This window comes from Nocardia sp. NPDC057440 (assembly GCF_042802915.1).
Taxonomy (GTDB): domain Bacteria; phylum Actinomycetota; class Actinomycetes; order Mycobacteriales; family Mycobacteriaceae; genus Nocardia.
Genome location: NZ_JBHVDF010000007.1, coordinates 240865 through 325590, shown reverse-complemented (window position 1 = coordinate 325590; position 84726 = coordinate 240865). Strand labels below are relative to the sequence as shown.

Annotated in this window: 77 protein-coding genes and 1 pseudogene; 37 read left to right on the top strand and 41 right to left on the bottom strand. The window is 65.8% G+C overall.

The window, feature by feature from the left end; translation table 11 throughout:
- Nucleotides 1-78: 78 nt before the first annotated feature.
- Nucleotides 79-456, bottom strand: a complete 378-nt coding sequence (locus tag ACFU4Z_RS17525) for a winged helix-turn-helix transcriptional regulator (RefSeq protein ID WP_379064045.1) — start codon at nt 454-456, stop codon at nt 79-81.
- Between the two features lie 115 nt (nt 457-571).
- Here ACFU4Z_RS17525 and ACFU4Z_RS17520 point away from each other — a divergent pair, with 115 nt between their 5' ends.
- The 4 genes from ACFU4Z_RS17520 to ACFU4Z_RS17505 all read left to right on the top strand — a co-directional run bounded on the left by ACFU4Z_RS17520 (nt 572) and on the right by ACFU4Z_RS17505 (nt 3771).
- Nucleotides 572-1084 carry a luciferase family protein gene (locus ACFU4Z_RS17520; protein WP_379064043.1) on the top strand — a complete coding sequence of 171 codons (513 nt, stop codon included), beginning with the start codon at nt 572-574 and terminating at the stop codon, nt 1082-1084.
- Between the two features lie 10 nt (nt 1085-1094).
- Nucleotides 1095-1706: a malonic semialdehyde reductase gene (locus ACFU4Z_RS17515; RefSeq protein WP_379064041.1), complete on the top strand. Its 612-nt coding sequence runs from the start codon at nt 1095-1097 to the stop codon at nt 1704-1706.
- A gap of 214 nt (nt 1707-1920) precedes the next feature.
- Nucleotides 1921-2835, top strand: a complete 915-nt coding sequence (locus tag ACFU4Z_RS17510; RefSeq protein WP_379064039.1) for an STAS domain-containing protein — start codon at nt 1921-1923, stop codon at nt 2833-2835.
- 147 nt (nt 2836-2982) lie between these two features.
- Entirely contained in the window at nt 2983-3771 is a 789-nt protein-coding gene (locus ACFU4Z_RS17505) for a M15 family metallopeptidase (RefSeq protein ID WP_379064037.1), read from the top strand.
- A gap of 19 nt (nt 3772-3790) precedes the next feature.
- Here ACFU4Z_RS17505 and ACFU4Z_RS17500 read toward each other — a convergent pair whose 3' ends face one another.
- Nucleotides 3791-4303: a hypothetical protein gene (locus tag ACFU4Z_RS17500; protein WP_379064035.1), complete on the bottom strand. Its 513-nt coding sequence runs from the start codon at nt 4301-4303 to the stop codon at nt 3791-3793.
- Between the two features lie 150 nt (nt 4304-4453).
- Entirely contained in the window at nt 4454-4969 is a 516-nt protein-coding gene (locus ACFU4Z_RS17495) for a MarR family winged helix-turn-helix transcriptional regulator (protein WP_379064033.1), read from the bottom strand.
- A gap of 754 nt (nt 4970-5723) precedes the next feature.
- On the opposite strand from ACFU4Z_RS17495, the gene ACFU4Z_RS17490 reads away from it, so the two are divergent.
- From ACFU4Z_RS17490 to ACFU4Z_RS17480, 3 genes are all read left to right on the top strand, one after another.
- Nucleotides 5724-6521 (top strand): SAM-dependent methyltransferase, encoded by a 798-nt coding sequence (locus ACFU4Z_RS17490; RefSeq protein ID WP_379064031.1) that lies wholly within the window; start codon nt 5724-5726, stop codon nt 6519-6521.
- Between the two features lie 116 nt (nt 6522-6637).
- On the top strand, nt 6638-7042 hold the full coding sequence (locus ACFU4Z_RS17485; RefSeq protein WP_379064029.1) for a BlaI/MecI/CopY family transcriptional regulator: 405 nt from the start codon (nt 6638-6640) through the stop codon (nt 7040-7042).
- A 348-nt stretch (nt 7043-7390) separates the two neighbouring features.
- Nucleotides 7391-8392, top strand: a complete 1002-nt coding sequence (locus ACFU4Z_RS17480) for a M56 family metallopeptidase (RefSeq protein ID WP_379064027.1) — start codon at nt 7391-7393, stop codon at nt 8390-8392.
- A gap of 278 nt (nt 8393-8670) precedes the next feature.
- On the opposite strand, the gene ACFU4Z_RS17475 is transcribed toward ACFU4Z_RS17480, so the two are convergent.
- The 6 genes from ACFU4Z_RS17475 to ACFU4Z_RS17450 all read right to left on the bottom strand — a co-directional run bounded on the left by ACFU4Z_RS17475 (nt 8671) and on the right by ACFU4Z_RS17450 (nt 14867).
- Nucleotides 8671-8991 carry a CopG family transcriptional regulator gene (locus tag ACFU4Z_RS17475; protein WP_379064024.1) on the bottom strand — a complete coding sequence of 107 codons (321 nt, stop codon included), beginning with the start codon at nt 8989-8991 and terminating at the stop codon, nt 8671-8673.
- The gene (locus ACFU4Z_RS17470; protein ID WP_379064022.1) at nt 8984-9262 is read right to left on the bottom strand and encodes a hypothetical protein; all 279 of its coding nucleotides are present in this window, start codon (nt 9260-9262) and stop codon (nt 8984-8986) included. The genes ACFU4Z_RS17475 and ACFU4Z_RS17470 overlap by 8 nt, the downstream gene beginning before the upstream one ends.
- Before the next feature lie 136 nt (nt 9263-9398).
- The gene (locus ACFU4Z_RS17465) at nt 9399-10688 is read right to left on the bottom strand and encodes a DUF4153 domain-containing protein (RefSeq protein WP_379064019.1); all 1290 of its coding nucleotides are present in this window, start codon (nt 10686-10688) and stop codon (nt 9399-9401) included.
- A gap of 1141 nt (nt 10689-11829) precedes the next feature.
- On the bottom strand, nt 11830-12858 hold the full coding sequence (locus ACFU4Z_RS17460) for an ATP-binding protein (RefSeq protein WP_379064017.1): 1029 nt from the start codon (nt 12856-12858) through the stop codon (nt 11830-11832).
- Nucleotides 12855-13559, bottom strand: a complete 705-nt coding sequence (locus ACFU4Z_RS17455) for a response regulator (protein ID WP_379064015.1) — start codon at nt 13557-13559, stop codon at nt 12855-12857. The genes ACFU4Z_RS17460 and ACFU4Z_RS17455 overlap by 4 nt, the downstream gene beginning before the upstream one ends.
- A gap of 507 nt (nt 13560-14066) precedes the next feature.
- The gene (locus ACFU4Z_RS17450; RefSeq protein ID WP_379064013.1) at nt 14067-14867 is read right to left on the bottom strand and encodes an SAM-dependent methyltransferase; all 801 of its coding nucleotides are present in this window, start codon (nt 14865-14867) and stop codon (nt 14067-14069) included.
- Between the two features lie 349 nt (nt 14868-15216).
- Between ACFU4Z_RS17450 and ACFU4Z_RS17445 the strand changes: the two genes are divergently transcribed.
- The 5 genes and pseudogenes from ACFU4Z_RS17445 (at nt 15217) to ACFU4Z_RS17425 (ending at nt 19623) form a co-directional block, all read left to right on the top strand.
- Entirely contained in the window at nt 15217-15933 is a 717-nt protein-coding gene (locus ACFU4Z_RS17445; RefSeq protein ID WP_379064011.1) for a S1 family peptidase, read from the top strand.
- 79 nt (nt 15934-16012) lie between these two features.
- Nucleotides 16013-16534: pseudogene (locus tag ACFU4Z_RS17440) on the top strand (SGNH/GDSL hydrolase family protein); the annotation flags it as partial.
- A 397-nt stretch (nt 16535-16931) separates the two neighbouring features.
- Nucleotides 16932-17459, top strand: a complete 528-nt coding sequence (locus ACFU4Z_RS17435) for a hypothetical protein (protein WP_379064009.1) — start codon at nt 16932-16934, stop codon at nt 17457-17459.
- Between the two features lie 387 nt (nt 17460-17846).
- Nucleotides 17847-18422, top strand: coding sequence for a copper chaperone PCu(A)C (locus tag ACFU4Z_RS17430; protein ID WP_379064007.1), 576 nt, complete (start codon nt 17847-17849; stop codon nt 18420-18422).
- The gene (locus ACFU4Z_RS17425) at nt 18415-19623 is read left to right on the top strand and encodes a Dyp-type peroxidase (RefSeq protein WP_379064307.1); all 1209 of its coding nucleotides are present in this window, start codon (nt 18415-18417) and stop codon (nt 19621-19623) included. Before ACFU4Z_RS17430 ends, ACFU4Z_RS17425 begins: the two co-directional genes overlap by 8 nt.
- A 69-nt stretch (nt 19624-19692) precedes the next feature.
- Here ACFU4Z_RS17425 and ACFU4Z_RS17420 read toward each other — a convergent pair whose 3' ends face one another.
- The 3 genes from ACFU4Z_RS17420 to ACFU4Z_RS17410 all read right to left on the bottom strand — a co-directional run bounded on the left by ACFU4Z_RS17420 (nt 19693) and on the right by ACFU4Z_RS17410 (nt 21982).
- Nucleotides 19693-19998, bottom strand: coding sequence for a hypothetical protein (locus tag ACFU4Z_RS17420; protein WP_379064306.1), 306 nt, complete (start codon nt 19996-19998; stop codon nt 19693-19695).
- A gap of 218 nt (nt 19999-20216) precedes the next feature.
- Nucleotides 20217-20969 (bottom strand): LysR family transcriptional regulator, encoded by a 753-nt coding sequence (locus ACFU4Z_RS17415; RefSeq protein WP_379064005.1) that lies wholly within the window; start codon nt 20967-20969, stop codon nt 20217-20219.
- Nucleotides 20966-21982 carry a helix-turn-helix transcriptional regulator gene (locus ACFU4Z_RS17410; protein ID WP_379064003.1) on the bottom strand — a complete coding sequence of 339 codons (1017 nt, stop codon included), beginning with the start codon at nt 21980-21982 and terminating at the stop codon, nt 20966-20968. Before ACFU4Z_RS17410 ends, ACFU4Z_RS17415 begins: the two co-directional genes overlap by 4 nt.
- Before the next feature lie 106 nt (nt 21983-22088).
- On the opposite strand from ACFU4Z_RS17410, the gene ACFU4Z_RS17405 reads away from it, so the two are divergent.
- The 3 genes from ACFU4Z_RS17405 to ACFU4Z_RS17395 all read left to right on the top strand — a co-directional run bounded on the left by ACFU4Z_RS17405 (nt 22089) and on the right by ACFU4Z_RS17395 (nt 24563).
- Nucleotides 22089-22514 carry a VOC family protein gene (locus ACFU4Z_RS17405; protein WP_379064001.1) on the top strand — a complete coding sequence of 142 codons (426 nt, stop codon included), beginning with the start codon at nt 22089-22091 and terminating at the stop codon, nt 22512-22514.
- Between the two features lie 305 nt (nt 22515-22819).
- Nucleotides 22820-23017 (top strand): hypothetical protein, encoded by a 198-nt coding sequence (locus tag ACFU4Z_RS17400; protein ID WP_379063999.1) that lies wholly within the window; start codon nt 22820-22822, stop codon nt 23015-23017.
- Nucleotides 23018-23126: 109 nt separating this feature from the next.
- The gene (locus ACFU4Z_RS17395; RefSeq protein ID WP_379063997.1) at nt 23127-24563 is read left to right on the top strand and encodes an MFS transporter; all 1437 of its coding nucleotides are present in this window, start codon (nt 23127-23129) and stop codon (nt 24561-24563) included.
- Nucleotides 24564-24833: 270 nt separating this feature from the next.
- Here the strand turns inward: ACFU4Z_RS17395 and ACFU4Z_RS17390 are convergent, their stop codons facing one another.
- Nucleotides 24834-25172 carry a hypothetical protein gene (locus tag ACFU4Z_RS17390; RefSeq protein ID WP_379063995.1) on the bottom strand — a complete coding sequence of 113 codons (339 nt, stop codon included), beginning with the start codon at nt 25170-25172 and terminating at the stop codon, nt 24834-24836.
- A gap of 452 nt (nt 25173-25624) precedes the next feature.
- Here ACFU4Z_RS17390 and ACFU4Z_RS17385 point away from each other — a divergent pair, with 452 nt between their 5' ends.
- Both ACFU4Z_RS17385 and ACFU4Z_RS17380 read left to right on the top strand, forming a co-directional pair.
- Nucleotides 25625-26461, top strand: a complete 837-nt coding sequence (locus ACFU4Z_RS17385) for a DUF1206 domain-containing protein (protein WP_379064305.1) — start codon at nt 25625-25627, stop codon at nt 26459-26461.
- Nucleotides 26462-26620: 159 nt separating this feature from the next.
- Nucleotides 26621-26794, top strand: coding sequence for a CsbD family protein (locus ACFU4Z_RS17380; protein ID WP_379063993.1), 174 nt, complete (start codon nt 26621-26623; stop codon nt 26792-26794).
- A 253-nt stretch (nt 26795-27047) separates the two neighbouring features.
- Here the strand turns inward: ACFU4Z_RS17380 and ACFU4Z_RS17375 are convergent, their stop codons facing one another.
- The 3 genes from ACFU4Z_RS17375 to ACFU4Z_RS17365 all read right to left on the bottom strand — a co-directional run bounded on the left by ACFU4Z_RS17375 (nt 27048) and on the right by ACFU4Z_RS17365 (nt 29804).
- On the bottom strand, nt 27048-27518 hold the full coding sequence (locus tag ACFU4Z_RS17375) for a hypothetical protein (RefSeq protein WP_379063990.1): 471 nt from the start codon (nt 27516-27518) through the stop codon (nt 27048-27050).
- 50 nt (nt 27519-27568) lie between these two features.
- Nucleotides 27569-28474 (bottom strand): IS5 family transposase, encoded by a 906-nt coding sequence (locus ACFU4Z_RS17370; RefSeq protein WP_379063988.1) that lies wholly within the window; start codon nt 28472-28474, stop codon nt 27569-27571.
- Between the two features lie 121 nt (nt 28475-28595).
- Nucleotides 28596-29804: an AI-2E family transporter gene (locus ACFU4Z_RS17365; RefSeq protein WP_379063986.1), complete on the bottom strand. Its 1209-nt coding sequence runs from the start codon at nt 29802-29804 to the stop codon at nt 28596-28598.
- 41 nt (nt 29805-29845) lie between these two features.
- On the opposite strand from ACFU4Z_RS17365, the gene ACFU4Z_RS17360 reads away from it, so the two are divergent.
- On the top strand, nt 29846-29980 hold the full coding sequence (locus ACFU4Z_RS17360) for a hypothetical protein (RefSeq protein WP_379063984.1): 135 nt from the start codon (nt 29846-29848) through the stop codon (nt 29978-29980).
- A gap of 289 nt (nt 29981-30269) precedes the next feature.
- Entirely contained in the window at nt 30270-30425 is a 156-nt protein-coding gene (locus ACFU4Z_RS17355; RefSeq protein ID WP_379063982.1) for a DUF6131 family protein, read from the top strand.
- Nucleotides 30426-31122: 697 nt separating this feature from the next.
- On the opposite strand, the gene ACFU4Z_RS17350 is transcribed toward ACFU4Z_RS17355, so the two are convergent.
- Nucleotides 31123-31830: a hypothetical protein gene (locus ACFU4Z_RS17350; RefSeq protein ID WP_379063980.1), complete on the bottom strand. Its 708-nt coding sequence runs from the start codon at nt 31828-31830 to the stop codon at nt 31123-31125.
- A gap of 803 nt (nt 31831-32633) precedes the next feature.
- Between ACFU4Z_RS17350 and ACFU4Z_RS17345 the strand changes: the two genes are divergently transcribed.
- Nucleotides 32634-33314 carry a hypothetical protein gene (locus tag ACFU4Z_RS17345; RefSeq protein ID WP_379063978.1) on the top strand — a complete coding sequence of 227 codons (681 nt, stop codon included), beginning with the start codon at nt 32634-32636 and terminating at the stop codon, nt 33312-33314.
- On the opposite strand, the gene ACFU4Z_RS17340 is transcribed toward ACFU4Z_RS17345, so the two are convergent.
- Entirely contained in the window at nt 33311-33466 is a 156-nt protein-coding gene (locus ACFU4Z_RS17340; protein WP_379063976.1) for a hypothetical protein, read from the bottom strand. The two genes, ACFU4Z_RS17345 and ACFU4Z_RS17340, sit on opposite strands and share 4 nt — an antisense overlap.
- 140 nt (nt 33467-33606) lie before the next feature.
- Nucleotides 33607-34491 (bottom strand): transcriptional regulator CynR, encoded by an 885-nt coding sequence (gene cynR / locus ACFU4Z_RS17335; RefSeq protein ID WP_379063974.1) that lies wholly within the window; start codon nt 34489-34491, stop codon nt 33607-33609.
- Nucleotides 34492-34596: 105 nt separating this feature from the next.
- Here cynR and ACFU4Z_RS17330 point away from each other — a divergent pair, with 105 nt between their 5' ends.
- Genes ACFU4Z_RS17330 through ACFU4Z_RS17320 form a run of 3 tightly spaced genes read left to right on the top strand, consistent with a single transcriptional unit; the run spans nt 34597 to nt 36039 of the window.
- Nucleotides 34597-35370, top strand: a complete 774-nt coding sequence (locus ACFU4Z_RS17330) for an ankyrin repeat domain-containing protein (RefSeq protein WP_379063972.1) — start codon at nt 34597-34599, stop codon at nt 35368-35370.
- Between the two features lie 14 nt (nt 35371-35384).
- Entirely contained in the window at nt 35385-35858 is a 474-nt protein-coding gene (locus ACFU4Z_RS17325) for a nucleoside deaminase (protein WP_379063970.1), read from the top strand.
- 55 nt (nt 35859-35913) lie between these two features.
- On the top strand, nt 35914-36039 hold the full coding sequence (locus ACFU4Z_RS17320) for a hypothetical protein (protein ID WP_379063968.1): 126 nt from the start codon (nt 35914-35916) through the stop codon (nt 36037-36039).
- 240 nt (nt 36040-36279) lie between these two features.
- Here the strand turns inward: ACFU4Z_RS17320 and ACFU4Z_RS17315 are convergent, their stop codons facing one another.
- Entirely contained in the window at nt 36280-36972 is a 693-nt protein-coding gene (locus ACFU4Z_RS17315) for a class I SAM-dependent methyltransferase (RefSeq protein ID WP_379063966.1), read from the bottom strand.
- Between the two features lie 166 nt (nt 36973-37138).
- Here ACFU4Z_RS17315 and ACFU4Z_RS17310 point away from each other — a divergent pair, with 166 nt between their 5' ends.
- Both ACFU4Z_RS17310 and proS read left to right on the top strand, forming a co-directional pair.
- Nucleotides 37139-37282: a hypothetical protein gene (locus ACFU4Z_RS17310; protein ID WP_379063964.1), complete on the top strand. Its 144-nt coding sequence runs from the start codon at nt 37139-37141 to the stop codon at nt 37280-37282.
- A gap of 100 nt (nt 37283-37382) precedes the next feature.
- The gene (gene proS, locus ACFU4Z_RS17305) at nt 37383-38822 is read left to right on the top strand and encodes a proline--tRNA ligase (protein ID WP_379063962.1); all 1440 of its coding nucleotides are present in this window, start codon (nt 37383-37385) and stop codon (nt 38820-38822) included.
- 252 nt (nt 38823-39074) lie between these two features.
- On the opposite strand, the gene ACFU4Z_RS17300 is transcribed toward proS, so the two are convergent.
- Nucleotides 39075-39401 carry a GYD domain-containing protein gene (locus ACFU4Z_RS17300; RefSeq protein WP_379063959.1) on the bottom strand — a complete coding sequence of 109 codons (327 nt, stop codon included), beginning with the start codon at nt 39399-39401 and terminating at the stop codon, nt 39075-39077.
- A 764-nt stretch (nt 39402-40165) separates the two neighbouring features.
- Between ACFU4Z_RS17300 and ACFU4Z_RS17295 the strand changes: the two genes are divergently transcribed.
- Nucleotides 40166-40999, top strand: a complete 834-nt coding sequence (locus ACFU4Z_RS17295) for a hypothetical protein (protein ID WP_379063957.1) — start codon at nt 40166-40168, stop codon at nt 40997-40999.
- A gap of 378 nt (nt 41000-41377) precedes the next feature.
- Nucleotides 41378-41809 (top strand): nitroreductase/quinone reductase family protein, encoded by a 432-nt coding sequence (locus tag ACFU4Z_RS17290; RefSeq protein WP_379063955.1) that lies wholly within the window; start codon nt 41378-41380, stop codon nt 41807-41809.
- A gap of 11 nt (nt 41810-41820) precedes the next feature.
- On the opposite strand, the gene ACFU4Z_RS17285 is transcribed toward ACFU4Z_RS17290, so the two are convergent.
- Nucleotides 41821-42690, bottom strand: coding sequence for a class I SAM-dependent methyltransferase (locus ACFU4Z_RS17285; protein ID WP_379063953.1), 870 nt, complete (start codon nt 42688-42690; stop codon nt 41821-41823).
- Nucleotides 42691-43018: 328 nt separating this feature from the next.
- Between ACFU4Z_RS17285 and ACFU4Z_RS17280 the strand changes: the two genes are divergently transcribed.
- The 3 genes from ACFU4Z_RS17280 to ACFU4Z_RS17270 are packed head-to-tail and all read left to right on the top strand — an operon-like array spanning nt 43019 to nt 45446.
- A complete protein-coding gene (locus tag ACFU4Z_RS17280) occupies nt 43019-43645 on the top strand; it encodes a hypothetical protein (protein WP_379063951.1) in 627 nt (208 codons plus the stop codon).
- Entirely contained in the window at nt 43645-45177 is a 1533-nt protein-coding gene (locus tag ACFU4Z_RS17275) for a hypothetical protein (protein WP_379063949.1), read from the top strand. Before ACFU4Z_RS17280 ends, ACFU4Z_RS17275 begins: the two co-directional genes overlap by 1 nt.
- Nucleotides 45178-45191: 14 nt before the next feature.
- Nucleotides 45192-45446 (top strand): hypothetical protein, encoded by a 255-nt coding sequence (locus tag ACFU4Z_RS17270; protein WP_379063947.1) that lies wholly within the window; start codon nt 45192-45194, stop codon nt 45444-45446.
- A gap of 72 nt (nt 45447-45518) precedes the next feature.
- On the opposite strand, the gene ACFU4Z_RS17265 is transcribed toward ACFU4Z_RS17270, so the two are convergent.
- Nucleotides 45519-47168, bottom strand: coding sequence for a sulfatase-like hydrolase/transferase (locus ACFU4Z_RS17265; protein ID WP_379063945.1), 1650 nt, complete (start codon nt 47166-47168; stop codon nt 45519-45521).
- A 566-nt stretch (nt 47169-47734) separates the two neighbouring features.
- Between ACFU4Z_RS17265 and ACFU4Z_RS17260 the strand changes: the two genes are divergently transcribed.
- Nucleotides 47735-48802: an ADP-ribosylglycohydrolase family protein gene (locus ACFU4Z_RS17260; protein ID WP_379063943.1), complete on the top strand. Its 1068-nt coding sequence runs from the start codon at nt 47735-47737 to the stop codon at nt 48800-48802.
- Nucleotides 48803-48901: 99 nt separating this feature from the next.
- On the opposite strand, the gene ACFU4Z_RS17255 is transcribed toward ACFU4Z_RS17260, so the two are convergent.
- The 6 genes from ACFU4Z_RS17255 to ACFU4Z_RS17230 form a co-directional block, all read right to left on the bottom strand.
- Nucleotides 48902-49468, bottom strand: a complete 567-nt coding sequence (locus ACFU4Z_RS17255; RefSeq protein ID WP_379063941.1) for a TetR/AcrR family transcriptional regulator — start codon at nt 49466-49468, stop codon at nt 48902-48904.
- 514 nt (nt 49469-49982) lie between these two features.
- Complete coding sequence (locus ACFU4Z_RS17250) at nt 49983-50873, bottom strand: short-chain dehydrogenase/reductase (RefSeq protein WP_379063939.1); 891 nt, start codon at nt 50871-50873, stop codon at nt 49983-49985.
- The gene (locus ACFU4Z_RS17245) at nt 50873-52336 is read right to left on the bottom strand and encodes a flavin-containing monooxygenase (protein WP_379063937.1); all 1464 of its coding nucleotides are present in this window, start codon (nt 52334-52336) and stop codon (nt 50873-50875) included. Before ACFU4Z_RS17245 ends, ACFU4Z_RS17250 begins: the two co-directional genes overlap by 1 nt.
- On the bottom strand, nt 52326-52736 hold the full coding sequence (locus ACFU4Z_RS17240) for an aldehyde dehydrogenase family protein (RefSeq protein WP_379064304.1): 411 nt from the start codon (nt 52734-52736) through the stop codon (nt 52326-52328). Before ACFU4Z_RS17240 ends, ACFU4Z_RS17245 begins: the two co-directional genes overlap by 11 nt.
- 47 nt (nt 52737-52783) lie before the next feature.
- The gene (locus ACFU4Z_RS17235) at nt 52784-53860 is read right to left on the bottom strand and encodes a PDR/VanB family oxidoreductase (RefSeq protein WP_379063935.1); all 1077 of its coding nucleotides are present in this window, start codon (nt 53858-53860) and stop codon (nt 52784-52786) included.
- Complete coding sequence (locus tag ACFU4Z_RS17230; RefSeq protein ID WP_379063933.1) at nt 53860-54753, bottom strand: metal-dependent hydrolase; 894 nt, start codon at nt 54751-54753, stop codon at nt 53860-53862. Before ACFU4Z_RS17230 ends, ACFU4Z_RS17235 begins: the two co-directional genes overlap by 1 nt.
- Before the next feature lie 97 nt (nt 54754-54850).
- Here ACFU4Z_RS17230 and ACFU4Z_RS17225 point away from each other — a divergent pair, with 97 nt between their 5' ends.
- A complete protein-coding gene (locus tag ACFU4Z_RS17225) occupies nt 54851-55465 on the top strand; it encodes a TetR/AcrR family transcriptional regulator (RefSeq protein WP_379063931.1) in 615 nt (204 codons plus the stop codon).
- A 111-nt stretch (nt 55466-55576) separates the two neighbouring features.
- Here the strand turns inward: ACFU4Z_RS17225 and ACFU4Z_RS17220 are convergent, their stop codons facing one another.
- The 3 genes from ACFU4Z_RS17220 to ACFU4Z_RS17210 are packed head-to-tail and all read right to left on the bottom strand — an operon-like array spanning nt 55577 to nt 58494.
- On the bottom strand, nt 55577-56590 hold the full coding sequence (locus tag ACFU4Z_RS17220; RefSeq protein WP_379063929.1) for a hypothetical protein: 1014 nt from the start codon (nt 56588-56590) through the stop codon (nt 55577-55579).
- 11 nt (nt 56591-56601) lie between these two features.
- On the bottom strand, nt 56602-57921 hold the full coding sequence (locus ACFU4Z_RS17215; RefSeq protein WP_379064303.1) for a Dyp-type peroxidase: 1320 nt from the start codon (nt 57919-57921) through the stop codon (nt 56602-56604).
- Between the two features lie 12 nt (nt 57922-57933).
- The gene (locus tag ACFU4Z_RS17210; RefSeq protein ID WP_379063927.1) at nt 57934-58494 is read right to left on the bottom strand and encodes a hypothetical protein; all 561 of its coding nucleotides are present in this window, start codon (nt 58492-58494) and stop codon (nt 57934-57936) included.
- 324 nt (nt 58495-58818) lie between these two features.
- On the opposite strand from ACFU4Z_RS17210, the gene ACFU4Z_RS17205 reads away from it, so the two are divergent.
- The gene (locus ACFU4Z_RS17205) at nt 58819-59490 is read left to right on the top strand and encodes a hypothetical protein (RefSeq protein ID WP_379063925.1); all 672 of its coding nucleotides are present in this window, start codon (nt 58819-58821) and stop codon (nt 59488-59490) included.
- A gap of 89 nt (nt 59491-59579) precedes the next feature.
- Here the strand turns inward: ACFU4Z_RS17205 and ACFU4Z_RS17200 are convergent, their stop codons facing one another.
- The 3 genes from ACFU4Z_RS17200 to ACFU4Z_RS17190 form a co-directional block, all read right to left on the bottom strand.
- Nucleotides 59580-60464 carry an alpha/beta fold hydrolase gene (locus tag ACFU4Z_RS17200; protein ID WP_379063923.1) on the bottom strand — a complete coding sequence of 295 codons (885 nt, stop codon included), beginning with the start codon at nt 60462-60464 and terminating at the stop codon, nt 59580-59582.
- A gap of 287 nt (nt 60465-60751) precedes the next feature.
- On the bottom strand, nt 60752-61333 hold the full coding sequence (locus ACFU4Z_RS17195; protein ID WP_379063921.1) for an HdeD family acid-resistance protein: 582 nt from the start codon (nt 61331-61333) through the stop codon (nt 60752-60754).
- Between the two features lie 61 nt (nt 61334-61394).
- The gene (locus tag ACFU4Z_RS17190; protein WP_379063919.1) at nt 61395-61808 is read right to left on the bottom strand and encodes a VOC family protein; all 414 of its coding nucleotides are present in this window, start codon (nt 61806-61808) and stop codon (nt 61395-61397) included.
- 218 nt (nt 61809-62026) lie between these two features.
- On the opposite strand from ACFU4Z_RS17190, the gene ACFU4Z_RS17185 reads away from it, so the two are divergent.
- Complete coding sequence (locus tag ACFU4Z_RS17185) at nt 62027-63013, top strand: glycosyltransferase family 9 protein (protein ID WP_379063917.1); 987 nt, start codon at nt 62027-62029, stop codon at nt 63011-63013.
- Between the two features lie 13 nt (nt 63014-63026).
- On the opposite strand, the gene ACFU4Z_RS17180 is transcribed toward ACFU4Z_RS17185, so the two are convergent.
- Entirely contained in the window at nt 63027-63350 is a 324-nt protein-coding gene (locus ACFU4Z_RS17180; RefSeq protein WP_379063915.1) for an ArsR/SmtB family transcription factor, read from the bottom strand.
- A gap of 183 nt (nt 63351-63533) precedes the next feature.
- Between ACFU4Z_RS17180 and ACFU4Z_RS17175 the strand changes: the two genes are divergently transcribed.
- Nucleotides 63534-64271: a M23 family metallopeptidase gene (locus ACFU4Z_RS17175; protein WP_379063913.1), complete on the top strand. Its 738-nt coding sequence runs from the start codon at nt 63534-63536 to the stop codon at nt 64269-64271.
- A gap of 145 nt (nt 64272-64416) precedes the next feature.
- On the top strand, nt 64417-65532 hold the full coding sequence (locus ACFU4Z_RS17170; RefSeq protein ID WP_379063911.1) for a hypothetical protein: 1116 nt from the start codon (nt 64417-64419) through the stop codon (nt 65530-65532).
- A gap of 137 nt (nt 65533-65669) precedes the next feature.
- On the opposite strand, the gene ACFU4Z_RS17165 is transcribed toward ACFU4Z_RS17170, so the two are convergent.
- Nucleotides 65670-65996 carry a hypothetical protein gene (locus tag ACFU4Z_RS17165; protein WP_379063909.1) on the bottom strand — a complete coding sequence of 109 codons (327 nt, stop codon included), beginning with the start codon at nt 65994-65996 and terminating at the stop codon, nt 65670-65672.
- A 237-nt stretch (nt 65997-66233) separates the two neighbouring features.
- Between ACFU4Z_RS17165 and ACFU4Z_RS17160 the strand changes: the two genes are divergently transcribed.
- Nucleotides 66234-66569, top strand: coding sequence for an RNA polymerase-binding protein RbpA (locus ACFU4Z_RS17160; protein WP_328400575.1), 336 nt, complete (start codon nt 66234-66236; stop codon nt 66567-66569).
- A 376-nt stretch (nt 66570-66945) separates the two neighbouring features.
- Here ACFU4Z_RS17160 and ACFU4Z_RS17155 read toward each other — a convergent pair whose 3' ends face one another.
- From ACFU4Z_RS17155 to lnt, 4 genes are all read right to left on the bottom strand, one after another.
- Nucleotides 66946-67728 carry an ABC transporter permease gene (locus ACFU4Z_RS17155; RefSeq protein WP_379064302.1) on the bottom strand — a complete coding sequence of 261 codons (783 nt, stop codon included), beginning with the start codon at nt 67726-67728 and terminating at the stop codon, nt 66946-66948.
- Nucleotides 67729-67870: 142 nt separating this feature from the next.
- Nucleotides 67871-68866 (bottom strand): ATP-binding cassette domain-containing protein, encoded by a 996-nt coding sequence (locus ACFU4Z_RS17150; RefSeq protein WP_379063907.1) that lies wholly within the window; start codon nt 68864-68866, stop codon nt 67871-67873.
- Nucleotides 68863-82617, bottom strand: a complete 13755-nt coding sequence (locus ACFU4Z_RS17145) for an amino acid adenylation domain-containing protein (RefSeq protein ID WP_379063905.1) — start codon at nt 82615-82617, stop codon at nt 68863-68865. The genes ACFU4Z_RS17150 and ACFU4Z_RS17145 overlap by 4 nt, the downstream gene beginning before the upstream one ends.
- A 441-nt stretch (nt 82618-83058) precedes the next feature.
- Nucleotides 83059-84702 carry an apolipoprotein N-acyltransferase gene (gene lnt / locus ACFU4Z_RS17140; protein ID WP_379063903.1) on the bottom strand — a complete coding sequence of 548 codons (1644 nt, stop codon included), beginning with the start codon at nt 84700-84702 and terminating at the stop codon, nt 83059-83061.
- Between the last annotated feature and the right edge of the window lie 24 nt (nt 84703-84726).

The window sequence follows — 84726 nt, the reverse complement described above, 5'->3', positions numbered from 1 at the left end:
GGGGGCGGGCTGGCAATCTCCTCCAACGCCCACCTGGGGGGGTGGTGCGCTCCCCCGCGCCGGAATTTTCGCAGGCGCTCACGCGCCCGCGTGGTCGGGGGGGGGGGGGGGGAGCACCTCGGCCTGGTGCTCGCCCGACCAGTCCACGATGCTGCCGAACACCGGGGCCAGCGTCGCGGCCAGCGAGGTCGCCGCGTACTCCACCCGCGGCGGCACCTCGGCGTAGTAGGTACGGGCAACCAAGCCGTCACGTTCGAGTTGACGCAAGCGCTGGGTCAGCACCTTCGGTGTCAGGCCGGGGATGCGCTGCTGCAATTGGGTGAAGCGGAGTCGGCCGTCATGGGTCAGCACCCACAGCACCTGCGTCGACCATCGCCCGAAGACGAGGTCGATCACCGGCGTGATCGGGCACGGATCCACGGTCGCGGTCAACCCCGCGCGGGGCACAGTCGTCATCGGTCCTCCGGTCGATCCGCTTTCCTCTTGGTAACTACTATACTTTGGAAAGTACTGTGAATCCCAGCAGCCGCGCACACCGCATGAGTGAGCGAAAACCCAAGGGAGCACAGCGATGACGACGACCGTGCACAACCGGCCGGGACTACCCCCGCGATCCGGGAACCCGCCTCTCACGCGAGCACACAATCCACACCAGCAACTCGACCAGACCGCGCCGACGATCCTGCAGGAGGCCCTGTGGGCACGCATGGTCACCCTCGACGGCGTTATCGTCGGCCGCAGCGGCGTATCCCTCGCCGACACCCGCGCACTGCATCTGCGACCGGCCGACGCCTACGGTCCCGCCGAGGCGTTTCTGGCGGGCACCGAATTCGCGCACCTGCACGGGCACACCGACGGCAGCCTGCACATGTGCCTGCCGACGGAGGTCGTCGCGGAGGCGATCACCCGCGGCTGGGCGGAGCTGCATCCGATGGCGCGGCAGCGATTCCTGCCCGCGACGGTGGTGATGGTCTACGGGCCGCGCGACACCGACGAATTGAAGATCACCTGGCGGTTGGTCCTCGCCAGCTACCAGTTCGCCCGCGGAGTGCGCGGGAGCGACACCGAGCCCGTCGACAACTGAGGAGACACCTGTGAACACCGCTCAGCCCACCACCTATCTCACGCTGGCCGCCGACGCCCAGAATCTGCTGTTCCGCGAGGCGCGCACCGCCAACGCCTTCGCCGACGATCCGGTCGACGACGCGCAGATCCGCGACATCTACGAACTCGTCAAGTACGGGCCGACCTCCATGAATCAACAGCCGCTTCGCGTCGTGCTCGTGCGCAGTCCGCAGGCGCGCGACCGCCTTGTCACCCACATGATCGACAACAACAAGCCCAAGACCGCCGGCGCGCCGCTGACCGCAATTCTGGCCGCCGACTTGAACTTCCACGATCAGCTGCCGAAGGTGTTCCCCCATGCACCGGATGCCAAGGACTACTTCGCCGACGACGCCTACCGCACGGAATCAGCGCGCTTCAATGCCCTGATCCAGGTCGGTTACTTCATTCTCGGCATTCGCGCCGCCGGGTTGGCGGCAGGCCCGATGAACGGCTTCGACGCCGCGGGCGTCGACAAGGAATTCTTCCCCGACGGAAACCACAGTTCGCTCGTCGTCGTCAATATCGGCAAGCCGGGACCGAACGCCTGGTTCCCGCGTTCGCCTCGGCTCGACTACGACGAGGTCGTGACGACGGCATAGTTTCCCGCCTGATCGGACAGGGTTCCCGGCCGTCGCGGGGACCCTGTCCGATAGATGGCTCCGGCACCGGGCTGTCCGAACTTCCTGCGACGACAGAAACCGGCGATTCGCCGGACCTGGGTATAGGCTTTCGCCTGCTGGTCGGCAGAGGTCCACGGACGCCGTGGATGCGCAGGCCGCAATCGGGTGCAGACCGCCCGAGTAGGGATCGGAGATGGTGTTGCCCAAGGTGTTGCTCGACGGAAGCATCGCGACGATCTCCACCGGATCCAGCGAAAGCCTGCTCTCCGAGCTGGTGGAGCACCTGCGGCAGAACCGGACGGTCCTGCGCGAGGAATGGGCGCGCCGCATCACCGAAGCACAGCTGCTCACCGCGATGACACCCGATGAGATGTTCTCCGAGGCGACATCGGTATATGACAACTACGTCGCGGTGCTGGAGACCGGTTCCGTGGAAGCGCTGCAGGACTACGCACGCGATCTGTCCGAACGCATCATTCCGCGTGGCGTGGAAACCGATGAGGTCCTCGGTATCGTGCTGCTGCTGCGCGATGTGCTCGCGCGCTCGTTGTTCGAGAAATACCAGGGCGACTTCGATCTGCTCAACCAGGTCCTCGACGCCTACGAACCGGCCGCCAACCGCATCGCCAACACCGTCGGCGTCTCCTTTGTCCAGGAACGCGAGCGCATCATCCGCCAACAGCAGGAAGCGATCCGGGAGTTGTCGACTCCCGTGCTCCAGGTGCGTGAGCAGCTGCTGATTCTGCCGATCATCGGCGTGCTCGATGGGCAGCGGGCTCGTCAGCTCACCGAACAGCTGCTGAGCGCCATTCGGCGCAATCGCGCCAAGGTCGTCGTCATCGACATCACGGGTGTGCCGACGATCGACTCCACCGTCGCCAACCACCTCGTGCAGACGGTCGAAGCATCCGGCTTGATGGGGGCCAGCGTGATCATCACCGGCCTGTCCTCAGAGATCGCGTTGACCTTGGTGACGATCGGGTTGGACCTGTCGAAGATGAACGCCGTCGGCGACCTGCAGGGTGGCATCGAGGAGGCCGAACGCCTACTCGGCTACGACGTCACCCGCAGTGGCGCCGGAGATTTTCTGCATACGGGCGAGCGGTGATGGGGCCGCGCGCTCGAGCAGGCATCGATGATGCCGTGATGTCGGCAAAGCGCCCGCATATCACGCCGGTGGTGACCTACGGTGTCCGTCGAAGGCCGAGCGCGCATGAAAGTGGTTGCGCCCGAGCCGGAATCGCGAGGAGGAAACATGAGCTTCCGGTCGTTGCTGCGACATCTCGGCACGCTGGCGCTGGCATGCGTGATGACGGTGACGGTCGCGGCATGTGAGGCCAGCCGTTCCGAAGCGCCGCAGGCAGGCGAGGAAGCGTTCGTCTCCGTCACCGACGTCGATCCGACGATCCTCGTCGATGCTCGCTATTTCGGGCAGCACAATTTCCTCGGTACCCGGGTCGCCGGATATGAGGCGCCCAAGTGCCTGCTGACCAAGCAGGCGGCAGCGGCCCTCGCGCAGGTGCAGCAGGAGCTGCGGCCGATGAATCTCACGCTGAAGACCTACGACTGCTACCGTCCGCAACGTGCCGTCGACCACTTCGTCGCCTGGGCACGCGATCTCGGCGATGTGAAGATGAAGGCCGAGTTCTACCCCGCGGTGGACAAGGCGAACCTGTTCCGGGATGGCTACATCGCCGAGAAGTCGGGCCATAGCCGGGGCAGCACGCTGGACCTCGCCATTGTGGCGCTGCCCGCGCCCGAGACCGAGCTGTATCACGAGGGTGATCCGCTGCGTGAGTGTTTCCGGCCCGCGGATCAGCGGTTCCGTGACGACATGCTCGATTTCGGCACCGGATACGACTGCTTCGATCCCGCGGCGCACACCGCGAACCCGGCCGTCGGCGGCACCCAGCGGGCAGTGCGCACGCTGCTGACGAACCTGATGGATGAGCACGGGTTCAAGAACCTCGCCGAGGAATGGTGGCATTTCACTTTGAAGGAAGAACCCTTCCCGCAGACCTACTTCGACTTCCCCGTCCGCTGAGAAGGCCCGGCCGCGGCGGCTAGGGCAGCGGAGCCGTCGTCGCGTTCAAACGCTCTACGTATTCGTCGTTGATCAGGTGGTAGGCCTCACCCAGATCGTCGAGTGCCTGCCGCCATCGGGATTCGGCGTCGCCGTCGCCGGGGTTGCGGCTCAGCGCCAACAACGTCTCGGTGGCATCGGCCGACCGCGCCGCGGCATCGAGCAGAATCGGCGCGGGATCGACCGTCGTCTCGGCGGCCAACGCCTCGATGCGGTCGCGCAGCCGCCGTGCGTCGAAACCTGCTTGCACGCAAGCATTCGCACCGGGCGCCTGCCGGGTGCTCATCGCAGCGGCACGAGCGACCTCGTCCTCGGCCGTCGCCGTGGAGAGCACCTGTCGCATTTCGCCACCTAGCGCGTGACATAGCAAACCGACCAACAACGGGCGCTCCGAATCCGGCCCGCGAACACCCGCGCTGTCCGGCTCGCCGAACTCCGCAGGATCTATGTGCAGAATCGCCAGCACGGCCCGCAACTGTGCGATCGTCACCATCGTGTAGCCCTACCCATCCGTCGCAGCGGCCCTCGGCCGCACCATGGACCTTGGCAAAACAGTGGGGTCCGGACCAAACCGGCGGACCGGTAGCCCACCAGTAGCCACCGCGCCGGTCCCACCAGTGCGTGAGGGTCAACGCGGACGCCCTCAGCCTGCGACTGCCGAGACGATCGGCCGGTCCTCGGTTCCGCTACACACGGCGCCCGCCTCGCTCAGCGCACCGGCAAGATGGTCCGACAGCATCTCACACATGGCGGCCAGCTGGTCCTTGCGGTCGGAGTCGAGGGCGTCGAAAACCAGGCTTCGCACCATGTTCAGGTATTCCGGAGTCGCTTGGTCCACCTTTCGACAGCCGTCCGCGGTGATGACGGCGTACACCCCGCGCGGTCCCGCCGCGGCACTGCGCACCGCCCAACCCCTGCGCTCCAGCTTGGACACGGCATGGGACAACCGCGATGTCGAGGCGTTCGCCGCGCCGGCCAGCTCGGTCATGCGCATCCGATGATCGGATTCTTCCGACAACAGCGCCAGCACACGGTATTCGAAATGGGTGACCCCGAATTCGCGTTGCAGCAGGCCATCCAGGGCACTCGGCAGGCGTGTCGTCACCGTCACCATCGCCCGCCAGGCCCGCTCTTCGGTGTGGTCGAGCGTCGTCGCCATGTCTTGCCCCCGCTTTCAGCCAAGTGACATCGAGTCCCGTGTTCGGATGTGCACCGCGTCGGCTACCCGACGCGACGACAACAGTTTGCCGTGCCTTCGCTGGATCCACGAAACCCTATACAAACGAGCGAACACTGTCCATGGTTGGACGAACCCTGAGATCTGGGTGTCCGCCGGGCGTGCCACGACCCGATCCCTGCGCATCGTGCGGTCGCCGACGCTTGTCTACCGCGTCTGCACATGACACGCCAGCGCGGCGGCGATCGGCCGGGCCCGTCGCGTCCTCGTCGACGATGTATGCCGGGCTGGATTTGTTGATGATGCGCCGGAATTCCGCGACGGCTTCCGGTTCGTTGGTCACGTGTTTCCGGGATATCGAAGTGGTCCCGGATGAATATGGCCTGATACGGCTTGGAGTTATCGGAATCATCGGCACTGGTCCGATTGGCCACCCGGGCAGGCCGATTCCAGCCGGTCATCCATGGCGAGATGCACCTTCATCGCACGCGCGACGAGTGCCGGATCGGCGATGACCTCGGTAAGTTCGGTCCAGGCCGAGAGTTCGTATTCCGGGCGACGGCTAGTCGAGCAAGCCTGATCCGGCCGTGATGGGTGCGCCGAGCGAGATCCCCTGTGCCACTCGGGACTTCGTCGATGCGATGGAATGCTCGATTGAGCCGCACGAACGAAGCCGCCGTGCTTAGGTTCATCTGGTTCGGAATGGCTGTGAAAAAGTTGTGCAGGAGGATGGGCGATGACGGGTTCTGAGTCGGTGGGCTTCGACACGACCAAACCGAGCATCGCGCGCGTCTACGACGCGCTACTGGGCGGGACCGACAACTATCCCGCCGATCACGCGGTTGTCGAGCATCTTGCCGAGACGCTGCCGGGGATCAGTGAAGTCGCTCAGGTGAATCGGGCCATGCTCGGTCGCGGCGTCCGCTACCTCGCGGGCGCGGCGGGCATCACACAGTTCCTCGATCTCGGCGCCGGGCTGCCCACCATGGAGAACACCCACCAGGTCGCGCAGGCGCTGCAACCGGGTGCGAAAGTCGCCTACGTCGATATCGATCCAGTCGCGTTGGCACACGGTCGCGCGCTGGTGGAGAACAACGAAGGGACCGTGGTCGTGGCCGCGGACCTGCGCACCCCCACCGAAGTTCTCGACGATCCCGCGGTTCGCCAGACGATCGACTTCACCAGCCCGGTCGCTGTCATGCTCGTCGGGATCCTCCACCACCTGCACGACGATGAGGATCCCGCGGCCATCGTCGACAGCTATCTCAGTGCCGTGCCCTCGGGCAGCTACCTGTTCATCACCCACTTCTGTGACTCGGGTCCTGAGGCACGCGCGCTGGAGAAGTCGTTCCTGGAATTCCTCGGCACCGGCCGGTTCCGGACGCGCGAGGAGGTACTCGGCCTGTTCCGGGGTCTGGAACCGGTCGAGCCCGGTCTGGTATATCTGCCAGAATGGCGGCCCGCCCACGGCGACCCCGGGGAGCTGAGCATCACCCAACGGCTGATGGTCGGCGGGATTGCGCGCAAACCCTGAGGGTCCGACGATGTGTTGGCGCGCGCATCACGGCGCCTGAAAGTACTATGTACGTACGCAGAAAGTAGTGCGCGACGGGATGCCGGTCCCACCACCGCCACTACTGGAGGTGAACTATGCGCGTACGGAGATTCGGCGAGCTCGAAGCGGTCATCATGGACCGAGTCTGGGATCGCGACGAACCGACCACTGTCCGTGGGATTCTCGACGAGATCAGCGCCGAACGCGAGATCGCGTACACCACGGTGATGTCGACCATGGACAATTTGCATCGCAAAGGCTGCCTCGAGCGGGAACGCGTCGGCAAGGCGTACTGGTATCAACCCACGCTTTCCCGTGAGCAATACAGCGCAAGTCTGATGCACGAGGCCCTCCACGGTGGTGGCCGATCAGATCTGGTGCTGGCCTATTTCGTCGAGCAGATCGACGCCGAGGAGTCGGCGGGACTGCGTGCCGCACTGCGACTTCGGCGAGATCTGCCGCAACCGAAGCCGACGGAAAGCCTGTCCCAGCAGCAGTGAACGCGTCCGGCGACCTCGAAAGTCGCCGGACAACGCGCGCAGGCTTGCCACGCGTGGCAATGCCGCTCGCACTACGCCTGCTGCCCTGCGCACCGGACAGCCGCTGCCGCACGCTGCGACATGTCGGTTCAATAGCTTTTTGCCACAACGCCTTTCACATCCGGCCCAGCCGGGATTCCTGGATGCGCCTCGCTTCCTGGACAAGCAGATATTACGTATGTAGATAGTAGGTGTCCGCTAGGTTAAGTGCATTCGCGGTGTGCCGCACGGCTCGACGCCGATCGACAGGAGGAACGCCTTGATGCGTTTTCACGCATTCAAGACTTCGAAGCAGCACAGCACCGAGCTATGCGCCAGGATCCGGCGCCCTGTCGCACCGCGGGCCGCCGGATGAGCGAGGCGGTCTGCCTGATCCTCTCGAGCTTCGCCGTCGCCGTGCTGGCTCCGCGCCCGCTCGCGCGACTCACCCGTGGCATCGCGCCACAATTCGAACTCGTCGCGTGGCTGAGCGCGATCGGGTCGGTCATCGTCTCATGGACGGTGGTCCCGGTGATCGTCGTCGCCTACGTGATCATTGATGTGGCCGAGCCGGGCCGTCCGGTGCTCGACAGCTGCTACACCCAACTGCACGACGCCGCCACCGGCCACTACGGACTCCTGGTGCAGGGCGGGTTCGTCGCACTCACCGGGTTCGCGATGTGCGCGGGAGTGGTGCTGCTCGTCCGCGTCGGACGGTGGTTTCTCCTGGCCCGCAGCACCACCCACGAGCACGCGCGAATGGTTCGGATGGCCGGGCGGCACGATGCCGGATTGGACGCCATAGTGCTGGAGGTCGCTCAACCGGCCGCCTACAGCGTGGCGGGCAAGCCACACACCGTCGTCGTCACGCGCGGCGCGATCGCCGCACTCGATCAGTACCAGTTGCGTGCCGTATTGGAGCACGAGCGTGCCCATCTCGCTGGTCGGCACCATCTGTGGCTCGCACTGACGCGGGGGCTCGCGGCCAATCTCTCCCGGATCGAGCTGTTCACCCTCGGCGCGACCGAAGTCGCCCGACTCCTGGAGATGTGCGCAGACGACGCGGCCGCGCGGGTGCACGGCCGACCGGCTGTTTTGCGCGCCCTGCTCACCCTTTCCGGCATCCCCGAAGCCGCCTCCGCGGTGCTCGGCATGAACGGGGTCGACCTTCCCGCGCGCGTCGAGCGGCTGATCCCCTCGGTCGAACCGCGGCCGGGAGTTCGCGCCCACCTCGTACTGGGAGCTGTTGTCGCACTGGTGATCATCGGGCCGCTGGCGTCGGCGACGTTGGCCGCCATTGGCATTGCCCTGTCTGCGCCGCTGCTCGGCTGATCGCCACCGTCACCACAGTCCTGTGCACGGCGCAATCCATCGCCTTCGAGTTGCCGAGGGCGTTCGAGCGATCCCGTCGATTGCCAGTCATGAATCCTTGGTTCGACCGGCGGGTGGCATCAGCAGCTCGTCGATGTCGCGGCGTCGTTGCGTGCCAGGATGGCGCCACACCCGCCCACGACAATCGGCGCGTCCAGTGCGCATCCGGCAATTCCGAACCCCGACACGCAGCCACCACAATCGGCGCGTGCGGGTGTGTTGCCGACCGGTGCTGTCTGCTAGGCCGATCGGCGCAATGGATGCAGGGCGGCGAGAGCGCGGAGTGCGTCGGCGCGGGAGATCGGCTGGTCGTTCTCCAGGGCGGCGAGCTCGAGTTCGATCCAGTCGCGGATCAGTGCCGACATGGTGACGTTGCGATCTTCGGCGGCCCGCTTCACCCGCTGATGCAGCTCGAACGGGATGCGCAGCGACGTGGTGACGGTGACCGCGTCTTCGCGCAGCACCGGCGGCGCTTCGGCCGGGTCCACCTGCTCGTCACCGAATTCGAGGCCGGCCAGGAAGTCCTGGACGTCCTCTGGGTTCGTCGGATAGTCAGTCATCGGCGTGCTCCCAACGCTCGAACTCCGCGACCTGCGTGTCTGCCATCTCGACGGCACCCAGGATGTCCCACTGCCAGTCCTCGGTCCGGCGGACGGCGATGATGAGCGGCCTGCCTGCGTTGGTGCGGCCCCACACTGTCAGGACCGCCAGCCCGCCGGGGCCGCGCGCCCGCCGAGGCCATCGGCGAACACCGGTGAGCACTTGCAACACCTCGCGGGGGTCGATCCCGATTAGTGACAGCAATGCCCACTCAGGCCAGTTATAACCCACAAGCAGGGATAATACAAGTGTATTGCCGTCGAGGGCGGGTGGGCTGCCAGGCAGTCCCCCGCTGAGCGGCAGATGCGCGCTCCCTTCCGCGCCGACCTTCGCGACGGCTGGTCGAGAGTGCGCGCACCTGCCCGACTCATCGTGCGCGTGCCCGTGACAAATTCCAGCTCTGCCAGCTGTCACCATCGAGGTCCGCGCGAATCCGATCGAGCACCTCGGCGCGCAGCGGTTCCGGCAGACGCTGCAGAGCCGGGACGATATCCGGCGAAAGGGTGCCCAGGTACTCGGTGTCGACGTTCTTCCCGTGCTGCCAACGGTCGATGTTCTTGTCGGCGACAAGACCTTCAGGGTTCAGTACGGCGAGGATGACCAGAGTTGCGGTGGCGGTGCCTATCGCGGCACGGGGCAGCCAGGCACGGTCCAGCCGAAGCACCGCGGCGATCACCAGCAGGTAGACCAGGCCGAGCCACAGTTCGCACACCTCGACCAACAGTCGCAGCACCGTGAATCCATACGCCTGCTGATAGGTCCACATCCGGCCGAGCGCGGACGCGACAATGACCAACGAGAGCACGCTCACCGCGCACAGCAGCGTTCGCAACCACAGCCGATCTGCCGCCGAATCCTTTGCCGCCCAACGCAAGACGACCAGGATGACGGCAAGGGTCAGCATCGTCACGATCGACAGCTGCCAGAAACCGCTGCGGGCGTACTCGGCGTAGGTGAGCCCGGCGGTCCGCTGCACGTAGTTGTCACCACCGAACAGCGCAACGAACTGTGCACCGACGAAGAGCGCGAACAGCGCCGTCAGCGCGCCGACGGGCAACGTCCATTCCAGTCGTCGCAGCGATCGACCGGTCCCGGCGTCTTCCTCGTCGAAGGCCGGGGCAGGCGGTCCGGCCAGCAGGTACATCGCACCGAGTGAGCCCAGCCCCACAACAGCGAACAGAACAGTCCACTGCGCGATCGCTCCGGCGTCGAGCTCTGGCGTCACGCTCGCGAGCAGGTTCGCGAACGTCGCGTCCGCCCCACCCAGGAGCGGCACGAACACCGCCAACAGCACGATCGTCACCGCTATCGACGCCACGACCCGCCACGACCTGTCCTGACCACTCCCGCGCACCCGGCCGATCGCCGCGTACACCCACGGCAACGCCGCGAACGACTCGATCGGCACCGCGATCACGTCGTACCACACGCCATTGGCCGATCGCCGCCCTACGGCCGCCAACGATCCGGCCACACACGCGGCGAGTACGCACAGTACGAACAGCCATCCGGCGGCGCGGAACGCACCCACCGCGAGCAACGCCAATGCCGAGGCCGACCACCAGATCCGGCCCCAATTCCCCAGGATGCCGCCGGTGCTGTCCGCGAGAGCCGACAACGGCGTCGTCGCCTCGTCCGCGACCGACGCAGTCCCCACGACCGCTCCCGCAGTGTGCTCCGATCCAATTTCTGTTCCGGCGACGTGCTCAGCTCCGGCCGCGCCGGACCCCACCTGCACAGCCCCGGTCGTTGCCGACCCCTCCCGCACAGCTCCAGCCTTTGCTGACTCGGGCTCGGCAAAAGTGACCTCCGCGGTCCCGTCCGCGGACACACCCCGAGACCCATCATCCGATGCGGACTCGGCACCAGCTCCCGCGGTGCGCCGCGCACGCCGATCTACCACGAACACCGCGGCCGCCGCCACCGCTCCAGCCAGCACCCAGCCGACCCCTGGACGATCCAGCGGAATCAGGACCGCGCCGCCTACCCCCGCGATGCCCACAGCAGGCAGCACACCCGATGGACAGGTGACTCGCCCCCACCTCGGCGGTAGCGGTACCCATGATCTCGGCGCGTAGAGCGGTTGAACTGCGGCCGGACCAGGCAGCATCCGGTTGCCCTGCGACGTCGATGGTGACTCCTGCCAGACAGGCGAAAGGAGCCGCGTAGGACGTGTCGGAACCGACGAGGTTGCTCGCCAACCTGCGCTCCACGGCGGCGCCGCATGATCGGAATCCGCCGCACTGCGAGGAGTCGTCGGCGTCTCATCCGACGCGATGTCACCTGCCGGCACCGACATCCTGTCGGAGTGAGGCTCGGCGGATGTCGACGCAGCGGACGAAACCCCCTCGGCTGCGGAGTCGGCGACGATCGCCGCGTCCAACGCATTACTCTGGCCGCCCACCCCGGCATCGGATGCCTTTCCCTCGCGTGACATCACACCCTCTGTGGAAAGCGCAGCGCCGGTGTGCCCGGCTGAGGTCGGCGGCGTTGTTCTGTTCCATCGGTATGGCCGTGTCACGCGTATCGGCGACTCCGCCGATGTGGCCGGTTCATCCGGCACCGCCGATCGGGAGTCGGGGGTCGGGTCGTCCGACAGTGCGGGACTCTCCGCCACGGCCTCGTCATGCCGAGGATGGTCACCGCCGGATGGTCGTTTCGATGTCGGTGGTTCGTCTGGCGTCGTGGGTTGTTCGGGCATGAGGTTCCCCTCCAGTCGGTGTGCGGGATCGCCCCGGGACCTGTCGAGTGGTTCGGGGTGTGGTGAGCAGGGTTGGGCGAGGCGTGGTTCGGGGGCGTCAGCGGTCGGGCAGGACTACGCGGATGCGGGAGCCGGGGTCGGCCACGGCGATGGTGCCGCCGTGTAGGTCGACGACCCAGCGGGAGATGGCGAGGCCGAGGCCGGTGCCACCGCCGTCGGTGCGGCCGCCGCGGGTGAAGCGGTCGAAGACGCGGGCACGTTCGGCCGACGGGATGCCGGGTCCGTCGTCTTGGACCTCGATGACCAATTGGCCGTTGTGGGCATGCGCGGTGATCCGAACACGGCCGCCCGCGGGTCCGTGGCGGGCGGCGTTGTCGAGCAGATTCAACAGCACTTGATGCAGGCGTGCACGGTCTGCCGACACGCTCGCCGTGCTCGGTTGCACGTCGGTGCTGAATCGCACACCACGCCCGAGCGCCGCCGCCATCACCTCGGCCTCGGCGACGACCTGGGCGAGCAGCGGGACGACGGCGAGGCGTTCACGATCGAGCGGGAGCGCACCCGCCTCGATGCTGGACAGATCGAGGAGCTCGGAGACGAGCAAACCCAACCGCTCGGTCTGCGCGAGGGCTGTGCGCAGCGTCTTGGGGTCGGGCTCGGACACCCCGTCCACAAGGTTCTCCAGCACGGCATTGAGCGCGGTGATCGGCGTGCGCAGCTCATGGGAGACATTGGCGATGAGATCCCGGCGTTGCTGGTCGGCGGCAGCCAGGTCGGCGGCCATGTGATTGAACGCTTCCGCCAGCTGCCCGACCTCGTCGCGCGAACTCGCGCGAACTCGCCGTGTGTAGTCGCCGTGCGCCATCCGTTTGGCCGCGGCTGTCATCTCACGCAGCGGCCTGGTGATGCCGTGTGCCAGGAACTGCGAGGTCACCAAGGCGATGACGACTGCGGTGAGCGTGGTACGCGGCGGCAACCAGCCGATCTTGAGGCGAAAGAACCCGAAGGCAACCCCACCCGAAACCAGCATCAGGATCGCCAGCTTGAGCTTGATCGACCGGACCGGATCGAGCGGGCGCGGCAACACCTCGGCCACGAAGTCGCCGACCTTCTCCACGATGCTCATCGCGCCTCCAGCGCATAGCCGATACCGTGCACGGTGCGGATGAGGTCGGCGCCGAGCTTGCGGCGCAAGGCCTTGATGTGGCTGTCGACCGCGCGGGTGCCCGCGGCGTCGGCCCAGTCCCAGACTTCCTCGAGTAGACGTTCGCGGGCCAGCACCACGCGGGGCCTGCGGGCAAGTCGAGCGAGCAGCTCGAATTCGAGTGGGGTCAGCTGAGCTTCGACATCACCGCGCCAGACACGACGCTGATCGAGATCGATGCGCAGGTCGCCGACGACGATGGCGGCATCGTCACGGTCGGACGCGCGCTCCATGCGCCGCAGCAGTGCGTGTACCCGGGCTGCGAGCACACGCATGGAGAACGGTTTGGTCAGATAGTCGTCCGCACCGACGCCGAGCCCGATCAACTGATCGGTTTCATCGGTGCGAGCGGTGAGCATCAGCACCGGCACACCGCGCCCGGCCTGAATGCGCCGGCACACCTCGAGCCCATCGAACCCCGGCAGCATCACATCGAGCACGACAAGATCGGGCTCCCCCGCCTCCACAGCGGCGACCGCTGCGGGGCCGTCGTGCGCTATCTCGACGGTGAACCCCTCCGCTCGCAACCGTGCTGCGACAGACTCGGCGATGGTCACCTCGTCGTCGACGACGAGGATCCGACGCGATACCGGCTGCCCCGTGACCAGTGCGCTCTGCTCCATGCTCCGAAACCCTAGCCACCCACTGTGGAGAGAAGCGGCGTCAAATGTGGAGATTCCGTGTGTTCGCCGTTCACGGGAATTCGAAAGGCCACTCTGTATCGACTCGAGTCGCTCGACCGGCCAGATCGCGATCGGCCGCTGCTCCGAGGACTGCGCCCGGCCGTTGCCTCGGCTCCTCGGGCGGACACTGGGCACGGCTCGTGGTCGATGCCTTCGGGTTCGGCCCCGCGACCGAAGCGCAACAGGCACAAGGCGTTTGCGACATACAGGAGGGTGGAGCCTTCGTGGATGAAGACTCCAGGCCCGATGGGAGACCGATGAGGGTGGCCTGGACCGGACAGCAGCGATGAGCAGGGAGACGGCCAGGTTTTGGCGGATGATGCCCGTGGTGCGACGACTGCGGGCGACGGCGAGGGAGCGGCCGATGTCGTCGACCATCAGTGCGACGTCCGAGGTCTCGAGCCATGCGCGCTGTCAGCGCCGATCGGAAGCCCGTGCGGACCGCCGCTATTTGCGCGCTATCCCGCCGACCATCAGTCGCTCGGGCAGGGTGAGCTTGTCACGCACGATCCGGTCCGGACGCCATTCCGGCAGATACGCCAGCCCCGGCTCGACCAGTTCGAGACCACGGAACAGCCGCAGAATCTCCTCGCGCGTCCGGAACCGCCCCGTCCCCAGATATTCCAGGAACGACTCCTCCACCGGACCTGCCTCCGGGCCCTCGTTGATGAAGTGCGTGATGAACACGTGGCTCCCCGGCGGCACCGCGTCCAGGTAACCGTCCACCACTCCCTCGGGGTCCTCGCCGTCGTGCAGGTGATGCAACATGCCGACGAGCAGGACCGCGACCGGCTCGGAGAAATCGATCAATTTCTGCACGTCGGGATGGGCCAGGACCTTGTCCGGCTCGCGCAGGTCGGCGGTCACCACCCGAGTGCTCCTGTCCTGTTCCAGCAGAGCACGCCCGTGCGCCAACACAATTGGATCATTGTCGACATACACCACCCGCGCATCCGGCTGGAACGACTGGGCGACCTGGTGGGTGTTCTCCATGGTCGGCAGCCCCGCGCCGAGGTCGAGATACTGCTTCAGCCCGGCTTCACCGGCCAGGTACCGCACGCCGCGACCCAGGATCGCGCGATTCAATTTCGCAAGCACATCGACCTGCGGCATCGTCTCGACGAGGTGGTCGACCACGTGCTGGTCGACCTCGTAATAGTCTTTGCCGCCGAGCAGGGCGTCGTAGACTCGCGAAATACTCGGCTTGGTGGGATCGATGCCCACCGGTACCGACTCGGAACCCATCATCGTCACCCTCCCATGCAGGATCCGCATGTCTGGACCGTTCAGAGCAACCTAACCATGAGGGCCGGTGTCACGCGGCCTGATACGCCATTCTGTCGGGTTGCGGCGCACAACGGAAATCCGGAGCGCCACAACGGATCCTGCACCCAGGACTCGGTCATCGAGCGCGATCCGAGCACCGCCTTCCTGGACGTGTGATCGACGTCCGCGCTGGACGGTTGCCCATCCACAGGACGGTCGATCGTCGGTCCCGCAGAGCGGGCGCGGCTACACCAAACCGTGTCCGACCTGCAATGGAAGGGATGACACATGATCCAGTCCGCCGAGCGGGCCGCAGTGCACAGTTGACAGCATGTTTGCTAAGGGACGGATCGGGATTCGCGTGCTCGTGCCCGCGGCGGTCGCGCTCCTCGCTACCCACGGGTTCCCCGGGTCGGCGACAGCGGCAGACCAGCGGGCGGCGCTGGGCGGTGGATCGGGCATCGTGCTCGGCGGGCAATCGGCTTGCACCCTCACCACGATCGGTTTCGACCGCGCCGATCGGATGGTCGGACTGACCGCGGGACATTGCGCGGAGCTCGGCATGTCGGTCACATCCGAGCATGTGCCGCAGGCCGGGATCATCGGCACCGTGGCCTCGGTCGATCACCACGACGACTATGCCGTGATCGAGTTCGACCGCGGCAAAGTCCACCCGACCCGGCAAGTGACCTCGACACTCATCGCCGGAATCGGTACGCCGCCGCGCGAAGGCGACATCGTCTGCAAGAACGGGCGCACGTCCGGATTCAACTGCGGCGTCGTGTGGGACACCCACCGCTGGTGGTTCCAGAATCAAGTGTGCTCGCGACCGGGCGACTCGGGCGGTCCTGTCACCAGCGGCGACCGACTGGTCGGAATGAACGTCGGGCACATCGGGGTCAAGGTCCTCGGCGTGACTGTCTTCGACATCATGTGCCAGGGCACGGGGGTACCGGTCCACGATCCGTCGGTGGCCAGTCAAATCGGCATGGTGCTCGACGACATCGATCAGTCCGGCGGCATCGGAACCGGCTTCCGTCCGCTCTGACCGCACCGCCGATGGCCCGTAATTCCTGTGTGACCGTACGATATTCCTGCGCCGATGGCCGAACCCGCAGGAGCCGAACGTGGAGCCGAACACGACACCCGGACCGCACTACACCCGCTACGTGGCGATCGGGGACAGCCAGACCGAAGGCATCGGCGACCCCGACGACCACGGCGGACACCGCGGCTGGGCCGACCGGTTCGCCGAACGCCTCGGCGCGACCAACGCCGACCTGCACTACGCCAATCTGGCCATCCGCGGCCGTCGCGCCGCACAGATCCGCACCGAGCAGCTCCCAGCGGCCATCGCGCTGCAACCCGATCTCGTGACCGTGCTCGCGGGAATGAACGACATCATCCGGCCGCGCTTCGACCGGGACGCCCTGTTGGACCACCTCGACGCGATGTTCGCCGCGCTGACCGCACTCGACATCCGCGTCGTCACGTTCACCTTCCCCGACATCGGTGCGGTCGCGCCGTTCGCCCGGCCGCTCTCACCGCGCGTGCGTGCACTCAATGCCGACCTGCGTCGACTGGCTCGACAGCACGGCGTCACGCTGATCGACTTCGAGCCGGTCGCGGCCACCACCCACCCGAAGGTATGGGCGGAGGACCGATTGCATCTGAGTCCACTCGGCCACGACCTCGTCGCCCGTGCCGTCGCCGCCACGCTCAGCGTTCCCGGCGCGGACGAGACCTGGCGGCAGCCCCTGCCGCCGAACCGTCGCCGGGGCCGTCGCGGGCGAGGCGCGGTGGGCTGCCGATCATCTGCTGCCCTGGATGGTGCGACGCCTGCGCGGACGCTCGTCGGGCACGGACATCAAGCCCAAGCGGCCGGCCTTGCTCCCGGTGCCGACCTGACGGTGTCGGCCCGTCGGTCTCTGCAGGAGCGTCGATGGCAGTCGCCGCACCGCGACAGTCGATGCACATCGAGCTCAGACCGGTTCAACCGCTCAATCCCGTGCGTATGCGTCCTACGACCGGCAGTAGTATGGCCCGGTGCGAACACCGATCGAGGCAGCGGCGCGACTGCGCGGCGCCTTCGTCGGATCAGCATCCGGTGCGGTGAGCATCGCCGCGCACGCTCTCGCCGGCGGCACGGTCTCCCCCAGCCGATCCGCGCTCGCCCTCCTGCTCGCCGCCTGCACGCTGACCGGCGCTGTCGTTGCCTCGATGCGCACTCGGCACGGCGTCGTCGAGGTCATGGCGATGCTCGCGATCGGCCAGACTGCCGGCCACCTCGCCGTGTCGATGTCGGCGGGCCATCACCACAGCACGCATATCGGTGGGGCCATGCTGATGGCCCACCTGATCGCCATCCCGGTGGGCGGCCTGCTCATCCACAGCGCGGAACGCGCCATCACCGGTGCGGCGTCGAGTGCGGTGCGCGTCGTCGACGTACTCGGCGCTGGACCGCTCGCACCGCGGACACCTGCCCTCGCGGTGCCGTTCGGCGCGACGCCGACTCCGAAGCGACTGCTGTTCAGTTCGGGAATCGGCACCAGGGGGCCTCCGGCGCCCCGCTAGCCCGTCTCACCGCAGTCGATGCGTCCATGCATTCAGCGCCATCGGCACATTCGCTCGACCTCGGTAGTACGTTGCCACCACAGTGAATACACGCATGTAGCCGAGTGCGGGACCGCACCCGCGTCGAGCAATGTCGGATGTGCCTGCACCGCTCCTGCGCCCAGTGCAACAGCGCATCTGACGGGCTTCAGCACGATCCCGCTCTATGCAGGCACTCATGTATCGATCGGAGTCGGTCGGCGGCGCAGACCCTCGCCCGGCCTGTCTCCCAGCGAGTCGAGCACGGCTGCCCCGAACCGTCACGCGGAGCATCGATCGAACGTTTCGGTGCCGCCAATCGTCCTGCCGCAGCGGAAAACCCAATCCCTTCCCGATCGGAGTCTCCCCATGCTGACAACAACCCGACCATCCGCACTCCGCGCCTCTCGTCTAGTGCGTGCCGCGGCCGTTCTCGCGTCGGTCCCGCTCCTACTCGTCGGCTGCTCGTCCGACGACAAGGACGCCGCACCCACCAAGGCAGCGGATTCGATCACCGTCACGGATCAGTGGATCAAGGCCGCCGATAGCGGTATGTCTGCCGCGTTCGGCGATCTGAACAACTCCGGAACCACGTCGGTGACGGTCGTCTCCGCCACCAGCCCCGCCTCCGAACGAGTCGAACTGCACGAGGTCGTCGCGGCCGCGGACGGAACCAAGAAGATGCAGCCGAAAAAGGGCGGCTTCGTGATTCCGGCACGCGGCAGCGTCGCGCTGCGCCCCGGCGGCGACCACATCATGTTCATGGGGCTGAAGGCGGCCCTGCGCACCGGCTCGGAAACCCCGGTCACGCTCACCTTCGACGACGGGACGACCACCACATTCACCGCCCGTGTGCGCGACTTCCCCGGCAACCAGGAGAACTACGCACCGGATGGCGACCACATGGGTGGCGGCACCCCGCAGACCCCCGCGCACGGTGGCTGAGTCCGCCCGCCCAGGACGCGTCACTCGCCGGCACCTGTTCGGCGGGGCCGCCGTGGCGGCCGGCGCCGCCGGACTCGGTTGGGGCGCGGTCGCGCTCGGCGATCGGCAGACCGGCGACACTGATCCGACGCCGACCGCGATAGAGCCGTTCTACGGCGAACACCAGGCAGGCATCGAGACCCCACCGCAGGCGCAGGCGACTTTCGTCGGGTTCGATCTGCGACCCGGCACCGACCGCGACGACATCATCGGGCTCCTGCGGATCTGGACCGACGATGCCGCGCGGCTCACCCAGGGCCACCCCGCACTGGCCGACACCGAACCCGAACTGGCGCACCGGCCCGCGCGGCTCACGGTCACCGTGGGACTGGGTCCGAGGGTGTTCACGGTGTCCGGTATGGAACAGCGCAGGCCGTCGTGGCTGCGTCCGCTGCCGCCGTTCGACATCGATCGTCTCGAACCGGCCTGGAACGACAGTGACCTCCTGCTGCAGGTCTGCGCAGACGAGGCGACGGCTGTGTCGCACGCGGTACGGGTGTTGTGCAAGAACGTGGCATCGCTCGTCTCGGTGCGCTGGGTGCAGCGCGGTTTCCGCAACGCCGCGCCAGGGCAGACCCCGCGCAACCTGATGGGGCAGGTCGACGGCACCGTCAATATCGCGCCGGGCACGCCGGATTTCGCCCGACTGGTGTGGGACGACGGCAGCGCACAGCCCTGGCTGGCCGGCGGCACGTCGCTGGTGCTGCGGCGCATCGCGATGAAGCTCGACACCTGGGACGAAATCGATCCGGAGGGAAGGGAACTCAGCGTCGGCCGCAAGCTGGCCGACGGCGCGCCACTGACCGGGACCAGGGAATTCGACGAGCCGGACTTCGCGGCCGTCGACGCACACGGCATTCCGGTCATCCCGCCGTCCGCACATATCGCCCGCGCCCATCACGCCAACGACGGCGAGCGGTTCCTGCGCCGCGGCTACAACTACGACGACGCGCCGCCGCCCGGTCAGACCTCCAATTCCGGGCTGCTGTTCGCGGCGTTCCAGCGTGACGTGGATGCCCAATACCTGCCGGTGCAGCAGCGTCTCGCCGAATTCGACGCTCTCAATGTCTGGACGACACCGATCGGGTCGGCGGTGTTCGTTATCCCGCCGGGGGTTCGGTCACCGGGCGGATACCTCGGGCAATCGTTGTTCGAGTCGTGACGACGAGTCCGATGCCCGCGTTGCCGAACGCGGGCATCGGACTCTGGTAACTCGGTTCCGACTCGTGCCTCAGGTCCACAACACGGCGACGAACACGTTCACGATCGCCAGCCCGCCCGCGGCGTGCGTCAGCCATGGCACGTTCTTCCCTCGTTTGGCATCGGCATGCCCCATCTCCGCGAATGCGGCGACCAGCACCGCGATGACCAGCTTGATCCCGATCTTCGCCATGTCGAGGTCCTTGCCGAGTGAGTCGATCGACTCGGCCATACCGACGAGTACGAGACCAGTGATGATCTGCAGGCGCGCGCCCCACACCATCACCGTGGACACGTTCGGCTGTCCGGCCGCGTAGCCCCCGACCACCGCGGCCATGCCGAGCAGGTGCGTGATGACCACGACGTTATAGACGACTTCCGACACGTTCACCTTGCGAACTCCCCACTGTTTCGGTGGTTGTAGACCGTTTTTGTAGCCACCGTATTCGAGCCCGCCGCATCGGGTGCTCCGGTGGGGCGGACGCTAGGCCAACTCCACGATGAGTGGGCCACCTGCTCAGCTTGCTGTGCTGGTCTGTGCGGCGGTGAGCAGGCTCAGCGCGGAGGCGCGGGGTGCGGGTCGGGTAGTGCGAGTGCGGCGGGGGCGCGGATCGGTGGGTCGGGCTGGATGGCGGCGACGGCGGTGGAGTCTTGCGAGACGACGCCGGCGGGGAGCACGGTCCAGCACCCTCCGGAGGCAACGGGTCCGGCAAGGAGGTCTTGGATTCGGGTCAGAGTCGGCCCCACGCGGGGGGTGAACCCGGCCGCTTGGCAGGCGGCCGTAATCAGGTCGTAGATGCCGGGGTTATCTGCGCGGGCGGGTCGGGCCAGGGGAAGCTCAGCGAGGTTGGCGAGGTTGCCGGCGGTGTGGGCGTATGCGGCGGGGACTGCCAGGAATAGCCGCTCGTCCCAGAGGTGATGAACTCGCACGCCCGGGGTGTCCGGTGGCGCTGCCACGAATGCGGCATCGAGGTCGTCAGCGGCGAGGGCGGCGAGCTGACCGGTCGTTGAGGCGGAACTTGTCACCTGGAGCGTGATGCCGGGGTGGGCGTCGCGGACAGCGGCAAGAGCAGCTTCGATACGAGGGCTGAATACGACGCTGCTGCCGATGCGCAGTAAACCGGTGTTACCGGCGGCGATGTCGACGGCCGCAGCGGCGGCACAGTCGATGCCGCGTAGCGCGCGGCGCGCGTGGACAAGGAATGCCTGGCCGTCCGGGGTGAGCCGGGCCCGACGGTGGGACCGGTCGAACAAGGTCAGTCCGAGTTCGCATTCCAGCCGCGCGGCGTGATGGTCGCCACCGTTCACCCAGCGCGAGGCGCTGGACCACGCGGTGATCGAGACGCGGCGCGCGCGAGACGATTGGCAATGTCGGAGAAGGCGTCTCGTAGCTTTGCGGGACCCACGACCTCGATGTCGGCGTCGAACTTCGCGAACGCGGCCACGAGTCCGGGCCAGGACCACGAGCCCAGAACCACTCGGCAGCGGGCTGGGCCGACACTTTGGACAATGCCGTCGCTGACGTATGGCGACACGTCCTGCGCGGGAAGCTCGATGATCACTTCTCCCCAGCACGGCCAATCGCCAGTGCTATCGGAACCCCGGAAAAGGCCCACCACGAACGACCGCAAATCCCCGCCCGGCAGCTCCCTCGGAGTGAAACGAGGTCCGGTCGGTGTACGCGGGGTGATGCGGTCCGCGCGGAATGTTCGCCAGGCCTCGCGGTCGAGATCCCATACGACGAGGTACCAGCGACCGCCCCGGGTGATGAGATGGTGAGGCTCGACGCGCCGGGGCCCGCTAAGAATGTCGCCTCTCTCGGCTCCGCTGTTGGCGGGGGCGTAATCGAAGCGGAGCACCTCACGGGCTTGGACGGCGGCGCTCAGTGTCACGATTTTCGCGCTGTCCACTTGCGGGTTCGCTTGTGACGCAGGGCTTTCTACGGCCGCGATCCGCACTGTGTCGATCCGTCGTCGCAGCCGCGCCGGCATCACTTGGCGAACTGTGCTCAACGCCCGCATCGCTGATTCCTCGATTCCCGCGCCCGCCGTAGTCGCAATCTGGAGAGCGAGGGCCAGCGCGACAGCCTGATCGTCGTCGAACAGCAGCGGTGGCAGATCCGTGCCCGCCTCGAGGCGATATCCACCGTCGGGGCCCTTGTAGGCGCCGATGGGATAGCCGAGTTCGCGCAGGCGATCGATGTCGCGGCGCACGGTGCGGGGACTGACGTCCAGTCGTTCGGCCAGCAGCGACCCCGGCCAGTCCCGGCGTGCCTGCAGCAAGGAAAGCAGCGATAGCAGTCGCGAGGAAGTCTTCTGCACATCGTCGATCCTGCCAGGAGAAGAGGACACAAGCTGGCCGCTACAGCTGGAAATCTCGGTCATGGCAGACAACGAGCCAACCGTCCACACACGCACAGGAGCGACTATGACCATCAATACCGTCACCCACATCAATCTCCGTGGCGACGCCCGCGCGGCGCTGGAGTTCTACCATTCCGTTTTCGGCGGCGATCTCGCCGTGGTCACCTACACCGACGCGCACAGCGTGCAGGACCCGGGTGAGGCCGACCAGGTCATGTGGGGCGAAGTCACCTCGGGGAAGGGTTTTCACGTCATGGCCTACGACGTCCCCTCGTCGCGGACGTGGGAACAGGGCACAGGTTCCTACTTCGTCTCCGTACGCGGGAAGGACGCCGACGAAATCGCCGCCTACTGGGACGCGCTCAGCGCCGAGGCCACCGTGGTGGTGCCGCTCGCACCGGTCGAATGGTCGCCCCTCTACGGCATGCTGACCGACCAGTTCGGCGTCACCTGGGTACTCGACATCGCTGCCGACTACAACGCGGCTTGACCCCCGCGACACGGCCCACACCCCGCCCCTGATGTACCGGTGTGGGCCGTGTCCCATTCTCGGTGACACACGAGAATTCACGGAACCTGTCCATGCCAGTCGGTGTGTCAGGTCAGCGTCCGCTGGACGATCTCGTCGGTGCCCCGCGTACCGGGGCGAGCGCGACCAGACATTGCGGCCCGGTCTGGCCGCGGAGTTCGACACGTCCCTGCCGCACTGGCTGGGCAGCGCCGACGGCGGAGTGGTCGAGCTACTTATTCTGTTCGGCCTGCAAGGGATGCGTGCGCACGTGCGCGCCGACCAGCATGAGAACCCCAACACCTGAACGCGACGATCAGCCGCCGCCCCAGACCGGTAACGCCATAGTCGATGCCGATAGCCGTGCACGAACCGCCGACTACCAGCAGCAGGTCGAGGACATGTTGTCGTCGCCGCTCTACGTGCAGCCCGGCAACGTCTTCGGGCGCAGCAACTTCGAGGAGAACGTGCCCCGACCGCGCTGAGATGTGCTCGCTGCCACCGGCGCGGGGAGCAAACCGTTCGGGAGGGGACACACGCGGGCGAGTTGACGCGCCCAGGTTTCCCGAGCCAGGAATCGGGAAGAACAGCGGGATGACCACGGTTCGCACGCGGATCCCGGCCCGGCTCGATCGTCTCCCGTGGGCGCGCTGGCATTGGATGATCGTGGTCGGGCTGGGGTCGGTGTGGATCGTCGACGGTTTCGAGGTCACCGTCGTGGGCAATATCGCGGCAAAACTATCCGAGCCCGACAGTGGCCTGGCCATCTCTTCGGCGCAGGTGTCCGGGCTGGCGGCCGCCATGTATGTGGCGGGGGCGTGTATCGGTGCCCTGCTGTTCGGCTGGCTGACCGACCGCTACGGCCGCAAACGGCTGTTCATCATCACGCTAGTTGTGTATCTGGTGGCCGCCGCGATGACCGCGTTCTCCTTCTCGCTGTGGTGGTTCGTGCTGTTCCGGTTTTTCACCGGGCTCGGCATCGGCGGCGAGTACGCGGCCATCAATTCCGCGATCGACGAACTGATTCCGAGCAAGTACCGCGGCCGCATCGACATCGTCATCAACGGCACCTATTGGCTGGGCGCGTCCGGCGGCGCGCTGCTCTCGGTGGCCGCGCTGAATCCGCAATTGTTCGCGCCGAACATAGGCTGGCGCTTGATGTTCGGGATCGGCGTGATCTTCGGCTTGATGGTGCTGGTGGTGCGGCGGCACGTGCCGGAGAGCCCGCGGTGGATGTTCATCCACGGACGCGACCGCCAATCCGAGGACCTGGTCGAGAGGGTGGAGGAACAAGTGCGCCGGGAGACCGGCACCGACCTGCCGGCTGTCGAGCAGACCATCGAGATCCGCCAGCGCCGCTCCACCGGGTTCGGCGAGATCACCTCCGTCATGATCCGCAAGTACCCGCGCCGCAGCGCCCTCGGACTGGCGCTGTTCGTCGGGCAAGCATTCCTCTACAACGCGGTCACCTTCAATTTCGCGGTCATTCTCGGCGAATCATTCGACGTGCCCAGCGACCGCACCGGCTACTACTACGCCGTTATGTGCCTTGGCAGCTTCTTCGGGCCGCTGTTGCTCGGCCGCTACTTCGACACCCTCGGCCGCAAACCCATGATCGCGGGCTCGTACCTGGGATCGGGAGTCCTATTGCTGCTCACCGCGATACTGCTGGTGCGCGGCGATCTCACCGCGGTCACGCTCACCGCGTGCTGGACTGTCGTGCTGTTCGTGGCCTCGTGCGGCGCCAGTTCCGCATACCTCACGGTCAGCGAGATCTTCCCGATGGAGACCAGGGCCATGGCCATTGCCTTCTTCTTTGCCGTGGGCACTGCCGTGGGCGGTATCGCGGGGCCGCTGGTCTTCGCAGAGCTCACCGGTGATGGCGACCCAGGCCGCACCGCGCTGGCCTTCACCATCGGCGCGACCATGATGACGCTCGGCGGAGTCGTCGAACTGATCCTCGGGGTGCGAGCCGAGGGCCGCTCTCTGGAAAGCATTGCCGCCCCGTTGAGTTCGCAGCGCACCGGCTGAATCAGCGGCGCCAGCCGAGATGAGCGTTTCTGGTAGGCCGTCAGGTCGCGGCGCGACAGCTTTGAGGACCTCCGTGAGGTGCTGGTACTCAGGACCTCCGCCGATGATCGGTTGTCGCGGTTGCGTGCCGATGAGGCGAAGAGCGCTGTGTTGTTGCCGCCACCAACGTCGGGTCGGCAACCTGCGCGCTGACCGAACCGCTGAAGATACCGAACTGCGGCGCAAGCTCCGACTGCACGACAGCGCATATCCGCACCCGGCGCGCCGAGCTCAGAGATCCCAGCGCCCTAGGCCGGGTCTGTCATCGCACGCGGCCAGGGTGACCGCGAGCCCGCGTAGTTCACCCGGAATCAACACCGACTCGACCTCGCCCCGAAACGACTCGAGCACCACCCCATCCAACCAGGCCAGCTCATAGCCATATCGGCGGCGCCCGCTATCGAAGGAGGCCCTGATGTCGCGTTCGACGCGCACTGCCAGCTCGGTCAGCGCTGCGACAACCTGGCGCGGACTACCGACGTTGGAGACCTGCCACCACACACCTGCACCCGGCTCGCCGATCTCGACCCGGTACACCAGGGCCATGCCCACAGCATCGGAGGCGCTCACACTTTCCACTCTGCCCGAAAACGAACTGGACGCCACGGTGAAACGCCGAACAACCCCGAGCAGGCACGCACCTCGATCAACAGACGAGAACAATCATCCGGATGAACCGACGATCACGATGATCGTGCTCATCTTTCGACTCCTCGCACTCTCCCCCTCGAACCTAACGCCACTCGACCACCCCCGAGCTGGAAAATAGGCGATCAGACGCCCAGGCCGAACCGGCCTCGTATTTACCGCCAGCAGGGAAAGCAGGGCTACGCTGACAGCACGCCAAGGCGACGCACCGGACACCGATATCGGCGAGTTTCCGAGACGACGGACCCCGGCCGGACAATCAAGCCTCAGGACTCCGCTCCCACCCTGCAGGCCGCCCCGCCGCACCCCGCGGACCCATCCACCACCACGCCCAATACGAGGCAGGCACCATGCCTGACAACGACCCGCCCCCGATGTCCTCCGGCACATCGTCGTCGGCGTCCTACGACAACTCGTCGTCCACGGCAGGTCGGCTGGCCCAGAACAGCATCTTCGAACGATTCGCCCGCACGGGCTTCGTCATGAGCGGCATCGTGCACCTGATCATCGGCTATATCGCCATCAGGATCGCCCTCGGCGGCGCCGGCACTGCCGACCAATCCGGGGCCATGTCGGAACTGGCCGGCAAGCCGGGTGGCGTCGTCGCCCTGTGGATCGGCGCCGTCGCGTTTGTACTGATGGCGCTGTGGCGACTCGCCGAAGCGGCACTCGGCAGCTCGTCCAAACCTGACACCGACAGCAAGAAGTCGAGAGCGTTCGATCGCCTCAAGGCATTTGCCCTGGCAGTAGTCTATTTCGCCTTCGCTTTCTCCGCGTTCGGATTCGCCCGCGGCAGCGGCGAGTCCAGCAGCGGCCAAAGTGCGGGGATCACGGCCCGCATGATGCACAGCACCGCCGGCACGATTGCCCTCCTCGCGGGTGGGCTGTTCATCATCGCGATCGGCGGCTACCACGTCTACAAAGGAGTAAGCCAGAACTTCCTCGAAGACCTCGAGGGCACCACCAGCGACCTCGTGCGCAGGCTGGGCACGGTCGGCTACATCGCGAAAGGGCTGGCCATCGCCGCGGTCGGATTGCTGGTGATCCTCGCCGTGAGCCGAGCCGAGCCGAGCAAAGCCGCCGGACTCGACGGCGCCTTCAAAACCGTGGGGGCTCAGCCCTATGGAGTGGTCCTCCTCGTATTGTCCGGCCTGGGCATCATCACCTATGGCCTCTACAGCTTCGCCATGGCCCGGTACACCAAGATGTAGTCGGGTTCGCGCCGAGCAGCCGCGGCTAGAACCCGGCAAGCTCCCAATCTGCCGGGCGTCGCCTCTGCATCGTTGTTTGGCAGCGCAAATGCGGGCTACCCGCAAGGGGACCGGCTGGAAATCGCAGGCCGGGCACCTTCGAGGAAAGGGGCTCGCACCATGAGCGGTGTAGACAAGGCGAAGAACAAGGCCGAGAAGATCGCCGGTAAGGCCAAGGAAAAGTTCGGCGCGGCCACCGACGACAAGGAAAAGCAGCACGAGGGCAAGGCCGATCAGGCCAAGTCCGACCTGAAGGATGCGGGCGAGAAGGTCAAGGACGCCTTCCGCCACTGACTCGACGCCCGCCAGCGTCGATCGCGAGCGGGTGGCCCTCCGTGGCCATCCGCTCGTCGCGCGCCGATTCCCGTTGTCCACCAGCGTATTTCATCCCCAGGGTTAGGTGTAGCGCAATGACCATGGTCGCGTTGGTCTGCACTCGCGCGCTCCATTGAGCCGAATCCGAACAGCTAGGGCCTGTTTCGAAGTGGTGGTGAGGGCGGGCTGGTACCTGCCCGCATTGTGCTCGAGCCGCGGTAGGGAAGGATGTTCAAACGCTTCCGTATCGCAGCATCACGAGCGCGTCGTTCGTCCATTCTGAAATGCTCTGGGGTGGTGGTAGTTCCACGCCCGCAACGCCGCTCGTCGCCCCGAACTCCTCCGCCAGCGATGCCATCAGCGTTGAAGCCTGGGGCAGTATCGCGGGATCATTGTCCGGGTCGTCCATGCTCAGGCCGAGGACCAGGTCGTTCTCCTCAGTGAGGGTGATGATGGCCTGGTAGTAATCCCTGGATCGCAGGTACAGGGAGAATGCTCTCTCGGTGCAGGAATCCGGCCGACATTCCGCCAGAGCATCCAGGTCGCCCGAAGCCGGTTCGCCTGCGATGAACGTTCGGACGAAGGCGTCGAAACGAGGGTCTCCCGGGTCCTCGGTGTCGACGTACCGGTTGATGAAACGTGAGAGCACGGCCGAGCGGTCGCTGGGCTGGGCCCGGATGTAGACGTCGAGGCAAAAGGGCACATCCCTACGCTAGCGCTCCGAAATGGAGCGGGCGTTCGATGCTGTCTGGTTCAGGGGTGTCGTAGCCACTGGTTGATGGCAGCAATATGGATGGTCGCCAGGTAGCGGACGGCGAGTTTGTCGAAGCGGGTGGCCACTGCCCGGTGTTGTTTGAGCTGGTTGATGCCGCCTTCGACGGTGTTGCGGTCGCGGTAGATGACCTTGTCGAATGCTGGTGGCCGCCCACCGGCCGAACCGCGGGCCCTGCGGTGAGCGGCTTGGTCGGCCGGCACCGGGATCGTGGCCTTGATCCCGCGCCGACGCAGCCAGGTGCGGTTACCGCGACTGGAATAGGCCTTGTCGGCCAACACTCGATCCGGTCGTCGCCGGGCCCGGCCGCCACCGAGTTCGCTCACCTCGATCCGATCGAGGACCACCGAGAATTGTGGACTGTCCCCGGCCTGGCCGGCAGTGAGCAGCATTCCCATCACCCGGCACCCGGCCTCGCAGGCCAGATGCAGTTTTGTTGTCCACCCGCCGCGTGACCGGCCGAGTGCGTGGTCGCCGGGTTCACACTCGCCGGGCCCGCCCGGTGGTTCGGCTTGGCTGCCCGGGTCACGGCGGGCCCCGGCCGCGTGCTGATGGGCCCGCATAATCGTCGAGTCCACGCTCACCTGCCACACGATCCGGCCAGCGGCCTCGGCGAAGGCCTGCATCATTTTCAAGATCACGATCCAGGCCCCGCTGCGCTGCCAGCGCCGGAACAGCCCGTAGATAGCCGACCAGGACCCGCACTGTGGTGGGATATCACGCCACGGGCAGCCGACTCGGGTTCTCCACCGGATTCCGTCGATGAGCTGCCGTTTCGTCCATACGGGCGGGCGGCCCGCCTTTCTACCGCGGGGCAGCAGCGGTTCCAGCCTCGCCCATTGAGCGTCGGTCAGATCCGCCCGCCCCGCCACCGCTACTCCGGTCACGAGGTCTCCGGTTGGTCTCCGGTTGTGCTTGGTCGTTCAACCCACTTACCGGAGACCTCGCCAATCTGCCAACGCGGACAACGTCTTTCAGAAAACAGCTGATGTTACTTCGATACACGCCCTAGCGCTTGTCCAGAGAAGGCATCACCGTTTCATCGATGATCAGCAGCACCGCGGCAGCGACCGGGATGGCGAGCAGCGCACCGACTATCCCGAGCAACGCGCCACCGAGCAGAACCGACACCACCGTCACGATCGGAGGCACCCGCACCGTTCTGCCGATGATTCTGGGCACGAGTACGTAGTCCTCGAACAACCGCAGAACGATAAAGAAGATGATGGTTGCCACCGTGACAGGCACCGACACGGTGAGCGCGACCAGGGCCACGATTATCCCAGCCAGGGTGGAGCCCACCACCGGGATCAAGTCGAGGACAGCGACCAGGACGGCCAGCAACAGCGGGTAGGGCACATCGAAGATCAACAGCCAAATAAAGGTCAACACCGCAGTGATCACCGAAATGACCAAATTCCCCAGAATGTAGCCGCCGACCTTCACGAAGATCTCGTCGCCGATCAGGATCGCCCGTGGGCGGCGTGAGCGCGGAAACAGCCGGTAGATCGACCCGCGAACCTGCGCGAAATTTGCCATGAAGTAGCCAGTCAGCACGGCGACAATGACTGTGCCGCTGACAATGCTGAAGACGAGCCGCCCCGCACCGAGGACACCCCCGGCCAGCACCGAGGGATCGGACTCCAGCCCTTCCTGGAGTCGGTCTCGGAGATGGAAGTGAGTGTCGAGTGTGTCGATGAGTGGATATCGTTGCGCAAGATGGTTGATGTAGTCCGGAGCGTTGTGAACCAGCGCACTGCTTTGGGTGACCAGCGGAGGTATCGCGGCCGCAAGGAACCCTGCCAGCAAGCCGATCGCCACCACGAATACCGCGGTCACCGCGGCCCATCGGGGAAACCACGGTCGAACCAGCCACGACACGACAGGTTCCAGACCTATCGCAAGGAACAACGCGATAGTGATCAGAACCAGCACTTGACTCGCGGCGAGTACTGCCTGGATCGCGCCGTAGGTCACCGCCACTCCCGCCGCGCCCGCCATGCCGATCATGAACGGCGATCGCGGATCGAATCGTCGCCCGGGCTTGCCCAGCGGATTCTGCATCGTGCTTGCCCGCGCCGCCGCAGTTTCCGCGGCGATGATCGGCCCGCCTTCGTCGGTGGTGTGGGGTTGCGCGACCAGGTCGCCGTGGCCCTGCTCCGCCCCGTCGGCGGTGCGGTGGTCCTCGGTTCGGCCTGGGTCGGTGTCTTCGTTCATCACGTGAGTCCACGGGGATATGCCACTGAGGCGAAGGAATCATGTCCGTCGGCGGCAAGGGACGTACGGTCGCTCGTCAGCCGAAGAGCATCGACAAGCTCACCGACATCACCGGCGATCTACTGATCCGCAAGCTCGATGGGCAGGCCGCCAAGCCGACTATTGCGCCACACTGAGCATACCGTGCACGCATAACAGGCCGATCTGTGTGCAATGCAGCCGAACCCGAACACACCGCCGCGACTGCCGGTCTGCGACTTCGATAAACAGGGGTTGTATATCCGTGGTCCTGAGGCGTCTACTGGAATAGGTAGGACATCGGGTTGATCATGGCTTTTGTTCTTCCCGTGGCCGTGGTTGGGTGGGCGTAATGACTGGTGCTCGGCGTTGCGCACACGATAGAACAGGAGCACTGAGGGTTCTCTCGGACCCTTCGGATACAGCAGCGAAACCAGGTAGCCGGCCATGATCGTTCTCGGAATCATTCTTCTTGTCGTTGGGTTCATATTCGGTATCCCGATCCTCTGGACCATCGGGATCGTGGTGCTCGTCATCGGGCTCGTGTTATTGCTGTTGGGGTCGACGGGCCGCGCTGTTGGCGGCCGACGCCATTACTACTGACCCCTGGATCGCGTTCGCTACGACCCGATGACCCGGTCGCGTTGACCGCTGTTGTCTGAGCATGCCGGAACCGCACCCCCGCAACGGATTTCCCGCCACCGGTCGTATCCGGCCGGGTAGAACCGCCGCTCTTGACCTCCCGTGCTACAAGATTTTCGCCGAACTCCGGCGGCTTTCCACGCGCCAACAGGGGCGCGGGCAGGTGCCGACGTCGAGCCGGGCGGCGGTCAAGCGCTCCTGGACGGCATAGGCGGCGGCCGAACGTCGGTGCTGCCGATCATGTCGCGTACCGGCGCACAGGGCTGCCGGTTCGGTGCTGCCTGGATGAGGCGGGCCGCGGCAGCCTCGACAACGTCGGGCCCGGATCCCGGCTGCTATTCACGAAGGACACGGGACATACCGTGACCCATCAATGTGCAGCGACGGTTGAGTTCCGGTGAGCCGAACTCGACCACCGGTCTCCCACCGCGCAGTCGACGAAGTCATTCCTGATCGGCGGCGTTGGTCGACAAGCCTGGGCAGTTGCCGGGGTTGCGGCACGCGTGGATCTCAATGTGTCCAGTGCCAGCGCTCGGGACCAAGCCGGATATCCACCTGAACGCCGAGCAGTAGTGCATGGTCAGAGCTGAGTACCGCCGAATTGCGTGAGTGACGGCAACTCACCCGCATTCGACCTCGCCCGGCTGATGGACGCCGCCTAGCGGACCGCTAAGTTGGTCTCGAAGACATCTTGGCGATTGTGCGTGTTGATGCCGACCACGATCGGGTTAACGGCCTTTTGCTCGAGCAGGTAATCCGCATCCAACCAAACTGGCCATTTCAGTATGAACCAGCCGCCGACTGCGACAGTGAGCGGAAACTGATAGCATCTTATGTCTCCCCCGGCATCCTGACCGCAGTAGTCCGGCTTCTGGTATCCGTGAGTCCTGGCCCAAGCCCCTTTCCCCCCTTCGCGGTTGGTCACGAGCCCGATATCGTGGACAATAACTGGCCTATTTCCCGTATTAGTAATATCTATACTCAACCATGTTGTGTTGGCAAATAATTCACTTTTGCTGATTGTGAAGTCTTCCTCTTCAGACCACGAAACCTCTTCTGAGACAGTCCCACTGCCACCGCGCTCCAACCACACGGTAAAGGCGACGGTATATCCCCCCTCTGCTTCACGTCTGGCGAGATCCGCTTGACTACTAGCGATACTTTCCTGACGCTGGGCTACACCGTACGCACTGGCCGCGATTTCGTTGGACGTCGCGCTTTGACGGCATGAATTTACTGATGTCAGCAGAGCGCCAACACTGACAAGCAAAGCGAGAGTAGCGACAATGATTGTCAGCTTGTCTTTGGTGTCGATATTTGAGGACCTTGCAGGATAACGCATTTGCGGGCCCGGGAAATAGCCCATTGTTCTGTCCGAATCGTGAGAGTATATTGCGGCACCGATCTATATCGTAGCTACCCTGCCGGTCTGTCAACAGCGCCCCGAGCGGGCCGACCGAACCAATGGGGAATAAAACCAATGGTTGGAATTGTTTGCTCATAGCATTCTCGAATATCGGCGCGGACCATCTCCCACCAGCTCCCCCGGCAGCACGAGCTACCCAAGGGCAACGGCCGAGATGCAAGAGATCATCAAACGCTTCGACCGAACCGCGACGCCGCAACGTCTACGGACGCCTGCACACCTTCACCGCGTGGCCGGCCCGGCACCACCCCGAGGTCACCAGCATCTCCCGCCTGTCCCGGCGAGCACATCGAACAGTTCATCACCTGGGCCGACACCGACTACCGCCACTACCGCACCAGCGCGCCGGTCACGATCGAAACCCGCCGGGCGGCGATCTCCGCACTCAACGATCCCTCCTGACCACCACCGAGTACGCACCCCGACTGAATGACCGACTCTGTGCTGGAACACGCCGTCGGCAAGGACGCCATCAGCCGAGGATGGCTCCGAGAAGCTGAGCGGCACAACGCCATTGCCGCCCGGCTACACGCCCTATCAGGTCCTCGAAGCCGTCCTGCCACCGATCACCCACTACGCTGCGCGGGGCGATCACCCACGAATTCAGTTGTATTACAAACAAATTCGACAGGATCGCGTGGTTGCTGCCCTTCACAGGCACCGGCACTCCGACACCCCCGAACCCGACCGTGATCAGGCCATCGGCCTGGTCACGATCTACGGCTGGAGTCTAGGCTCCCGGCATGAGTACGGCGCAGACCGAGAACAGCCGACCGGGGAACAGACGATTGTGGTCACGGCTTCGCAGGTATCTGCTGCTTGTCTGCACCGTCGTGGCCTGCCTTGGGACAATCGTCTCGGCGAGCAACCCGGCGAGCGCAGAGCTGATGTCGTTGTCGCCGTTCTTGATCCTCGTGTTGGCATTCATGTTGGTTGCGGTGTTGTACGTGGTCATCGTCTACCCGATCCTGGCAATCCGATCCCGGCGACTTCGGGTAACCGATCTCGGCCCCCTGGCTGCTGCCGCACTGATAGTCGCGCTCACGGCGATTGTATGGACCGCGGACCTGCCGATGGCCGTGCGCTGGCACTTCTCGGCGCGCGCGTTCGACGATGCGGCACGGCAGGTGCGCGCGGGTGTCGATCCACGGACGTTCGAAGGTGACCGCCTCGGCCTCTATCGCATTCGCGGTGTGGAACCCAACGGCGATCGCGGTGTAAAACGCTTCAGCGACGGCATCTACTTCAGGACTGGCCCTATGGCGGCCTACTGCTCGATGGGAAGTGGCTTTGCCAATCTTTCTGGCCACCGCCCCGCGACAGGCGCATTCCATCACCTCAGCGGCGACTGGTATTGGTTCTGTTCCACCAGCGGAGAACAAGGGGTTGTCGTGCCCGACCACCCCATCGGAGGAGAGCACTAGCCGGTGACGAACTCCGGGACCACGCGCGCGTCCGAGCAGCCGATGAACAGTGTCCCGGGACTGTGGGTGGTGGCGAGGCGGGCGAACAGCTCCGCCTTGACGGGGAAGACATCGCGTTGAAAGTGCGTGACGCCGGCGGCGAGATCGTGCATGGATCGCTCCCTTCAGGGCGCTTGGCCGGGTTGGACCTGACGAGATCCACCATGCACAACCTGTCGCTATAGAGTCCAATACTTGCTGTTCATAGCAATGATTGGTTGCATCTATAGCCGGCGGGAGCGGGCCGATACCGCTAGGTCGACCGTACGGCGGCCTGGGCGATCGCGGCGAAGGCTCGGGTGGCCGCCGAGTGGTAGGCGCTGCCGCGGCGCAGGAGTTCCACCGTCCGGGTGGGCAACGCGGGGGCTAGCGCGATGGGCAGCAGGTCGGAGTGAGCACGGGTGATGGCGTCGGGCAGGACGGTGGCGAGCGATCCTCGGCGAACGAATTCGACCAGCGCGCCGATGGAGTTGGCTTCGACCCCGATGCTCGGCGCGATCTCGCAGTCATCGAAGTATCCGTCGATATGAGACCGGGTCGCGAAGTCTCGACTGAGCAGCGCCAGTGGATGCTCCACGAGCTGCTGGACCGGCAGTGGCTCCGATCGCGCGGCGAGGGTGTGGGCCGATCCGACCACCAGACTGAGGTTCTCGGTGAAAAGCGCGACGTTCTCGATCCCGGCGGCGTGGGTGCCGGTGAAGGCGATCCCGAGATCGACGCGGTCGGCGAGCAGGTCCGCCTCGATCCGGTCCTGGGTGGTCTCCACGACGGCGAGGGTCACGCCCGGGTGCGCGGCGTGGAACTGGTGAACCAGCGGGCCGATGAGGTAGGCGGTGATGGTCGGTGTCATCGCCACCCGCAGGTGCCCTCGGGAGAGGTCCTGCACGTCCTGGATCGCGCGCTCACCGGCGTCGAGGTCGCGCAACGCGAGACGCGCGTGATGCGCGTACGCCGCGCCGGCCTCGGTGAGGCGTACGGTGCGGCCGGACCGGTCGAGCAGCTGCACCCCCAGCGTCCGCTCGGCCTGCCTGACCTGCTGCGAGAGGGTGGGTTGGGACACGTGCAACGCTTCGGCCGCGCGGGTGAAATTGCCGTGATCGGCGACCGCCAACAGATACCGGATATGGCGCAGCTCCATGACCGCCACTATAGATGCGCTCTATCGTGATGATGGAAAGTAGGTCTTGGACTCTATCTTGCGCGCTGGGCACTCTGGAGATCAGCAACCAGTGAGGAGTTCTCAGTGAACAAGCGTCGCCTCCGAAGCGTGTTGGCCGCGAGCGCATTCGCGGCGCTGTCTCTCGCGGCCGCGTGCACGGCCAACCCTCCAGCCGATCAGACAGCAGCGGAAACCCCGCCAGCGGCGACCATGGACACTCCGACTGCTCCCGTCACCGAGCCGGCACCGACCCGCGCTCCTCGCGATCCGGCCCTCGACCCGCAGCTGCTGCGGGCGGCGGCGACCGACGACGCCGCGAAGGTGCGTGAGCTGATCGCGCGCGGGGCCGACATCGAGACCCGAGGCGATCACGAGCGCACCCCGCTGATCGCGGCCACGAAGAACGGGGCCGCCGCCGCGGCGCAGGCGTTGATCGACGCCGGCGCCGACGTCAACGCCAAGGACGACCTCGAGGACTCGGCCTACCTGTATGCCGGCGCCGAGGGGCTCGACGACATCCTCGAGATGACACTGCGCCACGGCGCCGACCTGCGCAGCGTGAACCGCTACGGGGGAACGGCCCTGATCCCGGCGAGCGAACACGGCTACCTCACCACCGTCCGGAGGTTGATCGAGGCAGGCGTCGACGTCAACCACATCAACACACCGCGCTGGACCGCGCTGCACGAGGCGATCGTCTACGGAGACGGATCCGAGCGATACCAGCAGGTCGTGACGGCCCTGCTCGACGCCGGCGCGAACCCGTCGATCCGCGACGGAGCCGGACGCACCGTGCTCGACAACGCGCAGCGTCGTGGCCAGACTGCGATCGTCTCGATTCTGCGCGGCCACCCATGAGAGAAGGAGTCGCGATGGTCAAGGGCGAGCAAGCCCATCTGCGGCGAGCGATCTCGCTCGCCGAACACGCCGGTCGCGAGGGCAACCGCCCGTTCGGCGCCGTCATCGTGGCCGCCGACGGTGCCACGATCGCCGAGGGCCGCAACGAGGTGGCCAGTGCGGGCATCGTCACCGCCCATGCAGAGCTGGTCGCGATCACGGCCGCGATCACGGCCGGGCGCGCCGCGGAGCTGGACGGGGCCACGATCTACGCCAGTGGTGAGCCCTGCCCGATGTGCGCCGCGGCTGTCGTTTGGGCCAGGATCACCCGCGTCGTGTTCGGCGCCGCCGAGCCGGATTTCACCGCGATCATCGGCGGACACCCGCGATTCGGCCTGCGCTGCGCCGAGGTCATCGGGTCCAGCGACGCAGCGGTCACCGTCTGCGGCCCGAACCTGGGCGAGGAGGCACTCGCGCCGTTCCGGCGTCACGCCGCGGCGAATCCATAACGCCAACGCGCAGCACCGTCCGCAGCCCCTGGCCATATGCTGGCCAGGAACGACCGTGATCATGGATCTCCTCGACCTCGCTCGCCAGATCGCCGCCGCGCTCGTGCCCGGCTGGATCGCCGAACGCGGCTACATGATCCGAGCACACGTCTCAGTGCTGCACGAACTCATGTCGGAGTAGCGATTTCACCCGATGCCGAAGCACAGCGCACCATCTCCGACGGACTGACCTACGCCGCCCGAACCGCACCCGCCGACGGGCGGGCTGAGGATGGCGGGGTGCGGGGCGTTGTGGATCCGGCGCTCGCGTACGGCGTCGGCGATGCCGAGAACACATGAGCGACAGGCGGGAGAGCCCGGGCACTTCGATGCCTGACGCATCCGGCCCGGGCATCGCGCCCACACCCGGCGTGTGGTGGGATCAGTCCAGATGTGCTGACAGCAGCCAGGCCGGAACCGACTTGCGGCCACTGGGCTCGTCGCGCATACCCTCGAACCGGAAACCCGCGTCCGCCGGCAACACCGCAGGCAGATCGCCATGGATTCGTGCCGGCCTGATCTCATCGATCACCCAGTACTTCGACACCACCTCACGAAGCTCGTCGGCGGTGACCGGTGATGGCCCCGGTTCAGGCACTTCGGGCAGGGCGGCCCGGTCGAACACCAGCACGAAATACGCCGCACCCGGCGCGGCGGCGCGCACAATCGACTGCTGATAGCCCTCCCGAGACTCGACCGGGATCGAATGGAACAACGTGCTGTCGACGATGGTGCCGAAACGGCCGTCGTAGCCGGTGAAGGAGGCGATGTCGGCGACCTCGAAGGAGGCGTTGACCAGGCCGCGCCTGGCGGCCTCGGCTCGGGCCAGCTCAACCGCGGTCGGCGACAGATCCAAGCCAACGGTGGTAAAACCCCGCTCCGCCAGAGACAGCGAGATCGCCGCCTCCCCGCATCCGACATCGAGGACATCGCCATGGAATCTGCCCTGCTCGATCAGCGCGGCGAGTTCTGGCTGGGGCTCCCCGATACTCCACGGCGGCTTGACGCCCGGCCCGAACGGGCCCCCTGTACCTCGGTAGATTTCTTCGAATTCGAAATCATGAGGGGTAGTCATAGCCCACAAATATCAGGGAACCCGATACATGTTTGGGACCTCGCCCGCGACGCGCTCGGTCAACCTCTCGGCAGGATCGGAATGGCCGCAAGGTTAGGCAGCTAGTAGTAGCGACGAACCACGATGATCGCTGGCGGTCGACAATGCGCTGGCGAGCCAGGCATCCATGCCGCTCGCCGGTCTGGAGCCGGACGAAGGTACCGCGTCCCTGATCGCCCTCGCGGTGCTGCTCCTCCATGCCTTGCTCGCAGTGGCCTCGACCCGCATCGTCAGCATGATCAGCGCGGGCGCGGTGGGGCTTTCGAACTGATATTGCGTGGAGGCGGTTCATGATCTGTTCAGCACCCACGCAGTCAGCATCGCAGTGAGGCAGGTCACTCCGCCATCTGCGGGGGCACTAGCCTTGTCGCATGGCACGCGATGAGCGCGGTGTGACCGCCCAGAGTGAGGATTTCGCTTCCTGGTACAACGAGTTGGTCCTGAAGGCGGGCCTCGTCGACCGGGGTCCGGCCAAGGGCACGATGGTCATTCGACCGTATGGCTATCGCGTGTGGGAGTTGCTGCAAGCTGAACTGGATGCGCGAATCAAGGCGAGCGGGCACGAGAACGCGTACTTTCCGCTGCTGATTCCGCAGAGCTACCTCGAGCGCGAGGCCGATCACGTCGACGGGTTCGCCCCTGAATTGGCAGTGGTGACCCACGCCGGAGGCAAAGAGCTCGAGGAACCGCTCGTCGTGCGGCCGACGTCGGAAACCATCATCGGGGAGATGATGGCCAAGTGGATTTCCTCGCATCGGGATCTGCCCCTGCTGCTGAACCAGTGGGCCAATGTCGTCCGGTGGGAGATGAGGCCGCGAATGTTCTTGCGCACCACCGAGTTCCTGTGGCAGGAAGGCCACACCGCGCACGCCGATGAGCAGCAAGCGCGCGAGGAGATGCTGCTCGCGCTGGGTATCTACCAGGAGGTAGCGCGCGACTACGCGGCGATGCCGGTAGCGCCTGGCGAGAAGACACCTGGTGAGCGATTCGCGGGCGCGGTCTCGACGATGACGATCGAGTCGATGATGCGCGACGGTAAAGCCTTGCAGGCCGGTACATCCCACTACATGGGCACGAATTTCGCGACCGCCTTCGGCATTAGTTACGCCGGCATGGACGGGCGAGAAGAGTTGTGCCACACCACGTCCTGGGGCATGAGCACCCGAATGCTGGGCGGGATCGTGATGACTCACGGCGATGATCGGGGCCTGGTGCTGCCGCCACGGCTGGCGCCCTATCAGGTGGTGATCGTGCCGATCACCCGCGGCGACGGCACGGAGGTGGTGGCGGCCGCACAGACGCTGGCCGAGGGGCTGCGCAGGGCCGGCGTGCGGGTGCACGTCGATGACCGCGACCAACTCAGTCCAGGATTCAAATTCAACGACTGGGAACTCAAAGGTGTCCCGGTCCGGGTCGAGCTGGGACCGCGTGATCTCGCCGCCGGGACTGCTGTGCTGGTGCGCCGTTTGGGCGATCAGGGTAAGCAGTCGGTGCAGTTGGACACGTTGCCACAGCTCATGGCAGGCATCCTCGAGGAGTTCCAGATGTTCCTGCTGGCGCGGGCAGCCGAGTTCCGCGATACGCACACCTCCGATGTCGAGGACTGGGCCGCGTTCGAATCCGGTGTCGCATCGGGATGGGTGCGGGCGCTGCATTGCGGGCAGCCAGGTTGTGAGGACGACATCAAGACGATGACCTCGGCGACGCCGCGATGTGTGCCGTTGGACGGGCCGCCGCAGACGGGCCGTTGCGTGCGCTGTGACGCACCGGCCGCCTACGGCAAGCGGGTGATCTTCTCCCGCGCTTACTGAACCGACCGGGATCACGGTGGTTCAGGGTGACCAGAGACGAAGCAGGATCATGTCGAGCCTGCCCGAGCGGAATCGAATCCCTTGGGGCAGCAGCGAAGTCTCAACTCGACCCACCGGCCCGGACCTCGACTTCGTCGAAATCGGCTACGGTGTCGGGGCCTCGGCGCGCGACGAAACATGCCGACAGCTCAACATCGCGCTTGTTCGCACAATGGCCGACAACACTTCAGTCCTTACACCAGGCGGGAGGAACTACGGCCCGGCCTGGGGCGGCAAATATGTGACCTCGCGCGCGACTGCTTCGTCGATCTGCTCGGGGGTCAGTAGTGCCACAGTGTGTGAGACCGCCGCTCCATATGCCGCAGTCCGGATTGCGAGCGCGGCGGCGGCAACCTCATCCGGAACATTGCCGATGACGAACAGGTCGTCTTCACCGAAAGCGAAATAGCAGGCTTCTACCTGGCCTCCCACGCTTTCGACCATCTCCGTGATGGCCGCTCGGCGGGCGCTGCCACCCTGAGCGAGCAGGCCACGCGCTCCTTCCTGGGAGTAGCTGACGCGCCATAAATATTTGGGCATCTCGTGTCGCCTCCTCTTCGCGAGACCACCGCGTCCCGCATCCACTGGGTGTGCCCGAGACTACGGTCTCGACTACCGAATGGTCGGCAACGCCGAAGCAATTCTCAGCAATGATGCAGCAATGTGATGGCGCAGGCCAACGCTCGGCTTCATATCATCATTGCATTGACAATGCGAAAAAAGGGGGCCGGACGTTGGAGTGTTGTCCCGTTTGGCTCCCTCGCATCAAGGGCGTACCGTTCCTGTGAACCCTCCAGAATTACACCACGGGCCGCTTTGCTGCCACAGGTCGGCGACCTGGAAATTGCCGCGACCGCTGGTCGCCCCGAATCGGTAGCGCTACGAGCTGGTTGCGGTACTTGCGGCGTATACGATAGGACAAGTAGGCCGATACTCGTTCAAGTCGGGCGATCCGTGGCGCACCATACGACCGTTGCTCGATGAGGACCGCGCTTCCTGTCGCCCACGAACTGCTCCTCACGATGAATGGGGCAATGATGGTGTCCTACTCCTACACCATGGCTTCCACCGCAGACACCGTGTTGGATGAGCGAATCCCGGAGATCGGTCGCCGAGATTCGGAACTCGATCAACGCCATGGTCGGCAGGCGCAACTACGGCCGAGCCGCCCGAGTTCACCCATCGCTGTTCCGCCGCATAACGCGGCCAGACCCTCGACAGCCCCGGTCAGGTCAGAAGCTCGCCACCAAGCCGGTCACAACTTCGGCGATGAACAATGGTGATCTCATCGGAAGAAGGGAATCGTGATGTTTTTCTACAACCGCTCCGGAGTGGGTGCGACAGGGAAGTTCGATGGTTCCGGTGACTACATCAATCTGAAAGACTATCCGCCCGGACAATTCGGGGACTGGCATCAGATTGTTTCCACCGGTGGTGGGCGGCTCTTCTTCCACAACTGGCAGAGCACGCGAGCGGCCTCGGGTGAGATAAATGCCGCCGGTGACTATGTCAACCTGAAAGACTTTCCGCCCGGGCAATTCGGGAGCTGGTGGATCGTGCCGCTCGACGGAGGCCGGCTCTTCTTCTACAACGGGAACACGGGAGCCGGTGCGTCGGGGAGACTCGATGCCGCCGGTGACTACACCAACCTGAAGGACTTTCCCCCCGGACAGTTCGGGGACTGGACCCACGTTGTTTCCGCCGGCGGCGGGCGGCTCTTTTTCTACAACGTGCGGAGCAACAGTGCCGCATCGGGTGAGATCGACGCTGCCGGTGACTACACGAACCTAAAAGACTTTCCGCCCGGACAATTCGGGGACTGGTGGCTTATCGTACCCGTCGGCCATGGCCGACTCTTCTTCTACAACGGGTACATGAACCCTTGGGCCGCATCGGGTGAGATCGATGCCGCCGGTGACTACACGAACCTAAAAGACTTTCCGCCCGGACAATTCGGGCACTGGACTCACATTATTTCCGCCGACAGCAACCGGCTTTTCTTCTACAACGATGGTAGATCTGACAACGAGCTACTGGGCGCAGGCGCAACGGGCGAGATCGACGCCGGTGGTGACTACACGAATCTGAAGGACTTTCCTCCCGCACATTTCGGGAAATGGAACCTAATCGTGGATTGAGAAACGCCGGCCTGCTCCTGCAATTAAAGATTGCGGTGATTCGCCGATGAACCTCTCGGCGACGACAGACGCATATACGTGTTCCGTCGCCAGGCAATCGCGCGGCGTATGACCGTCCAAGTCGGGCGCGGGCAGAACCCGCGACCCGAACGTTCGACGCCGTCATCCCGGTGCGGGGGTGCCGGTAGAAGGTGTCGAACGGTTGGGGTGTGCCGCGTGGGCTGCAGGAGTGCCTGAAGTGGGGGCTGAGTGATGCGGAACTGCTCGGATTCGACAGTTCTCCTGGAGCCCGGATCGAGTCGACGGGAGGTGCTGGCGTTCGAAGGGCACTGCGGTAGTGCGCTTCACCCACTCGCGTTCCGGTGTAGATTCCGCAGCATGCCCAGTGATGCCCAACTGAAGATCCAGAACGCCATCCACCGTGCCCTGCTCAAAGTAAGCGGCGGGAAGCTGGGCAAAACCATCGTGGGGATGCCGACCCTCGAGCTCACCACGATCGGTCGCAAAACCGGGGAACCGCGAAAGGTCATGCTGACCGCGCCGGTCATCGACGGCGAGACGATCGTGATCGTGGCCTCGCGCGGCGGCGACCCCACCCACCCGGCGTGGTTTCTGAATCTGCGTGACAATCCCGCTGTCGAGGTGTCGCTGCAGAGCGGCCCCAGGCAAGCGATGGCGGCTCACGTGGCCACCACCGATGAACGCACGGCGTTGTGGCCCCGGGTCGTCGCGGCGTACGACGGCTACGCCGGCTATCAACGCAAGACCACCCGCGAGATCCCGCTGGTGCTGTTGACGCCGAAGCGGTGAGATGCCCGCACTCACGCCGTGCAGGCGTGGATCAGGTGCGGTCCTGAATTCATAGGGCGAGCGGTTGTTCGGATGCCGTAAGTGGCCAACAGCTTTGTCGCAGAACGGTCTTCGACCCGATTGAAACCCAAGGACAGCAAGTTGCCTCGGATTTCGTCCGCGGTGAAGAAACTGAGCCACGGTTCGCCGACCGCGGCGACGCGATCCACGGTTGCCTGTTGTTGTCCGGCCGAAGGATCCGGGGATGTCGAGGAGACCGGGTACAGGTAGTCGAAAACTACCTCCGAGGGTCCACTGTGGCCGGCGATGTAGCGAAGAGTGTCCTCGACCGACGTTGTGGTCAGGTACATCACAACGCCGAGCCAGATGAACACCGCGCTCCGAGCGCGGTCGAGTCCGGCCTCTGCCAACCCGTCTGCCAGCGTGGATTGTTCGAAATCAATCGGGGCGAAGGTCAGCGATGACGGGATCGCGATCCCGGTGTCGGACAGTCGGCGCCGCTTCCACTCCTGGGTATCGGGGTGATCGACCTCGAAGAATCGCACGTCCTCGTGGGTATTGCGGTACGCGGTAGTGTCCAGTCCAGCACCAAGGATCACTACCTGACCCGTCCCCCGGGCGACCGCGGCCGCCACGGTGTCATCAGCGAAGCGGCTGCGCGCCGCGATGAACAACCGCCGGCGACGAGCCAGATCCTGATCGAGACCATTGTCGAATTCATTTGCCTGCAAACCGGATTCGCCGATGATCTGTAGAGCCAACGGATCGGTGAACACCCGTGGCTCTTCGGCGACCTGATGGTGGGCCCTCGCGCGCGCTACGGCCATTGCGGTTCTACTCGGTTGCCCGACCTGCATGCCCGACACCTTACCGACTCGCATGGAAGAACCGTTCGGCTCGGAGAGGAAGAAGCTCGGCGCGAGAATGCTCGGTCAGAACACCACCCTGACGGACCCGAGAGGCATGACATGAGGCCGCAACTACGAACGGGGCCTAGAGAACTCGCGTTCGACCGTTAGGGATGCGCAGGGGCCGTGCGGATGCGGGAACCTGCCGACGAGGACGGCGGATGGGTGAGGCCACTAGCTCGTCGACCGGAGCCCCGGGCGTCTTGCCCGCACGACCGCTGAACCATCCGTTACATGTTGACGTTTTGTGTCGATGTGTAATACTCGCCTGGCCCGGCGATCATGAGAGGGAGGCGCGCCGTTGACCGACAACGCCCGAGAGGCGCTCGAGATACTTCGCGATTCGAGTCAATTCACGTGGTATGTGATCCCGCTTCTGCTGATCGTCATCTACATCTACGCCGTCGAAATCGAGCGGCGGAACTGGAATGTCCTGTTCGCTGGACTCGCGTTGTGGGGCATGGACTGGTTCAACGAGATCTGGAACGCTCTGGTCTTTCAATTCACCGATCGTGCGCCGGTCTGGGGCGCGACCGGCCCCACCGCGTATCAGATCCTCATCGGCCTCAACATCGAGATCTGCTTCATGTTCGCCGTCATGGGGATCGCGGCGGCAAAGATGTTGCCGCCCCGCGAGACCCGCATCTTCGGCCTGCCCAACCGGCCGGTTCTCATCGCGGTCAACTCGGCGGCGGCGGTCGGCGTCGAAGTGTTGCTCAACAAGGTCGGGGTGCTCACCTGGGAATGGTCGTGGTGGCAGCCGGGCTTCCCCATCCTCATCTGGCTCATCGGCTATGTGCCGTTCTTCGCGGCCTGCTTCTTTGTGCATGATCTGCCCACCGTGCGCGCCAAAGCACTCACCGTCGGCGCGATCCTCGGCGTCGACGCCGTCGCGATCCTCGGCTTCGGCGCCGCGGGGTGGCTGTGATGCGACCCGAAGCCATCCGGCGTACCGCCGTTGTCGCGGTGACCGGGCTGGTATGGGCTGGGGTGGCAACGCATTCGATGACTGTCGCCGACCCCGGCTGTGCGCAGGTGGGCACGGTCGGCACACCGGAAGTGACAGTCGACGAATCCACCGCCGGGCTGGAGGTTCTGGCTCCCGCCACTGTCGACCTGCCCGAGCGGATCCACTTCCGCACCACCACCGAGTCGTTCAACCGACGCTGGACATTCGCCAACCGTGACGGCCGCGTATACGTGAAAGAGACCGCAGCCCAGGGCGGTTGGCGCACCGTGGCGCTGCCGGGCTGCCTGGAGGGTCGCGTCGTCGGTGTCTCCGCCGACGACGACGAGGTGATGATGATCGACCGCGAGGGCCGGTTCTACACCATGGACCACGCGCTCAGCGCACCCCGGGACTGGAACTGGAGCAGCCGCTACGGCACCCCGCTGTGGACCGGCCCCGGAAACGCGCTGCCCGCAGGCACTCGCACCTGGTCCTGGTCGGTTCTCTCACCCAACGAGGACCACGTCTGGCGCGATACCGCCGGCAACGATCACCCGGTCGGCGGAGCGAAGGTGTCGCATGTCTATGCGCTCACCCACGACGGTCAGCGCATCCAGTACATCGATCCCTGGTTGCCGGTGGATCACAGCTACGAAATGGCCACCCCGCACGGCGGTCGGTTCCAGGCGGTCGCACTGTCCACGAGCGCGTCGACCTCGCTGATCGTCAACCGTTTCGGCGACTTTTACGCGCGCCTCTACGATTTCGACATCTCCGGCGCCGACAAGGTGTTCTTCCGCTACTCCTACCACGATCAGCGCGGACTACCCGAGGCTCCCGACATGCTGTCGGAACGCATGGACAGCCGATACGCCGCGATTCAGCTGCCCGCACCCGACTGGATGCGGCAGCCGAAGGTGCCGGGTGAAATCACCGACCGCATCTCCATCCACCGGACCGGGCCCGGCTCGTCGGCCCGCGAACTGCGAGTCGAGGGCCGCGACGGCGGTCGAAACGGTTACTGGACAAAGCAACTCACCGACGAGTCGTGGACATTCTTCGGCACCGATCAACCCCTTGCCGGGACTGTGCTGGAGAATTCGCCGGCCGATCATTCGCTCGATACGCTGGCGGCCCCGTCCCCGTACGACTATGACGGCATCTCCGCGCAAGGGTGGAGAGCGCAAGTGCACACCTTCGATGTGGCCGTCACCCCGACACCACTTCGGATCGACTTCGGCGACGGGAAGCAGCTGGATCTGATCCTGCACACTGTCGACGGCTTGCGCCAGATGCCACAACGGCCGGGAATCTCCAGTCAGCCACGATATTTCGACGGGACGATAGAACTGTCGGCGGAGCTGCTGGCCGGCCTCGACGCGCAGCCCGCCGTGGTACGCGAATTCATCCGAAATGTCCTGGGCGGGAACCGTTTCACGGAAACCTCTGTCGACGTCACCGCCACTCGGTTCCACATCGCCCTGGTGGATCTGACCTTGAACCGATCCTGATAGGCACCGACTCCTTGTCGCATCTTCTGCTCGACAACAAACTCGTTGACGAGGACCACTTCTGGATCTTCCCGACCATCGCTGGGGCGGGCACCCGCCTCTTCGAAGTCCGCGACGCCAGCCACCTCGAACTGCTCGACACGACCACGTTCAAGTCCGGCATCGTCGTCCACTCGCCTCGCCCCGCGCTGAACAGCCCGAAACCAGGAGACCCGGCCCTATTCGGACCGGGTCTCACACTTTGCGGCAGAGGACGGCCGGTACGGTGACCGCAATCCGGACATATTCGACGTGGCGGCATCGATAGCGGACCGAGCCATGACGATCCGGTCTCCGTGAGACTACTTGGGGAGGGCGTTTTGCAGTTCGCCGAGCACGTGTTGCGCAATGGCGAGGATATTGTGTTCCTGCGCCAGGTAATCTGCCCAGCCTTGCTCCTGCGCTTGGCGCAGCTGGGGTGGAAGCGGCTGGTTCAGTTCCGCGATGGCTTGTTGCAGTAGCGGTTCCATCTGGGCGCGCAGGTCGCCATTGCGTGCGGCTTGGTTGTCGAGTTCGAGTTGGCCGCCCGCCGCCGCGTAGTCGTAGAGCTCGAATTCTTGTTGCTGGGCTGGGTCTACTTCTATTCGTCCGTTGATGAAGTGTGAATACGACACGTATTTCGCGTCGGCAGTGCGTACCGCCGCTACGTGTGCGGGCGCATTCTGGTTGAAGAGCACGGCTGCCTCTTCGATGGTGGGTTCGTCGGTGGCGTGGACGATCCAGGGCCGCCCGGGTTTGCTCCTGTCGCGGCACAGGGCGGCGATGTCGAGACGATCGGCGAGGTGTTCGTACCGCGCGTCCCCGCGCCATGCGCTTCCGCCCGTGGCGATCGTCAGCAGCAGCGGGGTGATATCGGCGCTGGAGGTGAGCTGTTCACGGGTACTGGTCGACGACTTGGGGCTGAGCAGACCGCGGGGATCGTGCACATACAGCGGCACCCTGATCGCCTCGTCGTAGGCCGCGCCACCTTTGCCGTGCAACCCGTGCGAGCCCGCGTAGTCCCCATGGTCGGAGGTGAAGACGATGACGGTATTGGCGGCGACATCCGGACGCTCGTACAGCGCGTCGAGCACTCGGCCGATCTGGATGTCGACCTGCTGTTGCAGCCACAGATAGAAGTTGCGCATGTCGATCCACTGTTGCTCGGCACCGGGAGTTCCATAGGGTGCCCACCCGAACGCGATCGCCGAGGCTTCCACCAACGCAAGCTGCAGGCGCGGCTTCTGAGCCAGCTGCTCGAGGGTTTCGTAGTTCGCGGGCAGGTCGTTCATCCAGCGTGGAACGTCCAGCTGCGCTTGAAGGCGTTGGGTCCATCGGGGCCACCATTGGATGTCGTGCGGATTGACCAACGACACCGTGCAGCACCACGGCGCTCGACCTGCTTCCGCGTCGAGCCATCCGATGAATTGGTCGACGATGGCCGGGTCCATCTGCAAGCCCTGTCCGGGCGCACCGTTGGGCGACGGATAGGTGCCGCCCGTGAATCCGTAATTCGCCAGCGACCCCGGAATAGTGTCCGAATCGTGGCCGAGATGCCACTTCCCCCACCACGTCGTCTCATATCCGTGTTCGCGGATCATCGAGCCCCAGGTGGGGAACAACGGCGACAACGTCGACTGTGAGGTCATCATGCAACCGGTCTGATGGGAGTACAAGCCGGTCAGCAGGACCCCACGCGACGGTGTGCAGTCGTTGGCCGCGGTGTAGTGCTGGTCGAATGACACAGCGCCTCGGCGGATTCGAGCGATATGCGGCAGTATCCCATCCAACGCCTCTTGGTCGGGGAACCACATCGGCGCGCGCATCTCGTCCACGAGCACAATGAGGATATTCGGCCTATCAGGGTCGACATCGGCGCGGGCTTTGCCGGCCCCCGTCGCACCCGACGCCGCGGTGGCAGCCGTTGCGGCCGCGGCGCCGCGGGCAAAGAAACCACGCCTGCTGATCGTCACGCTTCTACTCCGTTCACGGAATGGTGCACATGTCGATTACCGAGGATCTGGTCGAGCAGTTCGAACCCAGCGGAAGTGTCGCTACGGATCCGGGGAGCCACACCTGGTGCCGGACTCCACCACAATCGGCACTATAACGTCGATGTACTCGTGGATTTGGTAGGCAGGCTGCGCGGATTCCCAGCGCAGTCGCGGAGCAGCGGTCACCGACTGGAGCGATCACCTTCATGATCGCGGCCTCGGGCCAATGGCGGTGGTCCATCATGACGAGGGCTCTTCGTGTCGCTCACGTGTCGTTTCGTGAATTCGACAGCGGTGAGGGGCTGTCAGCCTGATGCGCGTGATCCTGCGGGTGTACCAAACATCGCAATGGTTATGGGCCGTTGCCGAGGCTTGGTGTGCATGAGGGGTCGGAATCGGTGCCGTTTCGATGATGTTGCCGACGAAGGTGATTCGGCCGACAACCGCTCCCACACGTGTCCGGCCACGGGTTCGTGCACCCAGCCGAGGTGCCGATACCCGTAGACGGAAGTGATACGTAATGATGGTGTCTCGTGGTGGATTACATGACGGTCTTCGACCGGGTCCGGGGCTCCCTGTTAGGCGGGGCGGTCGGCGACGCGCTCGGGTGGCCTATCGAATTCCTGCAGCTCCAGCAGATTCGCGAGCGGTACGGCCACCAAGGGGTGACGGGATTTCTACCGCAGTATGTCGAGGGCGCGCCGCAGCAGATAACCGATGACACCCAGATGACGCTGTTCACCGCGGAGGGATTGTTGCGGTCAATGCCCGATGGTGATCCCGTGCCGGCGCTACGCCGGGCGTATTTACGCTGGTTACAGACCCAGCGGCAGGAGGGCCCCCCATCCGAGGTCGATGGCTGGCTGGCGGGTCTGCCGTTTCTGTATGCGGTGCGTGCGCCGGGAAATGCGTGCATGTCCGGGCTGGGTCAGCAGGCACGGGGATATCTCGCGCCGCACCCGTTCGGTGCACCCGGTCCGGTGAATCCAGGGTCGAAAGGATGCGGCACGGTGATGCGGTCCGCGCCGTTCGGACTGGTCGGCATGGGGCCTGATCGTGCGTTCACCACGGCCGCGCGGGCCGCGCAGTTGACCCACGGGCATCCGACGGGATATGTCGCAGCTGGTGCGTTCGCGGCACTGGTCGATCGCGTGGTGAGCGGTATCGAACTGCCGATTGCCGTGCAGCAGACGGTCGCCCAGCTCACGGAGATACCCGCAGCAGCGGAAACAGCGACGGCACTGACACGCGCAGTCGAGTTGTCCGAGCATGCGGCCACCGCCGAACTCCTCGAGCAGGTAGGTGCGGGGTGGATCGCCGAGGAGTGCCTGGCCATCGCTGTGTTCTGCGCCCTGCACGCGGCCCAGACAAACGATGCACGCGCAGCATTGCTGCTGTCGGTGAACCACTCGGGTGACTCCGATTCCACCGGCGCGGTCGCCGGGAACCTGATCGGAGCCAGCCATGGTGTCTCCGGGCTGCCGATGGAGTGGGTATCTGCGGTCGAGGGGCGAGATGTGCTGGTCCAGGTCGCCGATGACCTCGTCGTGAACTATGGACTCGGCGACCGGTCCGCACTCGATGCCCGATACCCGTTCGACGAAGGCGTATGACAAGCCGACCTTGACGTCTACGCGGTTGCGAACGGTCCGGTTGGTAACGTCCAACTCCCGCACAAGACCTCACGCCTCAAAGCGCTCGAGTCCGCGAGCTCAACGATCTCGGGCCGCGCCGCTTCCGCTCCGGGATGAGCGGGCCAGCGCTATCGGCTCGATGACCTGAGCGGCGTGCTCGGCGAATCGTTCTCGATCGACCTGAGGCCCCTCGGTGAGTGCTCGTCGATAGAGAAAAGCCAGTGCGCCGAAAATCGCCACGGCGTTGAGACTCACGTCGACCGCGTCGAGTTCGGTCGCCGCGACGTTGCCCGCACCGACCGATCTGACGATCGGCACGACGAATTGCTCCACAAGTGCTATCGCTCGGGTCGCCAGCAGCGGGGAAACCTGCGATTCGATGAACATGATCCGGCCTCGTCGCGGATCGGTCGTCAAATAGTCGGTGAATGCGTCGACCCCCTGCCGAACCAGGTCGGGTGTGAACGTCTGGGAAGTCGCTGGCACGGAGAGCAGCGCAGCACGCGCATCGAGCACAACGATCTCCAGAACGGTGATCATGAGCTGGTCGATGTTGGCGAAGCTTTCGTAGAAGTACCTCTCGGTCAGCGCCGCCTCGCGGCACACGCTGCGCATCGAAATGCCCGCGGCGCCTGCTACTCCCATCAATTCGGTGCAGGCCTCGATCAGCCGTGCGCGCCGGGAGGCAACGCGGTCTGCCGACGCTATCCCCCGCCATCTGCGCCCTCCGAGCTCCGACCTATCCGACACCTCGACCGTGACTCCGTCCGCTTTTCGAACCCGATGACGACCTCGACGTCGACCGGGCCGTCACCCTCGCTGAGTCGGCACGGTCGGTGTCCTGGTTGAGGTCAGTTCACTTGGCGGGCGTCCTCGCCCCAATACTTCTTGCGCAACTCGCGCGCGAGGATCTTGCCCGCACCGGAGATCGGCAACTCGGTGACGATCTCGAGACTGCGTGGGGCTTTGTACCCTGTGATGAGAGTCTTTGTGCGACGATCTCGCCGACCGTACCGCGCGGTACCTCGTTGCCGAGATCATCGACGATGCGGACCTCGACGTGCGGTGCGGCGCGACCGGCAGCACGCCCCTGGCCCTTCTCGTGGTCTTCCGTCCCCGAACACGCCTCGCCGGGTTCGCTCGGATCCTCGAAGGGCGGTCATGGCGCAGCCCGGCCGTTGCGCTGTTCGACCTCGCGAATCAGCGCCTGCACCCCGGCGTCGCGGGCGAGCCGGTTGTCCAGCACGACGTTTACGGCTCCACGCAAGAGGGCGTACGGCTCCCAGCCACTGGGGGCGATGGTCCGCGCGGCTCGCCGACCGATGCCGTCGGCAATGGTCTCGGCGGCCTCGGCTGCGGTGATTCGCACGTTCAGCGGCCAGGGCAGCATGCCGCCGAGCGCGCGGCCCAGCTCGTCTCGATCGAGGGTGTCGTGTGTCATGGCCGTCTCCACAACGCCGAAGTAGGCGACGCCGGCGGTAGCACCGACGGCGGCTAGTTCGACCCGGAGCGCACGCCCGAGCTGCTCTACACCGGCCTTGCTGATCATGTACGGCGCACCGCCCATACCGGGCGCGAAGGCGGCCGCCGACGAGACGACCACCACATGACCTTTCGCGGCGACGACGTGGTCGAGGGCCGGATGAACCGTATTGAACACACCGGTGAGATTGATGGCGATGACGCGGTCGAAATCGCTGCTGTCCATGGTTCGCAATGTCGCCGGACGCGGAACCACACCCGCGTTCGCGACTACGACGTCGAGGCGGCCGAACGTGGCCACTGCCTGCGCGATCGCCTTCTCTGTCGACTCACGATCCGCGACATCGGCAGCGATCGCGCAGGCGCGATCTCCGAGTGCTTCCGCCGCGGTGCGGGCGGCGCCTTCGTCGATGTCCACCAGTGCGACCGAAGCCCCGCGGGCGTACAGGATCTTCGCCAGCTCCAGGCCGATTCCCTGTCCGGCGCCCGTGATCAGCACCGTCTTGCCGCGCACCTCATATGAGGTGCTACCGATCCAGCGCAGCGGGTTGAGCTGTCCGATGTCCATCAGGCACTCACGTCATAGGAGCTGGCATCGAATCGGCTTGTACGGCTGCGGTATTCGAAACTCCAGTTCGGGTAAAGACCGGCGTTGTGGCCGTCCGGTGTCTGGTAGTAGCTGTGGCATCCGCCGGTGAGCCACACCGTCGAGCGGCTGCGTTCCTGCATCTCGTCGAGGAACGTCTCCTGCGCTTGCGGCCGTACCTCGACACGGCGTGCGCCCTCGGCCCGCATCGTCTTCAACGCGTCCACAATGTAGGCGATCTGTGACTCGATCATGTAGATCGCCGATTGGTTCCCGGCCGCCCCGAAGGGCCCCAGGGTGAAGAAGAAGTTCGGAAAACCTGAGAGGGCGCTGCCGAGATAACTTTGCGGACGCTTCTCGTACAGTTCGGCAATGGTGACGCCGCCGCGCCCGGTGAATCGCCCGAAAGCCTTGGAGACAGGCTCGAATCCGGTGCCGTAGATGATGGTGTCGACCGGAATCTCGACGCCGCTGTGTGTCACGATCGAGTGTGCGCGCACTTCGGCGATGCCGTCGGTGACGACCTCGACATTGTCTTGATCGAGAGCGGGCAGATACGCGTCGGAGAAGATCGCGCGTTTGCAGCCGATCATGTAGTCCGGAGTCAGCACCTTGCGCAGCTGCGGATCGCGGACCTGACGGCGCAGCTGCCACTTGCCGAGCAGCTCGTACGGGTGACGAAATCGTTTGTCCACGAACCCGATCAGCCCGAAGCCTTCGATCAATGTGTAGAAACTGCCCCGAATCGCCTTACCCGCCAGCGGCACTCGGCGCAGCAGCTGCCGTTCCAGTCCGAGCGTCCTGCGGTCCATGCGCGGCACGATCCACGGCGCCGATCGCTGGAACAGGGTGAGCGCGCCGACCTTGGGCTGGATCTCCGGGACGAACTGCACGGCCGAGGCGCCCGTGCCGATCACCGCGACCCGCTCCCCTGTCAGATCGTGCTCATGATCCCAGTGCAATGAATGAAATGCCTTGCCCTGGAACGTCTCCACCCCGCGCAACGATGGGTACTTGGCCTCACTGAAAACACCGGTCGCGGAGATCACGAAGTCCGCGGTGAAATCTCCGGTCACGGTGCTCACGCGCCATAGTGATTCCGCATCGTCCCACCGGGCGTCGAGCATCTCCGCGTTGTAGCGGATGTGGCGCACCACATCGTGCGTCACCGCCACCGATCGGAGGTACTCCAGGATCTCTTCCTGCCGGCCGTAGGTGCGCGACCAGTCCGGATTCGGGGCGAAGGAGTAGCTGTACAAGTGCGATGGAACGTCGCACGCACAGCCCGGATAGGTGTTCGCCTGCCAGGTGCCGCCGAGGTCATCGGCGCGTTCCAGAATCACGAGATCGTCGAACCCCGCTTCGCGAAGCTTTATCGCCAGACCGATGCCGGCGACACCTGCCCCGACGATCGCGATGTGCCGATGTTCAGTGTCAGTAGCCATGGTCAGCGGGTCCTTCCATGTAGCACCGAAACGAGCCGGTCGACGACGGTGTCGACCGCGGCGCTACGAGTGAACGTGGTGAGCGCCAGCGGCGACGGGAACCGTTGGTGCGTCGTGGCTTTCGCGTAAGTGAATTCCTCGAGGCGTGGACGTAGACGCGTTCTACAGCCAGACATGTATGCCCGGCATTCGACAGTCCGCGGGTGATCTCGGCCCGCCACGCGTCCACGCGGCGGCGGCGCTCGGTGAAGCCGAGCGCAGCCCACCACGCGCCGGCATTGTGCGCCGTCGCCACGGCCGCGTCGACGTCAGCGGCGGAATGCACAGGGTAGCTACCCACCGAACGCCCGGTAGCGGGATCGTGGACCTCGAAGGTGGAAAGCTCGTGGCCCGCAACCATTGTGATTGTTGCCGTCATCGGACGTTGTTGCCCTTTCTACGCCGCGATCAGAGGTCGAGGACGAGTCGGTCGCCCGCAGCGCGTGATACGCAGCTGAGCATGCAGGTGTCGCGCTCGCCGTCGGTCAGCGTTCGGTCACGATGGTCCACGCCACCCGCGAGCACCGCGACCTTGCATGTGCCGCAGAACCCTTGCCGGCAGGAGTAGACGACTCCGGGAAGCTCGCGCCTGATCGCGGCGAGTGCGGTCTCCTCGGCACCCACATGAACGGTCGCGCCGGTGCGCGCCAGCTCGATATCGAATTCCCTGCCGTCCACGACCGGGAGAGCCGAGAAACGTTCCGTGTGTAGCGAACCTGTCGGATTGACGCTGAACATCGCCTGCTGTACAGCCGCCGGCACCGGCGGCGGACCGCACACGTACACCGCCGCACCGGCCTCCGCCCGAGTGAGTAGTTCAGCGACATCCGGTATGCCGAACTCACGGTCGGGCCGAACGTCGAGCTCGCCGCCACCCAGCCGCGCCAGCTCGCCGAGGAATGGCATCGTCTCGCGCGATCGGCCGAGATACACCATCTTCCAGCGGACACCGGCAGCGTCGGCCGCCTTGACCATCGGCAGGATCGGCGTGATCCCGATACCGCCGGCCATAAAGAAATACGACGGCGCGTCGATGAAGGTGAACGCATTGCGCGGCCCGCGCACCCGGACGGCGTCGCCCGGGCGCAACACATCATGAACCTCACGCGATCCGCCGCCACCGTCCGCAATGCGCCGGACGGCGATCCGGTAGCGGAAACGGTCGCGGGGGTTGCCGCAGAGCGAGTATTGGCGCTGGCGCCCGGAAGGCAGGAACAGATCGAGGTGCGATCCCGGCTTCCACGCGGGCAGCGGCCCGCCATTCGACGCGGTGAACGTCAGACTCACCACATCCTCGGCCTCGATGCGAACGTCCTCGACGACGAGATCCAGCTCGAACCCGGTGCGACGCACCGGGTTCGACCGCGACAACAGGGAGGCGGTGGACCCGGCAACGAAAACCCGCAGGTAAGCATCCATCACCGCGCCGAGCAGACGGAAGGTCGCGGGCGGCGTGAATTCCGGTGCCACTGTGTCGGTTCCCATCAGTGACCTGCCGCTCGCGCAGCGGGAGATCGGGCGAGGTAACGCAGTGCGGTATCCATCGGGCCGAGCTGCGACGGGTGGAAGCCCGGGCGCAGATAACGCGGCAGCTCGGTGAAGAACACCGTGAAGCTCGGAATGACACCGCGGACAGTGGCATTCACGAACTGCAGCGGCCACAGCCTGCCCTTGCTCGGCTCCGGGTCCTTCCGGTACAGGTGCGCCGTAGAAACGATGAACAGTGGCAGCAGGGTCGCACTGGCGAGGACGGCGGTGCGCGCCTTCCGCGCATAGCTGCCGTCGACATACATGTACGCGTCATAAACGACACTGCGGTGTTCGACCTCTTCGGCACCGTGCCAGCGGACCAGATCCAACATCGTCGGATGCATCCCCTTTTCCTCGAGGATATCGGCCTCGAGGAGCCATTCGCCCAGAACGGCGGTGTAGTGCTCCATACCGGCGAACAGGCCGAGGCGCTCCTTGAGCCACGCGTCCTTCGCACGGCCGTTCAGTCCGTGGTCACCCAGAATCCGGTCGACCAGCCACGCAATCTTTCGTACATACGATTCGACGTCGAGACCGATTGATTGCAGGTGGCGGCGGGCGCCTTCGTGACTGCTCGCGTGCATCGACTCCTGGCCGATGAATCCCGCAACCTCTTCGCGTAGCCGCTCGTCCTGGATAAGCGGCAATGCTTCGGCCAGACAATTCGCCATCGCTCGCTCACCCTCGGGAAGCACAAGGTGCATGACATTGACGATGTGCGTGGCCAGCACCTCACCCGGGATGTAGTGCATCGGCACCGAGTCGAAGTCGAAGTGGACGTCCCGAGCGTTGATCGCATGCGCTTCGTCGCTGTAGTGGTGCTCCGCTGCACCGGCAATCTCGGCCATGCACCGACTGTACATTGCAACATTTGCCATTGCAATGTAGCAGCAACATATAGCCGGGATATGTTGCACGACGCCTGTTCATTGCTACTCTCGTGGCGTGACCTCCACAGCTGCGACCTCGACGAACAGGCCCGAGATCGATGATTCGGTGGAGGCTCGCATCCTGGACGCCGCTCTGATCCAGTTCGAAAAGGTAGGGGTCAAGAAGACGACGATCGAGGACATCGCACGACAGGCCGACGTCGATCGGGTCACCGTCTATCGGCGGATCGGCTCCCGTGACGATGTTGTGCGGGCGGTCATGACCCGCGAAGTAGAGTTGGTGCTGGCCGAACTCGACGCAATCTCCGCGCGCAACAACGATGTCCATGCCCTCGTCGCCGACATCTTCGTCACGGTGATCACCCGGTGGCGCACACACCCGCTCGCCAACCGGATGCTGTCACTGGAACCGGAGCGCGTCCTCCCCCAACTCACCACCGATGGCGGACCCGTGTTCACGATGTCGGTGGCAGCGACGGTCGCCGCACTGCGAAGCGCCGTCCGAAACGGGCTGCTACCCGATTTCGCCGACCTGGACACCCGCGCGGAGATCGTTTGCCGCATAGTCCACTCGTTCATCCTGCAGCCGCACGGAACGGTCACGCTCGAATCCGAGGACGCCCTCGCGGCATTCGCGCGAACGTATCTGGTGCCGATCATCACCGGATGACTGCTTGCTCTGCGATGACTTTCTCGCGCTGACGTTCGCCCAGAGGGCAATTCGTCGTTTGCCGACCTCCCTGACCGATCCGTAGGGTCCGCGAGTTCGACGGCTGCGACATTATTTCATGGTGGCGAGGTTGTGCCAGAGGTTCTCGAGGCTTTCGGTGCCGCCGAACAGTGTGGTGAAGTTCGTGGAGTCGATAAGGACGATGTCGCCCGCACGCCGGCCCGCGGGCGGCATCCAGATCAGCGCGTTGAACTCGGTGCCGCCGGCGGCGGTAAAGGGGTGGGGCCGCTGGGGGTCGACGCGCTGACGGCCAAGAACTCGTAGCGAGTCGCTCTCCGCTGCGGTGAGCTCGTAGTGCGGCAGATGCGGGTGAAAGTTGAATGTCGTGACGTTGTCCAGCAGCCGGAGCGCGTCCAGATCGCGGAACCCGGTCAGGGGGGCGATCTCATCGGTGCCGTCGACGACCGCAGGGCGCAGGCCCCACTTGTTGTGCACCGGCACCTCGAGCGCTTTCATCAGCGAGCGGGTGTACTGGCCGAATCGCTGCTGGCGTGGCACCAGTGCGTCGCCGTGATGCTCGTATTCGATTTGCCGTTGGGTGTAGTCGTCGGTGAAGCCGACGTCATGGTGTGGCGCCAGAAGCAGGCAGGTGCCTTCGCGTTGCAGCCACTCCTGGATGGCGGCGCTCTCTTCGGGTGCGGCTTCCTGTTCGGAGAGAACGTGATCGAGCCCGAACACCATGAGCGTGTCGGTGTCCGCCAGGATCCGCTCGTCGATCGGCAATGTGTATCCGGCCTGGTCGATGCGCTGGAACACCGCAACCGGGTGACCGGTAGCCGCACCGGCCAGCTGCTGAAACGCCAGCGTCGAGCGATGGAACAGCTCCAGCGTGCCTGCGATGCCTTGTAGGAAGTGCGCTGCGTCGTACTCGGGAGTCTCGTAGCTCGGCCACGTGACGTTGCGGACTTCGGTCATCGTGGAGAAGCGGTTATACATTTCGGCGGGATCGCGTTGAGCCTCCCATGGGTAGCTCCACGTCCAATAGATGCTTATCCGCCGCCGCCCGTCGTGCTGGCGCGGGATGTGGTTCTGGTTGTAAGTGCGTGCCCGCGGCAGGGTGCTCATGCTGTCACCTCTCAACTGTCGAGCGTGGCCAGATACCGCATGGCGCTGATACCCGGCAGGAAGAAGTACGCGCCGCCCACGAGCGTGGTGAAGGCAGGCAGCCCCTGGAGCACCTTGCGGATGGGGCGCTTGGGAATAGTGAAGTCGAGGGCCCCATCCTGGGTGCCGCAGATGGGGTCCCGCTCATTGCCGAGTTCGTGGAATGTCTTGTCGTTGATCCAGACGTTTTGGGCGAACTCGAACTGACGGACCAGGCTGGCGCAGATGATGAACGCGGCAATGCCTCGGTCCACCCCGTCATCGGGGGCACCCTCGGGCAGCGCGGGCCCGTAGGTGGCGCCGCGGCGAATCATCCTGCGGCGGTGCATATTCACTGCGGTGTCGCGTGGGTTGAGTCGCCGCGCGTGCGAGCCGAGCGGTGCCGCGTAGCCGTGCGGGTCCATCTGTTTGTAGTTGAAGTCATTGTTCCGCAGGGGATCTGCACCCAGCTGCGGATCATCACGGTCGGGGGCCAACACCAAGGGTGCGCCGCTGCGCCAGCGGCCCATGAATTTCGCGGCGAGTAGCTCCTGCCCGTCCGGGGTGTCGGCGTGCTCGCGCAGATAGTCCCGAAACGCACCGACGTGTTCTCGCAGCCGCCGGTAGGCCATGTAGCTGCCATTGCGGGACAACACCTCCGGCTGTGGCAAACCGCGGGGCGGCCCCTCCTCGTCGGGGTAACCCAGGATGAATTCACCGGGTTTCAGCACCGCACCCGAGCCCGGCGTCGGTTCTTCGCCGGATCCATCGATCACTGGCTGAGACAACCGGTCTCGGAACCCGAAATGGTCATGGGCGTGGTCGAATGGCGGCGTCGCGTTCAGATCCAAGAACGACAACACGCGCACACCCGGGCAGCGCGCAACCAGCTTGTGATGCTCGGCGGTGCACCTCTGGTGTTCGGCATCGGTTCGGGCGAACAAGATCGCGATGGCGTGCAGGTCACCGCCCCCCAGCCCGCCCACCCAGTGATCCGGGTGATCAGCGCCCGTGTCGCCCAGGATGTCAGCGCGGGCGGCCATACCTTCACGGAACTCGTCGGGGAAGGTGGAAAGCGCCTCCTCCGATACCCCTAACGCCCGCAGCCCGCCCCAGGTAAAGGCCAGCGTTATCCAGCGCTCGGAGCTGTCCATCGTGGCGCGCACGTCCGCAGCCGACTGCACCCGGTCCACCAGCGCGGTCAACCAGGCCCGGCCTCCGGCGGGATCGTCGAAGGACAGGAACTCGTAGCGACCCGTCATCGCAGGGGTGCGGGTCAGCAAGATGTGCTGGATATCGTCGAGTTCGAGCATCGGCCCGGTCATCTACTGCATCTGATCGAGCATGTCGGAGAACGCTGCCTCGAGCCGCAGCGCCTTTTTGATCTTGTCGGCGGTGACGAAGGGGTACTCGCCGTATTCCAGGAAGCTCGGAAACTGGTGTGCTCGGACGAATTCGACGAACGCCGCCGGGTTTTCCTTCCAGTCCTCGGGGAACCCTTCGAGATTGGTGAAAACGGTGGTGATACCGGTCTGACCGAAGAGCGTAATGGCGTCCTCGGTGTACTTGTCGAAATCGGTGTCGAAGATGCCTTGATATTGAAAGTGCAGTCCCGAGCCGACGTCGAACAATACCCACCGAAGATAATGCAGCCGCAAGGGCGCCAGCACATCCGGACTCCCCGCTACCGCCTCTTCGATCTGCTTGCCGTATGCGCGAATCGCCTCTTCGCGACCAGGTTTCACCTTTGCGATGATCGAGAACCCGTAGCAGGCAGGCGTCCGTGGATAGATCGGGCCATAGCGACCCCGTTCCAGCTCGAAATAGCCTTCCCTCGGGATGGCCATCGCTGCCGGCTTGCTCCAGTCCTGACCGCTCGCTGACATAGCGTCACCTACCTTGGCCGCCACGGGAAAGCTGGACGCTAACATGGTAAGCACTTGCCACATATAGCCGCAAACCTCCCGCTATCGTCGATTGCCGGGACCCGGGTCAGCGCACAATTCGAGTCCCGCTTCCCTTCTACGTTTTGGCGGGGTATTTGACAATTCAATCTTATTACCGAACCGCCCGCACCTCGATCCGGCCGCACGATTCAAGTGGCCGTAGGCTTCGCAGAATCGGATCTCCCTGAAATACCGGACGTCCGATATATTTCCGGAGAAACCCGAATACCGGCCACCGGCGCCCAGGTTTGACAGGATGACTCCATGTCGACATCGCCGCAACACACCAGCCCGGCGCCGACCCCGCGCCAGTTGTCAACGCCGCGAGCCGCCGCACTGGCCGGAGTGGTCTTCTCGGTGTTGTTCGGTACGACGCTGATCCTGATCCGCATCCACATGCCTGCGGGCCATGAAGATTCAGCTCAGTGGCTGCAGAACCAACAGAGCGCGATCACGACAGCAACGGTGCTGATGCCCTTCGCCGGCATCAGCTTTCTTTGGTTCATCGGCGTCGTACGCGACGGATTCGGGCGCTACGAAGACAGGTTCTTCTTGTCCGTATTCCTCGGCAGCGGGCTGCTTTTTGTGGCGATGATGTTCCTCGCCACGGCCGTCGCCGCAGGCTTGGTGGCAAGCAACACCAGCGTCGCCGACCCAGCCGCCCACGCCGAGGTGATGAACTTCGGCAAAATGGTCATGGTGTCGGCAAGCCAGACCTACGCGCTTCGCATGGCGGCGGTGTTCATGATCTCGCTCGCGACGATCTGGCTGAAAACCAGGCTGATGCCCCGCTGGCTCGCAGTTCTCAGCTACGTACTGGCCGTGGCGCTACTTATCGTCAGCGAGGCGAGCATGTGGGTGGAGCTGGCATTCCCCGCCTGGGTGCTCGTCGTCAGCGGATTCATTCTGGCCCGCTCCGGGCGCAGAGAAGAATGAACCGGCCTGGAGAGATTGGAGACTCCCGATTCGGCAGGGAGCCCGTCGGTTCGTGGGTGCCCCAGTGATGTTCGGGCAGTTCTACGCTGTCAGCGCTTGCTCCACTCGATGATCGCGGCGACGATCTCGTCGGCAGCATCCTCCTGGATATAGTGCCCCGCGCCCTCGAGCAAGACAGTTCGGTGGTCCGCGAATTGCTGCTCCCATCGGCGGCGCTCGAGCGCGCGGAACGCGACGTCCTTCGTTCCCCACACCAGCAACGCCGGACGGTCGCGCAACACCGCCAGTCCCTGCTCGACCTCTGCGAGAAATGCTCTACTGCCGAGAATTTCGTGCGGGAACACGTGCACCGGCCGACGTGATTCCGGCGTCGGGAACGGGCCACGGTAGGCGTCCATCACCGCGTCGGGCAGTTTCTTACGCCGGACACCGGCGGGGATGAGCCGTTCGACGAAGAAGTTGTGGCGCAGGATCAGCCAGCCTCCGATCGGACCGCCCAACAACCGTGAAAACGCCTGGGTGCCCGGATCGGACTTCGGCCACGCCCACGTGTTGCCGACCACGAACGCGACGAACCGGTCGGGGTGTCGCGTGGCGACGGCGAATCCGATCGGGCCGCCCCAGTCCTGCACCATCAGTGTCACATCACGCAAGTCGAGCCGCGTGACCAGCTGGTCGACCACGTGGGCATGCTCGGCAGGCGTGAATCCGTATCCGCGAGATGCCTGCGAGAGTCCGAACCCGGGATAGTCGATCGCGATACAGCGGTACTGATCCCGCAAACCGATGATCACGTCGCGGTAGAGGAACGACCAGGTCGGATTGCCGTGCAGCAAGATCAACGGCGGCCCGCTGCCCTCGTCGACATAGTGCACCCGCGAACCGTCGATCTCTTCGAAGTGGCTTGCGAACGGATACCGCTCAGCGGGGATCCAGGCCGGTCTGGAGGGCGTGCCGGCGTTACTACTGTCCATCGCGGATCGTCTCCTTCCCGCAGTGGTGGGTTCCACCGGAATACCGATCCCGCGCGCCGCGCGCCGCGCTTTCGGAGTGTGCTCAACCGCGACGCCGATCATGTCGAGGCTTCGATCCGGGGATGCCGAAGACGCCTACGCATACGCCAGGACGTACTTCACGATGATCAAATCGTCGCGACCATGTCGCGGCGGGTTACCGGCAGCATTCAGGGATCGAAACCCTGGCGACCGGAAAACGAATCCGACCCGCACCACGGGTGCGGGCCGGACACTGTTTCACGAGTTCAGAGACCCTCTTGCAGCCGCTTGGCGTCCTTGCGAACACCGAACGACGTGATGATCTCCATAATGCCGAGGACCACCAGCCAGATGCCGGCAACCCACGCCAGCGTCGCCACCGACTCGACGGGCCAGACAATCAGCACGATACCCGCGATCGCGGTGATCACACCGAAGAAACCGATCCAACCGCGCCCCGGCAGTCCCGGCTCGGAGATCGCGGCCATCGCCGAGGCCACGCCACGGAACAGCCACGCAATACCGATCCAAATGCCGAGCAACAGAATCGAGGCAAGCTCGTCGCGGAAACAGAAGACGCCGATCACGATCGACAGGACGCCGGTGATGAAGGAGAGCACCCGCACACCGGCACTCGCCGGCGCGCCGAAGGCGGCGAGCAACTGCAGCACGCCGGAAACCACTAGATAGATGCCGAAGATGATGCCTGCCACCAACAACGTCTTGCCCGGCCATACCAGAATCAGGACACCCAGGATCACCGAGAGGAAGCCGGTGACCAGAACTGACTGCCACGCACTGCGGGCAAGTACCTGCAGCGGTCCCTCTACCACGCTGTTTGTCGTCATATCGAGATGCTAGGCCCTGCCGGAGCGGTTTTCTGCACATTTGCTGAACAACGCGCCCGCCCTAGTGAGCGGAGGAAGTTATGTTAACCATCCACGCGACGCCGAACTTGTCCGTGCACATGCCGAACTCGTCGCCCCACATCTGCTTCTCCAGCGGCACCGTCACAGCACCCCCCTCGACCAGCTTGTCCCAGTAGCCGTGTAGTTCGGCGCTGTCGTCGCCGCTGAGGCTGATCGAAATGCTGCTTCCCGATTTGTATTCCATGCCGGGCGGGGTGTCGGAGGCCATCAGCGTGAACCCGCTCGACGTCTCCAGCATGCCGTGCATGACCAGCTCCGCGCCCGGCGCGTCCTTGTCGCCGAACTTGCCGAAGGTGTCGATGGACAGCGCGCCGCCGAACACCTCTCGATAGAACTCCAATGCCACCTGGGCCGTGTCTCCGAAACTGATGTAGGGATTGAGCCGGGAGACCATGGGACGCTCCTTGGGAGTAGTTGCCGCCACCTGGGAGATTAGTCCTCGGACCGAGCCTCGGCATGGATACCGGGCGTGTGGCATAGATAACGTCCGAGTCGTCGACGTTTACTGCCGGAAAACGTCGGGTAGTCATCCCTAAGTGACTCTCGTCGCGTGCACCACGGATGCGCGCGTTCGGGTCGGGTTCGTGAGTCTCGGGTGGCTAGGAGAAGAGGGTGGCGGTTGTACTCGTGCTGCAGGCACGTGGCCTCGGTGATCTGCTCACCGCGGTCCCGGCATTACGTGCGCTGCGCAGAGCGAGGCCCAACGACCACATCGTCCTGGCGGCGCCGCACCGTTTGAAGCCGATCGTCGACCTGATCGCCTCCGTCGACGCCATGGTGCCGACCGGTGAGCTCAGCGCATTCCGCTGGGACGGCCCGCCGCCCGAACTCGCCGTCAATCTGCACGGTCCGAGCGCCGAAAGCATCGTCACGCTCACCAAGACCGAGCCCGGCCGCATCCTCACCTACCGCAACGCCGCCTTCCCCGATTTCGAGGGCCCGAAATGGCAGCCGGATATGCACGACGTCGAGCGCTGGTGTCATCTGCTCGAATCCGACGGCATCGCCGCCGATCGACGCAACCTCGGACTGGTGCCACCGGTATCGACGACCAGCCATCGGGACTGCGTCGTCGTGCATATCGGTGCGGGCGCTCCTGCCCGACGCTGGCCGCCGGACCGATTCGCCGCCGTCGTCCGCCATCTCCTGGTACTCGGTCGCGAGGTGGTTCTCACCGGCGACGAGATGGAGCGGGATATCGCGTTGAATGTCGCCGCGCGCGCGAGCCTGCCGACCAGGCGGGTGCTCGCGGGCGAACAGAACCTGATCGAGCTGGCCGCCACCGTCGCCGAGGCCGAGCTCGTCATCTCCGGCGATACCGGCGTCGCGCATCTGGCCACCGCCTTCGGTACCAGGACAGTGCAGATGTTCGGGCCGACCCCGCCGCGCTGGTGCGGACCGCCCCCGCACCTGCTCGGCAGGCATGCGGTGCTCTGGGCGGGCCAGGTCGGCGACCCCGATGCCGACACCCCCGATCCGGGGCTGCTGCGGATCGGGGTCACCGAGGTGATCAACGCTGTCGACAAGCAGCTCACCAAGCGCACGTGGCCGGGCACCGGCACCGACCGCCGCCGCGCCACTTACCGCAGGGTGGGCTGACAGCCGCCTGCGGTCAGATTCCCTCTTCGGCTCGTGCGGTGCTGAGCGCGGCCGCGTACGCGGCGAGCGCGCTCGGCCAGAACTGTTCCAGATAGTCGCGTGCATCGCCGAGCCCGCGCGGGTCGAGGGAGTACAGCCGCCGGTTCCCGTCGCGGCGCATCATCACCAGCCTGGCTTCGCGCAGCACCCGCAGATGCTGGGAGACCGCAGAGCTACTCACTCCGGCAATGGTCGCCAGCTGACCGACGGATAACGGCGCCGTGGGCAGCGACTCGAAGATCGCACGTCGAGTCGGGTCGGCTAGCGCCTCCAGCGCCCGAACTCCGTTAGTGGCCACTTAAGTATTGTGATCAACTAGCATCCAATTGGTCAATTCGGCCGATTGTTGGATTTCCCCAGGTCGGCTCGATTGTCACGCAGTTTCGTTATCTACTCGTGACACGCCAACAGGGATTTTGTACCACTGTGACGGTAACCACACGATTGCAGAACCTGCATCACGCTCCCGTACGTTCAAGTCATGCCCGTGACCGTTCCGTTATCAACCAGCCGTTCCCGTCGATTCCGCGTCGCCACCCGCGCCGCAGCCGTCACCGCGATCGTCAGCGCCGCATTCGGCGTGCTGGCCGCAACTGATCACCAACAGGCCGATGCGACTGCCGCAGGCCAGCTGATCGCAGGCAAGTCCCCCGCCGTGCTGACCGACGCCGAAGCCCACAATGCCACTCAGTTCATTGCCTTCACACCGCCCGAGGCGCAGTCCGCGCCCGAGGCCGTGAGCTGGGAAGAGCACCAGATGGCCGCCCAAGCTGCCCAAGCCGCCGAACCCGCCCAGGCCGCCGAACCCGCCCGGCCGCACACCGTCCGCCCGATCATGGGCATGCTGACCTCCAACTTCGGCTCGCGCTGGGGCACCCTGCACGCGGGCCTCGACTTCGCCGACCCGCTCGGCACCCCGATCGCGGCCGTCACCGACGGCACCGTCATCGAGGCAGGCCCCGCCTCCGGCTTCGGCCTGTGGGTACGCGTCCAGCAGGACGACGGCAGCGTCGGCGTCTACGGCCACGTGAACGACATCCTGGCCAGTGTCGGCCAGGAGGTCCGCGCGGGCGACATCATCGCCACCGTCGGCAACCGCGGCTTCTCCACCGGCCCGCACCTGCACTACGAAGTGCACCAGCCGGGCATCGGCCCGGTCGATCCGCAGCCGTGGCTTGCCGCTCGCGGCATCGAGGTCGGGCACGCGGCAGACGACTGAGCCGCCCCTGAATAGTTCGGTGACGTTCGTGAGTCGATGAGGGACTCGCGAACGCCTCCGGTTCATCCCCTAGCACTCCGGTATCAGCCGCGAATGGCGCTGTAGCGGGACGTGCCCGGGCGGTGCCGATTCCTACCGTCGGTGCATGCCGACGATCGACATCGACTCCGCAGCCAGAGATTCCGCGCCCCGCCACCGCCGCACCCAGGCCCGCGTCCGCCCCGCGGGCCGTCTGCATCGCCCACTATTGTGGATGGTGGCCGCGATGGCCGCGCTCATGCTGGTTTCGGTGGGCGGCATGATCATCGACGACCGGATCTTGCTCGGCGAGTCGGTCTGGCTCAAACCCTTCAAGTTCGGCTTCGCTTTCCTGCTCTACGGCTTCACGCTGGCGTGGCTGTTGTCGTTGCCGCACAAGGGAAGCCGGGCCACCTGGTGGCTGGGCGCGGTGTTCGCCATCACCGGATTCGCCGACGTCGGGTTCATTGCCGTGCAGGCCGCGCGCGGCACCTTCAGCCACTTCAACAACTACAGCACCGACACCGTGAACTCGATCGGCCAGCAGGTGTTCATGTCCGGCGTCCCCGGTCTGTTCCTCGCGAATCTGATTATCGCGCTGATTCTTTCGTGGCAGCGAATCGTCGACCGGCCGATCGCGCGTGCCATTCACGCCGGCCTGGCACTCGCCGTCGCCGGGATGGCAATCGCCTACCAGATGGGAAATACGGGCAAGCAGCTCGTCCGCGACGCGAACGGCAACGTCGTGGAACTCATCGCCGGACACACCGTCCTCGACGACGCCACGCGTGCGGCGGACGTGCCCCGCGACGGCGTGGGCGGTATGCCGATCACCCACTGGAGCACGATCGGCGGCGACCTGCGGGTGCCGCACTTCGTCGGGCTGCACGGTATCCAGGTATTACTGCTCGCGGCCTTCGCCTTGGCCTGGCTGGCCCCGCGGCTGCCTTGGCTGCGCACCGAAAGTGCACGCACGGCGGTCATGGGCGTGCTGGCGTTCGGCTACGCCGGGATGCTGTCGATCGTGACCTGGCAAGCCATCCGGGCCCAGTCGCTGATCCACCCCGACGGCGCCACATTGGCCGCCGCCGGAGGCCTGACGGCGATCATGGGGTTGCTGCTCACCGTCATCTATCTGCGCAATCGCGCGACCGAGATCGACCAAACAGAAGATCCCATCCAGCCGCTCGCCGCCATCGCCGAGTCTCGACTCCGCACACCAGGTGCTCAGCCGCTCGGCTGAGCCATGCGCCACCGTGATCCCGATCATCAGCCGAACGACGCCGCGTCCGACGGAGCCGTTCGGCTCGATCCGTTCCCAGACGGTCGCGCCACCGTGCGGCCCCGGCGCTCCTGCGACTCCGCTCGTGCCGACCAGGATCAGCGCAAGCGTTCGGCGTCCCGGGTCAGCTCGAGCAGCGTCGCGCTGAGACCCTTCAGCTCCTCGGTGTTCGCGCCCTCACCGATCGCGGTGGCGACATCCTCCGCAGCGCATCTCGCGGCGAACCAGCGGTCAGCCAGATCCGCCGCCTCCGGTGCGCTGAGCACAACGGAGTCGTCGGGAATCCCTGTCCCCTTCAAGCTGTTGCGGTGTTCGTAGGCGCGTTGGCGACACGATTGGCGGCAGTACCGGCGACGACGCCCGGCCTCCGATTCCACGATCTCCCGCCCACACCACAGGCAGGACACCAGCAAGCGGCGCGACATGAGGCAGAACATTAGTGGTCGGTCTCACTGAATGAACCTGGAGGTCCCCAGGAGTGGCGACACCACAGCCGCGCCACGGTCAGTACTACCCACCGACTACAATGGAACGGTTCACCGTCGCCGTGTCGGGAACTATTAGCGCAGGCCCGTTCGTTGCACATAAGGTCCAGCGAGCGTGAGCTCGTCCGGACACGGTCGCAGCGCAACAAGACTCGAGCACCTAGGGAGAGGCACACCATGGCAGATCGCGTACTCCGGGGCAGTCGGCTCGGAGCGGTGAGCTACGAGACCGATCGCGACCACGACCTGGCTCCGCGACGGATCGCTCGGTACAAGACGGACAACGGCGAGGAATTCGACGTGCCGTTCGCCGACGACGCCGAGATCCCCCCGACCTGGCTGTGCCGCAACGGCCAGGAGGGCACCCTCATGGAGGGCACCACCCAGGAGACCAAGAAGGTCAAGCCGCCGCGCACCCACTGGGACATGCTGCTGGAGCGTCGCAGCAAGGACGAACTCGAGGAACTGCTCAAGGAGCGCCTCGACCTCCTGAAGACCCGGCGGCGGGCCTAGGTCACGGGCCTGCACATCGACGAAGGGGGGGGGGGGGGGGGGGTCTATTGACAGTGACTCGCGCGCTACCCTGGGGACCTCTCGTGGAGGGGCGCCGCGCGCGGGGCCCCCCCCCCCCCCCCCGCCGGCGGGGGCGGGCGCGCCCGCCCCGGCGGCCACCACACGCACCCCGGTCGAAACCAAGTTGGCGCGTCCGCCCCCCCCCCCCTTTCACATTTCCGGAACATTGTTGCCCGGCTGCGTGCCGGACCGCGCACGACAGCAACCGGCCTGCCGCATTCCTCGGCAGGCCGGTTGCGTGCTGTTCGACACGATGAGGTGCCCGTTCACACGATGACGACACCCACTGCGGCCGTGGCCGACTCGCTCCGATCGGCTAGTGGCTCGCGACCTTCCGATAACGCAGCAGGGCCAGCGGGACGACGATGGCAAGGATCAGCAGCGAGCAGCCGACGGCATATTCGATGCAATGCTCGGCGGCCCAGCCGGTCGGGGCGACGAACGAGGGTGGCGCGCCGTTGTCGAACAGCTTTCGGCCCGCGGCCGAGACCGCGGTGATCGGGTTCCATTCAGCGACGGTGCGCAGCGGGCCAGGCAGTGCCTCCGCCGAGATAAAGGCGGAGGAGATGAACGTGAGCGGGAAGAGCCAGATCAGGCCCGCGCTCTGGGCTACTTCGACGGTCGGCGAGAGCAGACCGGTGAGGGCGCCGACCCAGGACATCGCGAAGGCGAACAGCAGGATCACCCCGAATGCCAGTGCGGCGTCGGCGATCCCGCCATTGATCCGCCAGCCGACCGCGTAACCGCACGCGACCATCACGGCCAGGCTCAGGATATTGACCGCGAGGTCGGACAGGGTGCGGCCCATCAGCACCGCGAGCCGCGACATCGGCAGCGTACGCATCCGGTCGATGATGCCCTTGTGTAGATCGCCTGCGAGCCCGACGGTCGTGAAAGCCGCATTGAAGGCGACCGTCTGGGTGAAGATGCCCGCCAGCAGGAATTCGCGGTACTGGCCGCCACCGAGCGAAGCACCGAAGATGTACGCGAACAGGAACACGAACATCAGCGGCTGGATCGTCGCCGTCACCAGCAGCGTCGGCACCCGCAGGATGGTCAGCAGGTTCCGGTAGGCGACGATCGCGCTGTCCCGAATGATCCGCGCCCTCGGATCATGTGTAATCCCTTGGGTCGCTTCCTCTTTCGCCGCGGATGGTGACTTCGGCGCTTCGTCGCGCGCCAGCGTCGGGGTGGTGCTCACGACGACACCTCGCGAGTAGTCGGCACGGCGGTTCGGTCACTCAAGACAGGATCTCCTCTTGTGCGTCATCAGTTTCCGGCGCGAGGCTTGCGGGTTTGCATGCCGCGGCGCCGGTGAGGGACAGGAATACGTCGTCGAGACTGGGGCGGTGCACCGTCGCGTCCACGACACATACACCGGCGTCATCGAGGCGCCGCAGCGCCTCGACCATGGTGCGCGAGCCGTCACCGACCACCACCGATGCCATGTCGGAGCCGTCGTCGCAGCTCGGTTCGCCGATACCGACCTGGGCGAGCACGGTCAGCGCGGGCTGCACGTCCTGCCCGGCGGCCAACGTGATGGTGAGCCGGTCACCGCCGATGGAGGTCTTCAACTCGTCGGCCGAGCCGCGGGCGATGACCCGGCCGCGGTCGATGACGGTGATCCGATCCGCGAGCAGATCGGCCTCCTCCAGATACTGCGTGGTGAGCAGCACCGTGGTCCCGTCATCGACGAGATCGCCGATGACGCGCCACATGTCGATCCTGCCGCGCGGGTCGAGCCCGGTGGTCGGTTCGTCGAGCACCACGACTGCGGGCCGGGCAACCAATGCCCCGGCCAGGTCGAGGCGCCGCGCCATGCCACCGGAGTAGGTGCCCGCCCTGCGATGCGCGGCATGGTCGAGCCCGAAAGCACCGAGCAGTTCGGCAGCGCGAGATGTCGCCTGCCGCTGCGACATTCCGTACAGCCTGGCCACCATGCGCAGGTTTTCGTAGCCGGACAGGTTGGCGTCCACTGCCGCGTACTGGCCGGACAGGCCGATGCGCCGCCTGGCCGTCGCGGGATCACGCAGCACATCGATGCCCGCGACCCGGACCATACCCGCGTCCGGACGCAGCAGCGTGGTGACGATGCGGACTGTCGTCGTTTTGCCCGCGCCATTGGGACCGAGCAGGCCGAGCACCGTTCCGGCCGGGATCTCTAGGTCTATCTCGTCGAGCACCCGTACCCGGCCGTAGCTCTTGACCAGGCCGAGCACTTCCACCGCCAAACTCACGATTGCACCTCGTCTACGATCGGCTCGCTCACCTGTGTGCCTCCTTCGATGTGCCGCTGCCGAGGGCCCGGGGGCTGCGCATCGAGGTGCCCGCGCAGCACAGGCCCGATCACAGCGAGCGACTCCGGTGTCGTCATTGCCGAGTGCCTGCACGGCAGGTGGTGGTCATGGATTTGCCCGGTAACGAACGGCCCCCAGGCCGCCGCGCAGCGGGCGGGGTCGGTTCGATTGATCTCGTCATCGGCGGCGGTGAAGAACAGCAGGTCGCCGTCGAAGGTGCGCGGCCGGAAGCCGTGCGCCTGCACCGTGCCGTTGGTGTAGCCGGCGTAGAGGCGCTCCAGGTGCTCGACGGTGAGCGCCGCAAACGGGCCCGCCTGGGACCGCAGGAGTTCCGCGGCGTCGCTCAGATTGATTGCCGGGTCGAGCTCCGCGCCGTCCGCGAGCAGGTCCGCGCCGAATTCGCCGATGATCTCGGCGATACTGGGGATGGCGTGTTCGAGCCACTCGTCGGAGAGTTGATAGCTGTCCATCATCGACAGCAGCGCGACCTCGTCGCCCGTCTCCTGCAGTTGGACGGCCACCTCGTGCGCAATCAACCCGCCGAGCGACCAGCCGAGCAGATGGTAGGGACCTGCCGGCTGGATCGCCTTGATGTGCGCCGCGTAGTGGCCGGCGGCCTCCGCGATAGAGGCGAACCCGTCCTCCCCCGCGACATGCGGTGCTTGCAGCCCGTACAGCGGCCGGTCCGACGGCAGATGCGCGAGCAGACCCGAATAGCACCAGGCCAGCCCGATCGCGGGATGGATGCAGAACAACGGCGCCTGCGTGGAAGCCGTGCTCGGGCGGATCGGCAGCACCGGCTCCAGGGCGGCGGCGATAGCCGTCGCGGCGGTGCCGGGTCCATCCAGCCTGGCCGCGATGGCGGCCGGGGTGGACTCGCCGAACATCAGCTGCACCGGAAGATCGATCCCGGAAGCCCGCAGCTGCGCGACAACTTTGGTGGCGAGCAGCGAGTTGCCGCCGAGTTCGAAGAACCCGTCGTCAGCGCCGACCAACTCGACACCGAGCACATCGGCGAAGGCCGTGCACAGCGCGACCTCGGTCGGCGTCGTCGGCGCGCGGTAGCCGTCCGCCGCACGAAAAATCGGCTCCGGCAACGCTTTTCGGTCCAGCTTGCCGACCGGGCTCAGCGGCACCTCGTCGATCAGCATGATCGATTGCGGCACCATATAATTCGGCACCAACTCGGCGACGTGCTCGATGAGCTCCGCGGCGGTGACGGCGGTCCCGGCGCGCGGCTTCACATACGCCACCAGCGCGGTGACGCCCGCGGGCGTGTGATACCCGATGGTGGTGGCGAATTCGACGGCGGTGTGGCGGGCCAGCGCGGCGTCGATCTCGCCGAGCTCGATGCGGAAGCCGCGGATCTTGACCTGATGGTCGGTGCGGCCGACGTACTCGATCTCGTGCGCCGACGCGGCCTGCCCACTCCAGCGCACCAGGTCGCCGGTGCGGTACATCCGTTCGCCCGGTTTGCCGTACGGGTTGGCGACAAAACGCTGGGCGGTAAGCCCTGGCCGATTCAGATAGCCGCGGGCCAGCGCATTGCCCGCCAGGTGCAGCTCACCGGTCACGCCGATCGGCGCGGGGTGCAGGCGAGTGTCGAGGATCGTCGCGTTGACGCCGCGGATCGGGCCGCCGATGGTGATCGGCCCCCGCGGCACCATCGGTTGCGAGATCACCGTGACGATGGTGGTCTCGGTAGGCCCGTACACGTTGTACAGGTTGCGGCCCGGCGCCCAGCGAGTGACCAGGTCCGGCGGCAACGCCTCGCCACCGACCAGCACATGCGCCAGCTCGGTGACCCCGGTCGGGTCGACCGTGCCGAGGGCGGAGGTGGTGATGAACGCGTGCGTGATGCGCTCCTCCATGAACACCTGTGCGAGATCGGCGCCGCCGACGACGCCGGCGGGCGTGATCACCAGCGTGGCCGCGCCACCGAGCGCGAGCAGCAGATCGAGCATCGCGGCATCGAAGCTCGGCGTCGCGAAATGCAGTACCCGGCAACCGGGTTGGACATCGAAGCGCTGCGCGGTCTCCGCGGCGAAGTTGGAGAGCCCACCGTGGGTGACCATCACACCCTTCGGGGTGCCGGTCGAACCGGAGGTGTAAATCACGTACGCCGGATTGTCCATGCGCAGCGGAGACGTCCGCTCCGCTGCCGCGATCGGTGCATCCGAGGAGTCGAGCACCGCAGCGCGGAAATCCGGATCGTCGAGGACGATCCACTCCGCGCCCGCTGGCAGTTGATCCAGGTACTCCGCGAGCGTGATACCCAGCGCCGCACCGGAATCCGACAGCATGTGACTGATGCGCTGTTCGGGGTACAGCGGGTCGACGGGCACGAACGCGGCGCCGGCCTTGGCTACCGCGAGCATCGTCGCCACCGATTCGACCGAGCGCGGAATACCCAGCGCCACCAGGGTTTCCGGCCCGACACCGCGTCCGATGAGCACCCGGGCCAGCCGGTTGGTCCACCGATCGAGGGCATCGTAGGTCACTTGGGTGTCGTCCGCCCGCAGCGCGACCGCCTTCCGGTCGACCTCCACCGCCTGTGCGAACAACTCCGGGAAGGTCACCGGACGGTCCGGTTCGCTCCCGCGCACGGGAGCGAGCTCGGACCACTCGGCGGGATCGAGCAGTTCCAGATCGCCGATGGCGGTGGTCGGATTGGCGGCGATAGCGCCGAGCAGGCGCGCCATCCGCTTACCGAGCCGGGCCGCGGTCTCTTCGTCGAACAGGTCGCTCGCGTAATTCACCGACAGTGTGATGCCATCGGGTTCCCGTTGCGCGGTCCGCGATTCGACGAGGGTGAACTGCAGATCGAACTTCGCGATCCCGGTGTCCACATCGGCGGCCTCGATCCGCAGCCCGGGCAACTCGAGTACCCGCACCGGATGGTTCTGCACGGAGAGCATCACCTGGAACATCGGGTGGTGCGCCTGGGAGCGGGCCGGGTTGAGAACCTCGACGAGTCGCTCGAAGGGCAGATCCGCATGCGCGAACGCGTCCAGGTCGGTGTCGCGGACATGGTGCAACAGGTCGGTGAACCTGTCATCCGGATCGATGTGGGTCCGCAACACCAGCGTGTTGACGAACATGCCGACCATCCGATCCAGGGCCGGGTGGCCGCGCCCGGCGATCGGCGTGCCGACGGCAATGTCGTCGGCCGCGGTCATCCGGTGCAGCAGAACCGCGAGCGCGGCGTGCAACACCATGAACATACTGACGTTGTTGCTGGTGGCGACCGTCTGCAGTTCCCGGTGGGTGAGCCCATCGATCGCGCATTCCACAAGACCGCCGCGATAGGACGGCACGGGCGGGCGCGGGCGATCGGCGGGCACCGCCAGCAGCTCCGGGAGCCCGTCGAGGGCGCTACGCCAGTAGTCCAGCTGCCGGCTCACCACCGAAGCGGGGTCGGACTCGGTGCCGAGAGCGTCCCGTTGCCAAAGCGTGTAGTCCGCGTACTGGATCTCGGGTTCGGACCATTCCGGGCTCTGCTCGTCACACGCTGCCCGGTAGGCCATCGCCACATCGGCGGCCAGCGGTTCCAGCGACCATCCGTCCATAGCGATGTGGTGCACCACCAGCACGAGGACGTTCTCGGTCGACGCGGCGGGCTGCACCGAGTCGTCGGCTCCCGCCGGATCGGCGTCGGGATCCACCGTGATCAGTCCGGCCTTGATCGGCACCGTCTCGGCCAGATCGAAACCCGGAGCGGCGAAACGCCGCACCGTATCGGCTACGTCGCCGGGTCGTACGGTCGCGACGAACAGGGGGACCGCGGCCGCCGCTGGATCGAGGACGACCTGTGACGGTTCCCCATCGATCTCGGTGAATACAGTGCGCAGGGTCTCGTGCCGACGCTGGACCGCGTGCAACGCGCGGACCAGCGCATCGACGTCGAGCTCGCCGTGCATCCGCAGCACAACCGGAATGTTGTAGGCGCCCGCGGTGTGGTCGGCGGCCGCGCCCTGTGCACTGATCTGGTTGAAGCGGTTGAGGAACCACAGCCGACGCTGCGCCGCCGACAACGGAATTCGCTCCGGGCGGTCACGCCGGACCAGCTCCGGCCTGCCCACCTCGCCTGCCGGACCGGAGTCGAGCAATGCGGCGAGCTCGGCGACCGTCGGCGACGCGAAGACGGTACGTACCTCGAGCCTGATATTCGTCGCCGCGGCCAGCCGGGCCACGAGTTGGGTTGCCAGCAGCGAGTTTCCGCCGATGTCGAAGAAGCTGTCGTCGGCGCCGACCGTGTCGACACCGACCAGTTCACCCATCACGCCCGCGACGAGACGCTCGGACTCGGTCTCCGGCGCGCGATCGATGGCGTCCGCGACCAGCTGTGGTTCGGGCAACGCGGCGATGTCCAGCTTGCCGGTCGGAGTCAATGGAATCCGATCCAGCACGGTGATGATCGCCGGAACCATATGCGCGGGCAGTTGTTCGGCGGCCTTGGCGCGGACCTTGTCGATATCCACGCCCACCGCGTCGTCGGCGGCCTGCACGAACGAGACGATCCGATCCACCCCCGCGATATGCCGCACCTCGGTGTGCGCGAACCGCACATACTCGCTCTCGGCGAGCGCCATGGTGATTTCGCCGAGTTCGATGCGGAATCCGCGCACCTTGACCTGGTGGTCGCTGCGACCGAGATACATCAGCTCGCCGGAACCTGTCCAACGCACCACATCGCCGGTGCGGTACATCCGCGAACCAACCGGGCCGCAGGGGTCGGCGACGAACCGGGACGCGGTGAGCCCGAGGCGCTCGAAATAGCCTCGCGTTACGCCGAATCCGCCGACATAGAGGTCACCCGGCACGCCGACGGGCACCGGGCGCAACCGCTCGTCGAGCACCAGCGCCCGCGCACCGCGCACCGGCGTGCCGATGGTAATCGGTTCGTCGAAGGCCAGTGGCTTCGAGATCGTGACGACGACCGTGGTCTCGGTGGGACCGTACCCGTTGAAAAACTGCCGTCCCGGCGCCCAGCGGGCCACCAGGTCGGGGCCGTAGGCCTCACCACCGATCAGCAGCCCACGCAGGTTCGGCAGGGGCCACCGATCGTGATCGATGGTGGCCAGCGCGGCCGGGGTCATGAAGGTGTGGGTGACGCGCTCGCGCTCCATCAGCGCGGCGAGTTCGTCGCCGCCGTAGATATCCGGCGGGCAGATCACCATCGTCGCACCGGATCCCACCGCGAGCAGCAGGTCGAGGATGGCTGCGTCGAAACTCGGTGAGGAGAAGTGCAGCGTGCGCGAATCCCGGTCGACCTGCATGCGCTCGCGGAGCTCGTCGGCGAAGTTCGACAGGCCGCTGTGCGTGACGGCGACACCCTTGGGCTTGCCGGTGGAACCAGAGGTGTAGATCAGGTAGGCGAGGTCGGCGACCTCCAGTGTCCGCAACCTCTCCAGATCTTCCACCAGGCTGTCGTCGAGTTCGTCCAGCTCCGCGAGGAACTCGGGATCGTCCAGCAGCAGCCATTCGGTGATGGGCACGTAATCGGCCGACGACTCGACACCCTCGGCCGCGCTCGCCCGCAAAGCGTCGGCGTGTTCGGACACTGTCACGCCGACCGAGCAGCCGGAGTCGACCAGCATGTGCCGGATCCGGTCGGCCGGGTACTTCGGATCGATCGGAACGAACGCCGCGCCCGATTTGACCACCGCCAACATGGTGGCTACCGACTCGATGGACCGGGTCAGCCCGAGCGCGACGCGATCGCCCGTGCCAAGGCCGCGCCCGATCAATGCGCGCGCCACGCGATTCGAGCGCCGCTCGAGCTCGGCGTAGGTGAGGGAAGCGGCGCCATAGCGCACGGCCGTACGGTGCCCGTGCACGTGCGCGGTCGTCGCAAAGTACGCGGCCAGAGTGAGCTGCGGGGCGGTCGGGCCACCGTGAGCCGGTGCGAGCGTGCGCCGTTCGTTCTCGGTCCGCACGTCGATATCGCGCACCAGCACCCGCGGGTCCGCCGTGACAGCGGCCAGCACCCTCAGGAAGCGGTCGGCCAGGGTCTCGATGGTCGGTGCATCGAAAAGTTCGGTGGCAAAAACGAATTCGAACTCGCGGCCCGGCTCACCGGGTCCTCCGTCACGACCGAAATGCGCGACCCGCAACTCCAGGTCGAACTTGGCCAGCGCGATGTCCAGTTCCTCGGCGCGCAGCGCCAGGCCGGGCAATTCCAGGGTGGGGGCCGCCGCGTCCTGCACCGTCAACGCCACCTGGAACAGCGGGTGGCGACTGGTGGCCCGCGCCTCGCGACCCAGTTCTTCGACGACGCGCTCGAATGGAATATCCGCGTGCGCCATGGCGGCCAACTCGGTGTCCCGATCCGCGCGCAGCAGTGCCGCGAACGAGGTGTCGGGGTTCACGTCGGAGCGCAGCACCAGGGTGTTGACGAACATGCCGACGAGCTCGTCGAGTTTGGTGTCGGTGCGGCCCGCGACCGGGGTGCCGATCACCACGTCGCGGCCACCGGTCACGCAGCGAAGCAGCACCGCGAGCGAGGAGCGCAGCACCATGAACAGGCTCACGCCCTGCTCACGGGCCAGCTCACCGAGTGCGTGCTGCACCGGCTCCGGCACCGTGAAACGCACCGTCTCGGCCCGCAACGTCGGGTCGGCGGGGCGCGGACGGTCGTAGGGCAGCGGCAGTTCGCCGGGCAGATCGGCCAGCGCGGTGCGCCAGTACTCCAATTGAGTGCCCGCGATGCTCTGCGCGTCGGACTCCTCGCCGAGGCAGGCCCGCTGCCACAACCCGAAGTCGGCGTACTGCACCGGCAGCGGCGCCCACGCGGGCACGCCACCCTGGTGCCGCGCCGCATAGGCGGTAGCCAGGTCCCTGGTCAGCGGGTAGAGCGACCAGCCGTCCGCAGCGATGTGATGCACCACGATGCCGAGCAGATGGCGCTCGGATCCGCTGCGCAGCAGCATGATTCGCAGCGGCGCATCCTTGGTCAGGTCGAAACCGCGGCGGGCGAGCGTGTGCAGCGCGCGGTCCGCGCCCACCTCGTCGGTGACGGTCGGCACGAGGGTCGGCATAACCCGCGCAGTCGGCAGCACGATCTGCTGAGCGCCGATGTTGTCCTGCGGAAACACCGTCCGAAGCACCTCATGGCGGTCCACCACATCGGTGAGGGCCGCGTTCAGCGCCGTGACATCCAGATCGCCGTCGATTCGAATGACGAATGCGATGTTGTAAGCGCTGGATTCGGGAGAGAATCGGTTGAGGAACCACAGTCGCTGCTGCGGCAGCGACAATGGAATGCGTCCCGGACGTGGGGTGTGTACAGCCAGCGCCATCCGTTGCGTCCGGGGCGCTTCCGTAATGCGCTCGGCGACGCCCGCGACCGTCGGCGCTTCGAAGATCTCCCGCACCGGCAGGTCGACACCGAATTCCGCGTGCAGCGCGGCGGCGAGCCTGGTGGCCAGCAGCGAGTTGCCGCCGACGTCGAAGAAGCTGTCCTCCGCACCTGCCACCGGCCGCCCGAGGATAGCGGCGAACACCCCCGCGACGCGCGTCTCCAGCTCCGTGCTCGGCGCGCGGGAGGATCCCAGCGCGGCGAAGACCGGTTCCGGCAACGCTTTTCGATCGAGCTTGCCCGAGGGACTGACCGGCATCTCATCGAGCACGATGATCGACGCAGGCACCATGTATCCCGGCAGTCGCTGCCGCGCGGTCTCGCTGACAGCGGCGGCGTCGATCGCCCCATCGGCGGTCAGGTAGGCCGCGAGCCGCGGCTGACCCTGCTCATCGACGTGCACGACGGTGAGCGCGGAGCTCACCCCTGGATGCGCGCGCAATACGTGATCGATCTCACTGAGCTCGATGCGGAAGCCACGGATCTTGATCTGGTCGTCGGCGCGGCCGAGGAAGCGCAATCGCCCGGTCGAATCGGCGACCACCAGGTCACCGGTCCGGTACATCCGTTCACCCCGCCTGCCGTGCGGATTGGCCGGAAAGCGTTGCGCGGTAAGGCTGTAGCGGCCGTGGTATCCGCGGGCCAGGCCGGGGCCCGAGAGATACAGCTCGCCGGGTGTGCCCGGCGGGACCGGGTGCAGCCGCCCGTCCAGCACGAACAGGCGCATGCCACGGACAGGAAGACCGAGCGGCACGGGCGCGCCGGCGACCATCGGCCCGCTCGCGGTCGCGGCGACGGTAGCTTCCGAGGGTCCGTACATGTTGTGGATGCGGTGTTCGGCCGACCAGGTCTCGACCAGATCCGCTGCGCACGCCTCACCGCCGACGATGACCGCCTCGAGCTCGGGCAGGCCCTCGGGCGGCACAGTCGCCAACGCCGCCGGGGTGATGAAGGCGTGGGTCACCCGCTCCTCGCGCAGCAGCGCGGCGAGTTCGGCGCCACCGTAGATCCCCGCGGGCGCCACCACCATCGTCGCGCCGGCCGCGAAGCCGAGCAGCATCTCCAAGACCGACGCGTCGAAGCTCGGCGAGGAGAAGTGCAGTGTCCGTGCCGAATCCGTCACGCCGAACAGATACATCTGCTCACTGGCCAGGGACGCGAGTCCGCCGTGGGTGACGATGACCGCCTTCGGCTGTCCGGTGGAACCGGAGGTGTAGATGAAATATGCCGGATGGCTGGTGCGCATCGGGTGGTGACGATCCGCGTCGGTGATCGGACCGGTGGAGTAGTCCGCGCATTCGGTTTCCAGCGCGTCGGAGCCGAGCACCAGCCAGTCGACGTAGGTCTTGCGGTGCTTGCCGCCGGTGGCCGGCCAGGCCGGCATGGCAAGCAGGCAGTCCGGGACGGTCAGACCGAGTATTGCGCCGGAGTCGGAGATCATGTGCCCGATCCGCTCGGCCGGGTAGCTCGGGTCGATCGGCACATAGGCTGCGCCGGTCTTGGCGACGGCCCAGACCGCGGCGATCGAGTCGAGGCTGCGCGGCAGTGCGATGGCGACCACGACCTCAGGGCCTGCGCCGTGCTCGATCAAGGCTCGCGCCAGGCGATTGGACAGCTCGTCGAGCTCGCGATAGGTGGTGTCGACGCCGAGGTAGCGCACCGCGACCGCATCGGGCAGCCGCTCGGCGATATCGGTGAGCAGCCGGGCCAGACTGATCGACGCCTCGGCGGGCGAACTGGCGATCGGCACCATGTTCGCGGCTTCGCGTCGGTCGAGAATCTCCAGATCGCCGATCGGCATGGTCGGCGCGGCCACCACCGCGTTCAGCACGGCGACAAACCTGCGCGCAAAACTCTCGATCGTCCGCTTATCGAAAACATCGGTGGCATAACCGAATTCGACGGCCAACGGCCCATCGCCGACGCTGTCGTGAATCTCGAGCTGGAAATCGAACTTGGCGACATCGGATTCGATCGGCAGCACCTCGGCCCGCACGCCGGGCAGATCGATGCGCATCTCCGGCGCACGGTCATAGGACAGCATCACCTGGAACAGCGGATGGCGCGCAGCCGAGCGCTCCGGGTTGACGACCTCGACAAGACGCTCGAACGGGACGTCGGCGTTGGCGAAGGCGTTGAGGTCGGTCTCGCGCGCCACGTCCAGCATCCGGTCGAAGCCGGCGGCCGGATCCACATCGGTGCGCAGGACAAGAGTATTGACGAACATGCCGACCAGATCGTCGAGCGCCGGGTCCGAACGGCCCGCGATCGGCGTGCCGATGGCGACATCCGTTGTCGCGCACAGCCTCGCGAGCAACGTCGCCAGCGCGGCATGCAGGACCATGAACATGCTCACGCCTCGCGCCGCCGCCAGTTCGGCCGCGGCAAGGCGGGTCGCGGGGGAAATCGTGAACTCCACCCGATCACCGGTGGTCGACCGGCGCATCGGGCGCGGCCGGTCCAGCGGCAGATCGAGCTGATCGGGCAGGCCCATCAGTGCCGTGCGCCAGTAGGTCAACTGACGGCTCAGCGCGCTGGCCGGATCGGCTTCCTCGCCGAGCAGCTCGCGCTGCCACAGTGCGAAATCGGCGTACTGCACCGGCAGCGGTATCCACTGGGGCGCGCTGCCGCTCGATCGGGCGGCGACGGCCGTCATCAGGTCTCGTGCCAGCGGCGCGATCGACCAGCCGTCACCGCAGATGTGGTGCAGCACAACGAGAAAGACATGCTGGTCCGGTCCGGTGTGCCAGAGCGCGACCCGAATCGGCGCCTGACTGCGCAGATCGAAACCGTACCCGGCGAATTCGGCGGCGAGCGCAGCCACGTCCGCGCCGACCGCATCGATCGGATCGAGGGTGAGCGGGATTTCGGCGGCCGGATGCACGACCTGCCAGGGCCCCTCGGCCGAGTCGGGGAAGGTGGTGCGCAGGCTCTCGTGGCGTTCGATCACGTCGACGAGTCCGGCCCGCAGTGCCTTGTGGTCCAGCGGGCCGTCGATCCGGACCGCGAGAGGCATGTTGTAAGCGGCGGCGTGTTCGGCGAATCGGTTCAGGATCCATAGCCGCTGCTGGGCCAGCGAGAGCGGAATCCTGGCCGGGCGACCGACCGGGACCAGTTTCGGCGAGAACGTGTCCGGGTTGTGAGTGGCGAAGCGCTCGGCCAGTGCGGTGATGGTCGAGGCCTCGAACATGTCGCGGATGGTGAGACCGGTGCCGAGCGTGGCGTTGATTCGTGCCACCGCCCGCGCGGCGATCAGTGAGTTGCCGCCGAGGTCGAAGAAGCTGTCCTCCACGCCGAGATCGTCGGTGTCGAGAACCTCCGCGAAGATGTCCGCGAGCACCCTTTCCACCTCGGTGCGCGGCTCGGCGGCGGTCCGGCCCGCCGGACGATGGGCGTGGGTCGGCGCGGGCAGCGCCTTGCGGTCGATCTTGCCGTTCGGGCTGAGCGGTAGCTCGTCGAGCGCCACGAGCACCGAAGGCACCATGTAGCCGGGCAAACTACGGCGCAGCACCGCGAGCAGCGCGCCGGTGTCCAGGCTCGCGGCGTCGATGTTCGCCGCCGGGGCAGGCACGACGTATCCGAGCAGTTCGTCACCGGTTCGTCCGGCCCGCGCCACGCACACGGCACGCGCGACCCGCTCATCCTCGAGCAGAGCCGCCTCGATCTCGCCGAGTTCGATGCGCAGGCCGCGGATCTTGACCTGGAAGTCGCTGCGACCCAAGTACTCGAGGATACCGTGGTCCGTCTCGTCGGCCTGCCAGCGCGCGAGGTCACCGGTCCGATACATCCGGGCTCCGGGCGTGAACGGATTGGCCACGAAACGATCCGCGGTCAGCCGCGGCTGACCGAGGTAACCGCGAGCCAGCTGGACACCGGCCAGATAGAGCTCCCCCGCCACCCCCGGCGGTACCGGTTGCAGGCGCGAATCCAGCACGTAGGTTTGGGTATTCCACACCGGTGATCCGATGGGCACACTCGGCGGATCGGCCGGGCATGGCCAATAGGTGACATCGACCGCGGCCTCGGTGGGTCCGTACAGGTTGTGCAGCTGTGTTCCGTGCAGCGCGGCGTGGAAATCACGGACCGTGGCCGCGGGCAACGCCTCACCGCTGCAGAAGACCCGACGCAACCCGGTGCAGCCGCGTACATCGGTGTCGGTGACGAAAACCGACAGCATGGACGGCACGAAATGTGCTGTGGTGATACCTTTTTCGGCGATGGTGTGCGCCAGGTAGCCGGGATCTCGGTGCCCGTCCGGTGCCGCGATCACCAGCCGGGCGCCGATCTGCAAGGGCCAGAAGAACTCCCACACCGACACGTCGAAGGTGGCCGGGGTCTTCTGCAGCACCGCGTCGGTGGCGTCGAGTGGATATTCGTCCTGCATCCAGCGCAGCCGGTTGACGATCGCGGCGTGACTCACGCCGACGCCCTTGGGTTTTCCGGTCGAGCCCGAGGTGAAGATGACGTACGCCAAGTGCTCGGCGCGCAACGGCGCGCGCCGGTCGATGTCGGTGATAGGGCGGGGGTCGTAGCCCGACAGCTCGACGGTATCGATGGCCAACTGCGGAGTGTCCGCGGGCAGGGTGCGTTCATCGCGTGCGGCGGTCAGGACGCACACCGGCTCGGCCTGGTGCAGGATCTCCTCGATCCGCTCGGCCGGGTGATCGGGGTCCAGCGGCAGGTAGGCCGCACCGGTCTTGACGATCGCATACATACCGACGAGCAGTTCCATACTGCGCTGCAGGCACAGCCCCACCACCGATTCGGGACCCGCGCCACGGGCGATGAGCAGGCGGGCCAGCCGGTTGGCGCGCTCGTCGAGCTCGCGGTAGGTCAGTGCCTCGTCGCCGAATTCGAGTGCCGTCGCCTCCGGGCAGACCACGGCACGATCGGCGAACAGGTCGGCGAGGGTGCCGTGTTGCGCCGAGGTCTCGGTGGCATTCCACCCGGTCAGCACGCGTTCGCGTTCGGTGTCGGTGATCGCCGTCAGCGACAACGCCGGAGTGCTGGGTTCGGCCGCGAGGAACCTCGTCAAGAAATCGAGGAAGCGGCTGTGGTGTGTTGCCACTTCGGCATCACCGTAGAGCCGTTGGTTGGCCTCGAAGTCGACATGGATGCGGTTGCCTTCGCCGTTGTACAGGTTGATCGACAGATCCTCGACCGGGCCGGTCGCCAGCACGTGCAGCGAGCCGAGCAGGCTACCGAACTTCAGCTCGGTATGGAACAGCATGATGTTGACCATCGGTCCGAAGAATCCACGCGCGTCACGGGAGTACCCGCAGTCTCGGCGAATGTCGTCGTGCTGATAACGCTGATGACGCAACGCGCCGGTGATCTGCAGTTCGGCGGCCCGGACCGCATCACGCACGGTGGTCTCGGGACCGAACTGCAACCGAATCGGCACCACGTTCGACACCACACCGGCCGAACGACGCAGCGCGACAGTGGTGCGTGCCGACACCGGCAGGCTCAGCACCACGTCGGGATTGCCGGTCACCGACCGCACATAACTGGCCAGCGCCGCGACGAACAGGGTCGAGTTGTGGGTTTCACACGCGGCCATCGCCGCGTCCATCGCCGCCGAGGTCGCGTCGTCGAGGACAGCAGTGGCGCGCCGCCTGCCCGCTTCGAGCCCGGCGGCGGTGTCGTTGACATTCGACAACGTCATCGGCTCGCCCGCACCCTCCAACTGCTCGAGCCAGTAGTCACGGTCGGTGCGGAACCGGCTCGAATCGCGGTAGGTGGATGCGTCGGCGTAGATCGTGGCCAGTGGCGTTGCCCGCGAGACCACCGGTTCGGTGCGGCCGTCGATGGCGGTGTAGATCTCGGCGGTGCGGGTCAGCGCATTCATCGCACCGTAGCCGTCGATAACAATGTGATGGGCGCGCGCGTACCAGATGTAGTCCGAATCGCCCGTTCGCAGCACCACATTGGTAGTGAGGGGATCGTGCTCCAGATCGATCGGCGAGCTGGCATGCTCGTTCATCCAGCGCATCGCGGCAGCGTGCGGATCGGCCTCCTCGCGCAGATCGATCCTGGCCCAGCCCGGGCGCCGTTCCGGATCGATCACCTGGTGCGGGACACCGTCTATCTCGACCAGGCGTACATGGCCGACCTCGGTTTCAGCGCCGAAACGTTCGATCGAGTAGAGCAGCAGGCCGACATCGAGATCACCGTGGAGTTCGACGTACTGAGCGATCGTGAGCGGTACATCCGGGCGGATCCGCTGCGCGTACCACAGGGCCGTCTGCGCGGGCGAGAGTGCAAAGGGCTGGGCCGAGAATTCACCGGAAGAACATTGGGCTACACGGTCCGTGGCCAATGAACTCATCAATCACTCCATTTCTTCTGCCGCTGTTGACGCACTCCCCAAAGCACCGCCACAGCAGACGCGCACGCGCCAGCCGTAGGACGTGATCCACGCCCTATGATTCGGAGCATCACATCGACCGGATGGCCGACGTTTTGGATTTGTTTCACATCCAACGCCGTTGGCGGCAAGTCACTTTCGCCAGCTATCCTTCCGCAAACTAGACGGTTTTGGCGGAAATAGGCCGAAAATGGCGGGATATGGCGATAAACAGAGCAGTGAAACTCGGCCCTAGTTACAGGCTGGCGAATGGCACACAAGGCCATGGGGCGGGCATCCGCCAGTCACACCAGCCCCAAAAGATACCGGATGTTCGGTTATTTGACGTGTCATCGCTGCGTAGAGAAGATCAACCGCCGCGTGGAACCATCGGCGGCCGCGTGGATCGAACGTGCGCCAGGGTCAAGCGACCGGCTCATCGAGAGAAGCATCCGCACCGGTCGCTGCGCTACCGCGGGCATTGCGCCGCCGGGTAGCCGTGAACACCACGGCGGCAGCGGTCAGAATAACCGAGAGCAGTTCCGGCGCGGGCCCGATTCGGGTCGCAAATGTCATCGAGCTGCGCAGCGGCAGCTCGGCGACCAGCGCGGCGGGCACAAATTTGGCGGTCTCCTGCTGTACCGCACCGTCCGCACCGATGATCGCGCTGACCCCGGAAGTCGCGGCGACGACGAGTGCGCGGCCGTGCTCGACCGCGCGCACGCGCGACATGGCCAGCTGCTGGTAGGTCATCTCGCTGTCGCCGAAGGTCGCGTTGTTGGTCGGCACTGTCAGCAGTTGGGCGCCTGCCCGCATCGAATCACGGAAGGCTCGATCGAAGGCGACCTCATAGCAGGTCGCGACACCGATCTCGACGCCGTCGGCGCGCACCGCGCCATCACCGTGACCGGGCACGAAATATCCGGCTCGATCGGCGTATTCGGAGAACAGTCGGAAGAAGCTGCGCATCGGCAGGTATTCGCCGAACGGCTGGATGATCTTCTTGTCATGCCGCTCCCCCGGACCCGTCGCGCCGTTCCACACGATCACCGAATTGGTCGTCGTGCGGTCGGTGTTCACCAGCACTGCGCCGACCAGAATGGGCGCACCGATCTGCCGCGACGCCTCGGTGATCAGCGCGCCCGCGTCGGAGTTGCGCAATGGGTCGATGTCCGACGAGTTCTCGGGCCAGATCACGATGTCCGGCTTGCGCACCCGCCCCTGCGCGACTGCCCGAGCCAATTCCTCGGTGCGCCGGACATGGTTGTCCAGCACGGCACGCCGCTGCGCATTGAAGTCCAATCCGAGCCGCGGCACGCTGCCCTGGATCGCGGCGACCGTGATCATCCGGTCGCCATCCTCCGGGCCGGGCAGCGCGGACCGGAGAAGCGCTCCGGCGCACGGCATGCTGGCCAAAGTCACTGCGACAGCGATAATTCCGAGGCGAGCGGGCCGGTCACGGGTTACTTCGGCGTCCGCACGCGCGGCCGACCGCAATGGGAGAACAAGGGCCGCCGCAGCAGCACCGGTCAACGCCACCGCGAAGCCGATCAATGGAGCGCCGCCGAGCATCGCCAACGGCAGATACCAGCCATCGGCCTGACCGAATGCCACACGGCCCCACGGAAACCCACCGAAGGGAAAGCTGGATCGGACCCATTCTGTCGTCGTCCAGGCCAGCGCCACCCACAGCGGCCAGGCAGGCAACACGCACAGCAGGCGCGCCAGCAGCCCGAAGAGTCCGATGTACACCGCGCACACCGTCGAAAGCGCCAGCCACGGGAACGGGCCGACATAGATCCCGGTCCACGGCAGCAGTGGAATGAAAAACCCGAGGCCAGCGAGGAATCCATAGCCGAAACCGCCGCGCAGCCTGCCGTTGCCGCGCACCGTCAGCGTGAGCACCGCGATGCCGAGCGGTGCGAGGAACCACCACGGGCGCGGCGGGAAGCTGCCGAACAACAACACACCCGCGAGCACCGCCGACACCGACCGCCACCACACCGGATGCCGGCCGATCGCAGTTGTGAGCTGCCGCCACCGTGCAGCGCCCCACTCGCGATTCACCGGTGCCCGCCTGCCGCCACCACA

What these genes read in the sequence shown, in the direction of transcription:
- ACFU4Z_RS17475 (WP_379064024.1), bottom strand. Translation starts at nt 8,991, where the DNA reads ATGACTGACTATCCGACGAACCCAGAGGACGTCCAGGACTTCCTGGCC.
- ACFU4Z_RS17290 (WP_379063955.1), top strand. Translation starts at nt 41,378, where the DNA reads ATGCCCAGTGATGCCCAACTGAAGATCCAGAACGCCATCCACCGTGCC.
- ACFU4Z_RS17275 (WP_379063949.1), top strand. Translation starts at nt 43,645, where the DNA reads ATGCGACCCGAAGCCATCCGGCGTACCGCCGTTGTCGCGGTGACCGGG.
- ACFU4Z_RS17285 (WP_379063953.1), bottom strand. Translation starts at nt 42,690, where the DNA reads ATGCGAGTCGGTAAGGTGTCGGGCATGCAGGTCGGGCAACCGAGTAGA.
- ACFU4Z_RS17500 (WP_379064035.1), bottom strand. Translation starts at nt 4,303, where the DNA reads ATGGTGACGATCGCACAGTTGCGGGCCGTGCTGGCGATTCTGCACATA.
- ACFU4Z_RS17400 (WP_379063999.1), top strand. Translation starts at nt 22,820, where the DNA reads ATGAGAACCCCAACACCTGAACGCGACGATCAGCCGCCGCCCCAGACC.
- ACFU4Z_RS17455 (WP_379064015.1), bottom strand. Translation starts at nt 13,559, where the DNA reads ATGGAGCAGAGCGCACTGGTCACGGGGCAGCCGGTATCGCGTCGGATC.
- ACFU4Z_RS17260 (WP_379063943.1), top strand. Translation starts at nt 47,735, where the DNA reads ATGACGGTCTTCGACCGGGTCCGGGGCTCCCTGTTAGGCGGGGCGGTC.
- ACFU4Z_RS17445 (WP_379064011.1), top strand. Translation starts at nt 15,217, where the DNA reads ATGTTTGCTAAGGGACGGATCGGGATTCGCGTGCTCGTGCCCGCGGCG.
- ACFU4Z_RS17385 (WP_379064305.1), top strand. Translation starts at nt 25,625, where the DNA reads ATGTCCTCCGGCACATCGTCGTCGGCGTCCTACGACAACTCGTCGTCC.
- ACFU4Z_RS17190 (WP_379063919.1), bottom strand. Translation starts at nt 61,808, where the DNA reads ATGGTCTCCCGGCTCAATCCCTACATCAGTTTCGGAGACACGGCCCAG.
- ACFU4Z_RS17365 (WP_379063986.1), bottom strand. Translation starts at nt 29,804, where the DNA reads ATGAACGAAGACACCGACCCAGGCCGAACCGAGGACCACCGCACCGCC.
- ACFU4Z_RS17210 (WP_379063927.1), bottom strand. Translation starts at nt 58,494, where the DNA reads ATGTCAGCGAGCGGTCAGGACTGGAGCAAGCCGGCAGCGATGGCCATC.
- ACFU4Z_RS17395 (WP_379063997.1), top strand. Translation starts at nt 23,127, where the DNA reads ATGACCACGGTTCGCACGCGGATCCCGGCCCGGCTCGATCGTCTCCCG.
- ACFU4Z_RS17230 (WP_379063933.1), bottom strand. Translation starts at nt 54,753, where the DNA reads ATGGCCGAGATTGCCGGTGCAGCGGAGCACCACTACAGCGACGAAGCG.
- ACFU4Z_RS17160 (WP_328400575.1), top strand. Translation starts at nt 66,234, where the DNA reads ATGGCAGATCGCGTACTCCGGGGCAGTCGGCTCGGAGCGGTGAGCTAC.
- ACFU4Z_RS17325 (WP_379063970.1), top strand. Translation starts at nt 35,385, where the DNA reads ATGGTCAAGGGCGAGCAAGCCCATCTGCGGCGAGCGATCTCGCTCGCC.
- ACFU4Z_RS17460 (WP_379064017.1), bottom strand. Translation starts at nt 12,858, where the DNA reads ATGAGCATCGTGGAGAAGGTCGGCGACTTCGTGGCCGAGGTGTTGCCG.
- ACFU4Z_RS17315 (WP_379063966.1), bottom strand. Translation starts at nt 36,972, where the DNA reads ATGACTACCCCTCATGATTTCGAATTCGAAGAAATCTACCGAGGTACA.
- ACFU4Z_RS17240 (WP_379064304.1), bottom strand. Translation starts at nt 52,736, where the DNA reads ATGGTTGCGGGCCACGAGCTTTCCACCTTCGAGGTCCACGATCCCGCT.
- ACFU4Z_RS17170 (WP_379063911.1), top strand. Translation starts at nt 64,417, where the DNA reads ATGCCGACGATCGACATCGACTCCGCAGCCAGAGATTCCGCGCCCCGC.
- ACFU4Z_RS17525 (WP_379064045.1), bottom strand. Translation starts at nt 456, where the DNA reads ATGACGACTGTGCCCCGCGCGGGGTTGACCGCGACCGTGGATCCGTGC.
- ACFU4Z_RS17175 (WP_379063913.1), top strand. Translation starts at nt 63,534, where the DNA reads ATGCCCGTGACCGTTCCGTTATCAACCAGCCGTTCCCGTCGATTCCGC.
- ACFU4Z_RS17255 (WP_379063941.1), bottom strand. Translation starts at nt 49,468, where the DNA reads ATGGGAGTAGCAGGCGCCGCGGGCATTTCGATGCGCAGCGTGTGCCGC.
- ACFU4Z_RS17215 (WP_379064303.1), bottom strand. Translation starts at nt 57,921, where the DNA reads ATGCTCGAACTCGACGATATCCAGCACATCTTGCTGACCCGCACCCCT.
- ACFU4Z_RS17450 (WP_379064013.1), bottom strand. Translation starts at nt 14,867, where the DNA reads ATGATGGGTTCCGAGTCGGTACCGGTGGGCATCGATCCCACCAAGCCG.
- proS (WP_379063962.1), top strand. Translation starts at nt 37,383, where the DNA reads ATGGCACGCGATGAGCGCGGTGTGACCGCCCAGAGTGAGGATTTCGCT.
- ACFU4Z_RS17420 (WP_379064306.1), bottom strand. Translation starts at nt 19,998, where the DNA reads ATGGCCGCGGTGGTCGGGGGCTACGCGGCCGGACAGCCGAACGTGTCC.
- ACFU4Z_RS17310 (WP_379063964.1), top strand. Translation starts at nt 37,139, where the DNA reads ATGCCGCTCGCCGGTCTGGAGCCGGACGAAGGTACCGCGTCCCTGATC.
- ACFU4Z_RS17245 (WP_379063937.1), bottom strand. Translation starts at nt 52,336, where the DNA reads ATGGCTACTGACACTGAACATCGGCACATCGCGATCGTCGGGGCAGGT.
- cynR (WP_379063974.1), bottom strand. Translation starts at nt 34,491, where the DNA reads ATGGAGCTGCGCCATATCCGGTATCTGTTGGCGGTCGCCGATCACGGC.
- ACFU4Z_RS17485 (WP_379064029.1), top strand. Translation starts at nt 6,638, where the DNA reads ATGCGCGTACGGAGATTCGGCGAGCTCGAAGCGGTCATCATGGACCGA.
- ACFU4Z_RS17200 (WP_379063923.1), bottom strand. Translation starts at nt 60,464, where the DNA reads ATGGACAGTAGTAACGCCGGCACGCCCTCCAGACCGGCCTGGATCCCC.
- ACFU4Z_RS17350 (WP_379063980.1), bottom strand. Translation starts at nt 31,830, where the DNA reads ATGGGCTATTTCCCGGGCCCGCAAATGCGTTATCCTGCAAGGTCCTCA.
- ACFU4Z_RS17250 (WP_379063939.1), bottom strand. Translation starts at nt 50,873, where the DNA reads ATGGACATCGGACAGCTCAACCCGCTGCGCTGGATCGGTAGCACCTCA.
- ACFU4Z_RS17495 (WP_379064033.1), bottom strand. Translation starts at nt 4,969, where the DNA reads ATGGCGACGACGCTCGACCACACCGAAGAGCGGGCCTGGCGGGCGATG.
- ACFU4Z_RS17360 (WP_379063984.1), top strand. Translation starts at nt 29,846, where the DNA reads ATGTCCGTCGGCGGCAAGGGACGTACGGTCGCTCGTCAGCCGAAGAGC.
- ACFU4Z_RS17205 (WP_379063925.1), top strand. Translation starts at nt 58,819, where the DNA reads ATGTCGACATCGCCGCAACACACCAGCCCGGCGCCGACCCCGCGCCAG.
- ACFU4Z_RS17405 (WP_379064001.1), top strand. Translation starts at nt 22,089, where the DNA reads ATGACCATCAATACCGTCACCCACATCAATCTCCGTGGCGACGCCCGC.
- ACFU4Z_RS17355 (WP_379063982.1), top strand. Translation starts at nt 30,270, where the DNA reads ATGATCGTTCTCGGAATCATTCTTCTTGTCGTTGGGTTCATATTCGGT.
- ACFU4Z_RS17505 (WP_379064037.1), top strand. Translation starts at nt 2,983, where the DNA reads ATGAGCTTCCGGTCGTTGCTGCGACATCTCGGCACGCTGGCGCTGGCA.
- ACFU4Z_RS17480 (WP_379064027.1), top strand. Translation starts at nt 7,391, where the DNA reads ATGCGCCAGGATCCGGCGCCCTGTCGCACCGCGGGCCGCCGGATGAGC.
- ACFU4Z_RS17380 (WP_379063993.1), top strand. Translation starts at nt 26,621, where the DNA reads ATGAGCGGTGTAGACAAGGCGAAGAACAAGGCCGAGAAGATCGCCGGT.
- ACFU4Z_RS17235 (WP_379063935.1), bottom strand. Translation starts at nt 53,860, where the DNA reads ATGGGAACCGACACAGTGGCACCGGAATTCACGCCGCCCGCGACCTTC.
- ACFU4Z_RS17510 (WP_379064039.1), top strand. Translation starts at nt 1,921, where the DNA reads ATGGTGTTGCCCAAGGTGTTGCTCGACGGAAGCATCGCGACGATCTCC.
- ACFU4Z_RS17165 (WP_379063909.1), bottom strand. Translation starts at nt 65,996, where the DNA reads ATGTCGCGCCGCTTGCTGGTGTCCTGCCTGTGGTGTGGGCGGGAGATC.
- ACFU4Z_RS17430 (WP_379064007.1), top strand. Translation starts at nt 17,847, where the DNA reads ATGCTGACAACAACCCGACCATCCGCACTCCGCGCCTCTCGTCTAGTG.
- ACFU4Z_RS17520 (WP_379064043.1), top strand. Translation starts at nt 572, where the DNA reads ATGACGACGACCGTGCACAACCGGCCGGGACTACCCCCGCGATCCGGG.
- ACFU4Z_RS17145 (WP_379063905.1), bottom strand. Translation starts at nt 82,617, where the DNA reads ATGAGTTCATTGGCCACGGACCGTGTAGCCCAATGTTCTTCCGGTGAA.
- ACFU4Z_RS17345 (WP_379063978.1), top strand. Translation starts at nt 32,634, where the DNA reads ATGAGTACGGCGCAGACCGAGAACAGCCGACCGGGGAACAGACGATTG.
- ACFU4Z_RS17195 (WP_379063921.1), bottom strand. Translation starts at nt 61,333, where the DNA reads ATGACGACAAACAGCGTGGTAGAGGGACCGCTGCAGGTACTTGCCCGC.
- ACFU4Z_RS17220 (WP_379063929.1), bottom strand. Translation starts at nt 56,590, where the DNA reads ATGAGCACCCTGCCGCGGGCACGCACTTACAACCAGAACCACATCCCG.
- ACFU4Z_RS17300 (WP_379063959.1), bottom strand. Translation starts at nt 39,401, where the DNA reads ATGCCCAAATATTTATGGCGCGTCAGCTACTCCCAGGAAGGAGCGCGT.
- ACFU4Z_RS17340 (WP_379063976.1), bottom strand. Translation starts at nt 33,466, where the DNA reads ATGCACGATCTCGCCGCCGGCGTCACGCACTTTCAACGCGATGTCTTC.
- ACFU4Z_RS17490 (WP_379064031.1), top strand. Translation starts at nt 5,724, where the DNA reads ATGACGGGTTCTGAGTCGGTGGGCTTCGACACGACCAAACCGAGCATC.